We start from the raw sequence: 113283 nt of genomic DNA on the forward strand, positions 1-113283 counted from the left end.
TTGATCAATTCTTCGATTTTCATTGTTTGATCCTCCTTCCTTTAAAAAAGTCTACTAAATAACTGTACTGTAGTTGAGCAATTTTCATTACAATAATTACCATGTAAAAAGAGACAAACGGAGTACCCCTTATGCCACATGAAGCTGTTTTTTAACGACATCAATGGGAATATCTTGTTTCGCTGCATCGTAAATAAACTCCACGAGGCTATGTCCTTTCTTCTTTCGAAGGAAGTCAAGCCCGGTAGAGAAATCGCTGTTGGATTCGACCATACTGTACACATAAGCGAGTTGCACCAAGATCCAATACCGTTTCACCGCCCGACGTTGACGAACGCGGTACCCATCGAGCTTCAGCTGGTCTTTCGCTTGTCGAAAAAAGCATTCGATCGACCAACGCTGGGCATAGTAGCGCAAGATCTCTTCATCGCTTAGCTCCCGGTCGGTGCTCAAGACGCAGTGAAGATGTTCAGGTGTCATCGGCTGATCGGCTTTCCAAGCCAACAACACAACGGCATCATCGAGACCTTTCAGCGCTCCCTCGTAGCGATACACGCGATAACGCTCTTCTCCCACCGTGACGAGATGGGTGTCTTCCGCGATGGTTGGGATGAAAGCTCTCGTGATGCAGATCGGTCAAGGTTCCCGCAAATCCTTTCGTTGTCAGCGCATCGATAATATGAATGAGATGTTTCATGACCGGCTTAGAGAAATAAAGGGCCAGCCCCAACATTGCGAAAAACTTGTCGATTCCTTGGTGATGTGGTAGTCTATTCATGAGACATGAACCTCCTTGAGAATGGTTTGGTGACACATCTATTCTAATCAAGGAATCGGGTTCATGTCTCCCTCTAGAAATGTTGATGTATCAAGGCTTTTCGGCCCCTCAGGGGTGTCCAAAAAATATTTTTCGACAAAATCCCTTACATCCTTTTTCAGTTTTGTGGATATCTTACAGACCTAGGGTGCGCTTCGCGGCCACGGCTGGGGATATTTTCCTGCCGTGGGGGGAAGCATATTCGATGCACCCTTTGGATCTCCGCGTCGCTGATGAGGACGAACCCTCCCATGTCTCCGGGCGTCTTCGCGCCAACATTCCCTCGTTCGGTCTCGTCATCAGGCGGAGGCCGGCCAAGCTCCTTTAGGGACTCAAGGTCGAATGGATGAAATCACGCCAGCTTCTCCGGTGTCATCTCGTTGTCCAACGATTCTTCCGTTCGCAGGGGGAGGCCTTAGGCCGTCCGTTGCACTTGGGACAAGACGTCCTGCTTCATTCGCTCCGCGTCAAACGCTTGTTTCTTCGTACAAATCGCAAACAGCACATTCAACAGCTTCCGGCACAAGGCGACGATGGACTGCTTTCCGGTCAGCGGATTGACGGATCGGGTCGTATAATACTCATGCAGCTCGCGAAACGCCTTGTTATGCCGAATCAGCGGAATCATCGCCCGAAACAGCACCGAGCGCAGCCGTTTCCGTCCCCGTTTGGAGATGTGCTTTTGCCCTTTGCGCTGGCCGGAGGAGTTCTCCTTGAGCGTCAGGCCCGCCAACTTCACCAATTGGCGCGGGTCCCGATAATGGGCGAAGCTGCCGATCTCCGCCAGCAGATCGATGATCGTGGCGTCTCCCAACCCGTCGACCGTTTTCAACCATTGGTACTCCATCGTCGTTTGAACCAATGCCTTCAACTCGGCGTCCAGTGCAGCGATCTCCGCCTCCAATTGGCGGTATCGGCGGACGAGCGCGGCGATCTCAAACCGGGCCATCGCTGTCCCTTCCGTCACCCCAATCGAGTCCTTCGCGGTGTTGATCAACGCCTGAATTTTGGCCTTCTGCGGGCATTTCATCCCTTTGCTTTGCCGGTACACCTCGATGAGCTCCTCGGCGGTCCGACCGGCCATATCAGCCGGAAGCGGCGTCCACTCCAACACCGAAAGCGCCGTTTTCCCCAAGTCACGAAACACGGTCCAAAACTCTGGAAAATACCGATCCGTCCAGCGGACGATCGCGTTTTTCACCGCCGTCTGTTCCTTGCGGAGCTTCTCTTTGAGCGTGCTTCCCACGCGCAAATCGGCTTCGATCTCGTGCAGCAGCCGGGGAACGAGGAATCGTCCGTCTTTTGCCAGTCTGGCAATGACCAGGGCGTCTTTGGCGTCGTGTTTCGTCGGCAGGTTGTCATCGAGTTCTTTCGACCGGCACACATGCGCCGGGTTGACCATGACCAACGGGATCCCGTGCTCCTCGAGGAAGTAGGCCAGGTTCAACCAGTAGTGCCCGGTCGGCTCCACCGCGACGATCACCTCTGACTTCCCAAACGCTTGCATCGCCTCCTGAATCGCTTTATACAGCTGCTGAAACCCCTCTTTCGACTGGAAGATCGGGAACGACTTGCGAAGCACGCGCCCCCGGTCATCCACGAAGCAGGCGTAGTGGGTTCGTTTCGCGATATCGATGCCCACGACAAGCGTTTGTTCCGTAACTTGATCAATTTTATAGTTTTGTGTACAATTCATCTGAAGTCCTCCTTGGCATGATGGTAGGTATTGTTTGACACCCCTGCATCATACCAAGAGGGCTTTTTTTGATCAAGTCCCCGGAAAAGCTCCTAACGGGAATGCTCCTTTTTTGTATGGATGTAAATTTATGTTAGTGAATTTGCTCATCTACAGTAAATAACTGTTTCTTTTGTCAAGGCCGATTATTTTTTCCCCAAAATCGCCGGTTTAAAATTCCCCAGAAGGACCTTTCATTGATCCTTCTGTTTTTCTTCTTGGAGCCTCTTTTCCCGTAATCGATAGCTTTCCCCCTTTAGGTTGAAAATGATGGAATGATGCAGTAATCGATCTAACATCGCTGTCGCCAAAACCGAGTCTCCCACGATTTCTCCCCATTCCCCAAAGCTTTTGTTGGAGGTGAGGATAATCGGGGCATGCTCGTACCGCCGGGCGATCACTTGAAATAAGTAATGAGCGCTGTTCGGGTCCAGTTTTAGATACCCCATTTCATCAATAATGAGAACGGTTGGCTTCACAAAGACACGAAGCTTTTTCTCCAACTTTCCTTCCTGGTCGGCTCTTCTTAACTGATTGACCAAATCGTGAGCGGTAATAAAATACGTTTTATATCCTCTTGCGATCGCCTCCATTCCAATCGAAATTGCCAGATGTGTCTTCCCAATACCCGGTGGACCGAGAAAGAGGATATTTTCTTTCCGGTCAATAAAGGACAACGTAAGCAGTTCTCGAATCCGGCGCTCATCCACCGAAGGCTGCGCGGTAAAATCAAACGTATCGATCGTCTTGCGATACGGCAGTTTGGACAGCTTGATGAGCGTTTGGATCGATCGTGCCTGTTTTTCGACGATTTCTGCCTCTAATAAGCGGAATAAAAACTCTGAATATGATATATTATGAGTAGAGGCGTATTCTGCCATGGCGGACCATCGTTCCGCCATGACAGGCAAATGGAGTCGGTGGCAATACTCGTGTATTCGTTCTTTCATGAGCTTTCCCCTCGCAGGAATGCGTCATAAACGGACAATGGACGAGTATCCACTTCCACCGAAACAGGCGAAATGGTGGCGGCCATTTCCGTTTGTTTCTTTTTTATTTTTTCGGCGAATGAAATCACTTTTTTCTGTTGGTCCACGTGAGAAATCTCCTCCCCTCGAAAGTACAATCGAATATCTCCATTTAATCGCTCCTTCACCAGAATTTCTTTGCCCGCATACTCCGCCGATAAGAGCCATTGTTCCCCTTTGTAGGAGAAACTGCCATCCCAATGCACCTTCCGATAGGAAAGATAGCTCGTATCGTAATCTTTCAACGGAAGAGGCTTGAGTGACTCCTCGGCCCAACGCTCTTGCGGAGAAATACCGGTAGTGGCGTTTGGCTTCCGATTCGCCACTTGATCGAGCCAACGATGGAGAAGGAAATTTAATTCCTCGATGCTTTCAAACGCTGTCCCCACATAGAAGTGATCCATGATATACTGAATGGCTCGTTCGACTTTTCCCTTTGTCTGGGCCCGGTAAGGCCGGCATACTTTTGGAATAAATCCATAGTAACTCGCAAATTCGGAAAATCGTTGATTCCATTTCACCACTCCTTGTTCTCGCCCGTCTGTAACGGTCTTCATATTGTCAAATAACACCTTCTTCGGAACCCCGCCAAAGTACTTGAAGCTCTGAATCAGGCATTCCATTAAGTGTTCCTGATCCTGGCTGGTCGTAAATACCGCGTATTTCATCCGCGAATAGCCTAACGTGGCCACAAATAGCGATAACTTGACTTTTTTCCCTTCGATCACGACCTCCCCAACTTCTTTCCAATCGACTTGCATTTGTTCGCCAGGAAGCGTTTCATAACGAACGGTGTATTTCTTTTTCGCCGTCTCTCGGAAAGGTTTCATATAGTCTTTTAAAATCGTCTTTCCTCCCGTATAGCCCTGTTGTCGAATTTCAAAAAACAACTTTTCGCTATTAAACACCCCATCTTCTAACATTCGTTTTTGAAGATACGGCTTAAATGGATCTAACTTGCTTTTTCTTTGTTTTCGCTTGGATTTGGAAGGAGGATTGGGGGAGTGAATATATTTTCGGACGGTTTTCCGATCGATCCCCAATTCCCTCGCAATATCGGAAATACTCATTCCCCTTTCATACATCTCTTTGATCATAAAAAATTCCCCTCTCGTAATCATGAACCATAGCTCCTCTCGTTGACACTATGGTTCTATTGTAAGTGGGGAATTTTATTCCGGCTATATTGGGGATTTTATCATCGGCTTTAACACTTTTTAAAGGAAGGAGGAGAACGAAACAAAAAGTACAAAGTGCTGTACTTTTTGTTTCGTATTCTTTTTTAATGTAATTCTGGCCAATATCCTTTATTTGCTTCGATTAAATCATCTCAGGCGTGTTGATTATCCAATAAAATCCAAAGGGTATAGAAAAAAGAGCACCTTTCCTGTAGAATGTGAGTAACGACACAAACAAACCCAGGAGGTGCTCTCTATGAACAAGCATACCACACTCCCGAATTTGATGCAAAAACTTGTTTCGGATGAAGAGATTCAACTGATTGCCGAAGCGGTTGGGTATCGTGATTCGTCTCGAACCTTTACGTTGCGCGAGTTGATTCACTTCTTCCTGCTGGCCGCCATGCATCAATGGAAAAGCTTTCGCCACGGAGCCGATGTGGGGCCTCTGTATGGATTGCCGCGATTCCATTATTCAACTGTATCCAAGAAAGCGAAAGAAGTTCCCTATGACATCATGAAACGCTTGTTGGCGTTGATCATTTCCAAGTGCAACCGCCAAACCCGCCGTTCGCTTCGGTTTCCCAAACCGCTTCGGGTGGTGGATTCGACGACCGTCACGGTCGGGAAAAACCGCCTCCCATGGGCTCCGTATCACGGCGAACGCGCCGGAGTGAAGCTGCACGTCGCGTATTCGCCGGAATCCTCGTTGCCGGCAGACGTGGTGGAAACCATCGGACTGCGTCATGATGGCCCGGTGGGAGAACAGTTGACGAACGCTCAACAAGTGCTCGTGGAAGACCGGGCGTATTTCAAAATCGAACGCCTCGATCGATTTGTGGAGCAGCATCAGCTCTTTGTCATTCGGATGAAGGACAACATCGAACTTCATCAGAAAAAAAGCTTGAAACGCCTTTCCAGCACATCCTCATCGGTTCAAGCCGACTTCACGTGCCAGTTGGGAACGAAACAATGCCGCTCCACCAAGCGTCACCGGGTGGTGATCTTTCGAGATGCGAATGGCCGCGACATTCGGGTCGTGACGAACCTCTTCCATGCGTCTGCGGAAACCATTGCCGACATGTACCAACAACGTTGGACTGTTGAGGTCTTTTTCCGTTGGGTGAAGCAATATCTGAATGTCCCGACCTTGTTTGGCACGACGGAAAATGCGGTATACAACCAACTGTTTGCGGCGTTCATCGCGTATGTGTTGCTGCGATGGCTGTATGATCAAACCAAAAAACGGACGAACGTCTCTCTTTCCTTCATTTCGTTTGTTCGCCGTTTTTTCTCTGGGCAGCTTCCTCTCGATTGGAAATCCGGGATGGCCGCTGCTTTGTTTGAGTATGCCCAAATTTATGGAAGGCGTATGTATAATTTTGGATAATCAACACTCGTGAAATCATCTAATATTTGTTTTGCTACTTTCGCGCTTGGTACTGTTTTAGATAGTGTGATAGCCTGCCATAATTTTTGGTAAGATTTTGTTATCCATGCTTCGACCACTAACTTTTCCACAGATACTTGTTGTTCCATTAATCCTTTTTGGAATTGCGGGATTTCCCCGATCGATAGCGGTTCAGGACCATTGCTGCCGACAATGCATGGAATTTCCACCATTGCGGTCGGGTCAAAATTAGAAATAGCTCCTTTATTTTCTACAATAAGCAGCATTCTTTCATGAGTGTTGTAAGCAATGGCACGCGCTAAATCAACAATGTATGAAGCATGTTCGTCAATATGAAGAGCGCTTCCTTCTGTTGATTGCTTTTCAATGATTTTTTTGCATTCCGTAAATACAAATTTTTCGCGTCCATCCATTACTTCATTTGCTCTTGTATAATTCGGGTTAGAATTTGCCACTACTTCATCCGGGAATAAATAGTATTTTAAATATGTGTTCGGCAACGTATCTGGGTCTAATGCATATACGTCTCTCGCTTTTAAGAATGTATCTTGCCAGCTAGCATCAACATGCTGATTGTCTCCGCTATCATTGACAACATACCCGTACTTTGCAACATGCTCCTTTAATTTAGGCATTAAATCATTTCCTTCTTTGTCACGAATATCTGTCCACCATCCAAAATGGTTCAGCCCATAATATCTTACCGTCATTTCTTTGCGGGATTTTAAGCCTAAAATCCGTGCCATACGTTCTTCAATCCCGACAGGCATATCACAAATGTTGAGTACTTTCGAATGAGGACGGAGACGGCGCGTCGCTTCAGCTACAATCGCTGCTGGGTTGGAATAATTGAGCATCCATGCATTAGGAGAGTATTTTTCCATATAATCAATTAACTCTAATACTCCTCCGATTGAACGCATACCATATGCAATTCCACCCGGACCGCACGTTTCTTGGCCCACCACACCATATTTCAACGGAATTTTTTCATCTAATTCACGCATAGCGTATTTTCCAACCCGAATGTGGGCCATGACGAAGTCAACGTCGGTAAACGCTTCTTCCGGATCAGTAGTAGCGAGAAATTCAATTTCTGGAGCTTTTTCTCTTAAAATAACTTCACATGCTCCGGCAATGATATCTTGACGTTCTTTATCAATATCGTACAATTTTAACTTACGAATAGGAAATTTGTCTAAGTTATCCAATAACATTAACACAATCCCTGGAGTAAATGTACTTCCCCCACCTGCAATCAAAATGGAAAACTTTTTCATTTTTCTTCCTCCTTTTTTATATTATGATGAGCGCTTTCATTACTGTTATAGCAAATCGAAAATATGGGAACAATGGATTCCAGCCATTCTGGACCTAATCACACTTTCCGTTCTTTTTCACATTAGATAAGAATTTTCCCAGCTTCATCATTATGAGATGATCGTTACGATTCTGTTTTAAATCCCTTTTCTTCCAAAGCTTTCTCAAACTGCTCTCGCACTTGTGGGACCGATAAACCGACGATCACTTGAATTGCCTTGCCATTACGAACGACACCATGAGCTCCCGCAGACTTGAACACACTATCCGGCGCGACTTTTGATTCATCATTCACACTAACGCGAAGACGTGTGGCACAATTGGTAACCGCCTCGATATTTTCAGGACCGCCAAGCGCATCTAAAAATTGTAATGCTTGAACCGTATAGCTGTTGCCACTGCCATTTTGGTTAGCTTGTTTTTTTGCTTTATAATCTGCTTTCGTATATAATTTCATCTCTGATGAATCATCTGCTTCGCGTCCCGGCGTTGCAACATTAAATTTAAGAATCAAATATCGGAAAACAAAGAAGTAAATGATCATAAATATGAACCCGATTGCCCATTGTATTAAATAAGTCGTGCTATGATATTTAAATAATGGAATCCAGTTTGAAGTAGCGATTTCTAACAGTCCCCCGCCCATATTTCCTACAGCGCCGAATGCATACATCACCGCTGCCATTGTGGCTGCTAAAAATGCATGCACTGCAAATAACCAAGGTGCCACAAATAGGAAAGTAAATTCAATTGGTTCTGTAACTCCAGCAATAACAGCCGTTAAAGCGGCAGAGATTAATAGCCCTGCAACCTGTTTTCTTTTTTCTGGCTTTGCAGTAACATACATCGCTAATGCAATACCTGGAATGCCAAAGATTTTAGACATCCCATGCAATGCAAATCCGCCTTGCGGGAACATTTCCTTTAAAGAATGCGCAGATGTTGCGTATTCTGGTAAATGCTCGATCCAATACTTAGCGATTCCTCCTTCAACAACCGCAGGGCCAAAGACAAATGGACCGTAGATGAAGTGATGCAGCCCTGTTGGAATAAGTAAGCGCTCTAAAAATGTATACAACCAAACCCCAAGCACTCCTGAGCTTGCCAAAAATCCTTGTAAAGATGCAATGCCATGTTGTACGATTGGCCAAATATAGGCTGTTATTAAAGCAACTGGAAGCATCACAAGGAACGCAATAATCACCACAAATGATGAACCTTGAAAAATGCCAAGGAAATCTGGAAGCTTCGTATCGAAGAAGCGGTTATGAAGCGCTACAACAATAGAAGATATAACGATCGCTCCAATAATGCTCGTATCTAATGTTTTGATTCCCGCAATCATTGTCAAACCGCTAACTCCGCCAGCTTCCTGGCTGAAATCTACACCAAATTTATCTCCCCAAAGAGTCAATATAGCGTTAATAAAATAGTTGAATGTTAAATAAGTAACAATCGCTTCCATACAAGCTCTCGCATGGGCCTTTTTTGCCAACGCAATCGGAATGCCTATAACAAACAATAACGGCATTTGTCGGAAGACCGTCCATCCACCCTCTTCTACTACCGTCCAAAACTTGTACCACATTCCGTTCGGATCAGCAATGGATCCCATGATATCAGGATTTTTAAACAAGATGGTCAAGCCAACGACTATACCAGCGAACGGAAAAAGCAACACCGGTACAAACATAGCTGCACCAAACCGCTGAATTTTTTGCATCATGCCCACTCACTCCTTCTTCTCAAATTTTTTGATAACGCTTTCCTTTTCTTTATAACATGAACTTTTTTGGCAAACAACAAAACGGAAGTAAGCTGTTCGTTTTCACTTCTCTTGTTATTTTTCCCAAAATTCAAGAAAATTCCCAGAATGAGCAGCTATATATGGAATACTAGAGATATTCTTCATAGTCCACCATAAATTTTAAGAACAGATCGAGCCAAACTTCAAAAACAATATGTATCGATTTTGTGTTTTGTATCAGCTCAACTATCGAGTATCCAGATTCATCTTCAACGTCGAAATCTTCATTTGTTGAAACAGAAGGGCGAGGTCATCATCGCCGTCCATGTCCTTGGAAAGTTGTTAGGCTTCACTTCCGAACGGGCTTGGCATCGGTTTGTGATCGGGAATTTGTTTTCCAAGGACTTGTTCCCTGAACGTTCTCGATACAACCGTCGCTGCCGAGCGCTTGGCTTTGCGATCAAGTGGATGCGGCACCAGCTGGCCAAGCGTGGACAACACCATGCGTATGCGATCGTGGACAGTTTGCCGATCGAGCTGTGTCATTCATCCCGAATGTATCGCGCCAAACGGTTTCGTGGAATTGCGGATATTGGCTATTGTGCTTCGAAAAAGATCGCTTTCTATGGGTTGAAACTTCATCTGCAGGTCACCGACCAAGGGCTTCCGATGGGATATGTCGTCACTGAAGCGTCTTGTCACGATCGGGTGGCCGCTGAAACCGTCATGATGCAAATTCCACATCCATATAACCTAGGTGACAAGGGTATATCAGCCAAACGCTGCAAAAGAAGCTGTACGAAGAGCATCGAGTCGCTTTTTGGACGCCCGTTCGAAAAAATCAGCGAATTCGCCAATCGGACGCATGGAAACAGTGGATGAAACGAAAACGCAAAGTGTTGAAACCGTGTTTTCGATTTTAGTCGATTCGTATCGGATCACCGAGATTCGAGCGAACTCGGTTTCTGGATTTGAAACGGCACTGGATGGTATTTTACTGGCTTACTCCCTTGTTGTTCTTGGGCTAGTTGAGCGTTAAGACTCAACTAGCACCACGGGTTCATCAATCATTTTTTCGCTAGTCTTGAAAAAAGAGAGTTGTATATTTCCGTCATGTAGTGTACAGTGGATAGTGAAAACGTGTGCACAAAGGGGGAGGAAGCCTTGAAAAAAACATGGTGGAAAGAGGGCGTCGCCTATCAAATTTATCCGCGCAGCTTTATGGATGCCAACGGCGACGGCATCGGCGATCTTCGCGGCATCATCGAAAAGCTGGATTATTTGGTGGAGCTTGGAGTCGACATCGTTTGGATTTGTCCAATTTACCGGTCGCCGAACGCCGATAACGGATATGACATCAGCGATTATTATGCCATTATGGATGAGTTTGGAACGATGGATGACTTCGATGAATTGCTTGCCCAAGCCCATCGGCGCGGGTTGAAAGTCATTTTGGATTTGGTCATCAACCATACGAGTGATGAGCATCCGTGGTTTATCGAATCGCGGTCATCGCGCGACAATCCGAAGCGCGACTGGTACATTTGGCGTGACGGCAAAGACGGGCGCGAACCGAACAACTGGGAAAGCATTTTCGGCGGCTCGGCGTGGCAGTATGATGAGCGGACGGGTCAATATTATCTGCATATTTTTGATGTCAAACAGCCCGACTTGAACTGGGAAAACAGTGAGGTGCGCCAGGCGCTTTATGAGATGGTCAACTGGTGGCTGGATAAAGGTATCGACGGCTTTCGTATCGACGCGATCTCCCACATTAAGAAAAAGCCGGGTCTTCCCGATTTGCCAAACCCGAAGGGGCTGAAGTATGTACCGTCGTTTGCCGGGCATATGAACCAGCCTGGCATTATGGAATATTTAAGAGAGTTGAAAGAGCGAACGTTTGCGCGATATGACATTATGACGGTCGGCGAGGCGAACGGAGTAACGGTTGATGAGGCCGAACAATGGGTCGGGGAAGAAAACGGCGTGTTCAATATGATTTTTCAGTTTGAGCATCTAGGGCTATGGGAAAGGAGTGCGGATGGTTCCATCGATGTCCGCCGCCTAAAGCGGACGTTGACGAAATGGCAAAAAGGGCTTGAAAACCGCGGGTGGAATGCGTTGTTTTTGGAAAACCACGATTTGCCCCGCTCCGTTTCGACGTGGGGCAATGACCGCGACTATTGGGCGGAAAGCGCCAAGGCGCTCGGCGCGCTCTACTTTTTCATGCAAGGGACGCCGTTCATTTATCAGGGGCAAGAGATCGGGATGACGAACGTGCGGTTCGATGACATCCGTGATTATCGTGATGTGTCCGCTCTTCGCCTGTATGAACTCGAACGGGCGAAGGGGCGGACCCATGAGGAAGTGATGAAGATCATTTGGCAAACCGGGCGCGACAACTCGCGCACCCCGATGCAATGGTCTGATGCCCCAAACGCTGGATTCACGACAGGTACGCCATGGATCAAGGTGAACGAAAACTATCGTACGATCAATGTCGAGGCCGAGCGGCGCGACCCGAACTCGGTATGGTCGTTTTATCGACAAATGATTCAGCTTCGGAAAGCGAATGAGCTGTTTGTTTACGGAACGTACGATCTGCTTTTGGAAAACCACCCATCCATTTACGCGTACACAAGAACGCTCGGACGTGATCGCGCGCTTGTAGTCGTCAACTTGTCGGACCGCCCGTCACTTTACCGCTATGACGGCTTCCGCCTTCAGTCAAGCGATTTGGCGCTCTCGAACTACCCGGTCCGTCCGCATAAAAATGCGACGCGTTTTAAGCTGAAACCGTACGAGGCGCGCGTATACATCTGGAAAGAATAAGAAGGAATTTGCCTTTCTGTGTGGAATGAATACGGAAGGGAGATGATCAACACGGGGACGGTCGATCCGATTCGCTACCCGATCGGAACGTTTCAAGCGCCGCAGCAGTTTGAGGATGGGAAGGTGCAAGAGTGGATTGCTGCCATCCGCGGGCTGCCGAACGACTTAAGGGCCGCTGTTTTCGGCTTAAACGATGAGCAGCTCAACACGCCGTACCGCGACGGCGGCTGGACGGTGGCCCAAGTCGTCCACCATTTGGCCGATGCAAGCATGAACGCGTTTTTGCGCACGAAATGGGGAGTGACGGAAGACGACCCAACGGTGAAGCCGTTTGCGGAAAGCGAATGGGCGAAAACGGCCGATGCTTGCTCGCTGCCCATTGAACCGTCGCTTTTATTGCTTGACGGACTGCATGCACGGTGGACGACGCTGCTCGAGTCGATGACAGAAGCCGATTTTCATCGCCTCATCCAACCGGAAGGAGCGTTGCGGCCGATGCCGCTGTACGTATTGACCGCGCTGTATGCATGGCATGGCAGGCATCATACGGCGCAAATTGTGTCATTGCGGAAACGGAAAGGATGGTAAAAAGCCGCCGATTGGCGGCTTTTTTTACTCGATCGGCCGCACCGCTTGGGGCGGCCGATATATAGGCTCGCTCCGGAGAAAAGCCGCCTTTGCGCGGCTTTTTTCAAAAAACGTGCTGGACAAACATTTTTGTTAAACGAAAACATACAGTTATGCTATACTGACAAATATTAAGGGACACGAAATATATATCGTACAAGGGGGATCGGTATGAATGCGCAACAAAGGCAAGTTGTTGCGGAACAGAAAGAAAAAATTTGGACGCGCAATTTTATTTTGATTTGCTTGGCCAACTTTTTCATTTTTCTTGGATTTCAAATGACGCTGCCGACACTGCCGCTGTTTGTCGAACACTTAGGCGGCAACGACCAGCTCATCGGCCTTGTCGTCGGGATTTTCACTTTTTCCGCACTTCTCGTCCGTCCGTTTGCCGGCCATGCGCTTGAGACGCGGGGACGGCGGTTTGTCTTTTTGCTTGGGCTGCTCATTTTTGTCGTTTCGGTCGGTTCGTACAGTGTCATCACCAGCATGCTTCTTCTCTTTTTGATGCGCGTCGTCCAAGGAATTGGCTGGGGGTTTTCGACAACCGCTTCCGGAACGGTGGCGACGGACATCATTCCGGCCAGCCGCCGCGGGGAGGGAATGGGTTATTACGGATTGTCAGGAAACATCGCCCTCGCTTTCGGTCCGTCGCTTGGACTTGTGCTTGCCGCTATGATTCCGTTTAGCCATTTGTTTCTGATTTGCGCTCTGCTTGGCGTTGCTTCCGTATTGTTTGCGGCGGCCATCACCTATAAAAAAGTGGAGGGAAGGCCGCGCTATGAGACGAACAAGTGGGACCTTTACGAAAAAACGGCGCTCGTTCCGTCCGTGCTTCTCTTCTTTTTAACGGTGACGTTCGGCGGCATTGCTTCGTTTTTGCCGCTATATACGGCGCAAAAAGGGATCGGCGGTTTGCAGCTGTATTTTTTGCTTTATGCGCTCGCCCTGATGGTGACGCGCACGTTCGCCGGCCAGCTGTATGACCGGAAAGGGCATCGGGCTGTCTTTCTCCCAGGTGCGGGGCTCATTTTGCTTGCGATGCTGCTGCTCTCCTGGCTGCCGGGGGAATGGGCGCTGCTTTTGGCGGCAGTATTGTATGGCTTCGGTTTTGGCATGGTGCAGCCAGGGCTGCAGGCGTGGTCGGTTGAGCGGGCCCCTGTTCATCGGAAAGGAATGGCGAATGCAACGTTTTTCTCCTTTTTTGATTTAGGCGTTGGCATCGGGGCGATGGTGTTTGGCCAAATCAGCCACTGGTTCGGCTATCCGAGCATTTATGTAACCGCCGCCGGTTCGGTGCTTGTTTCGATGCTCGTTTACTTGAGCGTGCTGCGCAAAGAACAACCTTTTCATCCGCGGCAAGAAAGAAACGCTTAAGGTTTGTCCTTAAGCGTTTTTCTTTAGCGCCGCGAGTGCACTTCGTAGATGGCAAATTTTAAATAGTCGCCTTCATTGGCGGCAAGCAGTTTCGGGTGGTCATAGCCGGCGCCGTTCCAGTACACTTGTCGGAGCACTTTTTTGGCGTCAAACGCCGCATCGGCGATCATCTCTTGGAACATGTGCGGGCGAACATGGTACGAACAGCTCGACGTGACGAAAAAGCCGCCGTCTTTGACGAGTTTCAACCCGTTCAAATTGATGTCTTTATAGCCGCGCAGCGCTTTTGGCACCGCGTGGGCCGATTTGGCGAACGCCGGCGGGTCGATGATGACGACATCCCACTGTTTGCCGGATCGCACTGCTTCGCGTAAGTAATCGAATGCGTTGGCGACGACAAATTCTACATTTGTGAATCCGTTTAAGGCCGCATTTCGTTTTGCCGTCTCAATTGCATGCTCGGAAATGTCGACGGCGGTGGCGTGCTTCGCTCCGTACAGGCAGGCGTTCAGCATAAATGAGCCGGTATGGGTGAAACAATCAAGCACCGTCGTCTCCGGGCCGATGAGCGGGCGGAGGGCGGCGCGGTTTTGCCGCTGGTCGAAGAAAAAGCCGGTTTTTTGCCCGTTTTCAATGTCGACAATGTATTTCACGCCGTTCTCCTCGATTTCCATCTCCGTCTCCGCTTCCCCGTACCAAAACCCTTTTTCCTGTTTGAGACCCTCAAGCTCCCGCACGGACACATCGTTGCGCAAATAAATGGCCCTTGGAGCGAACACGTCAAGCAAGCCGCGCAAAATCCACTCTTTGTGCACTTCCATCCCGAGCGCCAAAATTTGCACCACAAGCACGTCCTCATATTTATCGACGATGAGCCCCGGCAGAAAATCGGCCTCGCCGTAGACGGCGCGGCATGAACGGACGCCCGGGAGCATCCGTTCGCGATACGCCCAAGCGCGGCGGATGCGCTCAATGAAAAACCGCTCATCGAGCTCGTCATCCGGGTTTTGCGTCAACACCCGGACGATGATTTGCGAGGCTGGATTGATGTAGCCTTTCGCCAACCAGTACCCTTGATGGTTATAGACATCGACAAAATCTCCCGGTGTGATGTCACCCTCGATACGGTCGACTTCGCTCTGAAAAATCCACGGATGGCCTTGTTCGAGCCGTTTTTTTCGTTGCCGCTTCAAGATCACTTTCGCCATCAGTTCCAACTCCCATCCGGTAATCAATCGTTGCGCTTTTATCATAGCGAATTGCGGAGCGCGGCGCAATGACAGCCGAAAAAAAAGGTTGACAACCGATGCGGCCGTGATATGATAAATGTAAAGAAAATTTCATCACAATCAGACATCCACTAGGGGGGCCTGTAAACAGGCTGAGATCAAAGTGTGACTTTGAGACCCTTAGCACCTGATCTGGGTAATGCCAGCGTAGGGAAGTGGAGGAGCTGCAGGCCGGCTTTGGCCGCATTGGAAAATCTGTATGCTCGCGCCGCCTTCTTTACGCGAATCGGTAAAGAAGGCGGCGCTTTTATTTTGGAAAAAGGGGGAATACGAATGTCGTTTGCAAGGCGCGTGCGCCAGGCGGCTGATCCGATCTGGCAGGCGAGTTTCCGTCACCCGTTTGTCAAAGAGCTTGGCGAAGGAACGTTGGATCGCGCAAAATTCCGCTATTATGTCATGCAAGATGCGTACTATTTGCGCCATTTTGCCCGTGTGCAGGCGATCGGGGCGGCGAAATCGCCGGATTTGGCGACGACGGCCCGGCTGGCGCACCATGCCCAAAGCACATGCGAAGCGGAATTGTCGCTTCATGAAACGTTTGCCGGACTGCTTGGCATCACCGAAGAGGAACGGGCTGCGTTCATGCCGGCGCCGACGGCTTACGCGTATACATCGCATATGTACCGGGCGGCGTATGAAGGGCATTTGGGCGATGTCATTGCCGCGATTTTGCCGTGCTATTGGCTGTATTACGAAATCGGTGAGCGGCTGAAAACGTGCCGGCCGAACGATCCGATTTATGAAAAGTGGATCAGTACATACAGCTCCGATTGGTTTCGCTCGCTTGTTGAGGAGCAGATCGACCGGCTTGACGCCATTACCGCTGCCGTGACTGAGGAAGATCGGCGCCGGATGGAACAGCATTTTTTGATCAGCAGTGACTATGAGTATCAGTTTTGGGAGATGGCGTACCGACTGGAGCGGTGGCCATCGGCCGAACTCATGAAGAGCCGGTGAAACGGCGACAACACGAAAGGAGGAGTTTTCATGGGAACAACATCGAAAGGGTTGAAACTGGCCGATATTTTAACGACGATTGTCATTGCCGTTGTGTTCGGCGTCATTTACAAAGTGTGGGGGCCGTTGTATGAAGTGGTGAAAGTATTCGGGTTTCATGCCGATCAACTGATTTATGGCATGTGGTTTATCGCGTCGTCGCTTGCGTATTTGCTAATCCGCAAACCGGGGGTGGCGCTGCTTGCCGAGATCGCGGCTTCATCGGGCGAGTTGGTGATGGGGTCGCAGTGGGGGCTTGAGGTGTTGATTTATGGGGTTGTACAAGGGCTGTTTGCCGAGCTTGTCTTTGCGGCGTTCCGCTATCGGCGGTTTGACGTGTTTGTCGTGTCGCTCAGCGCCGTCGGCGCGACGGTCGGTTCGCTGATCATGGACTTTTACAAAGGATATATCGAGGCGCTCGCCCCGTGGAACATGGCGCTCTTTTTGCTGGCGCGTTTTGTCGGCGCCGTTCTTATCTCCGGCGTGTTCGCCGTTTCGTTGGCCAAGGCGCTTGAGAAAAACGGGGTGACGCAAATGTGGCGGCCGGTTTCCAAAGAGGACTATGATGCGCTGAACCGGTAAGGGGAATGACCGATGAAGCAAGCCATTGTCATCGAACAGCTGCGCCTGAAGTTTCCAGGGCATAGCGACTTATTGTTCCGCGATTTGTCGCTGTCCGTTGCTGCCGGGGAGAAAGTGCTTCTCCTCGGCCCGTCTGGATGCGGCAAGTCGACGCTTTTGCAAGTGATGGCCGGCATCATTCCCCACTCGATCGACGTGCCGATGAAAGCCGGGCGCCTTGAGCGGCCGGAACGATGGGGATATGTGTTTCAAGATCCGGATACGCAGTTTTGCATGCCGTATGCCGATGAGGAAATCGCGTTTGCCCTCGAAAATCGAAGTGTGCCGCGCCGCGAGATGCCCGCCCGCATCCGCTTGCTGTTGGACCAAGTCGGGTTGGCGATCGAACCGCACACCGACATTCATACGCTTTCCGGCGGGATGAAGCAGCGGTTGGCGCTCGCTTCTGTTCTTGCGCTTGAGCCGGATGTTTTGTTTTTGGATGAGCCGACGGCTTTGCTCGATGAGGAAGGGACGAAAGCCGTATGGCAGGCGGTGCGGGATGTGAGCCGGGACAAAACGGTCGTCATCGTCGAGCATAAAATCAACCATGTTCTTGACTTCGTCGACCGGATTGTGTTGCTTGGCAGCGACGGGTGCATCATCGCCGATGGAGGAGCGAGGGAAGTATTTTCCCGATATAAGGACGTCATGACGGCGGAAGGCATTTGGCACCCGGACGTTTGGGAGGAATGCGGACCGATCGTGCGCCGGGAGGAAAGGCAGGAAGGCGAGGAGCTGATCCGCCTTCACCGTTTCCGCGGCTTTCGCGGCCGGGAGGTGAAAATCAGCGTACCGGAGGCGGTTGTGCGGGCGGGAGAATGGATCGCCGTCACCGGCCGAAACGGCGCGGGCAAAAGCACGCTTTTGCATGGGTTGATGCAACTGATTCGCACCGAAGGCGAATATACATTGTTCGGGGAGGATATCGAGCTCCGGCAGCCGCTTTACCGCCATATCGCGTTCGTGTTTCAAAATCCCGAATTTCAATTTGTCACCCATACTGTGCGCGATGAACTGGCGTATTCGCTGCGGCTTGAGGGGCGATCTGAAGAGGAAATCAATGAGACGGTCACCCGCCTGCTCAGCGCGTTTGGCCTTGACGGAAAGGAAGAAGTGCATCCGTACCAGCTGTCAGTCGGGCAAAAACGGCGGTTGAGCGTGGCTGCTTCGATCGTCGCCGGTCAACGCCTCTTTTTGCTTGATGAGCCGACATTTGGACAGGATGCGAAAAACACGTTTGCGTTGTTGGCGATGTTGGAGTCATACCGAAGGCAAGGGGCGGCGATCATCATGGTCACCCACGACGAACAAATTGTCCGTCGTTTTGCGACGAGACGATGGGTGGTGGAAGACGGAGCGCTTGTTCGCGATGAGCGCCTCGCTGCTGTGGAGACTGTATTGGCTGAAGGAGGAACATGGCGATGAACTGGGACATTCAGCGCCGTGAGACATGGCTTTATGAAGCGAACCCGAGTTTGAAGCTCATTGTGCTCGTCATGCTCTTTTTTGCGGTGTTGTTCATTCATAACCCGAACGTGCTCATCAATTTGTCGCTCGCCCTGTTCGTTTTGTTTTGCTTCGGCACCGGGTATCCAGCAAAGCTGCTTGTTTGGCTGTTTTTGCCGTTTTTCCTGATCTTTGTTTCCACTGCTTCATCGATGATGATGTTTGGCGAAGGGACGACAACGTGGTTTCGCTGGGGGCTCATCCACGTAACAGCGGAAAGCTTTTGGCGCGGCATGCATCTCGGATTTCGCGCCTTGTCGCTCGGGCTGTTAGGCTTGATTTTTTCCTTGACGACTCGGCCGGTGCAGCTGTTTTATTCGCTCATGCAGCAATTGAAGCTGAAACCGAAGTATGCGTACAGTTTTTTGGCGGCGGTCCGCCTGCTGCCGATCATGATTGAGGAGTTTCAAACGGTCCGGTATGCGCTGAGAGTGCGCGGCGTGCCAAACCGCGGCGGCCTTGGCAAAGTGAAGCGTTATGCCATCCCGCTTTTGGCACAAAGCATCCGCCGCGCCCAGCGCATCGCCGTGGCGATGGAGGCGAAACAATTTTCCAACAGCGGCCAGCGTACGTTTTATTATGAAATCAAGTTTGGCAAATGCGATATTTGGTTTGTCGTCTTGACCGTTGCGTTGTTGGTTGCCGCTTATTATGCGGGCGTCCATTACCCGTATATTTCAGTCCATGATGTAAGGTAGGCAGAAAGAAAGGGATTGTGATGGGGGCTCTTCACTTCATTTCCACCGGGCGGCAAACAGCCGACGAATTCGCGGCCATTTGTGCGCGTATCCATCCGTATGCGGATGCCATTCACATTCGCGAGAAAGAAAAAACGGCGCGCGAAGTGGCCGAGTTTGTCACCGCGCTGCTTTACACCGGGGTGCCGCCGCAAAAAATCATCGTCAATGACCGTGTTGACGTCGCGGCCGTCTACGGTGTCGGCGGGGTGCAGATCGCGTCTCACAGCTTGCCGGTGCGTGCCGTCCGCCGTTCGTTTCCGGACTTGACAGTCGGCTGTTCCGTGCACAGCCTGACGGAGGCGAAGCAGGCGGAAGAGGACGGCGCTCACTTTTGCCTGTACGGCCATATGTTTCCGACTGCCAGCAAGCCTGGATTGCCGCCGCGCAGCATCGATTCGTTGCGGGAGATGGCCGCGTCCGTCTGCATCCCGGTTATTGCGATCGGCGGCATTCATGCCGGCAACGCCTGCCGGGTGATGGAGGCCGGTGCCGCGGGAGTGGCGGTGTTATCGGCTGTCTTTTTAGCGCCTGATCCGGTTGTGGAAGCAAGACGTTTGGCGCAAATCGTGAAAGGGGAGAGGAAAAATGGGGGCACATTATGATGTCGTCGTTGTCGGCGGTGGGGTGATCGGGGCGGCGACAGCTTTTGAGCTCGCCAAACGGCGGCACCGCGTGGCGATTTTCGAAAAAGGAACAATGACCGGCGAAGCGTCAAGCGCGGCGGCCGGTATGCTGGGGGCGCAATCGGAGTTCGCCGCGCCGAGTCCGCTCATCCCGCTCGCCCTGCAAAGCCGGGCGCTCGTGCCGGCGCTCGCTGCGGAATTGCGGGAGAGAACCGGTATTGACATCGGACTTGTCGAAAAAGGAATGCTCAAAGTTGCGACGAATGCGGAAGAAGCGGAGGAGTTGCACCACCATTATACATTTTGGAAGGAAATGGGTGAGACAGTTCACTGGCTGGCGACAGAAGAAGCGCTTAAGCTGGAGCCGCGTCTTGCGGGCGAGGCGCTGGCCGGCGCCATGTACATTCCCGGAGACGGGCAAGTGAGCGCCCCGGATTTGGCTGCCGCTCTTGTTTCAGCCGCTGTCTCCGCCGGTGCGCATTTGTATGAGCATACGGAAGTGTTTGACATTCGTTCGGATGTTGGCGGGCATACCGTGGAAACAGCGAGCGGAACTTTCGCTGCTGCCGCTGTCGTGATCGCCTCGGGCGCCTGGGCGGCGCGTCTGGGGGCCGCGCTCGAGCTGCCGCTTTTTGTATTCCCGGTCAAGGGGGAATGCATCATGGTGCGTACGCCAACCCCGCTCGTGCAAATGACGGTGTTTGCGAAAAATGGCTGTTACATCGTGCCGAAGCGCGGCAACCGGCTGCTGATCGGTGCGACGTCCACGCCGGGGACGTACGACCGGCGCGTGTCAATCGCGGGGGTGATGAGCCTGCTTCGCCGTGCCGCCCGTGTGCTTCCAGATGTCGAACAGGCAGAATGGGTGAAGGCATGGAGCGGTATCCGACCGCAAACGAAAGACGGTTTGCCCTATATCGGCGAGCATCCAAAGCGGCGCGGGATATTTGTCGCTGCCGGCCATTACCGGAACGGCATTTTGCTTAGCCCGCTCACCGGCCGGCTGCTTGCCGACCTAGTAGAGCGGAAAGAGCCGGCGTTTGACTTGTCACCGTTTTCATTAACGCGTCACGCGGAAGAAAAGGTGGGGGTTGAATGAATTTAGTCATTAATGGCGAGAACGTTGCCGTGCCGGACGAAGTGAAAACGGTCAGCGATTTGCTCGCCCATTTTCGACTTGATCAAAAGCTGGCCATTGTCGAAGTCAATGTTCGCATTATTCAAAAGCATGAATACGCGGTGACGGCGTTGGCGGACGGCGACCGCGTCGAAATTGTTCATTTTGTAGGAGGCGGTTGAAATGCTGAAAATTGGTCCGTATGAATTCTCTTCGCGGTTGTTGCTCGGGACGGGCAAATATCCGAGCCTTGAGGTGCAAAAAGAAGCGGTGGAAGCATCCGGCGCAGAAATTTTGACCTTTGCCGTCCGGCGAATGAACATTTTTGCGCCGGAGCAGCCGAATTTTTTAGAGCAGCTTGATTTAAGCCGATATAAGCTTCTGCCCAATACCGCCGGGGCAAAAACGGCTGAGGAAGCGGTCCGCATCGCCCGACTGGCCAAAGCATCGGGGCTATGTGATATGATTAAGGTAGAAGTGATCGGCTGCGACAAAACGCTTCTTCCCGACCCGGTTGAGACGTTAAAAGCAGCGGAAATGCTGCTGGAAGAAGGGTTTATCGTCTTGCCGTACACGTCTGATGACGTCGTGCTCGCCAAGCGCTTGCAAGAGCTTGGCTGCCATGCCGTCATGCCGGGGGCATCGCCGATCGGGTCCGGGCAAGGCATCCTTAACCCGCTCAATTTGAGCTTTATCATCGAGCAAGCGACCGTGCCGGTGATCGTCGATGCCGGCATCGGCGGGCCGGCCGATGCGGCGCTGGCGATGGAGCTTGGCGCGGATGGGGTGCTGTTGAATACGGCCGTGTCCGGCGCAGCTGATCCCGTAAAAATGGCAAAAGCGATGAAGCTGGCGGTGGAAGCGGGACGGCTCGGTTATGAAGCCGGGCGCATCCCGAAAAAACGATACGCGTCAGCAAGCAGCCCAACGGAAGGAATGAGTGTTGTTTGAATGAACGGTATTCCCGGCAACAACTATTTGCGCCGATTGGCGAGGAAGGGCAAAAGAAAATACGGGAAAAGCACGTCGTCTTAATCGGCGCCGGAGCGCTCGGCACAGGAAACGCCGAAGCGCTCGTGCGCGCCGGCATTGGCAAACTGACGATCATTGACCGCGATTATGTCGAATGGAGCAACTTGCAGCGCCAACAGCTTTACAGCGAAGTGGATGCGAAAGAGCGGCTGCCGAAGGCGATCGCGGCCAAGCGGCGGCTCGAGCGAATCAACAGCGAGGTCAAGATCGACGCGATAGTCGGTGAGGCTGACGCCGAACAGTTGGAATCATTGGCTGTCGAACAGCGGCCCGACCTATTGATCGATGCGACGGACAACTTCGATGCGCGCATGATCATCAATGATGTTGCCTACAAATATGGCATTCCGTGGATTTACGGCGCCTGCGTCGGCAGCTATGGATTAAGTTACGCGTTTATTCCCGGACGTACCCCATGTTTATATTGCTTGCTTGAAACGGTGCCGCAAGGGGGATTGACATGCGACACGGCCGGCATTATCAGTCCGGCAGTGCAGATGGTCGTCAGTTACCAAGTGGCTGAGGCGTTGAAAGTTTTAGTCGAGGACTGGGCCGCGCTGCGCGGCAAGCTCGTTTCGTTTGATCTTTGGACGAATGAATACGCAGCGATTCGCATTGACGCGGTCAAAAGAGACGACTGTCCGACGTGCGGACATCGTCCATCTTATCCGTTTCTTTCTTATGAACATCAGACGAAGACCGCTGTGCTGTGCGGGCGCGACTCGGTGCAAATTCGCCCGTCTTCCCGGCGCCAGTACGATGTAAACGAATTGGCATCTCTTTTTCGCCGCCAAGGGCTCCGGGCCGAAGCGAATCCGTATCTCGTCTCCGTATCGCTCGGCGCCAAGCGGCTTGTCGTATTCGCCGACGGGCGCGCGCTTGTGCACGGCACAAAGGATGTGAACGAGGCGAAAACGATTTATTACCGTTATTTAGGATGAAAACGGGGACCTCTTTTTTTGAGTCCCTGTTTTTTTCAGTCACAAAACTGTCAAAAAGCCGTCTTGTTTTCCCTGTTTTTCCCGCTATCCATATAGTACGATGAAGGTAAGAAGGCAAAGGGAGGGGAGATGGATGGATGAGTGGTCCGTCACGTTGAACATCGCCTCGTTGGTAGTGCTTGTCTACTTTATTGGCTCCTGCTGGATCGAATCGTAAAACGCGCCGGCGCACCTCGGCGCGTTTTTTGAGGTGGATTTATGGTAATATATGGAAAGTAATTCCTCCCGCTATAGTCAGCTGGCGAAAAATTTGTTATATTTAAGGTAAGGAACGGAAACAGCTGCCGATAGCCGCGCAGCCTCATTCCGCCCGATGCCGAAAGTTTTGCTTCAGCAGGCATGTTTTGGGAAAGGAATGGATATGAATAACATAGTCATGGTCCGATAGGAGTGTGAAGATTCGTTGGAAGAGTGGCCGTTAAGGTTGTTCGGTTGGTTTTTCCTTTTCTTGCTCGCGAACGCATTGTTTGCATCGGCTGAGGCGGCGTTTTCATCCGCCAGCAAAGCCCGGTTAAAACACTACGCGGAAGAGCATTCAAACAACAAGCGGCTTCAAGCAGTGGTCGGGCATCTTGACCGTGCATTGTTAGCGCTTGCTATGGCCAGCCGTCTAACAGGCATCATCGCGGTGGCGCTATTTATCGAGATCGCTGCTTCTCTGCTTGGGGAGCAGACCGGTTTATTTGTCGCCATTGCGGTCATGACCGTTTTGTCTGTCGTCTTCGGTGAAATTTTGCCAAAATCGATGGCGAAAGAGTACGCGGAGCCGCTCGCCATCCGGTATGCCGGCCTGGCCTATGGGCTGATGAAGCTCATGGTGCCGATTACGGCATTGTTTCAAGCCCTGAAAGAGCGTATGACCCGGCGATTCGCCAACGGGGCTGCCGTGCCGGCCGTCACGGAGGAAGATATTAAGGTGATGGTCGAGCTGAGCGAAGAAGAAGGGGTTATCGACAACAAGGAAAAAGAGCTGATTCAACGTTCGCTCGATTTTGATGAAATTTTAGTCGGAGAAATTTTTACGCCGCGCGCCGATATGGTGGCGGTCGAGGTCAACCAGCCGATTGAAGAGATTCGCGATGTATTTTTGGAGGAAAAATATTCCCGAATCCCGGTCTATGAAGGGGATATTGACAACGTAATCGGCATTTTGTCGGAAAGTGACTTTTTCAGCGAACTTGTCCAAAAGCGTGACGTGTGCGTCCGCGAGCTGTTGCGCCAGCCGCTGTTTGTCGTCGAATCGATGAAAGTGTCCGATTTGCTGCCGGAGCTGCAAAAAAGCAAAGTGCATATGGCGATCGTTGTTGACGAGTTCGGCGGCACGGCCGGCTTGATTACGCTTGAGGATATTCTTGAGCAAATCGTCGGCGAAATATGGGATGAGCATGATGAAGCGGTAAAAACCGTGCGTCAAATCGATGAACATAGTTTTGAATTCAGCGCTGAACTGCCGCTTGACGAATTTTGCGAAGTGATGAACATCGACGTGCCGGAAAGTGAATCGCATACGTTGGGTGGCTGGATTTTTGAAATGTTTGAGCGCATTCCGGCGGTCGGCGAAACGTTGCAATACGGCCCGCTGACGTTGACCGTCCGCCAAGTCGACAACCGTCGCATCCGCAAAGTGCTTGTTTCCTTGAGCCAGCAACCGCTCGCCGAGCAGGCGGGGGGCGTCTAGGCGCTTTCGGACCGCATGAATATAGAAGAGCCCCAGGCTGACTGCCTGGGGCTTTTGCCATCTATTATGAAGTTGTCTGTCAACCGGTTATTGAATGTTGCCGAATTGGCCGCCGAGTTGTTGTTGAGCCATCGCTACAAGGCGTTTGGTAATTTCCCCGCCGACCGAACCGTTTGCGCGCGAAGTCGTGTCAGCGCCAAGGTTTACACCAAATTCTTGGGCGATTTCGTACTTCATTTGGTCGATCGCTTGTTGGGCACCAGCGACGAGCAGTTGGTTATTGTTGTTGTTGCGTGCCATAGTTGATCATCTCCCCTTAGAAATTTTGATGGCTGGGTTGGCTGGATTTGCACCAGCGCTGCACGCGAAGAAGCGTGCTGCCAAGCTTGGCTGAACCCAACGGCCCACCTGCTTTTGCGTTCGCCAGCGGAAGTGTTTTGGCATGCGTCCTGTTTCGCTGGCGGTACTCATAGTTTGGAACGTTTTTTGCCCGTTATTCACTGCGATAATATGGTAATTTTTTACGTTTTATCGACGCCGTCATTAGGAAATATGTAAAAGTAAGAGGCATCTTAGAGGAGGAAGCAGCATGAATGTGTGTCCACTTTGCAACGGGCTGCGCCGGGTGACAGTGTATTGCAGCTATTGCTGGCAGCCGATGGAAGACCAAGGGAAAGTGACGGATTATTTCGATGACTACAGTCCGTACATGGATGCGGATGTGATGAAGCTTGCTGACGGTTACCCGCACACATATCGAAACCATGAATGCGTCCATCTGTTCTATTGCCCGCACTGCCGGGAGGAGGAGGTGCGGTTCATTAAAGAATAGGCTCTAGCGATGCGCTAGAGCCGAATAAGTCTATATACAAACAATGGGGGGGAGCTTACTTCTCATCCGCCGCCCGGATGCGCCGCTCCGTCTCGACGTCGAAGAAATGCGCTTTGTTCAAGTCAAACGCAAGGTCGATGCGGTGGCCCGGCTTGATTTCCGTGCGGGCGTCAATGCGGGCGACAAACTCCTGGCCGCCGATGTTTGAATAAATCATCGATTCGGCGCCAAGCAGCTCAGCGACTTCAACATGCGCGGTAATTTTTGTCATTGGCGATGCCTCCAAGAAGAGCGGCTCATCATGAATGTCTTCCGGACGGATGCCCAAAATGACTTCCTTGCCGACGTACCCTTGGCTGCGCAGCACTTTCATTTTCCCTTCTGGCACGCCGAATGTCGTCTGGCCGACGACAAACTTGCCGTCTTGCAGCGTTCCTCTAATAAAGTTCATCGCTGGCGAGCCGATAAAGCCGCCGACGAAGATGTTTTCCGGTTTCTCATACACTTCGCGCGGCGTTCCGACTTGCTGGATGACGCCGTCTTTCATGACGACGAGGCGGGTGGCCATCGTCATCGCTTCCGTTTGGTCATGGGTGACGTAAATCGTTGTCGTTTCAAGACGCTGATGGAGTTTGGCGATTTCCGAGCGCATTTGCACGCGTAATTTGGCGTCCAAGTTTGAAAGCGGTTCGTCCATTAAAAACACTTTCGCATCGCGGACGATGGCGCGTCCCAATGCTACGCGCTGCCGCTGTCCGCCGGAGAGCGCCTTCGGTTTGCGGTCCAAATATTGCTCAAGGCCGAGAATGCGAGCTGCTTCACGGACGCGTTTCTCGATTTCCGCTTTCGGGAACTTGCGCAGTTTTAAGCCGAACGCCATGTTATCATAGACGCTCATATGCGGATAAAGGGCGTAGTTTTGGAATACCATGGCAATATCGCGGTCTTTGGGCGGTACATCGTTCACTCGTTTTCCATCGATGTAGAGATCGCCTTTAGAAATTTCCTCCAGGCCTGCAATCATCCGCAATGTTGTCGACTTGCCGCAGCCGGACGGACCGACAAAGACGATGAATTCCTTATCTTGAATATGTAAGTTAAAATCTTTTACAGCCGTGACATTGTTATCGTAAATCTTATACACATGATCCAACACGAGTTCCGCCATCACGAATCCCCCTTTATTGAAATCGTTTTCTCACACTCATATTATATAGATGAATGTGAATATTCGTGAATAGACAAGGTGCACAAAAAAAGTCGCCCGTTTTCGGCAACATGACGGGGAAGCGTCCGCTGCTACGCACGGCGTTGGTGCAAAATAGCCAAATAGGCAGCCGCGGCGCCTTTAAACCGCTTGATGTCAATGCCGGTTTGCTCGGCCCATTTGTCGATCCGATATTGCAAGCTATTGCGGTGCATATATAGTTTTTTCGCCGCCATGGAGACGTTTAAATTGCACTCTAAAAATGTTTCCATGGCGCGCACTTCCTCTTCGCCCAGCCCATCGAGAAACGATAAAATTTGCCCTGTCTTGCCGTCGTCTGCTGCGCTTTCAAGGAGTGGAAGCGGAATGACGTCCTCCCATTCGTACACCGTCTGTTTCGGCCAAAAGCGCCGGGCGGCGGCAAAACATTGCTGCTCGAGAAGGAACGACTCGTACAGCTCCCCGTTCACCGGGCGAACGGGGCCGATCAGCAAATGCATCGTCGCATAAAAATCGGCGGCGAGCGCATCCGCCATTTCGGCCAGCAAGAGCGGCTCGGCCGTCCGTTTTTGTTTGGCCTCAATCAGCAGCCCGCGCTTGTCTTCATTCCAAACGATCAGCACCCGCGAGGCAAATAGGTTGTGGATTGTTTCGGCAAATTCCTGTTTGTTGGCGATCGGGCGATTGACGAGAAAATGAATGAACCGGCAGTATGGGGCAGAGAGCATCGCAGGAGCGTCGGGGCGGCCGGTGGCCATCCATTGTTTCCACGCCCGTTCTTCTTCGCTTTCCGGCTCCCGCCGGCGGTTGGCTGGGGTCAATAACAGCGCCAACAGCTGCCGCTCTCGTTCCGTCAACCGCTCTTTGGCGATGCCCACCTCATCGCCCCCGGCGGTGTAAAACCATTCGTACGCCTCGGGATCGGCCGGTTGACCGTTGATGATAATGTCCCCTTTATAAAGTGATTCGAGCTCTTTTAACATCACGGCGCCCCCTTTTCTACCTTTTTTCATTCATTATAACAGAAAGGCCGATTTTCCTGGTGGACAGGAAAATCGGCTCCGTTTACTCGCCGGCGTCGTATGGCGGTTCTTCTTTGACCAGGTCGCGCGCTTCTTCGATGTTGACCTCATCACCGCGGCCGTGCACGACGCCGCCAGCCATCCCTTCATTAATCATGCGGTCAATATCCATGTAATATTCATCGCGCCCCTCATATAAGGCGTCTTGGCGCCCCGCTTCGTTCCGCTCCATGGTTTCGCTCCTTCCTCATCGTTTTTTCCTAGTTTGTCCGAAACAGGCATAGACTATCCGCTTCGCTCATATGGATGAAAGAGGACTGGCAAGAAGGAGGGTGTAAGGGATTTTGTCGAAAAATATTTTTTGGACATCCCTGAGGAGCCGAAAAGCCTTGATAAATCAACATTTCTAGAGGGAGGGAAATAGGGTGGTTGCTGTGATCAAACAATTGCTGGAAACGACCGCTGCGGCTGAAGAAAAAGCTCGTCAGTTGGCAGCGCTTGAAGAAGACGGGCAAACATGGGAAACGTATTTCGCCGAGGTTCAGCGACAACGTCAACTTTGGCAGTATGTTCACCATTTGATGACCGGTGCAGGCTGGGGTGAGAGAAAGAAACAGCAAGAAGCGGCCAGCACTGGCCGCTTCGAGTTGCTGCAAGCGCTGACCGCCGATGAGTGGAAAAAAGCGAAGCTGTGCCGACAAGTAAGTCAGCGTTTAAGCGGAGCCGTCCGGCAGGCGGCAGACGGTGTGCTGCAGCAGGCACTTCGTTATAGCAAAGAATTTTTTGCTATGGCGCAAGATGAGCTAGTTCGGCAAACAGTCGATTGAGCCGCTGAAGCCGACGTGCTTCAATATCCGGCTCGTCAAAAGCCATCGGTTTGGCGTTTATTTCATAAATGTAAAGCTCCTGCTGTTTTCCGACGCCGATGTCGGCAGAAAATTCGCCGACAAGGCCGAACTGCTCGTTGAGGCGTTCGCCGCTCCAGGCGATGAGGCGCTCGAGCGCCTGTTCATCAATGCGGCTTTGAATTTCCGAATACGGAAGGATCGTTCCGCCGTGAAATACATGGGTTGTCAACGACCGAGGGCCGGCGAGGCGGACGCCGACGCCGGTGATCGTATGGCGATGGCGCTGCCAGTGGGCGAGCACGCGCAAATCGTAACGGCGCCCGTTCCATGTGTCCGTACAGGCGGCTGCTTGAACAATATAACGATGGGATTGGACAAGCGGCTCTAGCTCGTCGAGCGACCTTACCCGTTTTTGGCCGCGGGGGGATTCGCATATGGCTCCCGCCCCAGGCGAGGCGGTGAGACGGAGCAATCCGCTCCCCCTTGCCCCGTCGTCTCGTTTCAAGTAAATACAGCCGTATTGATGGAGCCAAGAGTGAATATCAGCCAACGAACGGACCGGCGCCGTTGGCAGCAGGTGAGGCCAAAGACGGCGGTCCGTCTGCAGCGCGCGGCAAACGTCCGATTTGCGGAAAAAAGAGCGGTTGACGAGCGGGATGCCATGGGAGGCAAGCCGGGCGGCTGCTGTTTGAAACGGCTCACTTTGTTCTTCTTCCCGGCTTTTGACTCGGTTGTAGACGACGTCCGGCAACGGAGTGGACGATTCGACAAACCGTTCGAGCGCCGGGGCGAATACATAACCGGAGACCATATTCTCGCCAATGCCGGCCGCGGTGCTGACGATGGCGATGCCGCCATCAGCATGAAGCGAGCGGATGACGGTCTCCACCCATGGTTTCCTTCCGCCAAGCAAAGCCGAAATGGATGATTCGCTCACCAATATGCCGACAAGCGGCCCGACCCGCCCGTTTTGCTCGTTGACCGCAAAGGTAAGATCGGGGAGGGAGGCGGCGGCAAGCTCGCCGCGGCCGAACCGATAGAAGCCGTCCGGCCGCCTGCTCACCCATTCATTGGCGTCGCGCCGGTAACCGATCGTGATCATAGTCCAAACGCCTCTGGATCGATGATGGCCGTTTTGCTTAGATGGACCGCATAGGCAAGCGGCAGCAGCGCCGTCCGCTCATCAGCCTCCTTGAGGCCCGGGTGTTTAAAGATGGAGCGCCCCGGTTTGGAATTGGCTTCAAACATCCAAATGTTTCCCTGCTCATCTACCCCAAAATCAAAACCGATTTCGCCAATTAACGTGTCTGATGTTTCATCGAGGCAACGGCTAAGTGTCAAGGCGGCGTCGCGGAGGCGGGCGAGCACCGTTTCGCGCTTGGCGGTGTTTGGAAAAATTTCTTCCAATGTTTTGACCATGCCGCCGCTGTTCATATGGGTCGTAATGCTTCGCCGCCCGGCTATTTTGGCGGCGACGGCGCTTACTTGCCATTGGCCGTTTTCATTTTTGTTCGTATGGACGCGGAAATCTGTCGGCCGTCCGTTGATGGTGATGAGCGGGACGGCTTGCTGAATGACGTAACGATGAAGCGGGGCGTGGGTGAGCAAATGATGCCATAGCGCCATGGCGGTCGGAAACAGCGTTGTTTTCGTTTCGCCGTGTTCGTCACGAAAGCGGCATTCGTATGCATCCTTTTTTTTCACCAAATGGTAAATGCCGCGCCCGAGGCTGCCATCAGCCGGTTTCACATACGCTCCCGTATATCGGTTGAGAAACTGTTCGATCGTCTGCCGCGTGACATAGGCGGAGGTTTCCGGCAAATATGGACGTGCGTCGCGATGGACGGCAAGCCGGCGGTACACCTCCCATTTATTGAAAAAGCGTCCGTTGAACACTGGAATGCCATAGGCGGTCTGCAGCGTTTTCGTCACGGTTTGGAACATGTCGTCATTTTCAATGCGCCGGTTCGGCAGGCGGTTGTAAATCACCGTCGGCAACGGAACCGTATGCCGTTCCCAACCGCGTTCCGTGTAAAAATAGCCGTTGACCGTTCCATGCTCCCAGTCGATATGAGGAAGGCCAAACAAGAAGGCGAACCCGCCGACTTGTTTTTCTTGCGCTAACAGTTTGGCGAAGAAAAAACTGCGCCCTCCGACCGGACGATGGGGCGACTTGGTAAATCCAGCAGTGAAAACGCCGACGAGCGGTCCGATATGGACGGCTTCGTCAGTCAAAAACACGTGCACCTTAGCGGCAAACGGGATCAACAGACGCTGGGCGACATCGCCGGCGACGATGATGCTGTCGGACGGTCCGGAAGATGAGATGATCGTGCATGGAGCGAGGAAGCTGCCAAAGGCAACGGCTGTTCGTCCGTCCGCTTTCAGTGAGGAGGGAAGGATAACTGTATTGGACTCGTTGTCATCAATGACCAATGGATAGATCATCGGTTGGCCACCTCGCTCGCCAAAAACCGGCAATACTGAAGCGGCGCTTCGTAAATATCGTTTTGCTGCTCTGGCGGAAGAAGGCTGATGATTTTCCTTCCCGGCTTGGAATTGACGTCCAAAATCCAAACCGCTCCGTTGTCAGCAACGCCGAGATCCAGACCGATTTCAAACAGCGGACCGAGTTCATTGTCCATATAAGCCGGCAACGTACGGATGATCGTGTCAATGCCATCCAGCACTAAGATGCGTTTCGAAGAAGGAAGGTGGTCGAACCAGTCAGCGAACGGGCTCATGTCTGCACCAGCACGGAGATTGGCCACCCACGTTCCAGGGCGTCCGATGCGCACAGCCCGCACCCGTTCAACCCAGCGTCCGGTTTCATCTTTTTGCAGCAAAAAACGAAGGTCGAACGGTTCTCTTGCCTCGGTGGAGAGGGAGAGAAGCGGTTGAAGCGCATAGCCGTCCCGGCGCTGCAAGGAAGCGACGAATTGTTCAAGTTCGTTTCGGCGGGTGATCACGGCCCGCTCTTGGCCGCACCCGTCTTGAACGGACAATGTCTTCCCTTTCTTCTGGATAATATAAATGCCGCGTCCGCCAGAGCCGTGCACCGGTTTGGCGACGATGGCTTGTTCATGGCGAAGGAGATCAAGCACGTGATCGGCGCGCTCAAGACGGACGGTCGGCGGCACATATGCCGACAACAGCGGATGGGCGGAAAGCGTCTCATAGACGCTCCACTTGCCGGGCAGGCCATAGCCTAAAAACGTGACATCCGGGCGTTGCTTCAGCCAATGCATAATCGGTTTCGCTTTTTTGGAACGGTCGTCGTGGCCGTAAAAGCAACGGTCGTACAAAAACGGCGGAATGGGAAAGACGGCATCGGTCCATTCTCCACTTTTGTCATCAAAGACGACACCGCGGACATTTTCCGTTCGCGGGTCGATCGCTAGCGGCGAAAAACGGTATATGGAAATGCCATACTGATTGGCGCGGCGGGCTACTTCGGTGCAGTACGCGCTTTCCTGTTGCTCATCAAGGGTGACAAAACCGAGTGAAATCAATGTCGTTCACTCCTTTTCTTCCATCAATGTCAGGCAATAATCAATCACGGCTTTCGCGGATGGGCGCACCGTTTGTTGAGAAAACGTCATTTCCGCCTGTTTGGACGGTTTTGTATTCACTTCGATGATCCATGGCCGTCCATGGACGTCAATGGCCAGATCGACGCCAAACTCTCCATACAGTCCTTCCGCTTCCGAGGCGAGAACGGCGGCGGATTCCAGTGCGATTTCTTTCAGAAGCTGTTTCTGCTGGAACACGTCCGCTCTCGTATACCACTTCCGCAAGACATCATTGACTGCCATCAGTACTCCGCCGCGGGCAAGGTTCGCGACAAACTGCTCGGGAGGGGCCGCGCGGGCGACCGCTGACGTGACGCGCCAATCGTTGTGGCGGATGCGATGGCAAAGAAGGCGAAAATCGACAGGGCGGCCGTCAATCGTTTGAAGTTCAAGGCCTTGCTGGATGATCATCGGCGTCCGGATTTGTGGCTGCAAGGCAGAAACGGCCGCGGCAACCGAGCGGTATAGCGCCGATGACGAAGAGGTGGAACGGCGGAGACAAATTCCTTCATCGGTGCATTCAATGCGGAAAATCCCCCGCCCTTGGCTTCCGTGCACAGGCTTGAGAAAGACGGACGGGAAGGCGGCGAGAAACGCCTCGAGTGAGTCTTGGCCGTCCCACAGCGCCGTTTTCGGCAAGTACGGATGCAAGTACTCATGCCGCTCCAAATAACGGTGCACCTCCCATTTATGCAAAAAGCGGCGGTTGAACATCGCCCCGTCTTCCTCGTCAAGCCGGGCGAGCAGCTGCTGAAAGGCAGGCGCATATTCAGACTTGCGGGAGTGAAGGCGGTTGTAGACGACGTTCGCCCGCGGCACGCCCCCCTTGATCCATTCGCTGCCGGTTAACCGATATCCGGTGTGCTGCAAATAGAGTGACGGCGATGTGACATAAACAAAAAGGTTGTGCGTTTCTCCATATTTTACTAGTTCCTCACAAAAAAGGTGGATGGAGCCAAAAGAGGCCCGTTCCCGGTCTTCCTTTATTTCAGTCAATACGGCAACGGTTCGTTGGTTGCTCATCGCAGTCCCTCATTTGCGCATTTGTCAGGCAAGTTCTATAATGAACAATTAGGCAAACGTTTATATCGTATCGTATGATGAGAGCCGCTGTTTGGTGACAGCGGCGCGGATGAAAGGGGAAGGCGATGGGGACGTTCATTTATTTGTCGTTTATGGTGGCGGTTGGAGCGCTTATCGGCGGGGTGACGAATTTGATCGCCATTGTCATGTTGTTCCGCCCGCACGAGCCGATGTACTTGTTTGGGAAACGGCTGCCGTTTACGCCCGGCTTGATTCCAAAACGGAGGCGGGAACTGGCGGAACAGCTTGGGAAAACGGTTGTCGAGCATTTGGTGACGCCGGAAGGGCTCCGGCGCAAGCTCAACGATTCAGCCTTCATGGCGGGGGTGGTCGAGGAAGGACGGAAGTGGCTGAAACGGTGGCTGGCGCGCCGGGAGACGCCGGCGCAGTTGCTTGAGCGCCTCGGCATTCGTTCTCCGGATGAGCGTCTTGAGGCGTTGGCGGCCGGACAAGCCGCGCAGGCGTATGAGCGATGGAGCCAAACGTGGCGCACGCGGCCGATTTGCGATATACTGCCGCTTGAGTTGAAAGAAACGATGGAAGCGCGCATCGAGCAGCTGGCCGGTTACTTGGCCGACCGGGCGCTCGAGTATTTCAGCAGCGCGGAAGGAAAACAACAGCTTTCCGGCATGATCCAACGCTTTTTTCAAGAGCGGGGAATGGTCGGGGGCGTGCTGCAAATGCTGCTTGGCAATGTCAATTTAGTGGATAAAGTGCAGCCGGAAATCGGCAAATTTTTGCGCCATGCCGGCACAAGGGCGGCGATCGCCCGCCTCCTTTGGACAGAATGGAACAAATGGATCGACTATCCGCTGGCAACGGTGGAGGAGATGGTCGGACGAAGACGCATGAGCGAGGCGGTGCAGGCCGCAGCCCGCGGCCTCGTCCGGGGAAGCGGCTGGCTGCACCGCCCGCTCGCCGATCTTCTTGCGCCATATGAACAGGACGTACTCGACCGGTTCGTTCCGCAGGCGGTTGCCGCTGCTGTCCGCCTGCTCGGCGATCAGATGGAGTCGGTTGTGGCGCAGCTTGGATTGGCAGATGTCGTTCGTGATCAAGTCGAATCGTTTTCGCTCCGAAGGCTGGAGGCGATCATTTTGGCCATCGCCCGACGCGAGCTGAAGATGATCACCTATTTAGGCGCTGTGCTTGGCGCAATAATCGGCGCCGTCCAGGGCATGATCGGCCTATGGTTGTAGCAGCGAGTCATATGACCGCCGACTGGCGCATACGCTAGAACGTAAACGATATTGAAGTGGGAGGCTTCTTCTTATGTCCGAATCTCTTCGTGCGCTCGCAAGACAGCTTGAACAGGCGATCTGGGCGAGCGAGCCGTTTCAGCAGCTGAAACAGGCGTACGATCATGTCCGACACGACGACACCGCCTATCGGCTATTTGCTAACTTCCGTGACATTCAGCTTCGGCTACACGAAAAACAAATGCGTGGAGCCGCTATTTTGCCGGATGAAATTGAACAGGCGCAAAAGGCGATGGCGCTTGCCCAGCAAAATGAGAAACTGGCCCGTCTGATGGCGCTCGAGCAGCAAATGAGCATGACGATCGCGGAAGTGCAACAAATCGCCATGAAGCCGCTTGAAGAGCTGCATCGTTCATTTATGGAAGGAAGGTAGGAAAAACACCCGGTCGGGTGTTCTTTTTTTGCCCGTTTCGTCATAGTCATAAAAATGATAAGGAATGCAAAGCCGCCCCCAGCTTGCTGGCGGCGGCAAGAGAGGTTGAGACGGACAAAAGGGGGAGACAGCCGTGTATAAGCTGTTGGCACTCAACATTGACGGAACGATTTTAAAAAACAACGGCCGCCTGCCGCGCGAAACAAAAGAGGCGGTCGACTATGTGAAGAAAAAAGGAGTTTATGTTACGTTAATCACGAGCCGCAATTTGCTTTCCGCCCGCAAAGTGGCGAAAGCGCTGCGGCTTGATGGGATGCTCATTGCATTCCAAGGAGCGATGATTGCCAGAACGCTTGATGATAGGCTGTTTGACGCCGTGATCCCTGAGGAGCGGACGTTTAATATCGTGCAAATTTTGGAAAATTTCAACTGCAACATCCGCCTCATGCATGAGCGGTATTCGCTCGGCAATCGGAAGAAAGTGAAGAAAAACCTTGTCGTGCAAACGGTTCTCTCCTCAAGCGACCCGTTTTTCTATCCGACTCAATTTGTCGATTCACTTGGCGATGTGCTGATCGACGAACCGATCGCTGTGCCGAAAATTGATGTATATTTTGCTACAGACGAACAGAGGGATGCAGCGGCCGCTTTATTGACGAAATCGATTCCGTCCATTGATATGATTATGCAGCCAAACGGAAAAATGGAAATTGTCCCGCAAGGAGTGTCTAAACTAGCGGGGTTGCGCCGGCTGGCTCAACATATCGGCGTGTCGTTGAAAGAAACGGTTGTCATTGGCGACGGCCTTGACGATTTGCCGGCGATTGAAGCGGCTGGGCTCGGCGTCGCCATGGGGAACGCGCCGCTTGAGGTGAAGCGGGCGGCCGACTGGGTGACGCGTTCGAACGAACAGCTCGGCGTCGCCTACATGGTGAAAGAACATTTCCGCAAGCAGCAGCGAATCGAGTTTTTGCAAAAACTCAAAACGAAACAGTAAGAGGCTTGAGCGGGGAGCGAACCGTGAGCGGACAACTGGCGCTTGCCGTTTTCACGAAAATCATAAAAATGAGGCCGGAGCGAATGTCCGGCTTTTTTTTTTAATCTAGTTGGCCGGGAGAGAGTCATTTCCATAAAGTCGGCGGCAAAGGTGCATTCTTCCGCTTGACGAAGGAAACAGCCGTTCAGTACACTGAAAGAAGTTTGAAAGAAAAGGTGATGAACGTGCGGATCGAAATTCAAGGACTGCCGCATCCGGAACGGTTTCAGCGCCCGCTTGAGGTGATGACCGAGCTGTTCTTCGAAGCGCCGGAGCTGTTGCTCGTGCCGCTTCCCGAGGCCGATATGGCCGTTATGTTTTCCGTCAAGAAAGACGGGGGCATCGCTGTTTCGGGGACGCTGCTTGACAAGACGTCGGGGCGCGTGGAGGAAGTAAGTCATGAATGCAGCACGCCGGCGGATGCTGACGGGAAAACGTACGAAAAACAGCTGAAAAACGCCGTTTTGCATGTCTATTTGACGTTGCTTGAGCGTTCTACCGGCCTCATTCAGCCGTGGGGCGTGCTGACCGGCGTCCGCCCGGTCAAGCTGCTTCATCAGCTTTTGCGCTCAGGCCTTTCGAAAGAAGAGGCGCATCGGAAGCTGGCCGAGGAGTACTTGGTGACTAAGGAGAAAATCGAACTAATGCAGGCGATCGTGGATCGCCAGCTCACGGTCGTGCCGGATTTATACGATTTGGCTCATGAAGTGAGCATTTATATCGGTATTCCGTTTTGCCCGACGAAATGCGCGTATTGCACATTTCCAGCGTACGCCATCAACGGCCGCCAAGGGTCGGTCGACGCCTTTTTGGCCGGCCTTCATTACGAAATGGAAGCAGTCGGCCGCTTTTTGCGCGAGCGCGGCATTCGCATTACGACGATCTACTACGGCGGCGGGACGCCGACGAGCATTACGGCCGACGAGATGGACCGGTTATACGCTCATATGTATGACGTATTTCCAGACGTCGACCGCGTCCGCGAAATCACGGTCGAAGCCGGGCGTCCGGATACGATTACGCCGGAGAAGCTCGAAGTGTTGAAAAAGTGGCGGATCGACCGCATCAGCATTAACCCGCAATCCTACATTCAGGAGACGTTAAAAGCGATCGGGCGCCATCATACGGTCGAAGAGACGATCAACAAGTTTCATTTAGCAAGGCAAATGGGTATGAACAACATTAATATGGATTTAATCATCGGACTGCCCGGCGAGGGTCTGGCGGAATTTACGCATACGCTCGCCGAGACGGAGCGGCTCATGCCGGAATCGCTCACCATCCACACGCTGTCATTTAAACGGGCGTCGGAAATGACGAAAAACAAACAAAAGTACAAAGTCGCCAGCCGCGAGGAAGTGCAGGCGATGATGAAGGCGGCCCAGGAGTGGACAAAGGAGCACGGTTATGTCCCATATTACTTGTACCGACAAAAAAACATTCTCGGCAACTTGGAAAACGTCGGCTACGCCTTGCCGGGGCACGAGAGCCTATACAACATTATGATCATGGAAGAACAGCAGTCGATCATCGGCCTTGGCTGCGGGGCGTCAAGCAAATTCGTCGATCCGAAAACGCGGAACATCACCCGCCAGGCGAATCCAAAAGAGCCGAAAGTGTACAACGAACATTTCGCCGAATATACGGAAGAGAAAATCAATATATTAAAGGGAATATTTGGATAAATAACAACACCCCGGGAACAACCCCGGGGTATTTTGATTAGCGGTGAAATAAAATGAGCTTGCCGCTGGCATTGACGCAACGGTGTGTTTTGTCCCAACAGCCGCGCTCACGCAATTTTTGCTCGCCGATTTTTTTCGCTTCTTCATCATTGGCGGCTTCAAACGTTTCATCAAGCAATTTTTCCCCGTCGCGCTCAAACGCGGTCAACGTATACGTCGGCATGTCACCATCTCCTTTCTCTGAATCATCATTCATTTCTCTTTCGTTTAGAGGTTGGATCGGCAAATTCCTGCTTTTATCTGAAACTTTTTTTTAGATGGCACGTTTTAATAGTGTGAGTGGAAAATTTGTTTTGTGTTGGGGGAATGTGGATGAGTTTGGAGATCATTGAGGTGACGAAACGGTTTGGCCAGACGACGGCCGTCGACCATTTGACGTTGACGGTTCCAGAAGGGGAGATGTTCGGGCTGCTTGGGGCGAATGGAGCGGGAAAAACGACGACCTTTCGCATGATTTTAGGCCTTCTGCTCCCGACGGAAGGGGTGATCCGTTGGCAAGGCGAACCGATTGATGACTCGAAAAGCCATCTGATCGGCTATTTGCCGGAAGAGCGCGGGTTGTACCCGAAGCTGAACGTGCAAGAGCAGCTTCTGTATTTAGGGCGGTTGCGCGGAATGAAAAAGACGGATCTTCTTCCGGAAATCGACCGCTGGCTTGAGCGCTTCCATATCCGCGATTACGCCAACAAGCGGGTGGAGGAGCTGTCGAAAGGCAACCAGCAAAAAATCCAGTTTATCGCTGCTGTGCTTCATCGACCGAAGCTATTAATCTTGGATGAGCCATTCAGCGGCCTTGATCCGGTGAACGTGGAACTGTTGAAAGAAGCGGTGCTTGATTTAAAACGGAACGGCACAACCATCGTCTTCTCAAGCCATCGGATGGAGCATGTCGAAGAGCTGTGCGAACATGTCTGCATTTTGCGCCGCGGCCGCGCGGTGGTGGCGGGAGCGCTGCGTGAACTGAAACGTTCGTTTGGCAAGCAAATTCTTATCATTCAAGGAGACGGACCGTTTGAACAATTGGCGCGGTTTCCTGGTGTTTTGCAGTGGAAGCGGACGGCGGAAGGGGTGCGGCTGCAAATCGCCAATGAGGAGACGGCGCAAGCGATACTCGGTCATATAGCAGGAAAATTCGCGGTTCGTCTGTTTGCCTTGGAGGAACCGTCTCTGAATGATATCTTTATTGAAAAAGTAGGTGCGGCGTATGAATAAGTTTTTCCTTGTGGCGGTACATACGTATCAGACGAAGCTGAAGGCGAAAGCATTTTTGGTGACCACTGCCATCACTTGCCTGTTGATCATCGGGGTGGCCAACATTCAGCCGATCATTGAGTTTTTCACCGGTGATGAAAAGCCTCATGTCGCGGTCATTGACCGCACGGGATCTTTGTACGGTCCGCTTGCGAAGCAGGCAAACCATAATCAAATCGCGTTGACGAAAATTACGGATATGGAAAACGAAGCGAAAGAAGCGGTCAAAGAAGGCAAATGGGACGGATTGCTCGTCTTGTCGATGGATGCGAAAGGATTGCCGGCAGCGGTGTATTATGCCAATACGATTGTGGACAATCAGACGCCTGAGGAGTTGGAACGAGCGCTAAGCCAGCTGAAAACAGCACTTTCAGCCGCTAAGCTCGGCCTGACGGATGAACAAATGGCAGAGCTTTCCAAACCGGTTCCGTTCCAAAAGGTGGCATTGGAAAAAAACGCGAAGACGGAAGAGGAGTTGAACCAAGCGCGCTCTCTCGTTTATGTCCTTCTGTTCGCGATGTATATGTTTGTTTTGATGTATGGAGGAATGATTGCGACGGAGGTGGCGACGGAAAAATCGTCGCGCGTGATGGAAATTTTAGTGTCAAGCGTCCCGCCGGTCCAACAGCTGTTTGGCAAAATCATCGGCGTTGCTCTTGTGAGCTTGACGCAATTTTTCGTTTTTTTCGCCGTCGCTTTCGCCGCGTTAAAAACGAGCGGACAGGAAGTGTGGCGTTTCCTCGGATTGGATCACCTGCCGGCCTCGATCTTTGTGTATGCACTCGTTTTTTTCTTGCTCGGTTACCTCTTGTACGCGGTGCTGTTTGCCGTGCTCGGTTCGCTCGTCAGCCGGGTCGAAGATGTACAGCCGGCGATTACGCCGGTCATGATGTTGGTTGTCGCTGCCTTTATGATCGCGATGTTTGGCTTGAATGCGCCAGAGTCGGCGTTCGTGACCGGCGCCTCGTTTGTTCCCTTTTTCGCTCCGATGCTCATGTTTTTGCGCATCGGCCTCGTTTCCGTGCCGGGGTGGGAAGTGGCGCTTTGCCTTGTGCTTTTAGCGGCGACGATTGCCTTGCTGATCTATTTTGGCGCCAAAGTGTACCGAGGCGGCGTGCTGATGTATGGACGAATGAACATTTTCAAGGATATAAAACAGGCCATCCAGCTGACAAAAAAATAAACAGTGGACGGGCCGTTTGGGCTAATGTTCCCTTGCCGTTTCGGCAAGGCTTTCTTTTTGCCCTTTGCCCGTTATGATATACTAGAAAATACGTACAGAGAAACGGAGGAGAACGAAGTGGCGAAAGGCATCATCCATTATGAGGTTGGGGAACAAGTTGATCTCTTTTTGCTCATCAAATCCGCAACGAAAGGCATCGCCAGCAATGGCAAGCCGTTCTTAACGTTGATTTTGCAAGATAAAAGCGGCGACATTGAAGCGAAACTGTGGGATGTCTCGCCAGATGATGAAGAGCGGTATGTGCCGGAGTGCATCGTCAAAGTGGCGGGAGACATCCATAACTACCGTGGCAAATTGCAGTTGCGCATCCGTTCGATCCGTCCTGCTCATCCGGGCGATGCGGTGCGCATCGATGACTTTTTGGAGACGGCTCCGCTCGGGCGCGAGGAAATGAAGGCGAAAGTCATGGAATACATATTTGCGATGGAAAATCCAAACATCCAGCGCATTACCCGCTATTTGTTGAAAAAATACGAAAAGGCGTTTTTTGAGTACCCAGCGGCGACGAAAAACCATCATGAATTCATCTCCGGACTGGCGTACCACGTCGTGTCGATGCTTGAACTCGCCAAGGCGCTCGTCCATCTCTATCCGTCGCTCAATAAAGATTTGCTTTATGCCGGCGTCATTTTGCATGACCTTGGCAAAGTGATGGAATTATCTGGTCCGGTATCGACGGTGTATACGCTGGAAGGAAATTTGCTCGGACACATTTCGATCATGGTGAGCGAGATCAGCAAGGCGGCGGAACAGCTCGGCATTCAAGGTGAGGAAGTCGTCATTTTGCAGCATCTTGTGCTCGCGCATCATGGCAAGGCGGAATGGGGCAGCCCGAAGCCGCCGCTTGTCAAAGAAGCCGAGGTGCTTCATTACATTGACAATTTGGATGCGAAAATTACGATGATCGACCGTGCGCTTGAGAAAGTAAAACCAGGTGAATTCACCGAACGCGTCTTTGCCCTTGACAATCGCTCGTTTTACAAGCCGGTGTTTTTATCTGTTTCAAAGCCAAAAAATGCGGGTAGTAAAGAGTAGGGGGGCGGATCAAGGGAGGGATGGATCATGATCGAACCGATCATTGAAATCGTCCCGACATCCCAGCACGAACAGGCGAAAGAAACGTTGAGCGAACTGCGCCGACAGTGGAAGAAAACGAAGAAGAAAACAAAGAAGAAGCGAAACGAAGCATAAGCGTTGTCCCGAGGAAAGAGGCGGTGTCCCCGCCTCTTTCTTCATGCATACAGCTGGCCGTTCACGCGTATAGTGTAGTAAGACAAGCGTACAAGGAGGGGATGGCGATGTTCAGTTTGCCATGGTGGATTTATTTGGTCGTGGCCGGCATTATTTTCAGCGGCTACATGACTGTAAAAACAGCGGCGCGCGAGCGGGAAATCGACGAGGCGTTTATAGAAAAAGAAGGCGAAATTTATATGGAGCGCATCCGTCAAGAACGGGAGCGGCGGAAGCAAGCGAAGTCCTTGCAATAGCCAAGGGCTTTCTTTTTTTGATTTTTGAAAACGATTTTTTCAAAAAATTCTCTTTCTTTTTTTTTTTGAATCGTGTTAGGATAGTAATATCAACGGACTACCAGGAGGCAAAGTGAGGGATAACAATGAAACGCGCGTACAACTTCAACGCTGGCCCGTCCGCGCTTCCGCTTCCGGTGCTTGAGCGGGCGCAAAAAGAGCTGCTTAATTTTCAAAACACCGGCATGTCGGTGATGGAATTAAGCCACCGAAGCAAGGAATACGAGGCGGTGCACAATGCGGCGAAAGAGCGGCTCAAGCGACTTCTAAATGTGCCGGACGGGTATGACGTTTTATTTTTGCAAGGCGGGGCGAGCTTGCAGTTTTCGATGGTACCGATGAACCTCCTCACGGAAGGGAAAATCGGCTGTTATGTGCTGACCGGGGCGTGGTCGGAGAAAGCGCTGAAAGAAGCGCAAAAAATCGGTTTGACAACGGTTGTCGCGTCGAGCAAAGAAGCGAACTACACGTATATTCCGCCGCTCGATGATGTGAAATGGCCGAAAAACGCCGCCTATGTCCATATTACGTCCAACAACACGATCTTCGGTACTCAATGGAAGGAATTTCCGGACACGCCGGTTGACCTGGTCGCGGATATGTCGAGCGATATTTTAAGCCGTCCGTTCGATGTCAGTCAATTTGCCCTCATTTACGCCGGGGCGCAGAAAAATCTCGGCCCGTCAGGAGTCACGGTTGTCATTCTCCGCAACGATTTGCTGGAGCGCATTCCGGACGGGCTGCCGACGATGCTTGATTACCGAACGCACCAGAAGAGCAATTCGCTGTACAACACGCCGCCGACGTTTGCGATTTACATGCTGTCGCTCGTGCTCGAATGGGTCGAAGAGCAAGGCGGTGTGGCGGCGATGGAAGAGCGCAACCAGCAAAAGGCGGCCATGCTGTATGAGGCGATTGATGAAAGCGGCGGCTTTTACAAACCGCACGCCGAAAAGGGGAGCCGTTCGCTCATGAACGTCACCTTTACGCTTCCAAATGAGGAGCTGACGAAAACATTCCTCGCCGAGGCGAAAGAACGCGGGTTTGTCGGGCTCGGCGGGCACCGATCGGTCGGCGGCTGCCGGGCGTCGATTTACAATGCGGTGCCGCTTGAGGCGTGCGAAGCGCTCGCATCGTTTATGAACGATTTTCGCCGCCGCTTTGCCTGAAACTTTCTTCTTCACTTTTGTATTGCAAAGTGATATAATAATAGAAAATTCTCGAGCATGAGAATAGATGAGAATAGATGAGGAGAGATGAGCATGAATGCCAGAACATTAGTATTGATGGCGCTGTTAGTCGGAATCGGAGCCGTGTTGCACGCCGCCATTCCGGGGTTGTTTTTCGGAATGAAGCCGGATATGATGCTGGCGATGATGGTGTTGGCGATTTTGCTGTTTCCAAACGTCAAGGCAGCCGGTCTTGTCGGCGTCGCCACCGGGTTGATTTCCGCCATGACAACGACATTTCCGGGCGGGCAGCTTCCGAATATGATCGACAAAATCATCACGGCCTTCGTCGTCTTTGCCCTGATCTTTGCGGTGAAAAAGTACAGCCAGACAGTGGCCGGGGCGGCGGTGCTGGCGGCTGTCGGCACCGTCATTTCCGGGTCGGTGTTTTTAACCGCGGCGCTCCTTATTGTTGGGTTGCCGGGTGGAACGACCTTTTCTGCGCTGTTTGTCACGATTGTGCTGCCAACCGCGGCGTTAAATGCGGTGGCCATGGCCATTATCTATCCGATTGCGGCGTCCATCTTCCGGCGGATGAACGTCACAGCACACGTGTAAACGGCAAAAACCCGATCATGACTGGTCGGGTTTTTTGCTATCAAACAGGCGGAACGATGCTGGTTTGCAGCTCCTTCCCTGCCTTTATTTATTTGAAAATTCAAACAAACGCTAAGCGTAGCTGAGAAGCCAGGCGGCAAACAGACAAAGCGATGCTATTCCAATATAGCGCAAAGCTTGCTCTTTGAGCAGCGCCTTTGGCGGGTACGCCCGCGCTTTCCATAAAGAAAAGAAAGTGTTTATAAAAAGACAGAAAAATACGAATCCGATTGCGGTAAGCATCCATTGTATATACATCATTGCGTTTTCCCTCCTGTATGCGGCAGTCTCCTTAGGCTTATTACTATGAATATGCAAAAAAAATCATAAAAATAAATATTTTTGTCTTTATTCTTTTTTGTTTTATTGATATAATAGGAAATAAAAAATACGGTGAGGGAAAGAGTGGGTGGAACGATGAAGGGGACAGAACAGCATTATTCCGTTAAAGAGGCAATGCTATTTAGCCAACGGATCGCCCAGCTGAGCAAGGCGCTATGGAAATCGATTGAAAAAGACTGGCAGCAATGGATCAAGCCATTCGATTTGAACATTAATGAGCATCATATTTTATGGATTGCTTACCATTTTAAAGGAGTATCGATCTCATAAATTTCCAAATTTGGTGTGATGCACGTTTCGACAGCTTTTAACTTTTCGAAAAAACTGGAAGAAAAAGGGTTTCTTTCATTTTCCAAAAGGCAAGACGACAAGCGCAATACGTACATTGAGTTGACCGAAAAAGGCGAAGAAGTGTTGATGAAGCTGATGGAGACGTATGACCCGACGAAAAATGCCGTTTTTAATGGGGTGTTGCCGTTGCGCGAGTTGTACGGAAAGTTTCCGGAAATTTTAGAAATGATGTGCATAGTCCGCAATATTTATGGCGATGATTTTATGGAAATTTTTGAGCGGGCGTTTGAGAACATTAAGGAAGACTTTGTCGAGCAAGACGGCAAGCTCGTCAGGCGGACGGCGAAAGCGACAGAGCAGGAGAAAGAGCTGGCCAGCCAGGCTAATTGACGGTTTGAATGAGCATTTTCAGCTCGGTCATCAGCGGCACAAACAGTTGTTGGGCCAACATGGCGTCAACCGTTTGTTCGAGCGGAAGGTTCGGATGGAGCATCCCGGCAAACTGCACGAGCAGAGGGGTGAAAATCGTCAACCCTTCCGCTTTTTGCCGCTCATATTGCTCGGCGAGCTCTTGGCAAAACGATAGGAATGCGTCGACTTCTTCTTTGGTCAAATCAGCGCGGATCACAAGGGAGTAAAACGGTTTTTTTGTTTCATCGACCATTTCCAGCAACAATGACTGGTGAAATTCGAGCTTGGCCACTCGCTTTTCCAACGACTCCATACACCGTGCTCCTTTGGCTGGCATAAAGTGCAACCGTGTTTACGTATATTTTACCGGATTTGTGCGCATTCACCAATAGGGAAAATCGCTTCACCGTATTTTTCGAGAGAAAAAAGATTGATTTCCGGCGGCGGACGAGGTAAAGTTAAAGCCATGGACGGTGTTTGGTGAAGATGAGAAGGAGGGGAAGAGTTTTGGCGCTTTACTTTATCCCTCTGGCAGTGGCGGTTTTATTTTTTCTGAATCAGCTCACTCACTCGTTTTGTGCGCAGCGAGACATCCCGGAGGAGCAGCAGCCGGCGGTTTTCCGGACGATCAACGTACTGATTACGATTTTATTGATTTCTTCTTATTTTGAAGTGTTGTTTACATAACGAGGAGCCGGTGCGGCCGATCGGGAAAGAGGAAGCAAGAGGGTGCTCCCGGTTTCGGGGGACACCCTCTTTTGTTTAGTAGATGACGCAGGCGCAGCCGACAATGATTAGCAAAATAAACAGCACAACAATCAACGCAAAGCCTCCGGAATAAGGTGCGCTCATCGTAACACCCCCTTTCGTAAGAAGAAGCCTGTCGAGCGCTTCATCCTCATCATATGTATGACAAGCGTGCATGTTATGGGCGGATGACTAAAGCGGAAAGAGGTTTTTTTTTCATTGAAAATATGGTATAGTTATTGTCGTGGCTGAAGAGGCGAGCATGTTGTTTCTTGGGCGCGCTTGGGCGCCATTCGATCTGCGCCGCTTGAAATCGTGGGAACATTCAATCGAAAAAAGATGTAGGAGTTGTGAAGCGAATGAAAAAATGGATGATGGCCACTGCCGTCGTTTCGTTCATGGCTTTGTCGGCCTGCAGCAACGACGGTTTGGAAGCGATTGTGGAAACGAAAAACGGCAATATTACGAAAGATGAATTTTATAATGAGATGAAAGAGCGCGTCGGCAAATCCGTCCTTCGTGATTTGATTGACGAAAAAGTGTTGAGCAAAAAATACAAGGTAACCGATGAAGAGATCGACCGCGAAATCGAACGAATCAAGGAAGCGTATGGAACGCAATATGATTTGGCCGTGCAGCAGAACGGAGAAAAAGTGATCCGCGAAATGGTCAAGCTCGATTTGCTGCGGACGAAAGCGGCCGTTGAAGACATAAAAGTGACGGAGAAAGAGCTGAAGGAGTATTATGACAACTACAAGCCGAAAATTCGTGCCAGCCATATTTTGGTCAAAGATGAAAAAACAGCAAAAGAAGTAAAGGCGAAGCTTGATAAAGGCGAGGATTTCGCCAAGTTGGCCAAAGAATACTCCCAAGATCCAGGCTCGGCGTCCAACGGCGGCGATTTAGGCTGGTTTGGCCCAGGGAAAATGGTCAAGGAGTTTGAAGAAGCCGCCTATAAGCTGAAAGTCGGCGAAGTGAGCGATCCGGTGAAAACGGATTACGGCTACCATATCATTAAAGTGACGGACAAAGAAAAGAAAAAGTCGTTCAACGAAATGAAAGACGAAATTGCGTTTGAAGTCAAACGGAACAAGCTTGATCCTGCGACGATGCAGTCAAAAGTGGACAAATTGGTGAAAGATGCCGGTGTTGAGATCAAAGACAAAGATTTGCAAGATGTGATCGAGCAGCAAGGAAAACAGTAAAAAAACGGAAGCAGAACATCCCTGCTTCCGTTTTTTTATTTGTGGGCTTGACCTTTCTGCTGTTCAACAACGGGAGATCAGCCGAGCTGCTCGCGAATGGCGGCCGCGATCGCCTGCAGGTCAGCAGGCGTATAGTCGCTTGCATGCGACTTCCAGACCGCGCCAAACCCATCCCCTTTGCCGTAGCGTGGAATGAGGTGAAGATGGTAATGGAACACCGTCTGCCCCGCTTGCTCGCCATTGTTGTTCAATAAGTTGAGCCCGACGGGGGAAAACGCTTTATTCAGCGCGTTGGCGATTACCGGCACGGCGCGAAACAGACGGCCGGCTGCCTCCGGCGTAAGCGTAAAAACGTTTTCTGTATGTACTTTTGGGATGACAAGCGTATGCCCTTTCGTTACTTGGCTGATGTCCAAAAAGGCAAGCACATGCTCGTCTTCGTACACTTTCGCCGCCGGCAACTCACCGTTGACGATTTTGCAAAAAATGCAATCACTCATAGGAACGGTCACCCTTTCCTTTCGTTTTCTTCATTTTACCATAAAAAAACCGGGATGTAATCCCGCATGCGGTTACATCCCGGCTGGTGAAAAGGGGAGAGGATGATTCAATCAAATGTGCGTTTGATGAACACCCCATTTGCGACAAAGTCGTTTAGGCGTGAGCGCTTCCTTTGTTCAACGCGACCATCCCCTTTGGACAGGTTCGTTGCTTCTCAGCAACAGACAGATGGCCCTTGTTCATGAACGGTTTACAACGTCTTGCGGCTCACAACGGTGTCTTTGACGAACACCCCATTTCAGATGGATCGTTCATCAGCCTTTGCTTGGTGAATCCCCATCCCCTCTTCGCTATTTATCATGCCCGCAGAGGCAGTGTTTATGCAGGGAGGGGCAACAAACTTTTTTGGTAAAAACCGCTTCTCTTTGGTACAATGGGGGCAAAAGCCATTTCGCGGTGGAAGGGGTTAGCGGACGATGGCGCTTTTGCAAGTGGATCATATATCCGGAGGGTATACAGCGCAAAACGTGCTTGAGGATGTGACATTTTCGGTTGAGCGCGGCGAAATAGTGGCCTTGATTGGCTTGAACGGGGCCGGGAAAAGCACGACAATCAAACATATTATCGGTTTGATGGAGCCGCGCCGCGGGACGGTTTCGATCAACGGCTATACGCTCGCGGCCGAGCCGGAGGCGTACCGGAAGCAGTTTGCCTTTATTCCGGAAACGCCGGTGTTGTATGAAGAACTGACATTGGAAGAACACTTGCGTCTAGCGGCGATGGCGTACGGGTTGAGCGAGGCGGAATACGAACGCCGCCTTCCTCCCTTGCTTCGCGAGTTCCGCCTCGAGCGGCGTCTTTCTTCGTTTCCGGCCCATTTTTCCAAAGGGATGAAACAAAAAGTGATGATCGTTTGCGCCTTTTTGCTTGAACCGCCTCTTTATATGATCGACGAGCCGTTTCTTGGCCTTGATCCGCTTGCGATTCATGCGCTGCTCGAGCGGATGAATGAACAAAAGGCGAAGGGAGCCGGCATTTTGTTATCAACCCATATTTTAGCAACGGCCGAGCGGTATTGCGACTCGTTTGTCATTTTGCACCAAGGGCGCGTGAAAGCGAAAGGAACACTTGATGACATCCGCCGCCAGTCCGGGTTGAAACATGCGACGCTTGATGAGGTGTACATTGAATTAACAAAGGATGATGCGCCATGATGGACGCCGGCAAGCTTTGGCAGGAGCGCTTTCGAGCGGAGGAGAGGCGAAGGCTCCGGTACTTGCGTTACATGTTCAATGACCATTTGCTTGTCGGCCTGTTCATCGTGTTGGGCTGGGCGGCGGTCGTGTATAAACGCTCGATCGAACAGCTCCCCCCCTCATTTCCGTACCCAGCCATCGCTGCGGCGGTGTTTGGTTGGGCGGCGGCGTCAGGCTCGGTGCGCACCTTGTTTCGTGAAGCGGATATGGTGTTTTTGCTGCCGGCCGAGCGCCGGCTGCGTCCATATATTCGCCGGGCGTTTGTTTTCTCTGCAGTGTGGCACTCCTACGGCCTATGTTTGCTTCTTTTGGCGGCCGGACCGCTCCATGTCCGGTTTTCGCCGGTGCCGTGGCCGCTCTTTTTGCTCGGCATCGTCTGTTTAAAACTATGGAATTTATGGGCGAGTTGGAAGGGGAATTACATCGCTGAACCGTCGTTTCATCGTTGGAGCGCGCTTGTCCGCTTGGGCGCATCGGCGCTTGTCGTGTACTTTTGGTTGGCGGCGGCGCCGTGGCCGTTTTTCGGAACGGTCGCTGCGTTGATGGCCGCTCTTTCCGTCTGCTTATGGCGGTGGACAGAAGGGGAAACATGGAAGTGGGAGCGGCTCATCGCCGAAGAGCAGCGCGCAGCCCGATTGTTTTACCGGGTGGCCAACTTGTTCACGGACGTTCCGGAATGGCGGGAGACGGCGAAGCGGCGGCGTTGGCTCGACCCGTTGCTGGCCTTTATTCCGTACGGGCCGCGGCACGTCTTTTTCCATTTGTATGTACGCACGTTTTTGCGCGCCGGCGAGTACGCAGGGCTGTATGTGCGGCTAACCGCCATCGGATGCGTCGTGCTCGCGGCGGCCGACCATGAATACATGAGGGCGGCCACGGTGCTTTTGGTGTTGTATGCGACCGCTGTTCAATTGGCGGCGCTTCCTCATCGCCACCGTTATTCGCTATGGACGCGGCTGTACCCGCTGCCGCGGACGGAATCGCCCGCCGCTGCCATGCGGCTGTTCGCCATCTTGCTCATCGCGCAAAATACGTTGTTTCACCTTGTATTGGCTGCTGTCTCCCCCCGTTTTCTTTGGCTTGCCACTTGGGTGGGCGGAAACGCGTGGGGGATCTGGGCGGCCGGGCGCTATGGACGCCCGCGCCGGAGGGCCAACGCCGGCTATTAGCGCTTTTCGAGCCAAGGCCGGCGTCTTTCTTTTTTGAAAGGGGCGACGGAAAGCCCTTAACGTGCTGTTTCTGCTTGATGCTCTCCCAGCGCAGCGCTTCTTTTTTGTTTCACACCTTCTTTCCCGCTTCATATGCTGTAGTACACCAGCCCAGGCGCATGTCCGGCGGGCCGGGCTGGAAGTTGGGGAAAGGGGATTGTGTATGGGTGTAGAGCTTGTGGCGCTGCACTGGATTTACTTGCTGTTTATCATGCTCATCATTGGGTTTATGGTTGCCCGCAAAGATACATCGCTCGTTTGCATTGCTGGGATCTTTTTGTTGGCGGCGGTCGCTACCCATTCACTGAGCGCGGCAGTCAGCGGGGTGTTTAACAGTTTTATTTACGCCATTACCGAATTGCTGCCGCCGATTTTGGTCATCTCAATCATTGTGTCGATGAGCAAAGTGTTGTCGGCGACCGGCATCAATGATGTCATGGTATCGCCGTTTGTCCGCTTGATCCGCACGCCGGCTTGGGCGTATTGGACGATCGGGATTTTGATGATGGTCATCTCCTGGTTTTTCTGGCCGTCTCCAGCCGTTGCCTTAATGGGGGCGGTGCTGTTGCCGGCAGCGGTCCGGGTGGGCTTGCCGGCGTTAGGAGCGGCGATGGCGATGAACTTGTTTGGGCATGGCATCGCGCTTTCTGGCGATTTCATCATTCAAGGGGCGCCGAAACTGACCGCCGATGCAGCCGGCCTGCCGGTTGGCGACGTCATCGCCGCTAGTGTGCCGCTCGTGTTTGTCATGGGGGCGGTCACGACCGTCACCGCGTTTTATTTGCTGCGCCGCGACATGAAGCAAGGACGTTTGGCGGTCGGCGATGCAGAAATCGCTGCTGCCACGGATTCGGCGCTCGAAAAAACGGAAGGACTGCTCGCCGAGACGGCGAAAAAATGGCTGGCGCTGTTGATTCCGGTGTTGTTTGCCCTTGACGTCATCGCGATGTTTTATTTGCGCTTGCAAGGCGGCGAGGCGACAGCCTTAGTCGGCGGAACCGCGATTTTTATTTTGATCCTCATTTCCGTTTTAGCCCACCGGCAAGAGAGCTTTGCTGAAGTGACCAATTACTTTATTGAAGGATTTCAGTTCGGATTTAAAGTGTTCGGTCCTGTCATTCCGATTGCCGCCTTTTTCTATCTTGGCGATGCCGGATTTGTAAAAATTATCGGCGACTACTTGCCGCAGGCGTCACAGGGCATTGTCAACGATTTAGGGGTCGCCTTGGCTCATGCAGTGCCGCTGAACAACGAAATCGGGGCAGTGACGCTCACGATTGTCGGGGCGATTACCGGTCTTGACGGCTCCGGGTTTTCCGGCATCTCGCTCGCTGGTTCGGTCGCCCATTTGTTTACGGTCGCCATTGGCGGCGGGGCGGCCACGTTAACGGCGCTCGGCCAGATCGCTGCCATTTGGGTCGGCGGCGGCACGCTTGTTCCGTGGGCGCTCATCCCGGCCGCGGCCATTTGCGGCGTCGATCCGTTTGAGTTGGCGCGGCGCAACTTGATTCCGGTAGCGGTCGGTCTGGCGGTCACAACCGTTGTCGCCATGTTTCTGATCTGACGAAAAAAGCTGTCCTGTGCGGCCAGGGCAGCTTTTTTGGTATAATGGTCATAGGCTGAAAATCGGTCGATTTTTTGACAGTTTGTTTCCTTCTCTATACATAGAGCGGGGAAACCTGTATAGTGAAAAATAGATAAGCAAAAAATCGGAAACGGACAGCTCGATTGGGGAAAAGAAAGGCGGATGGAGATGACAAGACGGATCAACGATACATTTTTGCGCGCCTGCCGCGGCGAGAAAACGGATTATGTGCCGGTCTGGTACATGCGGCAAGCCGGCCGGTCGCAGCCGGAGTACCGGGCGCTGAAAGAAAAATACTCGCTGTTTGAGATTACGCATGAACCGGAGCTGTGCGCCTATGTCACGAGGCTTCCGGTCGAACAATACGGCGTTGATGCCGCGATTTTATATAAAGACATTATGACGCCGCTGCCGGCGATTGGCGTTGATGTTGAGATTCAGGGCGGCATCGGGCCGGTGATCGCCAATCCGATTCGCTCGCTTCAAGACGTCGAACGGCTCGGGGAGATCGATCCGGAACATGATGTGCCATACGTGCTGGAGACGATCCGGTTGCTTGTCAACGAGCAGCTTGACGTGCCGCTCATCGGGTTTGCTGGTGCGCCGTTTACGTTGGCGAGCTACATGATTGAAGGCGGACCATCAAAAAATTACCATAAAACAAAAGCGTTTATGTATGCGGAACCGAAGGCATGGTTTGCCTTAATGGACAAACTCGCCGAGATGACGATCCGCTACGTGCGGTCGCAAATTCAGGCCGGGGCGAGCGCGGTGCAGATTTTTGATTCTTGGGTCGGAGCGGTGAATGCGGACGATTACCGGGCGTTTATTAAGCCGGCGATGGCGCGCATTTTTGCCGCTTTGCGCGAGGAAGGCGTGCCGCTCATTATGTTTGGCGTCGGGGCGGGCCATTTGGTGCGCGAGTGGAACGATTTGCCGCTTGATGTCATCGGCCTTGATTGGCGGCTGTCAATTCGGGAGGCGCGCCGCCAAGGCATTGTGAAAGCCATCCAAGGCAACTTGGATCCGGCGGTGTTGCTCGCTCCATGGAATGTGATCGAAGAGCGGGTGAAACGCATTTTGGACGAGGGGATGGAGCAGCCGGGCTATATTTTTAACCTGGGACATGGCATTTTCCCTGATGTGCAGCCGGCGACTTTGAAGCGGCTGACGGCTTTTATCCATGAGTATACTTCAGCAAAGTAAACGAGGTGCAACACAATGAAGAACATTGTCGGACTGCTTGTGATGGCGTACGGCACGCCGTACAAGGAAGACGATATTGAACGGTATTATACGCATATCCGCCACGGGAGGAAGCCGCCGCAAGAACAAATCGAGGATTTAAAAGCGCGCTACCGGGCGATCGGCGGCCTGTCGCCGCTTGCGAAAATTACGGAAGAGCAGGCGAAACGGCTCGAGGAGCGGCTGAACGAAGTGCAAGATGAAGTCGAGTTTCGCATGTATTTAGGGCTCAAACATATTGAGCCGTTCATTGAGGATGCCGTCGAGCGCATGCATGATGACGGCATCAAAGAAACGGTTGGGATCGTCCTAGCCCCTCATTATTCCACATTCAGCATCCGCTCGTACAACGAGCGGGCGAAAGCGGCGGCGGAAAAGCTTGGCGGCCCGGTTATTTATACGATTGACCAGTGGTATGACGAGCCGAAGTTTTTGCAATATTGGTCCGAACGAGTGAGAGCCATTTTTGATGCCATGCCGGAACAAGAGCGGGAACGGGCGGTGTTGATCGTCTCGGCCCATAGTTTGCCGGAAAAAATCATTCAAGCGGGCGACCCATATCCAGAACAGCTCCAAGACACAGCCGAACGTATTGCCAAACAAGCCGGCGTCTCGCATTACGCCGTCGGCTGGCAAAGCGCCGGCAGCACGCCGGAGCCATGGCTTGGCCCGGACGTGCAAGATTTGACGCGCCAGCTCCATGAAGAGCACGGCTATACGTCGTTCGTTTATGCGCCGGTCGGTTTTGTCGCCGACCATTTGGAAGTGTTGTATGACAACGATATTGAATGCAAGCAAGTAACCGAAGAAATTGGCGCCCGCTATTACCGGCCGGAGATGCCGAATACCGATCCGCTGTTTATTGATGCATTGGCGACGGTCGTGTTAAAGCGGCTCGCAAAAGAAGGCGGTAAGCATGAGTGAAGGAAAACGGACGGTTGTGATTATCGGCGGCGGCATTACGGGTCTCGCGGCCGCCTACTACTTGCAAAAAGCGGCTAAAGAACAGCAACTGCCAGTGACGTGTAAACTTGTCGAGGCGACGCACCGGCTCGGCGGAAAAGTGCAGACGGTCGTTCGTGACGGTTTTGTCATTGAACGGGGGCCGGACTCGTTTTTGGCGCGGAAAACGAGCGCATTCCGCCTTGTGAAAGAAGTCGGGCTCGAACGGGAAATCGTTCATAATGCGAACGGAAAGTCGTACATTTTGGTCAATGGCAAGCTGCACCCGATTCCAGGCGGAGCGGTGATGGGCATCCCGACGCGCATCGCCCCGTTTGTGGCGACCGGGTTGTTTTCGCCGGCCGGCAAGCTGAGGGCGGCGCTCGACTTCGTGCTGCCGCCGGTGAAAACAGCCGGTGATATGCCGCTTGGCCGCTTTTTTCGCCGCCGTTTAGGCGATGAAGTGGTGGACAATTTGATCGAACCGCTGCTGTCTGGCATTTACGCCGGCGACATCGACGAAATGAGCTTAATGGCAACGTTCCCGCAGTTTTTTCAGCTGGAACAAAAATACGGCAGCCTCGTTCGCGGTGCGAAACGGACGACGCCAAAGGAACAGAAGGAGCGAAAAGGGGCATTTCAGACGTTAAAAACCGGCTTGCAGTCGCTCGTCGAAGAGTTGGAAAAGCGGCTTGAGCCAGGCAGCGTCGTCAAAGGGGCGCGCGTCGAGCGGATCATCCGCGTCGGTTCAGCGTATCAGCTGCGGTTCAGCAATGGTGAAACGTGGGAGGCGGACAGCGTCATTGTTGCGGTGCCGCACCATGTCGTGCCGGATATGTTCGCTGATTATCCGTTTTTTGCCCCGTTTCGGTCCGTGCCGCTGACGTCGGTGGCAACGGTCGCGCTTGCTTTTCCAGAGGAAGCGATCCGTCAAGATATTGACGGCACTGGGTTTGTTGTCTCGCGCCGCAGCGATTACACGCTGACGGCGTGCACGTGGACGCACAAAAAATGGCCGTACACGGCTCCGCCCGGCAAAGCGCTGCTGCGCGGCTATGTCGGACGCCCGGGCGATGAGGAGATCGTCGATCAACCGGATGACGAGATTGTCCGCGTTGTGTTGGATGATTTAAGTAAAGTGATGAAAATTGACGGCCGGCCGGAGTTTGCCGTCATCTCCCGGTGGAAGCGGGCGATGCCGCAATATACAGTCGGGCATCGCGAGCGGCTGGCGAAAATTAAGCAACAGATGGCGGCTGAGTTGCCGGGAGTGTTTTTGGCCGGTAGCTCGTATGAAGGGCTCGGGCTGCCGGATTGCATCGACCAAGGAGAGAAGGCGGTCGGTGATGTGCTTGACTACTTGCGCCAAACGGAATAACACCAGCCGGTCGGGATGTACAGCCGCGCCCATTAGCGGGCCGCCTTGTACCGTTAGGCGGCCCGTGTATTCCGTTGTCCGGCCGCGCTGTTCCCTAGAACAAGGGGTGCCGCCGTTTCGGGAAGCTGAGCGGCGTTTTTAAGGGCTTTACGGGAAAACGGCCGCATAGTATAATGGATACGAATTGACTGAATCGTTCATTTAGTCAAATTAAAGGATGAGGCCAATGGCAAGCGACCGTAAACGGCAAATTATCGAGGCGGCAACTCAATCGTTTGCGGCATTCGGCTACAAGGCGACGACGATGGAACAAATCGCCAAGCTCGCCAATGTCGGCAAGGGAACGATTTATACGTTTTTTTCCGTGAAAATAATGAATCCATGAGCGGTTATTTTCATGCTTGGGTGGCGAGTAAAAGCTTACTCATGGATGTTTTTTGTGTAAAAAAAAACGCCCCCACACGGGGGGCATTAAAGCAAAAAAGGCAGGTTGCATCGGGGAACAGCCTATTGCCGGCGGGGCAGCCGGCATCGTGACGCAAGGGCAGCGTCCGCTCACCTAGTGGCGGTAAGCGGTGCCAAGGCAGTCAGAGCATGTGTTGCCGTAGCACTCGTGCTGCTCGTCGATCGTTTTGCCGCATTGCGAGCACTTTTTCGGTGCTATGTTTTTGAAAAATTCTAACACTTTCATCAACATTGTGATCCCCTCCGTTGTCTTGGTGATTTCATTGTATTATAACACAGATAAAAATGTCAATAGGTGTTTTAAAACAACATCAACAAAGATGAAAAAAAGGCAGCCGTCGTGTATGATGAAGACAAAATGGGTGGAAGGAGAGGAAAGGGAATGAAAGTGACAGTCATCGGCTATTGGGGAGGGTTTCCCGCCGCCAATGAAGCGACATCCGCTTATTTGTTTGAGCATGACGGGTTTCGCATGCTTGTCGACTGCGGAAGCGGGGCGCTCGCCAAGCTGCAAAACTACACGGCTGTAGAAAACTTGGATGCGGTTGTCGTCTCCCACTATCACTATGATCATATCGCCGATATCGGCCCGCTCCAATATGCGCGCCTCATTCATAAAAATGTAGGGGCGGATTTGCCGGTGCTGCCGATTTACGGCCACCAAGAAGATGAGGCGGCCTTCGCCCGCCTGACGCATAGCGGCATTACGGAAGGGATTCCTTATGATCCGGCCAAGGTGCTTGCGGTCGGTCCGTTTTCGCTTTCATTTTTGAAAACAGTCCATCCGGTTCCGTGTTATGCGATGCGCATCACTGCCGGCGGCAACACGGTCGTGTACACGGCTGATTCGAGCTACATGCCGGAATTTACACCGTTTGCAAAAGGAGCTGACTTGCTCATTTGCGAGTGCAATTTTTACGCTGGACAAAACGCGGCGCCGGCCGGCCATATGACGAGCGAGGAAGCGGCGGCCATCGCCGAGGGGGCGGGCGTTGGTGAACTATGGTTGACGCACTTGCCGCACATTGGCAGGCACGAACAGCTCGTTGAAGAAGCGGAGCGGACGTTCCGCGGCGTTATTCGCCTCGCCCGCACCGGCTTAGTGTGGGCACAGTAGCGAAAAGCAGCGAAAAAAACGGCGAGGGAAGCGCTTTTGCTCGTCCTTCGCCGTTATTTTTTTATAATAAATTATAGTTCGAATTTTTTTACTTGAAAAATGAATGGTCATTCATTCATTTTTAAGGGGGAGATTGGATGAACTTAACGACGCGGTTGGCGCAAATCGCTAAACAACTACCGGACAAAGAAGCGTACGTGTTTATGGGGGAACGATGCACGTATCAACAATTGGACGCCGCGGTGTCTCGGTTTGCCGACGGATTGGCGCAGCTTGGCATTCGCCGGGGGGATCACATCGCCTTATTGCTTGGCAATTTGCCGCAATTTGTCATCGGCCTGTACGGGGCGCTGCGGCTCGGAGCGACCGTCATCCCGATCAATCCGATTTATACGCCGGAAGAAATTGGGTATATTTTGCTTAATGGCGACGTCAAAGCGGTAATCGGGCTCGATTTGCTCGCTCCGCTCTTTGCCGGGGCGAAGCAGCGCCTGCCTTTGCTGAAGCAGGCCATCGTTTGTGAAACGCCGCAAGGAAAGGAAAAAGGGATTTCGCTGTCCGATGAAATAAAATCGTTTGCAGAAGTGTTGGCTGCCGGCGAAGTCGGTGAACTTGTTGTGCGCGGCCCGAACGTCATGAAAGGGTACTACAAAATGCCGGAAGAAACGGCGGCTGCCTTGCGCGATGGCTGGCTGCACACCGGCGATTTGGCGCGATGGATGAGGAGGGCTATTTCTACATCGTCGACCGGAAAAAAGAGATGATCATCGTCGGCGGCTACAATGTATATCCGCGTGAGGTCGAGGAAGTGCTGTACAGTCATCCAGGCGTCGTCGAAGCCGCTGTGATCGGCGTGCCGGATCCGGATTACGGCGAGGCGGTGCTGGCGTTTGTACAGAGGAAAAAACGGAAAGCAGCACAGCTTGAGAGGGGAGAGACGGTTGCTGGAGCTAAAACGAATTACAAAAGTATTTAACGAAGGAACTGCTGATGAAAAAGTCGCCTTGCGGGGGATTGATTTAACGCTGGCCCCCGGCGATTTTGTCACGGTCATCGGCAGCAACGGCGCCGGAAAGTCGACGTTGATGAATATCATTTCCGGCCGGCTGTCCCCTGATACGGGTGAAGTGTGGATCAACGGCCGCAACGTCACGGCGCTCAAAGAACATGCCCGCGCCCGCTACATCGGCCGCGTGTTTCAAGATCCGATGGCCGGCACCGCCCCCCATATGACGATCGAGGAAAATTTGGCGCTCGCTTACAACCGAACAAGACGGCGCACGCTGCGTCTTGGTGTAACAAGAGAAAAGCGAAAGTGGTTTCGGGAAACGCTGCAAACGCTCCATTTAGGGCTCGAAGACCGGCTCGCCGCTAAAGTCGGCCTTCTCTCCGGCGGGGAGCGGCAGGCGCTTTCACTGTTGATGGCCACATTCACAAAGCCGGATGTGCTTTTGCTTGATGAACATACCGCCGCCCTCGACCCGGCGCGGGCCGAGCTTGTCACCGAATTGACGAAGGAAATTGTCAGACAGCATCAGTTGACGACGCTGATGGTCACGCACAATATGGAGCAGGCGATTCGCCTTGGCAACCGGCTCATCATGATGGATGGCGGGCAAATTATTTTCACGGCCGCGGGAGAGGAAAAAGAAAAATTGACAGTCGAGCGGCTGTTGGAAGAGTTTCAGCGCATCCGCGGCAGCCGGTTTGCGAGCGACCGCGCTGTACTCGGTTCATAAAACGAAACGAGGTGCCCCAACGTTGCGGGCGCCTCATTTTCGGTGCAATGGAACGGGTCAAGCGGTTGGAAGCGGCTTGGTCGCCTTTTGATAGGCGGCTTGCAGCGCTTTCGTCACGTCCCCCGGTTCGCCGTTTCCGATCAATGTTTCTTCTACTTGGACGATCGGAGTGATCGCCGAGGTGGTGCTCGTCAAAAACAATTCATCGGCTTCGGCGAGACTGCTGACGGAAAACGCCTTTTCGATGAACGGAATGCCAAGTTCAGCGCAAAATTCCTTCACTTTGGTGCGGACGATGCCGTTTAAAATCCGCTCCGTCGCTGGGTGAGTATAGACGGTTTTGTGTTTGACAAGGAAAATGTTCGATGAACTTCCCTCGGTCACGACGCCGTCGCGGTGGAGAATCGCTTCAAACGCTCCGCGCTCGACGGCTTCTTGTTTTGCAAGTACGTTCGGCAGCAAGTTCAAGCTTTTAATGCAGCAGTACTCCCAGCGGACGTCTTTGGTCAAAATCGCGCGCACGCCGCGCGCCATTTCCTCCGTTTTTCGCGCCATCGGCTGAATGTAGGCGTACAAATTCGGCCGGTTTTCGGCCGGAAATGCATGGCTGCGCGGGAAGCTCCCTCGCGTCACTTGCAAATACAAAATGGCATCTTCTCGCACATCGTTCATGCGGCGCAGCTGCTCGAGCCGCTCAGCCAACTCTTCATGGCTGAACGGAACGGCGAGGCGAATGGCCGCCGCCGAGCGGTATAGGCGGTCTAGATGTTCATGGAGCCAGATGTACGTGCCGCTGTATAGACGAACGACTTCGTAGACGCCGTCGCCAAACTGCAAGCCGCGTTCTTCCATCGGATAGGCAACTTGTTCGGAACGAAGGAGGCCGCGTTCGGTCAAAACATATGCTTTTACGGTCATGGACGTGCACTCCTTTTCTTGTGACAAATCGATCGTCAATCAATTTGATTATATCATAGAGGAAAAAAAAACTGTGATGGATTTTCGGGTTACGAAACATCGTTCTTTTTTGCATAATGGAGCTATTAATCTAGCAAGACGGGGGGATGATCAGTGGAAACGACATGGGAAGCTAGCAAGATGGCGCCGTTTCGCCAAGGAGTGCAAGCGGGGGTGGCGATCGCCATTGGCTATACGCCGATTGCGCTCGCTTTTGGACTACTCGCCAAGACGACCGGGCTGATGCTTGGCGAAACGGTGCTGATGAGCCTTGTTGTCTTTGCTGGCGCTTCGCAATATATTGCCCTCAGTTTGATTGCCGCCGGCACCGGGGCGTTGGAAATCGTGTTGACGACGTTTATTTTAATTCTATCGGCACGTTTGTTCTTCACTTGTCGAAAGGATGGTCGATCGTGTTGGCTACGTTGCTGTCGGCTGTCATCGTTCAATGGCTGGCGAAAGAAGGAGGAAACGGCGATGAATAGCACGATCGTCTGGATGATCATCGGCATGGGAGTCGTGACGTACTTGCCCCGCCTGCTGCCGTTTGTGCTGCTCGGCCGCATCCAGCTGCCGCCGTTTTGGCAAGGGGTGCTGAAAAACGTGCCGTATGCAGTGCTTGGGGCGCTCATTATTCCTGACGTTTTTTTCATCCAAGATGATGTTGTGTTCGGAGCCATTGGTTTTGCGGCGGCTGTCATCGCGGCTTGGTTCGGGGCCAATGTCATGGTCGTCGTTCTTGCCGCGGTTGCGGTCCTCAGTCTGTATTCGCTCGTCGTTTGAATGATGCTGTCTTTGGCAAGGGGGCAAAAGGCGCTGGATTTCCCTGGAACACACATCATCCAGCACAAACAGGTGTCCCGAGTGATCGGGACACCTGTTTGTTGCGGCGATATTACGGCAACTCATTCATAATGGTTTCATATACGTCATCGACGTGAAACCGCGAAGTCCCCATCCCGACCTGCTCAATGACGCGGCCATCGCGGTCAAGCAAGTACGCGAGCGCTGTATGCACAATCATCCCGTTGCCCGGGTCTCGGTATTGAAAATCGAAGGCGTCGGCTGTTTTTTTTGTTTCGTCCTCGCTGCCGCGCAAAAATACCCAGCCTTGCCCGTCGCCGGTTACGCCAAACGTGCGGGCATATGTTTGCAGCTTTTCTTTCGTGTCGCGGGCCGGATCAATCGTGATGGTGATAAATTCGACATCCCGCCCAAATACACCGGCGCTTTCCAGCCGGTCGCGCAGTTTCGCCATTTGCATTGTCGTATTCGGACAAATATCTGGACAGTTTGTATAAATAAACTCAACGAGCCGCACTTTCGGCGGCAAGTCGCCGAACGCATACGGACGCCCCCAGGCAGTTTCCATTGTGACATCATGGGGAAGGCGCGCGGTAGATGGCTTATAAACGGTAAAGTAAAAGATGCCGGCGCCGATTCCGAACAGTACGAGGCACGCTGCTATCGTATACCACTTTCTCATTCCCATCACTCCTCTATTCATGATCATACCAAAAGTAAGGATAGGAAAACGGTGTTGTTTACGAACAGTTTGTGTCTATTTTCCTAATTCAAAAAAGCTTGCATTTTTTTGTTATATAATAAAACCGTAAATAAAAATGATGTATTATAACAAAGAGATGGGGGAAGGAAAAATGGCGTCATTTGCTGAACGTGTCCGACAATTAGAGGAAAGCTGGAAAAATGAAGAGCGCTGGAAAGGGATCGTCCGCCCGTACAGCGCCGAAGATGTCATTAAACTGCGCGGCTCGATCGATATTGAGCATACGCTCGCTCGGCGCGGCGCAGAAAAACTATGGAAACTGCTCCATACCGAAGACTATGTCCACGCGCTTGGTGTGTTGACGGGGAATCAGGCCGTGCAACAAGTGAAAGCCGGGTTGAAAGCCATTTATTTAAGTGGATGGCAGGTGGCAGCCGACGCCAACCTCGCCGGGCAAATGTATCCGGACCAAAGCTTGTATCCGTCCAACAGTGTTCCGCACGTCGTCAAACGCATTAATCAGGCGTTGCAGCGCGCTGATCAAATTCAATATTTGGAAGGTAGTGGAGACATCGACTACTTTGTTCCGATCGTGGCTGATGCCGGGGCGGGGCAAGCTGCTGGCCTATAACTGCTCACCGTCGTTCAACTGGAAGAAAAAATTGGACGATGAAACGATCGCCAAATTCCAGCAAGAGCTCGGCAAAATGGGGTACAAGTTCCAGTTCGTTACTCTGGCTGGATTCCACGCGCTCAACTACAGCATGTTTGAACTGGCGCGCGGCTACAAAGAACGCGGCATGGCTGCATACGCCGAACTGCAGCAAGCAGAATTTGCCGCTGAAAAATATGGCTACACTGCAACGCGCCATCAACGCGAAGTCGGCACCGGCTATTTTGATGAAGTCGCCCAAGTCATCTCCGGCGGTCAAGCATCCACCGTCGCCTTGAAAGGATCGACGGAAGAGGAGCAGTTTACGACCGCTTGACGGCGGCTATTGCCGTATATCGACGGAAGCCCGGTTTGACCGGGCTTTTTTGCGTATAAAAGGAAAAAGCTGGCGCACTCTATAGACGGAGGGAGGCGATGAAATGGAAAAGAAAAAAGATAGTCTGCCGGAGCTAATCCCTGCCGAATTCCGCGTCAGCACCGATCTCCATTTTGAACAATCGTGGATGAACGAGGAAACGTATGCAGGCGATTCGGTCGGCGAACATACGGCGCTCGAGCAAGCGAACGAGTATTTAGCAATGAAAGAAATCGGCCAGACGTTTGAAAACTCCTGACAATGCCCATGACGATCGTCATGGGATTTTTTGCGCAAAAAAACGCTGGCTTTTTTAAAAATATAGAAAAATATAACTATTGGTGGTATGATAGGAGTGGTGAGTTCGTTGAGAGGAGATGAGACGATGAAAGTAAATGAATTTATCATCCTAAACCATTTCGTCGTGAGCCGTTATACGATGGCGATTCTCCCTTATTTGTTGAACAATGACCTGTATGCAAAGGTCGTCGAGGAAGATGGCGAGTACATTGTCAAACAAACGCCCCTCGACATTATTAGACATAGCTGCGATTATTATGGCTGCAGCTTTCAAGGCAGAAAAGAGGGAACAAAGGCCGTGATCGGCATCACCCACAAAGCGCCGATCGCCATTGAACCGTCCAACGAAATTTACTTCTTTCCCACCGCTTCCCCGAAAGATTCCTGCTGTGTTTGGCTGTCGCATATGCATGTCTATCGGTATGAGCCTGCGAAATATGAGCGGACGGTTGTATACTTCCGCAACGGGAAAAGCGTTGTCCTCGATGTGTCCTGCAAATCTTTCATCAACCAATTGCACCGAACAGCCCAGCTGCGGACGAAACTGTCGGAGCGAATGGAGGCGAGAGAGCGCAAACTGCAATACATATATCGCATGCAGCAAGAAAAGCATGTGACGGAATAACCGCCATGATAAAAAATGGGTTTTCACAAGCAAAAGTTCAAATTGCGCGGCCGAGCGTGTAAAATAAAAATATAAACGGCATTTGAATGGAGAAAGAAAGATGAATATGGAAAATTTGAAACAATGGCTCACGCTCGACCACGTGCTTTCCTTACTCGACCATTACCGTTCCTTCGGCATATTTCCCGGCATTGCGGCGACGCTGCTCGAGTCGTTTTTTCCGATTTTGCCGATGGTTGTGTTTGTGATGGCGAACGCAGCGGCATTCGGGTTGTGGAAAGGGTTTTTCATTTCTTGGATTGGCGCTTCGCTCGGCTCGCTCATCGTCTTTTGGCTGACGCGGAAGATCGGCCAGCAGCGTTTCTTTCATTTTGTCCGCCGCCATCCAAAAGTGCGCCAGTTTATGCACTGGATTGAACGGCACGGATTCGGGCCGCTGTTTTTGCTGTATTGCTTTCCTTTCACCCCGTCGGCGCTTGTCAATATCGTTGCCGGTCTGTCACGCATCAGCCGCCAGCAGTTTGTATTAGCGGTCTTGCTTGGAAAGATGATCATGATTTTTACGATCAGCTTTATCGGGTATGACTTGGTGGCGCTTGTCCGCCAGCCGTTGCGTACGGCGGCGATCGCTGTTGTTGTGCTGCTGCTTTGGTATGCGGGAAAACGAGTAGAGGCAAGATTTTCGTTGACGGAAAAACAACGCAGCGAGGAGGACAGGGAGTGACCAAACGGAAACAAGGAAAGAAGCGGGGACGCCGCTGGCCATGGCTCGCCGCTGTCGGGTTTGTCGCCATGCTCCGTTTTTTCGTTTTCAGCAATTATATGGTGGAAGGAAAGTCAATGATGCCGACGCTGCAAAGCGGCAATTTGCTGATCGTCAATAAGATCCGTTATGAAATTGCCCCGATTCATCGGTTTGATGTCGTCGTGTTTCACGCCAATCAAAAGGAAGATTACGTGAAACGGGTCATCGGGTTGCCGGGGGATCGGATCGAGTACAAAAACGATGTGCTGTATATTAACGGTCGACAGGTCGATGAACCGTATTTGCGGCCGTATAAGCAGCAACTCCTTAGCGGGAAGCTGACAGGCGGTTTTACCCTTGAAGAGGTGACGGGAGAAAAGCGGGTGCCGGCTGGCTGCATTTTTGTCCTTGGCGACAATCGGCTCAGCAGTTGGGACAGCCGCCATTTCGGCTTCGTCAAAATCAGCCAAGTGGTCGGCAAGGTAGACCTCCGCTATTGGCCGTTTCGGGAGATTGCTTTCCATTTTTGAGAAAATGGCGCATCGAGGTGCGGCGACGGTTTTGCCTAAGGGAGCGGTTGCTTTCAAGGAAGGCAGTTTTTCTTTACCAAATACGAACATATGTGCTAAAATAGAAAAGATAAAGGAAACGAATGGTGGTGATCGCCGTGTCGCTTCGCTTTTTGCTTGGACGATCGGGAAGCGGGAAGACGGCTATGTGTCTTGCGGAAATCCGCCGCAAGCTGCAGGAAGATCCGAGAGGAAAGACGATTGTTTACCTCGTTCCGGAGCAGATGACGTTTCAATGTGAATACGCCTTAATCCATACCGAGGGAGCAGGAGGAATGATCCGCGCCCAAGTGTTCAGCTTCCCCCGCCTCGCCTGGCGCGTCTTGCAGGAGACGGGAGGCATGAACCGCTACCACGTCCACGATGTCGGCGTGCAAATGATGATTCGCAAAATTATTGAACAGCGGAAACAGGAGCTTAAACTGTTTGGCCGCGCGGCGGACAAAAGCGGTTTTGTCGAGCAGCTGCATGAGATGATCGCCGAATGCAAGCGGTATTGCTTAACGCCGGACGAGCTTCGCCGCCGTGTCGAGGAGCTGGAAAGCGGGCCGAGCCGGCCGGGACGGCGCCTGCTGGCCGATAAGCTCAGCGATGTCGCGCTCGTTTATGCAGAGCTCGAGCGGAGCTTAAGCGGCCATTACCTCGATTCGGAAGATTATTTGCGCCTGCTCGCCGAACAAATCCCCCGCTCCTGCTATTTGCGTGATGCCGATGTTTATATCGACGGATTCCATCATTTTGCCCCGCAAGAATACATAGTGATTGAGCAGCTTCTTCGTCATTGCCGGCGGGTCACCGTTTGCCTGACGGTCGACCGTCCGTATGATGGTGAGATGCCGGACGAGCTCGACTTGTTTTATCTGCCGGCGCAGACGTACCGCCAGTTGCGCGAGCTTGCCTTGGCCAACGATGTTTTGCTTGAAGAGCCGGTCGTGCTCGCGGAAAACCGACGTCATCAAAGCGGGGCGCTCGCCCATCTCGAGGCGCAGTTTCATCGCCGCCCGCTGCCGCCTTACGAAGCGGAAGACGGTGCGGTCTGCCTTTATGAGGCGGCCAACCGCCGCGCAGAACTGGAAGCGGTCGCCCGGGAAATCATCCGCCTTGTCCGCGACGAAGGGGCGCGCTATCGCGACATCGCACTCGTCATCCGCCAAACGGAGGCGTACCGCGACCTTGTGAAGACGGTGTTTTTTGATTTTGGCATCCCGTATTTTATGGATGAAAAAGAGCCGATGCACCATCATCCGCTCATTGAACTTGTGCGCGCTGCTTTGGAAACAATTTCCACAAACTGGCGGTATGAGGCGGTGTTTCGCGCTGTGAAGACGGATTTGCTCTTTCCGTTGGACGGTGACTTGGTCATGTGGCGCGAGGCAGCCGACAAACTCGAAAACTATGTTCTTGCTTATGGGGTGAAGGGGGACAAATGGACGAGCGGCGAGCGCTGGCCGTATCGGCGCTACCGGGCGCTTGACGGGTTGAATGTGCCGCAGACGGATGAAGAACGGCAATTTGAGGACAAGTTGAACGAATGGCGGGAGACGCTGGCCGCCCCGCTCCGCCGCCTTGAGCGCCGTTTGCGCCGGGCTAAGGACGGGCGCGGGTATTGCACGGCGCTATATCTCTTGTTAGAAGAATTGCAGATTCCGAAAAAGCTGGAACAAATGAGCGCGCAGGCGGAAGCGGAAGGCCGCCTCGTGGAAGCGCGCCAGCATGAGCAGGTGTGGAACGCGGTCATCGATTTGCTTGACCAATACGTTGAAATGCTCGGAGCGGAACCGTTGTCGTTAGCCGAATTTGCTAAAATTATCGAGGCCGGGCTTGACCGGCTTGAGTTCTCCCTTGTGCCGCCGGCCATCGATCAAGTGATCGTCGCCCAGCTCGACCGTTCGCGCCTCATCGGCGTGAAGTATGCGTTTGTCATTGGCGCCAACGATGGCGTCATTCCGGCCAGGGCGAAAGAGGATGGGCTTATGGCGGAAATCGAACGGGAGCAGCTGCGCGAACTCGGTGTGGCGCTTGCGCCGGGGAGCCGGGAACAGCTGTTTTACGACCCGTTTTTTATCTACCTGGCGCTTGCCTGTCCAAGCGAACGGCTGTATGTTACATACCCGCTGGCCGATGGCGAAGGGAAAGCGCTCATGCCATCGCCGCTGATTAAACAATTGTCGGAGCTGTTCCCGAAGGTGAAGGTGCGCTTGTGCGGCAACGATCCGTTCGATGCCCCGGAAGAGAAGGCGGAGGCGTTTGTGACAGCGCCGCAGGCGACACAAACGTATTTGGTCAGCCAGCTGCGCGCATGGAAGCGAAACTATGGCATCGATCCGCTTTGGTGGGATGTGTACAACGTGTTCATCGCCCGCCCGGAATGGAACGAGAGGGTGCAAAAGGCGGTGTCGGCGCTGTTTTATACAAACAAAGCCGCGCCGTTGAAAAAACAATGGAGCCGGCGGTTGTACGGAAAAAAAATTCAGGCGAGCGTCTCGCGCATGGAGCAGTTTCAAAAATGCCCGTACGCCCATTTTATTTCACACGGGCTGCGCTTGAAGGAGCGAAGCATTTTCCGCCTCGAGGCGCCGGATGTCGGCCAGTTGTTCCATGCGGCCATTAAACAAATCGCCGACCGGCTGCGCGAACAGCACGTTGATTGGGGCGAACTGTCCCAACCGGATTGCGAGCGTCTGTCGGATGAAGCGGTCGAACGGCTTGCCCCCCTCATTCAACAGCAAGTGCTGTCCAGTTCGTCTCGCTATGAATATATGAAACGGAAATTAAAACACGTTGTCGCCCGCACGACCCACGTGTTGAGCGAGCATGCGCGGGCGAGCGGCTTTGTTCCGATCGGGCTCGAGCTGGCGTTTGGACCGGGCGGCGACTTGCCGCCGCTTCGCTTTCAACTGCGCGACGGGACGGTTATGGAGCTTGTCGGGCGAATCGACCGCGTTGACAAGGCAGAAAGCAGCGAAGGAGTATTTCTTCGCATCATCGATTACAAATCGAGCGCCAAAACGCTTGATTTGACGGAAGTGTATTACGGTTTGGCGTTGCAAATGCTTACCTATTTGGACATTGTGCTCACGTATGCTGAGCAACTTGTCAAACAGCCGGCGCTGCCGGCCGGGGTGCTCTATTTCCATGTCCATAATCCGATTGTGAAGGCGAAGCAGTGGCTTGACGATGAAGCGGAGATGGCGAAACAACTTCTTGAGCCGTTTCGGATGCGCGGTCTGCTGCTTGCCGATGTGGAGGCAATCCGGCTGATGGACAGTCAATTGGAAAAAGGGCAGCGGTCGCTGATTGTGCCGGTTAGGCTGACGAGCAGCGGAGCGATTCATTCTCAGTCTTCGGTCGCGAGCGCTTCTGATTTTGATGCGCTTCGCCAGCACGTCCGCCGTCTGTTTGCCGATATTGGCGGACAAATCGCTGACGGCATTGTATCGATTGCCCCGTACAAGCTGAAAAGCAAAACAGCGTGCGACTTTTGCGCCTTTAAGTCCATATGCCAATTTGACGAGGCGCTGTCCGGCAACGAATTCCGAAAGCTTGCCCCACAGACGGGGGAAGACGTGATGAAGAATATAACGAAAGGGAGGGGAGAGTCTTGAGCGTTGCGTTTCGCCCGAAGTCGGCCGGAAGCCGGTGGACGGATGAACAGTGGAAAGCCATCGTGGCCGGCGGCCGGGACGTTCTCGTCGCTGCGGCGGCCGGGTCTGGAAAAACGGCCGTTCTTGTTGAGCGAATCATCCAAAAAGTAACGGCGGAAGACGGGGCGACCGATATTGACCGCCTTCTTGTCGTCACGTTTACGAACGCTGCGGCGGCTGAGATGAAAGCAAGGATCGGCGAGGCGCTCGAGCGCGAACTCGCCAAGCGGCCGCATTCGCTCCATTTGCGGCGCCAGCTCAGCCTGCTCAACCGCGCCTCGATTTCGACGCTCCATTCGTTTTGCTTAGATGTCATCCGCAAATATTATTATTTGCTCGATCTGGATCCGTCGTTTCGCATCGCTGATGAGACAGAAATCGAACTGCTGAAAGAGGACGTCCTTGAGGAGCTGCTTGAGGAGGAATATGGAAAGGCGGATAACGAGCGCTTTTTTGCCGTCATTGATGCTTACACCGGAGACCGGAGCGATGCCGAGCTGCAAGACATGATTTTCGCGTTGCATGACTTCTCCCGCTCCCACCCCGCGCCCGATGAATGGCTGAAAGGCCTTGTATCCATGTATGAGGTCGATGAACAGACGCCGCCCGAGTCGCTTTTGCCATCGCGCTATATCAACCAACATGCGGCGATGGAGCTGGCAGCGGCCAAACGGCTCATCGAAAGGGCGTTGCGTCTTGCGCAGGAACCGGGCGGGCCGCGGCCGTATGAGAAACGGCTGCGCGAGGATGCCGCCGTTGTCGCTGAACTTGAAAGATGGCGGTCGCAATCGTGGGAAGGACTGTATCGTGCTTTGCAGTCGCTGGCGTTCGGCCGGCTTCCGGGCTGTCGCGGCGATGGCTATGATAAGTGGCTCGTCGATGAGGCGAAATCGCTTCGCGACCAGGCGAAGAAGAAACTGGAAGCGCTGCGCGACAACATATTTTCGCTGCCCCCGTCTGTCTGGATCCGCCATATGCGGGAGATGAAGCCGGCGGTTGAGACGATCGTTGCGCTTGTCCGCCGTTTTTCCGATAGGTTTCAAGCCGTGAAACGTGAAAAAGGGATCGTCGACTTTTCTGATTTGGAACATTATTGTCTGCATGTTTTGCGGCAGCGCGACCCGAAAACGGGCGAATGGCAGCCATCGGCGGCCGCTTTGGAGTACCAAGCGCAGTTTGATGAAGTGCTTGTCGATGAGTATCAAGATACGAACCTTGTGCAAGAAGCGATTTTGCAGCTCGTCAAAAAAGGAAGCGAGCGGACTGGCAACTTATTTATGGTCGGCGATGTCAAGCAGTCGATTTATCGTTTTCGCCTCGCCGAGCCGATGCTGTTTTTGGACAAATACAAACGGTTTGCCGCTGATGGGGCCGCAGGGGGAATGAGAATTGATTTGGCGCGCAATTTCCGCAGCCGCGCCGAGGTGCTGGACGGCACGAACTTCCTTTTTGCACAAATCATGGGGGAAACCGTTGGGGAGATGGCGTACGATGAAGCAGCCCAGCTTAAGTATGGCGCCGATTATCCGGATGGGGCGGATACTGTTCCGGAAGTGATGATCATCAACCGGCAGCGCGCGGCGGAAGAAGAGGACGAAGAGGCAGCGGAGCTTGAGGGCTCCGAGCTGGAGGCGCGCCTAATGGCCGAGAAAATCAAAGAAATCGTGTCGCGGCCATTTTATGTGCATGACCGCTCAAGCGGGCAACCGCGGCGTGCCATGTACCGAGACATCGTTGTGCTCGTCCGTTCGATGACGAACGCCCCGCAAATGATCGAGCAGCTGCAGGCGCACGGCATTCCGGCGGCTGCCGATTTATCGTCCGGCTACTTTCAGGCGACGGAAGTTTCGGTGATGCTGTCGCTTCTGAAAGTCATTGACAACCCGCACCAAGACATTCCGCTCGCCGCTGTGCTCCGTTCGCCGCTGTTTCGCTTTGATGAAAACGAGCTGGCCATGATCCGCCTCGCTGATCCAAAAGGAACGTTTTATGAGGCGCTTCAGTTGTTCCGGCAAAAGCCGGCGGAAACGGATGAGGAGGAGGCAGCCAAGAAAAAAGCGGCCGCGTTTTTGGAGCAGCTCGGGCGCTGGCGAACGATGGCCCGCCGCCGCTCGTTGGCCGACCTCATCTGGCAGCTGTATCGCGATACACAATTTTACGATTTTGTCGGCGCGCTGCCGGGTGGAAAGCAACGGCAGGCCAATTTGCGCGCCTTGTATGATCGCGCTCGCCAATACGAATCGACGGCCTTTCGCGGGCTGTTCCGCTTTCTCCGCTTTATTGAGCGGCTGCAGGAGCGCGGCGATGATTTAGGAGCAGCCCGGCCGCTTGGTGAGCAGGAAGATGTCGTGCGGGTGATGACGATCCATAGCAGCAAAGGGCTCGAGTTTCCGGTCGTCTTTCTGGCCGGACTCGCCCGCCCGTTTTATACGCGGGATTTGCATCATCCGTACTTGCTGGATAAAGAGCTCGGCTTTGGCGCCCGTTTTGTCCACCCACAGCTGCGCATCAGCTATCCAACGCTGCCATTGCTGGCGATCCAAGTGAAAAAGCGGCTCGAGCTGCTCGCCGAGGAAATGCGCATTTTGTACGTTGCGCTGACAAGAGCGAAAGAGAAGCTTTATTTGATCGCCGCGGTCAACGATGCCGATAAGGAGATCGAAAAATGGAAAGGCGTTGCGGGAGAACGCGAATGGCTGCTTCCCGACGATGTGCGGGCATCGGCCCGTTCCTATTTAGACTGGATCGGCCGGGCGCTCATTCGCCACCGCGACGGGCGCATTTTAGCGGGAGAGAAGGCGCCGGATGAAATCGCCTCCCATCCGTCCGTATGGCGTATTGCCATTGTGCCCGCGGCCGAGCTGCGCAGCGGCGAGGCGGCTGCCGGCCAGGCGGACGAGAGCATGCTCGCTGCGCTTGAACATGGCCGCCCTGTTCCGGCTGGCGGCGGCTGGAAAGAGGAAGCAGAGCGGCGTTTGTTATGGCGGTATCGCTATGAAAAAGGGACGATTGTGCGCGCCAAACAGTCGGTGTCGGAGCTGAAAGAGCAACGGGTGCTGTTTGGCGAGCTGGCGAGTGAATGGCCGCTGCGCCAAGGAACAGCGCCGATTTTCTCGCGGCCGCGCTTTATGCAGGAAAAAACGTTGACGCCGGCGGAAAAAGGAACCGCGCTTCATATCGTCATGCGCCATCTCGACTTGCGTGCGCCGGTCAGTGAAGCGTCCATCCGTGAGCAAATGGGTCGGCTCATCGAAAAAGAGCTGTTGTCGGCCGAGCAAGCCGAAGCGGTCGATGCGGCCGCGATCGCCGCCTTTTTCGCTACGGATATCGGCCGCCGCCTTTGCGCCGCCCGCGAGGTGCACCGGGAAGTGCCATTCAGTCTAGGGCTTCCGGCTTCCCATCTTTACGGGCATGACGGGATGGAAGACGACCGCCGGGTGCTTGTCCAAGGGGTGATTGACTGTGTGTTTGCGGATGAGCGCGGTTATGTGATGATCGACTATAAAACGGATGAGGTGACCGGCCGTTTTGCCGGCCAGAAAGAGGAGGCCGCCCGCTTTTTGCTCGGCCGCTACGGAACGCAAATGCGCCTGTATCGGCAAGCGATTGAGCAAATTTGGCGCGTGCCGGTAGCGGAGTGCTATTTGTATTCGTTTGACGGCCAATACATTATCGCGGTGGAATGACGCGGAGGGGGAAAGACGATGCGCATTTTGCATACGGCAGACTGGCATCTCGGGCGGACGCTTGAAGGCCGAAGCCGGTTGGCGGAGCAAGAGGCGTTTATCGACGAACTTGTCGAGATTGTAGCAAAAGAACAAATCGATGTCGTCTTGATGGCTGGCGATGTGTTCGATTCCGTCAATCCGCCGGCGGCGGCGGAGCAGCTGTTTTACGAGAGTTTGGCCCGACTGTCCGATAAAGGCCGGCGTCCGGTTGCGGTCATCAGCGGCAACCATGACCATCCGGACCGCATCAGCGCCGCCCGGCCGCTGCTTTCCGACTACAACATTTTCCTTTTTGGCCGCCCACAGGCGGAAGTTTGCCGAATTGACGTTCCGTCGTGCGGCGAGGCGATGATGCTTGCGCCGTTGGCGTACCCGTCTGAATCGCGGCTCGCTGAGCTATTGTCATCCGACCATAAGGAAACCGCGCTTCGCGATCGGTACGACGACCGCATCCGGGCGTTGTTCGCTGCGATGGCCGCCTCATTTGCCGATGAAACTGTCAATGTTGCGATGAGCCATCTATACGTGGCTGGCGGCCATACGTCCGATTCCGAGCGGCCGATTGAGGTGGGCGGCGCCTATACGGTGGCGGCTGCCAGTTTGCCCGGGGCGGCGCAATACGTGGCGCTCGGTCATTTGCACCGCCCGCAGGACGTCAGACGGGCGGAGACGGCGGCGCGCTACGCCGGTTCACCGCTTGCTTACAGCTTTTCCGAAGCTGGGCACACCAAGTCGGTGACGGTTGTCGACGTCCATCCGGGCGGAAAGGCCAACGTGACGGAGATTCCGCTTGTTTCCGGCAAACCGCTTGTCCGTTGGAAGGCGACGGACGGACTTGCCCAAGTGTATCGTTGGTGCGAGGAAGGAAGAGACCGGTCGTGCTGGATCGATTTAGAGGTCCATGTAAACGAGCCGTTGACAATGGAAGAGATTCAACGGCTGCGCAAGCTTCATCAAGGGTTTATCCATATCCGCCCGGTGTTTCCGGAACGGGAGCGGGAGGCGGCGGCTGAAACAGACCGCAAACCGCTTTCCCTTGTGGAAATGTTCCGGCGTTTTTACGAACGTCAAACCGGCGGACAAACACCGGATGAAGAGCTCGTGCGCCTTTTTTTGGAATTGGCGGCCGATGAGAAGGAAGGGGAAGGAGAAGAGGAATGAAGCCAATTTCCTTGACGATCGCCGGGCTTCATAGCTTTCGTGAAAAACAAACGATCGATTTTACGGCCCTTTGCGACGGCGGCGTATTCGGCATTTTTGGACCGACCGGAAGCGGCAAATCGACGATTTTGGATGCCATCACGCTCGCGCTGTTCGGAAGTGTCGGACGGGCGGCCAATCGGACACAAGCGATCATCAACCACGCTGAAAAGGAACTGTTCGTTTCCTTTACGTTCGAATTGGAAAATGCCGCTGGGGCAAAACGGTACACGGTGGAACGCAGTTTGAAAAGGGCGGATGAATGGCGGACGCGGAGCGCCGTCTGCCGGTTGATCGAACATCAGGCCGAGCCGGTCGTGCTCGCGGACAAGCTCTCTGATGTAGACAAGGCGGTCGTACAGCTGCTTGGTTTGACTATGGAAGATTTTACCCGCGCTGTCGTTTTGCCGCAAGGGAAGTTTGCCGAGTTTTTATCCCTCAAAGGGGCGGAGCGCCGGCAAATGCTGCAGCGCCTGTTCCATCTTGAACGATACGGTGACGAGTTGAATAAAAAGTTAAAAGAGCGGCTCGCCGCCGCGGAGCAGGAATGGCAAAAAATCGAAGCGGAAAAAGCGGGACTCGGCGATGCTTCGAAAGCGGCGCTTGAGCAGGCAGAAGCCGAAGAGCGGGAGCTTGCGGCGCTGTTTGCCAAGCGCAAAAAAGAGCTTGAGAAAATCGAGGCAGACGTCGAACGGGCGAGGCAGCTTCGGGCGTGGCAGCAGGAAAAAGAAGCGGTTGAAGCGGAATTATCGGCATTGCGCCGGCGGGAGCCCGAAGTGCGGGCGCTTGAAGCGAAAAAAGGGCGGGCCGAGCAGGCGGAGCGCATTTGGCCGTACTGGGAGCAGTACGAACAGATGCGCCTCCTGCAGGCCGCGGCGCTGCAGCGGCAGGAGGCGGCGTTGCGACAGTTAGAGGCGGCCCAAGCCCACTATGAGGATGCCGTGCGCCGCTATGAGCAGGCGCGGCAGGAAAAAGCGCGGCGCGAGCCAGAGCTGTTGGCGCAAATGGAGCGGCTGCGGCAGGCGGAGCAGCTCGAACGGCAAATGGAAACACTCAAGGCGGAGCTCGCCGCCCTCCATGAGGAGTGGAACCGCTTGGCGGACCGGGAAAAAGCGGTGCAGCGTCAGTTCGAGGAAGCGGAGGCCTGGTACGCGCGCGGCTTGGCGCGCCAACAGGAGCTGAAAGAAGAGTTGCAGCGGCATGCCGCTGCGCTCGCTGACAAAGACGAAATAGAGCGCGCCTGCGAAGAGAAGCGGCGCATTGAGCAAACGGTGTCCGCTCTCGCCCGCGTCGATGTGCAGCTCCAGCAAAAGGAAGCTGCCTGGCGCCAAGCCGAACGAGAGCGGGCTGAGCGGGAGCGCCGCGCCGCCGCTGCCGGCGCCCGCCTTCATCAACTGTTTCAGCTTGTTGAACAAACGCACCATTCCGTCTGCAGCCGGCAACAAGATATCGAAAAGCGGTTGCATGTTTTGCGGCGACAGATCGAGGCGGAGCAGCAACGGATCGAAGAGGCGCAGACGGCCGAACTGGCAGCGGTTCTGGCTGAGCGGCTCCGTCCCGGTGAACCGTGCCCGGTGTGCGGCTCGCGTGAGCACCCGCATCCGTCCGCCAGGCCGCAGACGGTAGCCTCTGGTCGGTTGTCTGAGCTCGAGCAAGAGCGGCAGCGTTGCGAACAAGATTTGCAGACACTGTTCTCATTCAAGGCGCAGCTTGAGCAGCTTGCCGCGCTGGCGGCCAGCCACGGGACACCCCCTGTTCAGGCGGCTGTCCGCCCGGCAGGCGAAACCGTCGATATGGCCGTTGAAGTCCGGGCGCTCGGGCAGGATGTCATTGAACGAAAGGAAGCGGTTTACCGGGCGTTGTCGCAGTGGAATGAGGCGGAAGCGGCGCGGCGTGAAGCGGAAAACGCCTGCCGATGGGCGGCAGCGGATATCGAAGCGCTGCAAGCGGAGAAACAGCGCCTTGAAGAGGAGAAACAGCAGCTTGAACGGCAGTGGCGCGAGGCGCATCCTTCCTTTTCACTGGAAACGATCGCGGTGGTTTACGAGCAGCTGCGCGAACAAGAGAAAATGTGGCGTGATGTACAAAAACGGCTTGAAGACAGCGTTCCATTTTTAGAAGAAAAACAAAGAGCAAAAGAACAGGCGGCTGAGGAGCGTCGCCGGCTTGAGGCGGAGCGGGTGCGCCTCGAATCGCTTATGAGCGCCAAACAGGAGCTGTGGAAAGAATATGAGCGGCAACGGCACGAGAAGGCCGGACCTGGCCCGGCAGGTGTGCAGCTTCGGGAAGCGGAAGCCGAATGGCGACGGCTGCAAAACGGCGAACAGCAGGCGTACGATGAATGGCAGCGCGCTCAACAGCAATACCAGGCGACAGAAAGTGAGGCGAAGGCAGCGAAGCAGGCGTGCGAGGAAGCGGCCCGCCGCGAGGAAGAAGCGCTCGCTCGCTGGCGCCGCGCCTTGGCCGGCACTGTGTTCGCTGATGCTGAAGAAGTGCGAATGTCGAGGGCGGCAAAAGCGCAATGTGATGAATGGGACGAAGCCATCCGCCTTTACTGGCGCCAGGTAGAGCAGGCTGAGCACCGACGCGCCCAGCTGGCGGCTGTCATCGGCGAAGAAGCGGTGAGCGCTGAACAATGGGAGATGATGCAGCAAGTATACAACGAGTTGAAAGCGCACACTGAGATGATGACCGAGCAGCTTGGCGCGGTGCGCGGAAAAGTGGCGGAGCTGAGAAAAAAACATGTCCGTTTTGTTGAATTGGAGGCGAGGCAGGCAACTCTCGGCCGCCAAATTGAGCGGTACAAACAGCTGCAAACGTTGCTTCGCGGCAATAGTTTTGTCGAATTTATGGCGGAAGAGCAACTCGAACAGGTGACCATCATGGCGTCTGAGCGGCTGCAGCAGTTGACGCGCCATCGCTATGCGCTTGAGCTCGATTCGCAAGGCGGGTTTTTGATTCGCGATGATGCCAACGGGGGGGTGCGGCGGCCGGTGTCGACGCTGTCCGGCGGGGAAACGTTTTTGACATCGCTGTCGTTGGCGCTGGCGCTGTCGGCGCAAATTCAGTTGCGCGGTGAATATCCGCTCCGGTTTTTCTTTTTGGACGAGGGGTTTGGCACATTGGATGCCGAGCTGCTCGATACGGTCGTTTCTGCTTTGGAAAAGTTGCATACGCAGCAGCTGGCTGTCGGCGTCATCAGCCATGTCCAAGAGATTCGCAACCGGCTGCCGCGCCGTCTCATTGTCGAGCCGGCGGAGCCGTCCGGCCCCGGCACACGCGTCCGGCTTGAATGGATGTAACCCGTCTGTCGGGAGCAGTGCTTGGCGGATGCGTTGCCAGCGGCCGCTGCGCCGGCTGGTTAGTCCGGCCCACTGGATTGAAGGAACGGGGGGATAGGGGGCGGTCCTTGCCCCCATTTAGTTGTTGGCGGCCACGTTTTGGTCAGATACATCGGGATCAAACGCATTTGTAAAGCTGATTGCGTTGTTTGTCATGATAAAGTCGCCGGTGTTGAACCCGCCGGATCCAGCCTGCGTTTTCGTGGCGACTTTTGGTGCGATATACAAGCAGTCGCCCATTTGCACGACCGCGCCGCTGCCGACGCTGTTGATTTTGATCGGACCGACGAATGAAGGCATTACAGCTCTTCCTTTCTATATAGACTCCCATGACAAAAAAATTTCGTCACCATCGGAAGGATGAAAAGACCTCTATGTTGAATTTTACAACTTTACACATTTTGAAGTTCGGGTATTTTCAGGATAGATGCAATTTGAAGATTTACCATTTGCAACTTTTACCGAGTATTTGATCGACTGTCGGGCGACCGAACAACGCCACTTCCAGACCCATTATATAGGTCTGTGAAGCAGGCGGTTGTTCGGTCCTCCGTCACGCCAAGGCGTGACGGAGAAGCCTGTGGCTTTCCCTCGACAGTCGAAAAGGGGCAAACCGTTTTTCCGTCAGGGGACATGTTAAACTTCCTCGTTGCCTCTATATATCTGCTGCTGACGGCATCGGGCCGGCCAGCTGGCGGATATGTTTGATGCGCGCTTCGCCTTCAGCGATGGAGGTTGAGCCGATGTGGACAACGGCCGAAGAGGAGATCCCTAGCACGCGGATCGACCGGACGGAAATGACCGGGGATTCGTGGAGCGTCTGTTGTGATGCAACCGGCGGCGGGGAAGACCAGCGTGGAATCGGTTTGGTAAAAATCGGGAATGTTTGTTCCCCTTCTGGCTCGAAAAACAGCTCGTATTGCCGCTGCACGGCTAAAGCGCGTGTGCGGGCGGAAATCCGTTCAGAGTCGCCGATTTGCAGCACAGAGCTAATAATCAACGTTTCGGCATGGAGCGCCTGAACGATCGATGTCCGTTTCACGATGCCCCACCCCGAGCCGGCACGAGCGGGACGAACGGGCCGATGATAAGTGATTCGGGCGGTGTGTCAAACGCTGATGACAAGTGAATCGCATCAGCATCGCCGATTAAAAACAGCGAGGCGCTGGCGACGGCTGTCAAGCGGATGTCCCCGACATGCACATCGCGGTTAATGACGGTATAATTCACGTTGATTCCTCCCCTGAAGGCAAGTGTTTCAAAAACGCGTCGAGCGATTGTTCAATATCCGCTTTCACTTTTTGGAAGATCTCGTTTTCGACCGTTTCATCGCGATCGCCCGCGGGAACATAGCCTTGGTTTGCTTTCTCTTGCAAATAAAAGCGGATGCGTTCATCCGTCTGTCGGGCGATATCTTGCAAAATAAACTGCCGGTACGTATCATCAAGGCGGCGGTTGTATTGCTGCTCAAGCCGCTTCAATGTTTCTGCCGCCTCACTGTTTAAGTAGGCGGCTACTTTTTCCTGAATCGGGCGCATCAACACCGGCTCCGGCTTTGGGACGACGGTTTTCACCGGTTCGACAGCGAAATCTTCGATGGTGCCGCCGGCCCCCGGTGGGGCGATGCCGATATTGAGCGTTCCTTCGAGCGTTTCCACTTTCAGCTGGTCAAATTTGTATTCAATCCGCTCGATCGTAGTGCGCGGCTGCGATTCCAGCTCCCGCAGCCGGGCTTCGAGAACGGAAAGACGTCGTTCGAGCGTCCGTACTTTGTTTGTCTGCCATAATAAATAGCGGCGCAGTTGGACGAAATAGTCGTATATACTCATGGTGCACCATCATCCTCTCTACATTCCCCTCTTACTTCAATATATGGACGGCCTGTCGTCCTCATCACTTTTTTTCTCTGCATTTAGCGGGTGGCCGAATGGAGAGGAACGAGAGGAGCGGACGGCTGGGCGGCGGTGCCAAGCGGCACGGTCGCTTGCGAAGCCGGGCCAGTGAAACCGCCGGTGTTGGCAAGCGTTGACAATGCTTGGATGCTGCCGGCGCTGCCGATTTGCAAAACGGATGAGTTGGTGACGGAGCCAATCCGCAATTGATGGATGCAAATGCTTTGGCTGATGTAAACATTCAACCTCCTTCTCCTCCTTCATACGTTCCCGATGACATTTTCATCGGCGACATCGGCGTCATTCGTATTCGTATTGCTGTAATAGTTATAGATATGAAGCCCGTCGCCGGTGTTAAACGAACCGGCGCCAGCGAACGTTTTCGTCACGCTTTGCGGGGAAATCGCAAACACGTCGCCGATATGGAACACGCTGCTGCTTCCGATGCTGTTCAGTTTCACGATTCCGACAAAAGCCGGCATGGGGCATGCTCCTTTCCCAGCTTCGCAGTTGCTGCTATAGTGTATGGGCGCAAGCCGGCTGACGTTCGCCCTAATTGTTCGCGGCGTTGTTCGCGTCTATCATATCCGGATCGCCGGTGTTGGTAAAGCTGACAAATGTGTTCGTTTGCAGGAAATCACCGTTGTTGCTTCCCCCAGAGCCGGTGTGCGATTTGGACGTACTCTTTGGGGCGATTTGCAAAACATCGCCAAAATTGACCGTGCCATCTCCGCTCACATGAGTGATTTTAATCGGTCCGCTGATAAACGAAGGCACTCGCGCCCCCTCCTTTTGTTCCCATTGTTATAGCATATTGTATGAAAAAAACACGTAACTGGTTCAACGAGGGGCGGATGTCCAATCGGCAGTTAAGTTGTCAGCATATGCTAATGAGAAGGAATGGAAAGGAAGGGACAACCGATGCCAGCGATCGTCATCGGCGGGATTAAAGTGACGAGTGTAGGCGGCAACGGCACGGTGAACATGGGCGACGTGCTGCAAATCGCTCCCAAAAGCACCTCAAAGACGAATTCAGGCGCCGGCGGCGGCAATACGGGCGACTTTTTGCAGACGAATACGTTTTGCAGCGTCACCAATACAGTGGACCCGGATGTGTTCGACGCTGGAGCGAAAGGGAACAATTAGACGGCCGAATGACCAAAAAGACCGTCTTTTTCTTTTGTCCATCTTCATCTATAATATAATTATGAATTTTCTAAAATATAAGCTTGGGGGGATGGGAGAATGAACGTACCGCTTGTTCTGACCCATTTTTTAGACCGCGCTGTCGCTTTGTACGGGGACAAGCCGGCGATGATTTGTTCCGGACGGACGGTGACATACAGGCAGCTTGGCGAACGAGTGTCGAGGCTTGCCAACGGGCTGCGGGGGCTTGGCGTTCGCAAAGGCGACCGCGTGGCGTACTTGGCGCCCAACACGCTCGAGATGCTCGAAGGGTTTTACGGCGTGTTTGAAGTGGGAGGGGTGATGGTGCCGCTGAATACGCGGCTGAAACCGGATGATTACGTTTTTATTTTGAATCATAGCGAAACGAAAGTGTTGTTTGTGGATCAGGAGCTGTACGGGCTGATTGCATCAGTCAAAAACAAGCTTGAAACGGTCGAGGAGATCATTGTCCACCATAAAACAGAGGCGGTGATTGATGAAATCGCTTACGATGAATGGCTCGCCGCCCAGTCGTCAGCGCCGGTTCCGCACCGCCGCCGGCGTTTATCGCACGCGTTGAGGAAAAGCTCGGCTGGGAGTTTATCCAGGTGTACGGCATGACCGAATCATCTCCGCTCAGCACGATTTCGCTCATTCGTCCGCAGCTTGACGGACTGCCTGTGGAGCAAAAGCAGCGGATCAAGGCAAAAGCCGGCTATCCGATGATCGGCTGTGAAGTGAAGGTGGTGAATGACAACGGCGAGGAAGTGCCGGTGGACGGCCGAACGATTGGAGAAGTGATCGTCCGCAGCCATGGCGTCATGAAAGGATATTGGAAAAACGAAGAAGCAACCGTCGCAACGATCCGTGACGGGTGGCTGCATACCGGCGATATGGCGACCGTCGATGAATACGGGCATATTGATATCGTCGACCGGAAAAAGGATATTATTATTAGCGGAGGAGAAAATGTTTCGTCGATTGAAGTCGAAGGGGCGCTTTATGAACATCCTGCTGTGCTCGAGGTAGCGGTCATTGCCGCACCGCACGAAAAATGGGGCGAAACGCCGCGTGCGTTTGTCGTCGTCCGACCAGGGTACAATGTGACAGAGGAAGAGCTGATTGCCTTCTCACGGGAAAAACTAGCCCATTTCAAAGCCATTACGGGTGTTACGTTTGTTGATGAGCTGCCGAAAACAGCCTCCGGAAAAATTCAGAAAGTACACTTGCGCCGCCAATATTGGGATGCAATCGGAAAATCGGGTCGCTATGTCAACTGATGATACAGGCATGTGTCTTCAGACGGACAGAGGAGAGCGCGCCGAATGAAATGAATAAGGATACGGGCGTGCCGGAAAGGCGGTAAGGCGCCGCCGATTGCGCAGACGACTAGGTAGTAGAAAGAAGGGAGAAAGCGATGATCAGATCGACCGAGCGAATCGCCGCGGCGGATGTGTTGCGTGGATTCGCCTTGCTTGGCATTTTGCTTGTCAACATGCGTTATGTTTCCTCGCCAGCGTTATACAACGAAAGCGTCAAGGGCGGTGCTTTTGACCGAGTTTTGGACGCGGTCGTCGACGTATTGTTTGAAGCGAGCGCCTATCCGTTGTTTGCGTTTTTATTCGGGTTCGGGGCGATGACCATGTTTCGCCGGATCAGCAGCCGCGGAAAGCGGCCGATTCCGATTCTGTTGCGCCGCTTCTTTCTTTTGCTTGGGATCGGCATTGCTCATGCGTTTGGCCTTTGGTTTGGCGATATTTTAATCCCCTACGCCCTCGTCGGGTTCATCATGCTTTTCTTTTTCGCCGCCCCGCCTCGTTGGTGGCGGACGGCGGCTGTTGCCGTCTTTTTTCTTTTTCACGGCCTCATGGCGCTGTTGTTAACGCTCAATGTATTGACCGGAGAAATGGAGACAGCCGGCGGCCACGAGACCGCGGCGGCCGCGGCGGTTCGCCATTATCGAAACGGAACGTTTCGTGACGTGTTTTGGCAACGGTGGAACGACTGGATGTATATCAACGACGATGGAGGGCTTTTGCTTACGGTGTTGACCGTGCTGCCGTTTTGTTTGCTTGGCGGCTATGCCGCCGACCAACGTTCGCTTGAAGCCGATCGTCACTCGCCTGCGAAGCTGCGCCGCCTGATGAGGTGGGCGCTATGTTTTGGTTTAGCACTGAAAACCATTCCGTATTGGGCTGGGGTCAACAACTTGACCATGTACATCCAAGACAGCTTTGGAGGCGCAGCATTGGCGGTGTTCTACGCGGCGGCCGCCGTGTTCGTCTGCGGGAAACGAAGTTGGCAGCGCGCTTGGCGGTGGTGGCAAGACGTTGGCAAAATGTCGCTCACTCATTATCTCGCGCAATCGCTCGTTTGCACGTCGCTGTTTTATGGTTATGGGCTTGGGTGGTACGGACGCACAAGCGCATGGCAGGAGATGTTGATTGCGTTTGCTTTGTATGCGACTCAAGTGTGGATAAGCCGCTTTTGGTTTGCGCGTTTTCATTATGGTCCGGTTGAGTGGATGTGGAGGTGGGGGACATACGGAACGCGGCCGCCGTTTCGCCGCCGGCCGGGGCAATAAAAACCCCCGCTTACTGAACGGACGGGGAAGGCGATTCCAACATTCTCGTGTGCTGCAAATATTGGTTGATCAATTGGTCAAGCTCTTGGCTGCATTCGATCGTCTCTTTGGCCGTGAACCCATACGTGAGCGCCAATTCAATCATTTGTTGTCGTTTTTCTTCAATTTGCAACAGAACCATTTCCTTCACCATCAATTGTTTGAAATGTTGGTTAAGACATGCCGCGTCGATGCAAGACGTTTGTTGCATGACGAAAGTCGCAATCGACGCCCTAGTGGAAACTAAACATTATTATACATATCCCGACGAAAAGAGGAAGCGATTCGGGAAAATAAGTGATAAATTTACTAATTTAGACAAAATTCTACAAAAACAGGACTTTTTCGCCTCGATGGCGAATATCATCCTCAACGCGCCAAAATGACGAAGACGGGTGGAAGAGAAGAGTTTACGAAGCGTCCGCTACATAACAAAGAAAGGGAGAGAGGCACGATGAAACTGATCACCGCACTTTTCGATGGAGAAATGTTTGTTGGAGCCGTGCCGCAAGGAGACGACCGGGCGGTTCATTTGCGCCGCGCCGTTTTGTCCCGAATCCTAATGACTTGCGCATTGAAACGCGGGTGAACGGGGAAGTGCGCCAGCGCGCGAGCACGAAACAGTTGATTTTTTCCATTGAATCGATCATCGAGACGATCTCCAAAGGCATTACGCTTGAGCCGGGCGACATCATTGCGACAGGAACGCCGGCTGGAGTCGGCAAAGGGATGAACCCGCCGCGTTTTTTGCAGACGGGTGATGTCATTGAGGTGACGGTGGAAGGCATCGGCATGTTGCGCAACAAAGTGGGAGAGTAAACGGCGAAAGTGAGGAAGCCCCCATTGATGCTCAAAAGGCGTCCTCTTGAAAGAAAGGGCGTCTTTCGTTTTCGTGAAGTTTGTCAACCGTCCGCCCGCCGTGCTATGATGGGAAGGAACAAGGAATGGTTGGAGGGATGGATGTTGACGCATGCCCATATTACGAGCTGGCTCATCACGATTGTTTTGTTTTTCCTTGCGGTGTCGATGGAGCGGCAAGGGGCGGGCAAAGCCAAGATCGTGCAAATGGTGTTGCGGCTGTTTTACATTCTCACGATCGCGACGGGGGGGCTTTTGCTGCATAGCATTGCTTCGATATCCGCGCTTTATTGGCTAAAAGCGCTTGCCGGGCTGTGGGTGATCGGAGCGATGGAAATGGTTTTAGCAGCTGTAAAAAAAGGAAAAAGCGCGGCGGCAGGATGGACGCAATGGGTCATTGCCCTTGTGGTGACGCTGTTCCTTGGCCTGCTGCTGCCGCTTGGTTTTGACTTATTCTAAAGCGAAGCGGCAGCCTTCTATTGGTTGCCGCTTTTGTCCTCAGCCTATTTGGGCGCAAATCGCCCGTTCGCCGCTGTTGAATGTTATTTCAAATCGGTCGGCCGGCATCGGCCCGCGTTCATAGTAATGATGGACGCTGGCGATTTGCTCTGTATTGTCATAGATCATAAAATTGACGCCGGATGATTTGGCAAACAATAAGCCGTTGTAGCAGTACAGGCAGTCGTAAAGCGAAAACCCAAGATGGTTCAGCCATTGGACGTATTGAAAAAAGGACGGATTGGGAAGCGAGGCAAGCCATTGCCGGTACGCGTATGTCAGCTGTTTGCGGAAGCGGATGCGGTCGCCGTCAGTGAGGGGGAAGATGCCGAGGTCGGTCGCGATCGTGCCGTTTTCCTGCCACCGTCCGGACAGCCAATGCCCATAGCGGAACAGTTTAATCCCTTGCTGGGCCATCTCCTCGACTAACACCGCTTCCTCTGCTTCCTCATCAAAAAACACCCATTCATTGTTGACAAACTCCGCTGTTCCTTGCACGTAAGCCCGCGGCTGTTCAGCAATGCACTGCAGGCGCTCTTCAATATTCAATGTCTCTCATCCTCCCTCTAGAAATGTTGATGTATCAAGGCTTTTCGGCCCCTCAGGGGTGTCCAAAAAATATTTTTCGACAAAATCCCTTACATCCTTTTTCAGTTTTGTGGATATCTTACAGACCTAGGGTGCGCTTCGCGGCCACGGCTGGGGATATTTTCCTGCCGTGGGGGGAAGCATATTCGATGCACCCTTTGGATCTCCGCGTCGCTGATGAGGACGAACCCTCCCATGTCTCCGGGCGTCTTCGCGCCAACATTCCCTCGTTCGGTCTCGTCATCAGGCGGAGGCCGGCCAAGCTCCTTTAGGGACTCAAGGTCGAATGGATGAAATCACGCCAGCTTCTCCGGTGTCATCTCGTTGTCCAACGATTCTTCCGTTCGCAGGGGGAGGCCTTAGGCCGTCCGTTGCACTTGGGACAAGACGTCCTGCTTCATTCGCTCCGCGTCAAACGCTTGTTTCTTCGTACAAATCGCAAACAGCACATTCAACAGCTTCCGGCACAAGGCGACGATGGACTGCTTTCCGGTCAGCGGATTGACGGATCGGGTCGTATAATACTCATGCAGCTCGCGAAACGCCTTGTTATGCCGAATCAGCGGAATCATCGCCCGAAACAGCACCGAGCGCAGCCGTTTCCGTCCCCGTTTGGAGATGTGCTTTTGCCCTTTGCGCTGGCCGGAGGAGTTCTCCTTGAGCGTCAGGCCCGCCAACTTCACCAATTGGCGCGGGTCCCGATAATGGGCGAAGCTGCCGATCTCCGCCAGCAGATCGATGATCGTGGCGTCTCCCAACCCGTCGACCGTTTTCAACCATTGGTACTCCATCGTCGTTTGAACCAATGCCTTCAACTCGGCGTCCAGTGCAGCGATCTCCGCCTCCAATTGGCGGTATCGGCGGACGAGCGCGGCGATCTCAAACCGGGCCATCGCTGTCCCTTCCGTCACCCCAATCGAGTCCTTCGCGGTGTTGATCAACGCCTGAATTTTGGCCTTCTGCGGGCATTTCATCCCTTTGCTTTGCCGGTACACCTCGATGAGCTCCTCGGCGGTCCGACCGGCCATATCAGCCGGAAGCGGCGTCCACTCCAACACCGAAAGCGCCGTTTTCCCCAAGTCACGAAACACGGTCCAAAACTCTGGAAAATACCGATCCGTCCAGCGGACGATCGCGTTTTTCACCGCCGTCTGTTCCTTGCGGAGCTTCTCTTTGAGCGTGCTTCCCACGCGCAAATCGGCTTCGATCTCGTGCAGCAGCCGGGGAACGAGGAATCGTCCGTCTTTTGCCAGTCTGGCAATGACCAGGGCGTCTTTGGCGTCGTGTTTCGTCGGCAGGTTGTCATCGAGTTCTTTCGACCGGCACACATGCGCCGGGTTGACCATGACCAACGGGATCCCGTGCTCCTCGAGGAAGTAGGCCAGGTTCAACCAGTAGTGCCCGGTCGGCTCCACCGCGACGATCACCTCTGACTTCCCAAACGCTTGCATCGCCTCCTGAATCGCTTTATACAGCTGCTGAAACCCCTCTTTCGACTGGAAGATCGGGAACGACTTGCGAAGCACGCGCCCCCGGTCATCCACGAAGCAGGCGTAGTGGGTTCGTTTCGCGATATCGATGCCCACGACAAGCGTTTGTTCCGTAACTTGATCAATTTTATAGTTTTGTGTACAATTCATCTGAAGTCCTCCTTGGTATGGTGAGTGATGTGGTTGACACCCCTGCATCATACCAAGAGGGCTTTTTTTGATCAAGTCCCCGGAAAAGCTCCTAACGGGAATGCTCCTTGTACTTCTCTTTTTTTCCACCTTTTCGTCCGTTTATTCACGTTATTGTTGACATCGGACAATTCATCGAAATGACCAGTGGTGCATAAAATGGAATCATGCCGACGTGGAGAACCATCATGAATCAAAGGAGCGATCGCTGGAAACGATCGTGAAAAAAGAACGGACGAAATGATGGAAACGGGTGAGAACTTGCCATCTTTGATAAAAAGAAAGGATTGGTTTGTATGTGTGGCATTACTGGCTGTGTCCATTTCGGGCGCAATTTGCGCCGCGAGCGGACGGTCATTGACAGCATGACAGAGACGCTCGCCAAACGTGGACCGGATGATACAAATACGTGGCTGGACACTCATGTCGCCTTCGGTCATAAACGGCTTGTCGTCGTGGATCCGGCTGGCGGCAAACAACCGATGGTCCGGCAAAAAAACGGACATCGTTATACGATCGTCTATAACGGCGAGCTGTATAATACGGAAGACATCCGGAAGGAGCTGTTGCATAAAGGTTACCGGTTTGACGGCCACTCCGATACGGAAGTGCTGCTCGCCGCTTATATCGAATGGAAAGAACAATGTGTTGACTGGCTCAACGGCATTTTTGCCTTCGCCGTTTGGGATGGGGAGCGCGAGCTGTTATTTATGGCGCGCGACCGTCTCGGAGTAAAACCTTTGTTTTATCGAGAAGATGGCGGGGGGCTGCTGTTCGGCTCGGAAGTGAAAGCCATTTTGGCCCATCCCGATGTAAAGGCAGAAGTCAATTATGAAGGACTCGCCGAAGTGTTCGGCCTCGGACCGTCGCGCACACCGGGGCACGGGGTGTTTGACGGCATTCGAGAGCTGCGCCCGGCACATGCGCTCACGTTCTCTCGCAACGGGCTTCGCATTTGGCGGTATTGGAATGTCGAAAGCGACGTCCATCGCGATTCATTCGAGGAAACGGTCGAAAAGCTGCGCTTTCTATTGACGGATGCGGTCACGCGCCAACTCATTTCCGATGTGCCGGTCTGCACCTTCCTTTCTGGCGGGGTCGATTCGAGCGCCATTACGGCGATTGCCGCCAATGCCTTTGCGACAGCTGGAAAAGGGCCGCTGCACACCTACTCGATCGATTATGAAGGAAACGACCAGTATTTCAAAGCCAACGATTTTCAACCAAACACGGATGCGCCATTTATCGAACAGGTGTCAAACAAATTTCAAACGGTTCATCATCGCTGTGTGATCACGCAAGAAGAACTGTTCCGCCATTTGCATGAAGCCGTCATCGTCCGCGACGTTCCAGGCATGGCCGATGTCGATTCTTCGCTTCTTTGGTTTTGCAAACAAATTCGCAACCGGTTTGTCGTCAGCTTATCAGGGGAGTGCGCCGATGAAATTTTCGGCGGCTATCCATGGTTTCATCGGCCGGACGATTTGTCTCGGAAAGGATTTCCGTGGATGCGTTCGGTCGACGCGCGCATGGGTCTATTAAAAGATGAGTGGCGACAAAAGCTTCGCCTTGACGACTATGTGCAAATGCGTTATGAACAAACGCTTGCTGAAGTGCCGCGTCTCGAGGGGGAAAGCGCCGAGGAGGCGAAGCGGCGTGAGCTGTTTTACTTAAATATGATTTGGTTTATGACGACACTGCTTGACCGGAAAGACCGGATGAGCATGGGAGCAAGCTTGGAAGTGCGCGTGCCGTTCGCTGACCATCGCATTGTCGAATACGTTTGGAACATTCCGTGGGATATGAAAATGTATGGAGGACGAGAAAAAGGCCTTTTGCGAAAAGCGCTCGAGGGATTGCTTCCCGAAGAGGTGCTCTACCGGAAAAAAAGCCCCTATCCGAAAACGCACCATCCTCTATATACGAAACTTGTCAAGCAATGGCTTGAGCAGTTGCTCCATGACCGCTCTTCGGTTTTGCACGAGTTTTTCGACCGGGAAAAATTGTTGGCGCTCATTGAAACAGAAGGGAAGTCGTTCCAAGTGCCGTGGTTTGGGCAGCTCATGACCGGTCCGCAGCTGCTCGCTTACCTTGGCCAAGTGCACGTTTGGTTTGATCATTACGGCATTCGCATTAAAGAATAAGAGCTGCGCCTACGCGCAGCTCTTATTCGATTTGGCGGCGCTACGCCATTTTTGCTTGTGGTACCATCGTTTTTTTCATCCAGACGCGCGACCGCCAGCGCCAAAGCATCAACAGTCCGCGAAGCCATTCGTCGGCGATGAACGACAGCCAAATGCCGACGAGGCCAAATCCGAGGGCGATGCCAAATACGTAAGCAATGGTCACGCCGACGCCCCACATCGACAAAATGCCCATATAGACAGGGAATTGCACATCGCCAGCGGCACGAAGCGAGCTGATAATCACTAAATTAAATGAGCGCCCCGGTTCAAGGATAATCGTTAACAGCAACAGTTTGCGGCCAAGAACAATCATTGAGCGGTCATCGGTAAAGAGCGACAGCAACGGTTCGGCAAACCAATAGGCGGCTGCGGCCAGCAACACTGAGATGGCGATGGCGCTGTACAAACTTTTCAAGCAGCGGGCGTAGGCTTCCTCGTATCGCCCGGCCCCGACGAAGTGGCCGACGAGAATTTGCGTTCCTTGGCTGACGGCGATGCCGAATAAAAACACAAACATCATAATGTTTTGCGTGTATACACGGACGGTCAATGCCTCAGCGCCAAGCCATGTAATGAAATACGTAATGACCATTTGCGCCGTATTGTACGAAAGATGTTCCCCGGCTGCCGGAACACCGATTTTCAGCAGTGAGCGCAAATAGTGAAACGGAAGGCGGCGAAACGCCCTTGGTGCGAGCGAAATGTTTGTTCGTTTGCGCAACAAAGCAAGAAGTGCGAGAAAGGCCATGCCACGGCTGGCGGCGGTCGATATAGCAGCCCCTTGGATGCCGAGGGCGGGCAGGCCAAACAAGCCAAAAATGAGGACCGCGTTGCTGATGACGTGCAAAACGTTCATGCCAACCGCCACATACATCGTGTCACGGGTGAAGCCATAGCTTTTCAAAATGGCGCCGACCGTCATCATCAGCGCTTGGATGAACAAAAATCCACCGACAATCGCCAAATAATGGGTTCCTTCATCGAGCAGCTCGGCGGGCAAATCCATCATTCGCAAAATCGGCTCGCTGAATGCGGCGAGAATGGCGCTTAACAACAATCCGAACAACAAATTGGCCACGAGGGATACAAGCGATACGTCAACGGCTTCTTGCTCTCGGCGGGCGCCTAAGTATTGGGCGACAAGCACGGCGGTCGCCAAGGCAACGAAGTTGAACAGCACGATCGTTAACGCGATGATTTGGTTCGCCACCCCGACGGCAGCAACCGCGTGATCTGAATACTGGCTGAGCATCAGTGTATCGGCGTTGCCCATCACCATATAGAGCAGCGTTTCAATAAAAATTGGCCACGTCAAGGAAAACAGTGACCGCGTTTTGGCCTCATGGCGCATGTTGAGACAACTCCTTTTTCTTATTCCGACTTGAACGATATATTCAGTTTAGCTAGTTTGTTGCATAATGGAAAGAGAAAGAAGCGATTTTGCTTGCACATTTCCGACAAAAGAGGGGAGAGGCCGATGGATACGGTCACATTTTCCATGCCGCCGCTGCCGGTGTTCATCAAAGGGGCGGAAAGTGTATTTCTGGAAGGAAAGAAGCATTTCCGCCGCACATTTTCCGTCTTTGATTTGCTTTACGTGAAACGAGGCTGTTTGTATATGACAGAAAACGGGCGCGAGTTTGCGGTTGGCAGTGGACACTATTTGTTGTTGATTCCGGGAAGGGAACATTACGGACACCGCCCATGCGAAGAACGGACGGAGCTGGTTTGGCTTCATTTTTTGCTGCCAGACTTTGCGGTTGTTTCCGATTGGGGTGTCAGCCGGCAGATCGTGATCGAAAAGGAGGCGACATACACCGAGCCGATCCAATACCGGCTCTCCATCCGTCAATATGGCGAAGTCAAGCAGCGCGAGCGGGTGGAACAGCTGCTAAGTCAAATCGTGGAACAAAACATTCGGCGGGATATCGATCAGCCACTCCGGCAGCTGCTGTTGTTCATCGAATTCCTTTGGCACTTGCAAAAACAAGAGCTTTCCGTGCCGAGTGCGTCTGAACAGATCAGCGCCGCGGTGGTTGCGTATATCGAGAAACATTTCAGCGAGACGATTACACTGGACATGCTCGCACAGGAGCTCCGATTCCACCCGGACTACATCACACGCTGCATGCAAAAAACGATGGGCATGGGATTTAGCCGCTACTTGGCGCATTATCGGTTGTCAAAGGCAAAGCAATGGTTGGCGGAGACGAACGAGACGATTGAGGCGATCGCCAAGCGGGTTGGCATTGACGATGGCGCCTACTTTTCGCGCCTGTTTAAAAAGGTGGAAGGAATCACGCCGACCGAATATCGGCGCATGGCGCGGCGTAATTGACCTTCTTCTATGCCGGTGGTATAGATGGGGACGGTCAGCAAAAGATCAAATCGGTGCAGCTTGTCCTCTGCACCGGCAACCGATATGTTTGTCCGTAACCGCCCGCTCAGTCGCCTTACCAGCTTTCGACCGCGTAAAGCACAAACCCGTACGGCGGCAAGGAGACGCAAAGTGTTTCCGCCTCTGCAGCGAATCGCTCCCCTGTCAGAAGGTTGACCAGCCATTTTCCACGCGCATCGATCGGCATGGGAATTTCTGCTGCTTCGTTGCTCCGGTTGATGATGATCATGACCGTTTCATTGCCATCCGTTTTTTTATAAACAAGATGGTTCGCTTCATCATCGGCGGCGAGAAAAGCGACATCGCCGCGTCGAAGCGCCCGATATTGCTTGCGAAGAGCGATCAGTTGCTTGACATGTTCATACAGTTCTTTGTTTTGCTTCTCTGGATCCCACACCATACATTTCCGGCACTCCGGATCGTTTCCGCCCGTCATGCCGATCTCATCGCCATAGTAAATGCACGGCGAACCGGTGAACGTCAGCTGGAACAAAAACAACAACTTCGCTTTGCGGACGTCGCCGCCGCAAACCGTAAGCAGCCTTGGTGTATCATGGCTGCCAAGCAAGTTGAATGCCGCTTCGTTCACCTGTTTCGGATACGAATGAAGCAACCGGACCATGATATCGGCAAACTGGCGGGCGCTGATTTCCTCTTTCGCGAAAAAGCGAAGCGCTCCGTCCGTGAACGGGTAGTTCATGACGGCGTCAAATTGGTCGCCGCGCAGCCACGGCATGGCGTCATGCCAAATCTCGCCGAGAATGTACACATCGGGCTTTAGCGCCTTCACTGCCTGCCGGAATTCGCGCCAAAATTGATGATCGATTTCGTTTGCCACATCGAGCCGCCAGCCGTCAATATCAAACTCGCGAATCCAGTATGTCGCGACATCAAGCAAGTAGCGCTTCACTTCCGGATGAGCGGTGTTGAGTTTCGGCATGTGCGGCACGAACGCAAATGTGTCGTAGTTCGGGCGCGGCTCGGTTTGGAGCGGAAACTCGCGAATATGGAACCAATCTTTATACCGAGAGGCTGCGCCGTTTTTCAACACATCTTGAAACGGGGCAAACTCATAGCCGCAATGGTTGAAGACTGCATCGAGCATGACGCGGATCCCTTTTTCATGGCAGCGCTTGACAAGTGTTTTCAACGTCTCTTTGTCCCCAAAGTGCGGGTCGATTTCAAAATAATCAGCGGTGTCGTATTTATGGTTCGACGGCGCGCGGAAAATCGGCGTCAAGTAAAGGCCGGTGATGCCAAGGTCAGCCAAGTAATCGAGATGGTCGATAATTCCTTGCAAATCCCCCCCAAAAAAACTTGTCGGCGTTGGGTCTTCGCTTCCCCACGGCCGCGCTCCTTCCGGACTGATGGCCGGGTTGCCGTTGGCGAACCGCTCAGGGAAAATTTGATACCATACGGTGTCTTTTACCCAGCCCGGCGCTTGGAACAGGTCGACACGATGAAGAAAGGGGAAGCAAAAGTAGTAAGCGATGTCGTCGCTCGGAGCTTCATGGTAAAATCCTTTTTCCGTATAGACCAGTTGTTCGCCCCCAGCTCGAAGCACAAACCCATAGCGCAGCCGCCGATATGGCGGTCTGACCTCGGCGAACCAATAGTCAAATCGTTCGTCGCTTCCCGTTTTCTGCATCGGCATCGTTTGAAACTGCCAGGCGCCGTCTTGCCACTCGTACGGGTCGCCGTGCAACAGCTCCACCCGATCAACATCATCTTTTTTTGTCTGAAGCCGAAGATGAAGCGTTTCGCCATCATAGGCATAGGCGAAGTTGTCAGTCGGGCGGTGGTGAATGGCTTCTTTTTGCATCATCGTTCCCCCTCTTGAATCCAATTTGGGTGAAAGCAATCGTTTGCATGATAGACTTCCGTTAAACAAAGCGTACACCAATGTAAAAAAAAGTCAAAATTTCATAAAAAATAAGCTTGTAAAATGAAAAATAGACGATATAATAGAAGTTGAAAGGTGCAATCGTTTTCATTGGAGTGATTGCGATTTTAATGCTAATGCGCAAACGGTTTCGCTACGGTTGCACTGAAAAAGAGTGGATCAAAAGAGGAGGGAGAGCATGAAGAAAACATTGTCTTTGTTTCTCATGGCTGTGCTGCTCGTGGGCGTGCTCGCTGCCTGCGGACCGAAACGGGATGTTCAACAGCCGAAAGAAAGTCAAGGAACGACCGAAAAGGCGGAAAAACCAGACAAACTAGTCGTTTGGGTGAACGACGACGAAAAGCAGAAACAAGCATTAAAAGATATTTTCCAAAAGTACACAGAAAAAACCGGAATCAAAATCGAGATGGTTGCGGTCAGCATGCTCGATCAAACGAAAAAACTAGCGCTCGACGGACCGGCTGGCAAAGGGCCGGATGTGTTCTACCAGCCGCATGACCGCATCGGCGACATTGTGCTGCAAGGATTGGCCGATCCAGTCGACCTTGGCGATGCGAAAGGCGAGTACAGTCCGACAGCCATCAAGGCGGTCACCTATGACGGAAAGACGTATGGCGTGCCGATGGTCGTTGAAACATACGGCGTGTTCTACAATAAAAATTTAGTGCCGGAAGCGCCGAAAACGCTGGATGACTTGATGAAGATCGCCAAGGAAAAAACGAATGCGGCCAAAGACCAATACGGCTTTTTAATGGAAGCGACGAATTTCTATTTCGTTTATCCGTTCTTCGCCGGATACGGCGGCTATGTGTTTAAAAATGAAAACGGCAAATACGACATAAGCGACATTGGGCTCGCGAATGATGGAGCCGTCAAAGGAGCCGAGCTCGTCCAATCGTGGTTTAAAAACGGCTACATTCCGAAAGAAATCACCGGCGATATTATGAACGGGCTGTTTACGAAAGGAAATGTGGCGGTTGCCATCACCGGACCATGGAACATCGCGTCGTATAAAGAAGCGTTGGGCGACAAATTAGCGACCGCACCGTTGCCGGTCTTAGACAACGGCGAGCATCCGAAATCGTTTGTCGGCGTGAAAACATGGATGTTATCAGCCTATTCGAAAAACAAAGAATGGGCGGTCGACTTCATGAAGTTTGTCACGAACGAAGAAAATTCGCTTCATTACTATGAAATGGCGGGCGAAATGCCGGCGAACGAAAAAGCGTTGACGAATGAGAAAATTACGAACGACCCGCTGATCGCCGGTTTTGCGGAGCAAATCCAATACGGCGAGCCGATGCCGAACGTGCCGGAAATGTCGCAAGTGTGGGAGCCGATGAGCAATGCGTTGCAATTTATCGCGAAAGGCGAAAACCCGAAAGCGGTGCTCGGTGAGGCAGTGAAAACGATTCAAGATAAAATCGCTGCCAGCGGCGCTGGAAAATAACGAGTGATGTCGCGGTGGATAGGATCAGCCCTATCCACTATTCTTATCCATATGATAGGGGGGATTGGAATGCCGGAAGCAAACGTCCGCCATCGGCCGGCGGTGGCGATGGCGCTGTCTTTGTTGTTTGCCGGCCTTGGGCAGTTGTACAACCGCCGGTATGTCAAAGGCATCTTGTTCATCATCATTGAAGCTTCGTTTTTGCTGACGTTTTATAACTTTTTGAACATCGGGCTGTGGGGACTCGTCACGCTTGGCGAAATTCCGATGGTTGATCATTCGATTTTTCTCTTGATTCAAGGATTGGTTTCGGTCATCATCATCGTGTTTGCGGCCGCCCTGCATATTGCGAACATCATTGATGCGCGCAACGACGCCCGCCGCCGGCAAAGGGGCGAACCGTTTCCGTCGCTGTGGGAATCGTGCCGCAACGCTTGGGATAAAGGATTTCCGTACATCTTTGTTACGCCCGGGCTTGTGATGCTGTTGTTTATCGTCGTGCTGCCGCTGTTGTTTATGGTGTCGCTCGCATTTACCGACTACAACTTGTACCACTCGCCGCCACGGCATTTGCTGAATTGGGTTGGATTGGAAAACTTCAAAAACTTAGTGTCAATTCCGATTTGGAAAAGCACGTTTTTTAGCGTTCTCGCCTGGACGATCGTTTGGACCGTGGTGGCGACAACGGCGCAAATCGCCCTTGGCCTGTTTTTGGCGCTCCTTGTCAACGACCCGCGCATCAAGTTCAAGCGGTTCATCCGCACGGTGTTGATTTTGCCGTGGGCCGTGCCATCGTTTGTCACGATTTTGGTGTTTGCGGCGATGTTCAACGACAAATTCGGAGCCATCAACCGCGAAGTGTTGAGTTTGTTTGGGGTGTCGATCCCGTGGATGACCGATCCGTTTTGGACGAAAGTGGCGCTTATTTTGATTCAAACGTGGCTTGGCTTCCCGTTCGTCTTTGCGTTGTTTACCGGCGTTTTGCAAAGCATTTCCCGCGACTGGTACGAAGCGGCCGACATCGACGGAGCGACGCGCTGGCAAAAGTTCAAATCGATCACGCTGCCGCACGTCTTGTATGCGACGGCGCCGCTGTTGATTATGCAATACGCCGGCAATTTCAACAACTTTAACATCATCTATTTGTTCAACGACGGGGGGCCTGCGGTGCGCGGGAAAAACGCCGGTGGAACGGACATTCTCATTTCATGGGTGTACGATTTGACGTTCACGACGAACAACTACAACATGGCGGCGGCGATCTCGCTCATCATCGGCTTGATCGTCAGCGGGTTTGCCATTTACCAGTTCCGGCGCACCCGTTCCTTTAAAGAGGAGGGGAACATTTGATGAACCGCAAATGGAAATCACGCGTGGAAGTAGCGCTTATTTATTTGTTTATCGCCTTCATGTTTGTCGTCATCGCCTATCCGCTCCTTTGGACGATCAGCATGTCGCTCAATCCAGGAACGAGCCTGTATTCGGCGTCGCTCATCCCGGAGAAGTGGTCGTTTGAGCACTATAAGTGGTTGTTTACCAATCCGAACAGCGATTATTTGCTTTGGTATAAAAACAGCTTGTTTGTTGCGGCGGCCAATGCGGCGTTGTCCGTCTTGTTTACGGCGCTCATCGCCTATGCGTTTTCGCGCTACCAATTCGTCGGGCGGAAAACGGGGCTGTATTTGTTTTTAGTGTTGCAAATGTTTCCGTCGCTCATGGCGATGGTCGCGCTCTATATTTTGCTCAATATGCTCAATTTGCTCGATTCGCTTTGGGGGCTCATTCTCATTTACGTCGGCGGGCAAATTCCGTTTAACGCGTGGCTGGTCAAAGGCTACTTTGACACGATCCCGCGCGAGCTGGATGAGGCGGCGCGCATCGACGGCGCCGGGCATTTCGGCGTCTTTTTCCGCATTATGCTGCCCTTAGCCAAGCCAATTTTGGCCGTTGTCGCGTTGTTCAACTTTATGGCGCCGTTCACCGACTTTTTGCTGCCGTCGATCGTGTTGCGCGACCCGGACAAATTTACGCTGGCGGTCGGGCTGTTTAACTTCATCAGCGACCGGTTTGCGAACAACTTCACCCGCTTTGCCGCCGGCTCGATTTTGATTGCCGCGCCGATCGCCGTCGTCTTTTTGTTCCTGCAGCGGTATTTGATTTCCGGCTTAACGGCCGGTGGCACAAAAGGGTAAGAACCGCTGTCATAGAATAGTGGGCTTACCCGTTTCCGAATGAGCAAATGAATCGGGAAGGGAGGAATGGAAATGGGGAACCGGCTCTTTATGCTGCTCGTCCTTCCGTTCCTTCTTTTTTATGCCTGGCCGGTGCAGGCGGCGGAGAAAGAAGAACGGACGTGGCAAGATGAAGCGATTTATTTCATTATGGTCGACCGGTTTAACAATATGGATCCGACGAATGACAAGGGCGTCAATGTCAACGATCCGAAAGGGTATTTCGGCGGCGACTTGAAAGGGGTGACGGCGAAACTCGATTACATCAAGGAGATGGGATTTACGGCCATTTGGCTGACGCCGATTTTCGAAAACATGCCGGGCGGATACCACGGGTATTGGATCAAAGATTTTTATCGCGTCGATCCGCATTTCGGCACGCTGGATGATTTGAAGACGCTTGTCAAAGAAGCGCACAAGCGCCATATGAAAGTCATCTTGGACTTTGTCGCCAACCATGTCGGCTACGACCATCCATGGCTTCGCGACCCGGCGAAAAAAGATTGGTTCCATCCGAAAAAAGAGATTTTCGACTGGAATGATCAAACACAACTAGAAAACGGATGGGTGTATGGGCTGCCGGATTTAGCGCAGGAAAATCCAGAAGTCAAGAAATATTTAATCGATGTGGCCAAATGGTGGATCAAAGAAACGGACATTGACGGCTATCGCCTCGATACGGTGCGCCATGTGCCAAAATCATTTTGGCAGGAGTTTGCCAAAGAAGTGAAATCGGTGAAACAAGACTTTTTCCTTCTTGGCGAAGTGTGGAGCGACGATCCGCGCTATATTGCCGAGTACGGCCAATACGGCATCGACGGTTTTGTCGATTATCCGCTGTATGGCGCGGTGAAGCAGTCGCTTGCTAGGCGCGATGCATCGCTCCGGCCGTTGTATGACGTCTGGGAATACAACAAAACGTTTTACGACCGCCCGTACTTGCTCGGGACGTTTTTGGACAATCACGATAACGTGCGGTTTACGAAACTTTCGATTGACAACCGCAACAATCCGATTTCACGCATCAAGCTGGCGATGACGTATTTGTTCACCGCCCCCGGCATCCCGATCATGTATTACGGAACGGAAATCGCCATGAACGGCGGCGAAGACCCGGACAACCGCCGCTTGATGGATTTCCGCGCCGATCCGGAGATCATTGATTACTTGAAAAAAATCGGCCCGCTCCGCCAACAGCTGCCGTCTTTGCGGCGCGGCGATTTTACGCTCCTGTATGAAAAAGACGGCATGGCGGTGTGGAAACGGCAATATGAAGATGAAACAACGGTTATCGCCATCAACAACACGGGCAAAACGCAGCACGTTCACCTAACGAACGACCAACTGCCAAAAAACAAGGAACTGCGCGGCTTTTTATTGGACGATCTCGTCCGCGGCGATGGCGACGGATACGATCTTGTGCTCGACCGCGAAACGGCGGAAGTGTACAAACTGCGGGAAAAAACAGGGATCAACGTTTCGTTTATCGCCGCCATCGTATCGGTTTGCGTGTTGTTTCTTTTGTTTTTGTATTTGGTGAAAAAACGGGCGAAGCGGATGCCGGAATAGAGGGAAAGGAGGGACCTTATGACCGTTACGATTAAAGACGTAGCGAAACGAGCGAACGTTGCGCCGTCAACCGTCTCGCGCGTCATCGCCGACAGCCCGCGCATCAGCGAGAAGACGAAACAGCGGGTGCGCGAAGCGATGAAAGAGCTCGGCTATCACCCGAACTTTATTGCTCGCAGCCTCGCGAGCCAAATGACGCAAGTGATCGGCATCGTCATGCCGAGCTCCGCCGACCAAGCGCTGCAAAACCCGTTTTTCCCGGAAGTCATCCGCGGCATCAGCAAAGCCGCCCATGAAAAGCGATATGCTTTGCAAATGTCGACCGGAGAGAAAGAGAACGACATTTACGAGCGAGTCGTGGAGATGCTGCAAGGACGGCGCGTCGACGGCGTTATTTTGCTTTACTCACGGCAAAACGATAAGCTCATGAAGTACTTGTTAAAGCATGGCTTTCCGTTCGTCGTCATCGGCAAACCGCACCAAAAAGCGGAACAAGTGACCCATGTCGACAACGACAACATCCAGGCGGGGAAAGATGCGGCAAACTGGTTGATCGCTCGCGGGCACGAACGCATCGCGTTTGTCGGCGGCAATCCGCAATATTTGGTGACCGTCGACCGCCAAACCGGCTACGCCGCGGCCTTGCAGGAGGCGGGGCTTCCGTACCGGCCGGAATACGTCGTCCATGAAGAATTTTTGCAGGAAGGCGGCCAAGAGGCGATGAAGGAGCTTCTTTCGTTGCCTGAGCCGCCGACCGGGCTTGTCGTCGCCGATGATCTCATGGCGCTCGGCATCTTGAAAACGCTTGATGAAATGGGGCTTGGCGTCCCGGAAGATGTTTCGATCGTCAGCTTCAACAACACGCTGCTCGCCGAAATGTCGCGTCCGCCGCTCACGTCGGTTGACATCGGCATTTTTCAGCTCGGCTACGAAGCGGCGAAAAGTTTAATGGAGAAAATCACCAACCCGAATGAACCGATCAAACGCATCATCATCCCGCACCGGCTCGTGGAACGGGGGTCGTGTGCACAGCGTTAGAAAGAAGCGGTGTTGGCAAAGAGACGTCCGTCGTATTGGCGGGCGTTTTTTTGTTTTCGAGCATGTTGGAAGTGAAAGTGAGTGGATCGGGAACGGTTGAGTCCGTAACGAGCACGGACATTCAAGCTGACGGCAGCAAAGAAGTGGATGAAGTGCTCGTTTCCGAAGGGGAAACCGTGACGAAGGGGGAAGACCTCATTACATTTACTGATGGCAGCGATCCGATTGAAGCGCCAGCAGCTGGAACGATCACCTCGCTCGACGTGGAAGAAGGAGACCGCGTCAATGACGGACAAGTCGTCGCCCATCTCACCAATTACAGCGATTTGCAAGTAAAAGTGCAAGTGGATGAGCTTGATATTCCAAAAGTGAAGGTCGGACAAACCGCTGCGATTAAGATCAACGCTTTTCCTGAGGCGACATATACCGGAAAGGTCACCTCCATCGCCAAAGAAGGGACGGTTTCGAACGGTGTGTCGACTTTCGATGTGACGGTGCACATCGATAAACCGACGAATGTGAAAATCGGCATGACAGCGGAAGTAAGCATTTTAGTCGAAAAGAAAGATAATGAGTTGTATGTTCCGATCGAAGCGGTTCACACGATGAATGACGAAAAGTTCGTGCTTGTCGTCCAACAGTCGGCGGACGGGAGCAGCACGGCTGTGCGCCAAACGGTGAAAACCGGCATTAGCAATGAAGACAACATTGAAATTACCGATGGATTGAGCGAAGGGCAAATCGTGCAGCTGCCGAGCGTTTCCACTTCCTCCAGTACGAATAATCCAGGGCGGCAAGAAAGAATGATGTGCTCACCTTGGCGCGTTCAGACTCGAATCAGTTGGAAATGCAAAAAGAAGCGTTTCGGCTGGATGAATTGGTCCGCTACATTGGCGAATAGTACAGCGAGATCGCTTCGTACCAGCAGAAAACGATGAGCGTCGAAGCGCAAATCCCTATTGAGTGGGTGGGCGACCGTGAACGCATCCATCAATTGATCGTCATTTTGCTTGACAATGCCTTGAAATATACGACGGAAGATGGGAGAAAAGCGACGCTCATATCGCCGGACATAAACAGAGACGAAACGAAGCGAAGCCGGAGTACATCCTCAATGTCGAAGTCGGACATTATGAGGTGAAGGCGGTGAAACAAGCGGCACAGTCAGCGTCGGCTGAAGATTGAAAAAGGGAAATGAAAAAGAGCTCCTCTTTTCGCTCATGGCATTGGCGTTGAGAGGAGCTGAATGCGGTTATGGTTTTATGTTGCTTGGAATGCTGGGTGTTCCGTACGTATGGAATGTTTCCGCATTGCGGTAGCTGGTGTTTGTACAATGGGGACGCAAAGTTTGTTGAATACATTTGTCTCGCAATATTATCCCGCCCCATGTCCGCTCTACGGGCGTTGGATTGGCCAATGGCGTCGGTCGCTTAGGAGGAATGGTTGGCCCGACGCTTGGCGGGGCGCTGCTAGGAATGAAAGCCCCCATTTTCATGTGCTTTGTTGCTTTTGCGCTGCCAGGCGTTATCGCTTCTTTGGCTGTTCTTTGCGTGCGCAAGAAAAAACGAGACATAGCGGTTGCTGGGCAAGAGGCGGAAACGCTCTTCACATGAGATGGTGAATAGAAAACATGCAGTGGCATTCCCCGAACTATTGACTGCTTAAAACAGAGGGGGAAGCCGCGGAGGCATTTTTAGGTTCAACGATCTACCTTTAGTGAACCTTTAACGTGAAAAAAATCCACCCCATTCCGGGGCGGACTGAGAGAAGAGGGGCACCTTGCAAAGAAGTGGAGGAACATCGTAGCTTTATCGTATCGGTTTTTTTACAATGATTCTATATTTTTGTAAGAAAAGATAACGAAGTTTTGTCAAAAAGGATTGACCGCAGCGGCTGAGATGGTCAGCCGCTGACGAATTTTCCGCCATCGACGTGCAGCATTTGCCCGGTCATGTACGACGACTCATCGCTCGCCAAAAAGACGTAGCACGGGGCGACTTCGCTCGGCTGGCCGGGCCGTTTCATCGGCGTGTTGGCGCCGAATGTGGCGACTTGCTCGCTTTTGAACGTCGACGGGATGAGCGGCGTCCAAATCGGGCCTGGGGCGACGCCATTGACGCGGATGCCTTGCCCAACGAGCGCTTTGGCGAGCGACCGGGTGAAGGCGACGATCGCGCCTTTTGTCGCCGAGTAGTCGATGAGCTGCTCATTTCCTTCGTAGGCGGTGACCGAAGCGGTGTTGATAATGGCGCTTCCGTTCTTTAAGTGCGGGAGCGCCGCTTTCGTTAGGAAAAAGCAGCCGAATACGTTCGTGCGAAACGTTTTTTCCAGCTGCGCGGCGGTGATGTTGAGAAAGTTCGGCTGCGGGTGCTGTTCAGCGGCGTTATTGACGACGATATCGAGCTTGCCGAACGCTTCGATTGTTTGTTTCACCGCTTCTTTGCAAAACTCTTCATCCCCGATGTCTCCCGCCATCGCCAGGCACCGTCTTCCTTCCTGTTCGACAAGCCGTTTCGTTTCCTCGGCGTCTTCATGTTCGTTGAGATAGATGATCGCCACATCGGCGCCTTCTTTGGCGAAATGAACCGCCACCGCTCGACCGATGCCGCTGTCGCCGCCGCTGATGATGGCGGTTTTGTTTTTGAGCTTGCCGCTTCCTTTATAGGTGTCTTTGATGGTGACCGGCTGCGGGTTCATCTCCGTTTGCAGGCCGGGCTGACGCGTCTGGTGCTGCGGGGGCAGCGTCGTTTGTTGCTTTGTGACCATGTTTGTTCCTCCTTAGCATGTATTGTCATCGTTAGTATGGGACGGAGGAGGGGAATTATGTGTGAAGAGGGGATGGACCACGAACAATGAATAAGCCGTTGGTCATCTTTTTTTCGCCCACGTTTCAATCCACATTGCGATTTCCTCAATCGATGGTTTATCGGTCACGACTTTCACGGTATATTCTTCTGCTTCTTTTTCCGGAGCGGCGAGGAGATAACCGTTTAGCCAAAGAAACTGTTTCATGGCGGCAAAGCCTGTTCGTTTATTGGCATTGTGAAACGGATGGTTTTGGCAGAGGCTGGCGTATAACGCTGCCGCCTTCAGCCAAAGGGTTGGATAAGCGTCCTGTCCGAAAGCGCTTTGTTTCGGGCGGTTGACCGCGCTGTTCAACAGCTCTGGAAATTTTACGCCTTTTTGTTCCTCTGGAGTGTATTTTTCGATCAACAAGGCATTGAGGAAGATGATCTCTTTTTCGGTCAAAAAACGAGTCATATCTGTTTTCGCCTACTTTTTTGCCAAATTTCGGAGGGTGTTGTCGTAATTCGCAAATAAGTCTTTGAGACCATCGACAAAATCTTGGCCGAAGTCGTCTAGGATGCTGTAGTCGATGGGTGAGTATTTGCTGATGACCACTTTTCCATCTGCTTCGAGGCGAAATTGAATTTCATCTCCTTGTTTTGCCTTCAAATGGTCCAACACTTCCTGGGGAAGAGTGATTCCTAGACTGTTCCCTACTTTCGTTATTTTTCGTTCCATTGGTTTCACCACCGTACTCATATCGATTCTCCTTCCATACTATTTTATTCATGGTTATAACAAGTTATAACAATTATAATAAAAAAAGATAGTTGAGTCCATCGTTCGATGATCGGTTTGTCAGAAAAATTAGGAAAACGAGCCGGCCTATTCGCCAGCTCGTTTCCTGCTTATAACACATTGAAATACCGCGCTTCCGGATGGGCGAAGACGATCGCCGAAACCGATGCTTCGGGTTCCATCATATAGCCGTCGGTGAGGCGGATGCCGATGTCTTCTGGATGAAGCAGACGGAACAGTTTCTCCTGGTCTTCCAAGTTCGGACAGGCCGGGTAGCCGAACGAGTAGCGCTGGCCCTGGTATTTGGCGGCGAAGCGCTCTTCCATCGTGAAATCCGGGTCGTCCGGGAAGCCCCAGCGGTCGCGCATAATTTGATGGATTCGTTCGGCGAACCCTTCGGCAATCTCGAGCGCCAACGCTTGGATGGCATGGCTTTTCAAAAATTCGCCTTCTTCCTTCCAGCGCTGGGCGAGTTCGTGGACGCCATGCCCGGCCGTGACGGCGAACAAGCCGACGTAATCCATTTCGCCGCTTTCTTTCGATTTCAAATAATCGGCGAGGCAAAGATACGGCGCCCGCGGTTGGCGCGGGAAGTCGAACGTCTCGAGCACGGTTTTGCGATCAACCGGATCGTAAACGTAGACGCGGTTGCCGTCGCTTTGTGCAGGGAAGAAGCGGTAGACGCCGGCGGGCTGAATCCAGCCGCGTTCTTTCGCTTCGGCAACGAGTTCGTCGACGACCGCTTTTAACGCCAACGCTTTTTCGTCTTTCTCTTCAAGCAGCCGTTTCACTTTTCCTTTCAAGCCGAGGTGGTGGCCGAGCACCATTTGCCAGTTGACGTACGGCAAAATGTGGTCAAGCGGCACGTTTCGCAGCACGTGGCGCTCGAGATCGGCCGGGATGTAGACGGGAACGTCGGTCGAGACGTTCGATTTGACCGTTGCGGCAACGGCTGTTGGCCGCGTCGGCTCGCTTTCGGCCGTTTCTTTTTTCTTGTAGTCAATCTCGCCCTGCTGGATTTGGTTGGCAAGGGCAAGCCCGTCCATGGCGTCTTTCGCGTACAGGACGACGCCGTCGTATTCGGGTGCGATTTTGTTTTCGGTAAATTTGCGCGTCAAGGCGGCGCCGCCGACTAAAATGGGCGTTGAGATGCCGGCTTGCCGCAAATCTTGGGCGGTGACGACCATCTGTTGGGCCGATTTGACAAGCAAGCCCGACAACCCGATGATGTCGGGCTGATGTTCGCGCACCGCTTCAATGAGTTGCTGCGGAGCGACTTTAATGCCGAGGTCGATCACCTCGTAGCCGTTGTTGCTTAAAATGATGTCGACCAAGTTTTTGCCGATATCATGCACATCGCCTTTGACGGTGGCGAGAATGACTTTTCCTTTTGTGCTTCCTTCTTTCTTTTCCATATACGGCTCTAAAAAGGCGACCGCTGCTTTCATCACTTCCGCGCTTTGCAATACTTCAGCGACGATGAGCTGGTTGTTGTTGAACAGCCGCCCGACTTCATCCATGCCGGCCATAAGCGGACCGTTGATGATCGACAGCGGATCGGAGTAGGTCTCAAGCGCCTTCTCTAAATCGGGAATGAGCCCGTCTTTCGACCCTTCAATGACGTAGCGGGCGAGCCGCTCTTCAAGGCTCAAGTTCTCCTCAGCCGGCTTGGCGGCGGTGATTTTGCTTCGGTAAAATTCGATAAAGGTGTTTAATGTTTCATCGCTCGTGTCAAACAAAAGCGCTTCGGCCATCCGCACTTCCTCTTCCGGAATCGAGGCGAACCGCTCAAGCTTCTCAGTGTTGACGATCGCATAATCGAGCCCAGCTTGCGTGCAACGGTACAAAAAGACGGAGTTGAGCACCTCGCGCCCGGCCGGCGGCAAGCCGAACGAGACGTTGCTGATGCCGAGCATCGTCAAGCAATGAGGCAGCCGCTCTTTAATGAGGCGGATGCCTTTGATCGTTTCATTCGCCGCGCCGATGTATTGCTCATCACCGGTGCCGACCGGGAAGACGAGCGGATCGAAAATGATGTCGCGCGCCGGCACCCCGTAGCGGTTAACGAGCAAGTCATACGAACGCAAGGCAATTTCCAGCTTCCGTTCGGCGGTGACCGCCATCCCTTGTTCATCGATCGTGCCGACGACGACAGCGGCGCCGTATTTGTGCAAGAGAGGAACGACTTTCGCAAACCGCTCCTCGCCGTCTTCCAAGTTGATCGAATTGATGATCGCTTTCCCTTGCGAGTAGGTGAGGGCGCGTTCAATGACGCGCTCGTCGGTCGAATCGATGACAAGCGGCACTTTCACTTTTTTCACGACTTCGCGGACGAACTGTTCCATGTCATGGAGTTCGTCGCGGTCTGGGTCGGCGAGGCAAATGTCGATGACATGGGCGCCGTTTTTCACTTGGGCGCGGGCGATTTCCGCCGCTTCTTCGTATTTCCCTTCGGCGATGAGGCGTTTGAATTTGCGCGAGCCGATCACGTTTGTCCGCTCGCCGACAAAGAGCGGGCGCATCGTTTCATCATAGATGAGCGCCTCGATGCCGGAAACGGCGTGGACATCAAACGAAGACGGGATCGCCCGCGGCGGGAGATCACGCACCGCTTCGGCAATGGCGCGGATATGATCCGGCGTCGTACCGCAACACCCGCCGACGATGTTGATCCATCCCTTTTCGGCAAAGCGGCGGATTTTCTCTGCCAACATCTCCGGCGTTTCATGGTAGCGGCCTTCCTCATCCGGCAGACCGGCGTTCGGGTAGCAGCTGACCGCCGTGTCAGCGAGCGAGGCGAGCGTGCGCAAATGGTCGGTCATAAACTCGGGGCCTGTCGCGCAGTTTAAGCCGACGGCGATCGGCTTCATATGGCGCACCGAGATGAAAAACGCATCGATCGCCTGCCCGGCGAGTGTCGTGCCCATCGGTTCGATCGTGCCGGAAATCATGAGCGGCACGCGGCGACCGACCGCTTCAAACGCCTTCGAAATGCCGAGAAAACCGGCTTTGACATTCAGCGTATCTTGGCACGTCTCGAGTAGGAGAAGGTCGACGCCTCCTAAGAGCAGTCCGCGCGCTTGTTCTTCGTAGGCGGCGACGAGTTCTTCAAACGTTGCGCCGCCTGTCACCGACAACGTTTTCGTCGTCGGCCCCATCGAACCGGCGACAAAGCGCGGCCAGTCCGGGGTGGAGAACGACTCAGCCGTTTGTTTGGCGAGTTTGGCCGCTTCGATGTTCAGCTCAAGCGCCAAATGACCGAGGCCATATTCGTCAAGCACGATGCGTGTCGCTCCGAACGTGTTCGTTTCAATGATATCAGCACCGGCTTCTAGGTACGCTTCATGAATGCGGCGGATGATATGCGGGGCGGTGAGGGTCAAATATTCGTTGCACCCTTCATACGCCTCGCCGCCAAAGTCGACGGCCGATAGGTTGGCTCTTTGGATCATCGTGCCCATGGCGCCATCGATGACAAGAATTTTTCTTTGCAGCTGCTGTTCTAAGGTGACGTTAGCCATGAACAACCTTCCTTTCTTTGGCGGCCGCTTCTTTTTCGTGAATGTAGCGGACGAGCTCGACTGTCATGTCATAGCGCAAGAACGGCGTGATCAAATAAATGCCGTTAAACAAATCAAACGCAGCGTCAATGAGCGATTTGGCGATAGCGATGCCTTCCTTGGCTGCTTGCACCGGGTCGCTGCCGCAGGCGGCCATGCGGGCGCGAATCTCGTCAGAGAGCGTAATGCCCGGCACTTCATGATGCAAAAAGTCGGCGTTGCGCGCGCTCACAAGCGGCATAATGCCGATGTAAATCGGCGTGTCAAGATGCTTGGTTGCTTCGTACACTTCAACGATTTTCTCTTCCGAGTAAATCGGCTGGGTCAAGAAATAGTGGGCGCCGCATTGAATTTTTTTCTCCATTCGCTCAACTGCTTTATCCAAATGGCGGACGTTCGGGTTGAACGCAGCGCCGATCGAGAAGTTCGTTTTTTGCCCAAGCGGTTTGCCCGAGTACGACAGCCCTTCGTTAAACTGGCGGATCAAGCGGATCAAATCGAACGATGATAAATCATACACCGACGTTGCTCCTGGGAAGTCGCCGATTTTCGACGGGTCGCCGGTAATGGCGAGCACGTCGGTGATGCCGAGCGTATGCAAGCCCATCAAATGCGACTGTAAGCCGATCAAATTGCGATCGCGGCATGTAATATGCACAAGCGGGCGGATGCCGAGTTGCTCCTTGATGATCGTGGCGACAGCGGCGTTGCTGATGCGCGGCGTGGCGAGCGAGTTGTCGGCCAACGTCAGCGCATCGATGCCGGCGTCATGGAGCGCTTTCGCCCCAGCAAGAAACTTGTCAATGCCGAGTTGCTTCGGCGGATCTAGCTCCACAATGACCGAGCGGTACGTGCGGGCGAGCTCGGGAAGCGGAGTCGGCGCGGGCCGATCGGCTTGCACCGATACAGATGCCGTGCGCCGCTTCACCGTTTTTTCCGTCACCGGCGTCCGGTCGGCGAGCGCCTTTGCCATTGCCTCAATATGTTTCGGCGTCGTGCCGCAGCACCCGCCGATCAAGCGCACCCCTTGGTCGCGGAACGCTTTGGCTGTTTCCTCGAAATATTCAGCGTTCGTCTCATAGACAAGCCGGCCATCGCGGTAATCCGGGAGGCTCGCATTCGGATACGCCGACAAAAACGCCTGCTTCGGCAGCGGCACTTCCTCGAGCGACCGAAGCATATGATATGGACCGAGACGACAGTTCAGTCCGACGACATCGGCCCCGAGCGCCTCCAGGCGGATAAGGGCGTCCGCGAGCGGCGTGCCATCTTGCAAGACGCCGACTTCATGGAGCGAGACGTGAGCGATAATCGGCAAGTCGGTCTCTTTGCGGGCGATGGCAAGCACCGTCTCCAACTCTTCCAAATCGTAATACGTCTCGAGCAGCACGCCGTCGACTCCTTCAGCCATCAGGACAAACAGCTGCTCGCGAAACGTCCGTTTCACTTCTTCAAGCGTGACGACGCTTTTGTTTAACGTGCGCAGCCCCCCGATCGTTCCGAGCACGTATGCCCGCCCGTTCGCCGCTTGCCTGGCGAGCCGCACCGCCGCGCGGTTGATGGCCGGCACCTCATCTTCAAGGCCGTAGCGGGCGAGTTTCACATAGTTGGCGCCGTATGTATTCGTCTGAATGACATCGGCGCCCGCGGCGATATACGCTTCATGAATATGAATGATTTCGTCTGGATTCGATAGATTCAATTCTTCAAAACAACGGTCGACGCCATGCGAATATAACAGCGTCCCCATCGCTCCGTCGGCGATGAGAATGCGTTGTTTCAACTCATCGAGCAGCCCCACGTTTGATTCCCCCATTTCGTTGTAGTAAAAGAAAAAAGCCTTCTAAGAAGAAGACTTTTCGTTCGCTTCTTCTTATCTTCCAGGCTTCCGCCTGTCTGGATTTAGCACCTTGGCCGCGGCCAGGTTGCTGAGGGTTCACCAGGCCATTCCCTCCCCCTCTCTTGATAAGAATGCCGGTATGCAATTGTGCGGTGACGTTTTGATGATTACTATATAATTTAATGTATTTTTCGAAATTATTCAATACGGTGAAGAAGGAAATTTCAAAAGTTAAAGAGATTCAGATAAAAAGAGCGGCTCGCGTCAAGGGCTCGGTGCTTTCCCGCATCGGGGGCAAAACTGAAAATCACGCTGCACATGTTCTCCGCAGTATGGGCAATACTTGTTTGTTTTCTCTTTGCCTCCAAATCGGACGTTCAGTGGGTCGGGCTCTTCCTCGCTGACGACAATGTCCAATAAGGACATGCGTTGTTTTCCCGTCGCATTTTTGTAATGGTAAATTGCTTGAAATACACCGATGGCGATGACGACAAGGCCGAAAAACGGAAAAAAGCGGGCGGCGGGAAACGGCGAGTCCGCGGTGATGGAGAAGGTCATCACCATCCAAAAGATGCCGAACAACACAGCGGCGATGCTGCCGAACAGCCCTTGCATCGACGGGACGCGGCCGGGTTTGATGCTTTTCAAGTGGATTCCTTCTCCATTCGTTTCATGTTGGTTGGGATTATTATACCATATGATGATGTAGGAAACATGGGATGACGTAATAAAAAAGAAGCATTGTATCTCCTCCCTTACCTTGTACTAATCTCTTAAAAGCATCTCTGTTTCATGTCAATAGCACGAAATATGTCGAAATATGTAAAAAAAGATAAAATTATCGAACGATTTCTCTTCTTTTTTTTTTTAGAGTCAAGGTGTATAATTAAAATGGATGATATTAACAAGGAATTTACTAGAAACCGCATCGCAGACAGGAGTGAAGTGGGTGAAACAATGGTCGTGGCCGTATTTTATTCTGATTAGCCTGCCGCTTGTTGTGTTGATTGGAGTTGCTTTTCGCCTAAAAGCGGCCAGCATGCCCATCAAAATAGGATTTATTGTATTGGTGCTGCTTTACGGCGGGGTTTATTCTCGTTTAGTGCGAAGGATGAGATAGACACAGAATGTTTTTGAAAAAAGTTTTGATCGATTATCATTTACTGGAAGGAGGTGATAGGTTATGAGTTTGCTGGCGCTTGTTGCCGGGACGCTCGGCGTGTCACAGACAATCGCGACGACGGTTGTTTCGATTGTGTTGACCGGCTCCACTCTCATTTCTATTATTCTTGGGATCACCGCTATTTTGTCAGGTGGAGTCGACGCCATTTTGGAAATTGGGTGGTCAGCTTTTGTCGCGACGGTGAAAAAAATAGTGGCGGAACGAGGAAAAGCAGCAGCGATTGCATGGTAAAAGGCAAAACGGCAGGGGAAAAACTCCCTGCCGTTCCTAATGAGTAAATCAATGTGGGGGAAGAGAAATGAAACTCGTATGGCTGTTATATCAACAACGACAACGAAGCAGTTTGGAGCCGTTGCAGAGAAAATCGCCTTTTTCCCCGAAGATGACCATGTTCTTGGTGGAAGCGGCGAAATGGCTTGTTTCATCGGCTGTGGTTGTAGCCTTTTGTGCTCGATCCTCGACGCTGTTTCGCCCTTCTATGGTTATGGGAGCTCTTTTTTTCATGTCTGTCAGTCCTTTCATAGGAGTTTTGCTTGAGTCCAAAGAGGCATTGCAACGTCAATACCATTATCATTATGTGCGTCTGTCTGGAGTGCGGGATGACGAGGTGTGGCAGCGATTGCTCAAAATCCACTATGCTGTGTCTCTTCTGCGGCTATTGCCGATTTGGTTGCCTCCTTCCATTGGGTTGATGATGATGTTCGGGATCACAGGCGCATCATTCGTATGGTTTGGACATACGATGTTGTTGCTTCTTTATGTGACATCGCATATAGTGCGTGGCTCAACTTTTAGAGCGATAGGCGCATTTTCTGCCTTTTTCTTTCGAATGGCATCATTCGCGATTGGTTATGTCGTGCTTGCGGCGATTGTGCCGTTGCTGCAATTGTCCCGCCAAGCGGTTCGAATGTATGGGTTGTCGCTCTCTTACCTTGTGTATATGGATGGTTATGTTGCTCATTGGCAACAGCTGTTTTATGAACGCATGACAAGTTGGAGGGAAGGGTGGTTATTTTCAAGTACAACTTTATCATTCATCGGTGCTGGATTCGCTCTGTTGGCTTTGATTTGCTTTTCTTTCACTCGTGCGTCTCATTCTGACAAGACAGCGTACATGCTATATTCATGGCATCAACGTGTCATAGAGTCGTTAAAAATTCGCAGCACGAATAATGCAATTTTATATAAAGATCTTTGTCTGTTAACACGCCAAGCCCGTGAGTTGACGAAACCGCCTTGGTCGCTATTTTTGCCAGGGGAATGGTTTTTGGTCGCAGGAGCGAATTTGGCGCTGTTGCCGATTGTTCATAACGGGTCGATCATTTTGTTTTTGTTTATGTTTGAAATGTATATCGTCATGACAGGGACGTTGCGGGCCATTACCGACGTCTTTCGCGACATTTTTCAGTTTGAAAGCGAGATGGAGCGTCTCACTGTGTTTCGTCTTCTTTCTCCACCTCCTCTTGTACCGTTAATCGAAGCGAAATGGACGCTGCTTGAGCGATTAGGCGTCTACCCATGCATGACGGCAGTAGGATTGCTACTTCTCGAATACATAGGATTATTGGGGATGCGTGGAGGGCTTTGGGCAGCAATGGGAGCTGTGGTGATGATGCCCGTCTATTCGCTTGTTGTCAAGCGGATTTTGCGCACCGATTATGAAGTATTCTGCCTTGTTTTAGCCAGCGGTGAGCAGGCGGCATTGACATCTCCGCGTGATTATGCGGGGTATATGGTGATTGCGGCCGGAAATCATTCGTTTCATCGCTTGTTGATTTACATAACCGTTTTTTCATCGCTTCTTTCTGCCTTTTTTATGCTTTTGAAAGGTTGGAGTTGGGCATGTTACAGCGTTTTGTTTGTCTTGATGCTGTACCTTGTATTATGGAATAGTTCTCAATATGCTCGGCGCACGTGAGGAGGCATTTGCGGTGATCAGACGAGCGATTCACACTCATTTGCCGTATATGTTATTGTCGTTAGGTGTGTACATTGTATGTTTTGCTTTTGGAGCAGTGATTTTTTCACAAAAGCTTACGATTCATCCGACTTCCATGGCGTTTTGGACCACTTTAGGCCACAACTTGATGGTTGGAGCCATTTTGATGGTTGGCGGATGGCTGACGCTAGGAATGGCCAATACCCTTTATCTCGGTTACAACGCAGCAATGCTAGGCGTGATCGTGAGAGGAGTCGCCACAGGATATGGCATGCAGCCGTTGATGACCGGTGTCTTTCCTCACGCGATTCCTGAAATCATCGGCCATATCTTGTTTTGTACATTAGGGTACGAGACATGGCGGTTTCTTCAAATCGTCAAAAAAAGAGCAAGAGGAGAAGAAGAAACGCTCTATATACGGGATATCCTCTTTTTACTAGTGCTGGCGGTCGCGCTGCTCATCATCTCAGCATGGTTGGAATCAACGGTGTCTCATGTATAAAAATAGACGGGTCTAAAAAGCAGGAGGCTCTTCACCACAACATGTACTTGACAAGCAATACAGCTTCCTGCACAAAGATTTGAAAAAATCACGGATTTGTTGATTTTCCCTTACAAGCGTAAATAGAGTTCAGAAAAAATCAAGTACAACTTTTGGTGAAGAGCCAAGCAGGAAAAGGGGAAGAAATAGATGGAACCGTTATTTTCATTGCAAAACTTGACGTATCGCTATGATGGGGGAGCCACGATTTTTCAGCAGTTCTCATTTTCCATTTTTTCAGGGGAGACCGTGCTTCTCACCGGCCCCAATGGAGTGGGGAAAACGACTCTTTTGCATATTATTTCGGGATTGCTCGATAAAGGAGAGCTGCATTATCAAGCCTTTTATAAAGGCAATCCGATTCAGCTTCCCGACATGCGCGCTCATTTGTCTTATGTGACATCCGAGACTGTCATGTTTTCAAAATTGACGGGTTATGAAAATATCGAATGTTTCCGGCTTTTATGGAAGCTGGATCAACAGTACGTCCGCAAAGCGAACGAATTATGCAGTCTGCTTGGAATGGAGGAGATGCTCCCGCTCCCGGTGGATCAGTATTCATTAGGAACAAAACAAAAACTGCATATTGCGATTGCTTTAGCCCGCCCGGTCGAATTGTATTTGATGGATGAACCGTTCAATTCCCTTGATAGGCTAAGTCGCGATCGGTTGGCGGAGTGGATTCAAGGCGACCGTCAACATGCTTATCTCATTGCTTCTCACGTTCATCAAGAGCGCTTCCCTGGCTCCCGCATAATCTCGCTTACACGTCCAAACAATGAAGACAAAATAGAAAAATGACGGCGGGATCTTCAGGAAAAATTCAGTTTTCATACGTGTGATCAAGGATTTTTCCGTTGCACTTTCCACTCTCCTATGTTCTAATTAGGAATAGTGAACATCAAGAAGACGGAGGGCTGGAAGTGAACGGGGAAGAGATCATCCGCTTCGAGCGAGTGACGAAGGAATACGACGGAACGGTCGTATTGGATGACGTCAGTTTTGCGATGGAGCGCGGGAAGTTTTATACGCTGCTTGGCCCGTCAGGGTGCGGGAAGACGACGATTTTGCGGCTGATTGCCGGGTTTATCGAACCGACGGAAGGAACGATTTATTTCCACGGGAAGCCGATTCAAAACGTCCCGCCGAACAAGCGGCAAGTCAACACTGTCTTTCAAGACTATGCGTTGTTTCCTCACCTCGATGTGTTTGAAAACGTGGCATTTGGCTTGCGCGTGAAAAAGATGAAAGAAGCACACATCCGCCAAAAAGTGAGCGAAGCGCTCCGGTTTGTCAACTTGGAAGGCTATGAGCGCCGCCGCATTCAAGAGATGTCCGGCGGTCAGCGCCAGCGCGTCGCGATTGCGCGGGCGATTGTGAATGAGCCAGAAGTGTTGCTCTTGGATGAGCCGCTATCGGCCTTGGATTTGAAGCTGCGCACGGAAATGCAGTACGAACTTCGTGAATTGCAGCGCCGCTTAGGGATTACGTTCATTTTTGTCACGCATGATCAAGAAGAAGCGTTGGCGATGTCCGATTACATTTTTGTTCTAAATAAAGGAAAAATTCAGCAGTTTGGGACGCCGAAAGACATTTACGACGAGCCTGTCAATCGATTCGTCGCCGATTTCATTGGCGAATCGAACATTTTGTCAGGGCGCATGATCGATGATTTCCTCGTCGAATTTGCCGGCAAACAGTTTGCGTGTGTTGACCGCGGCTTCGCGCCAAACGAACCGGTCGATGTCGTCATCCGCCCGGAAGATTTGGAGCTCGCGGCGCCGGAAGACGGGCAGATCGTCATCCGCGTCGATTCGCTCTTATTCCGCGGTGTCCATTATGAAATTTGCGGCTATGACGAAAACGGCAACGAATGGCTTGTCCATTCGACGAAAAAGGCTGAAGTCGGGGAAAAGGTCGGCCTTCGTTTTGAACCGGAAGCGATTCACGTCATGCGAGTCGAAAAGGAGGATGAGGACGCATGACGGAACGGGCGTGGCGGAACTGGTATTTAATCCCTTATGGCATTTGGCTTGTGCTGTTTGTCGTGGCCCCGATTGTCTTTTTGGTGTATGAATCGTTTTTGGATCTTGACGGCCATTGGACGTTGTCCAACTACAAATCCGTGTGGACGCCCATTTATTTGAAAATGATGGCGTATTCGTTTTGGTATGCGTTTTTAATCACGCTTGTGTCGCTGCTCATCGGCTATCCAACCGCCTATTGGCTGACAAAGACGAGGCACAAGCAGTTATGGCTGTTGTTGCTTATTTTGCCGATGTGGGTGAATTTGCTGCTGAAGGTGTATGCGTTTTTAGGGCTGTTCGGCACGTACGGGCTGGCCAACGCTTTGTTGAAAGCGCTGGGCGTCGGGCCGCGGCAGCTGTTGTTCACCGATTTCAGTTTTGTCTTTGTGTCGGTGTACATTTTTATTCCGTTTATGGTGCTGCCGATTTTCAACGCGCTGGAGGAGCTGCCGCCATCGCTTGTCGATGCCGCCCGCGATTTGGGCGCTTCGGCTTGGACGACGTTCCGCCGCGTCGTCTTCCCGCTCACGCTTGGCGGGGTGAAGGCCGGCTGCCAGGCGGTGTTTATCCCGGCGCTGTCGCTGTTTATGATTACACGCCTTGTCGCTGGCAACCGCGTCATTACGCTCGGCACTGCCATTGAACAGCATTTTCTTGTCACCCAAAATTGGGGGATGGGGGCGACGATCGCGGTTGTGTTAATGATCGCGATGGCGGTCATCGTCGTCCTGACAGGAACCGGAAGGAAAGAGGGAAGCCGATGAAACGGACGCATTGGTGGGGACGTGTGTACTTGTTAGTCGTGTTTGCCGTGATGTATACGCCGATTGTGTATTTGATGTATTATTCGTTCAACAGCGGCGGGGCGATGCACGATTTTCAATCGTTCACGTTTAAATGGTACCGCGACGTGCTGTCCGACGACCGCTTGCTCATCATCGTTTTGAATAC

108 protein-coding genes, 10 pseudogenes and 2 riboswitches (2 of these 120 running past the window's edge) are annotated in these 113283 nt (G+C 52.8%); of the genes and pseudogenes, 76 read left to right on the top strand and 42 right to left on the bottom strand.

All coding sequences use genetic code 11. The features are described 5' to 3' along the window. The 5 genes and pseudogenes from NSQ51_RS03035 to istA form a co-directional block, all read right to left on the bottom strand. A pseudogene (locus tag NSQ51_RS03035) lies at window positions 1–23 on the bottom strand (MurR/RpiR family transcriptional regulator) (it extends 761 nt beyond the left edge of the window). Between the two features lie 106 nt (window positions 24–129). Further along, a pseudogene (locus NSQ51_RS03040) lies at window positions 130–778 on the bottom strand (transposase). A gap of 454 nt (window positions 779–1232) precedes the next feature. Continuing rightward, the gene (locus NSQ51_RS03045) at window positions 1233–2513 is read right to left on the bottom strand and encodes an IS110 family transposase (RefSeq protein ID WP_342462728.1); all 1281 of its coding nucleotides are present in this window, start codon (window positions 2511–2513) and stop codon (window positions 1233–1235) included. A gap of 233 nt (window positions 2514–2746) precedes the next feature. Further along, a complete protein-coding gene (gene istB / locus NSQ51_RS03050; RefSeq protein ID WP_047817696.1) occupies window positions 2747–3502 on the bottom strand; it encodes an IS21-like element IS5376 family helper ATPase IstB in 756 nt (251 codons plus the stop codon). Then, on the bottom strand, window positions 3499–4701 hold the full coding sequence (gene istA / locus NSQ51_RS03055; protein WP_053532453.1) for an IS21-like element IS5376 family transposase: 1203 nt from the start codon (window positions 4699–4701) through the stop codon (window positions 3499–3501). The genes istB and istA overlap by 4 nt, the downstream gene beginning before the upstream one ends. Before the next feature lie 313 nt (window positions 4702–5014). Between istA and NSQ51_RS03060 the strand changes: the two genes are divergently transcribed. Next, window positions 5015–6148 carry an IS4-like element IS5377 family transposase gene (locus NSQ51_RS03060; protein WP_342462729.1) on the top strand — a complete coding sequence of 378 codons (1134 nt, stop codon included), beginning with the start codon at window positions 5015–5017 and terminating at the stop codon, window positions 6146–6148. On the opposite strand, the gene NSQ51_RS03065 is transcribed toward NSQ51_RS03060, so the two are convergent. Together NSQ51_RS03065 and NSQ51_RS03070 are read right to left on the bottom strand one after the other, a co-directional pair. After that, complete coding sequence (locus NSQ51_RS03065) at window positions 6118–7449, bottom strand: 6-phospho-alpha-glucosidase (RefSeq protein WP_121649964.1); 1332 nt, start codon at window positions 7447–7449, stop codon at window positions 6118–6120. The genes NSQ51_RS03060 and NSQ51_RS03065 overlap by 31 nt on opposite strands. A gap of 164 nt (window positions 7450–7613) precedes the next feature. Then, entirely contained in the window at window positions 7614–9215 is a 1602-nt protein-coding gene (locus NSQ51_RS03070; RefSeq protein ID WP_033013869.1) for an alpha-glucoside-specific PTS transporter subunit IIBC, read from the bottom strand. A gap of 198 nt (window positions 9216–9413) precedes the next feature. Here NSQ51_RS03070 and NSQ51_RS03075 point away from each other — a divergent pair. From NSQ51_RS03075 to NSQ51_RS03090, 4 genes and pseudogenes are all read left to right on the top strand, one after another. Beyond that, window positions 9414–10275, top strand: a pseudogene (locus tag NSQ51_RS03075) (IS982 family transposase). 125 nt (window positions 10276–10400) lie between these two features. Continuing rightward, window positions 10401–12068, top strand: coding sequence for an alpha-glucosidase (locus tag NSQ51_RS03080; protein ID WP_033013868.1), 1668 nt, complete (start codon window positions 10401–10403; stop codon window positions 12066–12068). 42 nt (window positions 12069–12110) lie between these two features. After that, entirely contained in the window at window positions 12111–12656 is a 546-nt protein-coding gene (locus NSQ51_RS03085; protein ID WP_033013895.1) for a YfiT family bacillithiol transferase, read from the top strand. Window positions 12657–12866: 210 nt separating this feature from the next. Beyond that, the gene (locus NSQ51_RS03090; RefSeq protein WP_033013867.1) at window positions 12867–14072 is read left to right on the top strand and encodes an MFS transporter; all 1206 of its coding nucleotides are present in this window, start codon (window positions 12867–12869) and stop codon (window positions 14070–14072) included. Between the two features lie 23 nt (window positions 14073–14095). Here the strand turns inward: NSQ51_RS03090 and NSQ51_RS03095 are convergent, their stop codons facing one another. Continuing rightward, the gene (locus NSQ51_RS03095) at window positions 14096–15280 is read right to left on the bottom strand and encodes a class I SAM-dependent rRNA methyltransferase (protein ID WP_033013866.1); all 1185 of its coding nucleotides are present in this window, start codon (window positions 15278–15280) and stop codon (window positions 14096–14098) included. Window positions 15281–15424: 144 nt separating this feature from the next. Beyond that, window positions 15425–15532, top strand: a riboswitch (TPP riboswitch). Window positions 15533–15634: 102 nt separating this feature from the next. Between NSQ51_RS03095 and tenA the strand changes: the two genes are divergently transcribed. The 10 genes from tenA (at window position 15635) to NSQ51_RS03145 (ending at window position 24678) form a co-directional block, all read left to right on the top strand. Next, the gene (tenA, locus tag NSQ51_RS03100) at window positions 15635–16318 is read left to right on the top strand and encodes a thiaminase II (RefSeq protein ID WP_049624770.1); all 684 of its coding nucleotides are present in this window, start codon (window positions 15635–15637) and stop codon (window positions 16316–16318) included. Between the two features lie 30 nt (window positions 16319–16348). Continuing rightward, complete coding sequence (locus NSQ51_RS03105) at window positions 16349–16939, top strand: ECF transporter S component (RefSeq protein WP_049624769.1); 591 nt, start codon at window positions 16349–16351, stop codon at window positions 16937–16939. Between the two features lie 12 nt (window positions 16940–16951). Continuing rightward, window positions 16952–18406: an ABC transporter ATP-binding protein gene (locus tag NSQ51_RS03110; RefSeq protein ID WP_033013863.1), complete on the top strand. Its 1455-nt coding sequence runs from the start codon at window positions 16952–16954 to the stop codon at window positions 18404–18406. Continuing rightward, window positions 18403–19185: an energy-coupling factor transporter transmembrane component T gene (locus NSQ51_RS03115; protein WP_033013862.1), complete on the top strand. Its 783-nt coding sequence runs from the start codon at window positions 18403–18405 to the stop codon at window positions 19183–19185. Before NSQ51_RS03110 ends, NSQ51_RS03115 begins: the two co-directional genes overlap by 4 nt. Window positions 19186–19205: 20 nt before the next feature. Next, entirely contained in the window at window positions 19206–19829 is a 624-nt protein-coding gene (gene tenI / locus NSQ51_RS03120) for a thiazole tautomerase TenI (protein ID WP_033013861.1), read from the top strand. Further along, on the top strand, window positions 19813–20949 hold the full coding sequence (thiO, locus tag NSQ51_RS03125; RefSeq protein WP_033013860.1) for a glycine oxidase ThiO: 1137 nt from the start codon (window positions 19813–19815) through the stop codon (window positions 20947–20949). Before tenI ends, thiO begins: the two co-directional genes overlap by 17 nt. Next, complete coding sequence (gene thiS, locus NSQ51_RS03130) at window positions 20946–21149, top strand: sulfur carrier protein ThiS (protein WP_033011052.1); 204 nt, start codon at window positions 20946–20948, stop codon at window positions 21147–21149. Before thiO ends, thiS begins: the two co-directional genes overlap by 4 nt. Before the next feature lies 1 nt (window position 21150). Continuing rightward, the gene (locus tag NSQ51_RS03135) at window positions 21151–21918 is read left to right on the top strand and encodes a thiazole synthase (RefSeq protein WP_033013859.1); all 768 of its coding nucleotides are present in this window, start codon (window positions 21151–21153) and stop codon (window positions 21916–21918) included. Then, window positions 21915–22940, top strand: coding sequence for a thiazole biosynthesis adenylyltransferase ThiF (locus NSQ51_RS03140; protein ID WP_033013858.1), 1026 nt, complete (start codon window positions 21915–21917; stop codon window positions 22938–22940). Before NSQ51_RS03135 ends, NSQ51_RS03140 begins: the two co-directional genes overlap by 4 nt. A 463-nt stretch (window positions 22941–23403) precedes the next feature. Beyond that, entirely contained in the window at window positions 23404–24678 is a 1275-nt protein-coding gene (locus NSQ51_RS03145; protein WP_049624768.1) for a hemolysin family protein, read from the top strand. Between the two features lie 87 nt (window positions 24679–24765). On the opposite strand, the gene NSQ51_RS03150 is transcribed toward NSQ51_RS03145, so the two are convergent. Beyond that, window positions 24766–24978 (bottom strand): alpha/beta-type small acid-soluble spore protein, encoded by a 213-nt coding sequence (locus NSQ51_RS03150; RefSeq protein WP_011230133.1) that lies wholly within the window; start codon window positions 24976–24978, stop codon window positions 24766–24768. Between the two features lie 289 nt (window positions 24979–25267). On the opposite strand from NSQ51_RS03150, the gene NSQ51_RS03155 reads away from it, so the two are divergent. After that, entirely contained in the window at window positions 25268–25510 is a 243-nt protein-coding gene (locus NSQ51_RS03155; RefSeq protein ID WP_121649965.1) for a hypothetical protein, read from the top strand. A gap of 55 nt (window positions 25511–25565) precedes the next feature. Here NSQ51_RS03155 and ugpC read toward each other — a convergent pair whose 3' ends face one another. From ugpC to NSQ51_RS03170, 3 genes are all read right to left on the bottom strand, one after another. Beyond that, entirely contained in the window at window positions 25566–26678 is a 1113-nt protein-coding gene (gene ugpC, locus NSQ51_RS03160) for a sn-glycerol-3-phosphate ABC transporter ATP-binding protein UgpC (RefSeq protein ID WP_033013855.1), read from the bottom strand. A gap of 131 nt (window positions 26679–26809) precedes the next feature. Further along, window positions 26810–27700, bottom strand: a complete 891-nt coding sequence (locus NSQ51_RS03165) for a helix-turn-helix domain-containing protein (RefSeq protein ID WP_033011061.1) — start codon at window positions 27698–27700, stop codon at window positions 26810–26812. Between the two features lie 82 nt (window positions 27701–27782). Further along, window positions 27783–27971, bottom strand: a complete 189-nt coding sequence (locus NSQ51_RS03170; RefSeq protein WP_033011064.1) for a hypothetical protein — start codon at window positions 27969–27971, stop codon at window positions 27783–27785. 193 nt (window positions 27972–28164) lie between these two features. On the opposite strand from NSQ51_RS03170, the gene NSQ51_RS03175 reads away from it, so the two are divergent. Then, complete coding sequence (locus tag NSQ51_RS03175; RefSeq protein WP_033013854.1) at window positions 28165–28566, top strand: hypothetical protein; 402 nt, start codon at window positions 28165–28167, stop codon at window positions 28564–28566. On the opposite strand, the gene NSQ51_RS03180 is transcribed toward NSQ51_RS03175, so the two are convergent. The 4 genes from NSQ51_RS03180 to NSQ51_RS03195 are packed head-to-tail and all read right to left on the bottom strand — an operon-like array spanning window position 28526 to window position 33182. Continuing rightward, entirely contained in the window at window positions 28526–29689 is a 1164-nt protein-coding gene (locus tag NSQ51_RS03180) for a YheC/YheD family protein (RefSeq protein WP_033013853.1), read from the bottom strand. The genes NSQ51_RS03175 and NSQ51_RS03180 overlap by 41 nt on opposite strands. Next, window positions 29686–31035: a YheC/YheD family protein gene (locus NSQ51_RS03185; RefSeq protein WP_033013852.1), complete on the bottom strand. Its 1350-nt coding sequence runs from the start codon at window positions 31033–31035 to the stop codon at window positions 29686–29688. The genes NSQ51_RS03180 and NSQ51_RS03185 overlap by 4 nt, the downstream gene beginning before the upstream one ends. Continuing rightward, entirely contained in the window at window positions 31032–32099 is a 1068-nt protein-coding gene (locus NSQ51_RS03190) for a YheC/YheD family protein (protein ID WP_033013851.1), read from the bottom strand. Before NSQ51_RS03190 ends, NSQ51_RS03185 begins: the two co-directional genes overlap by 4 nt. A 6-nt stretch (window positions 32100–32105) precedes the next feature. Then, window positions 32106–33182 carry a YheC/YheD family protein gene (locus NSQ51_RS03195; RefSeq protein WP_033013850.1) on the bottom strand — a complete coding sequence of 359 codons (1077 nt, stop codon included), beginning with the start codon at window positions 33180–33182 and terminating at the stop codon, window positions 32106–32108. Window positions 33183–33307: 125 nt separating this feature from the next. Here NSQ51_RS03195 and NSQ51_RS03200 point away from each other — a divergent pair, with 125 nt between their 5' ends. From NSQ51_RS03200 to NSQ51_RS03215, 4 genes are all read left to right on the top strand, one after another. Beyond that, window positions 33308–34441 (top strand): DUF445 family protein, encoded by a 1134-nt coding sequence (locus NSQ51_RS03200; protein ID WP_033013849.1) that lies wholly within the window; start codon window positions 33308–33310, stop codon window positions 34439–34441. A 73-nt stretch (window positions 34442–34514) separates the two neighbouring features. Then, window positions 34515–34874, top strand: coding sequence for a YlbF family regulator (locus tag NSQ51_RS03205; RefSeq protein ID WP_033013848.1), 360 nt, complete (start codon window positions 34515–34517; stop codon window positions 34872–34874). A 133-nt stretch (window positions 34875–35007) separates the two neighbouring features. Then, on the top strand, window positions 35008–35871 hold the full coding sequence (locus NSQ51_RS03210; RefSeq protein ID WP_049624764.1) for a Cof-type HAD-IIB family hydrolase: 864 nt from the start codon (window positions 35008–35010) through the stop codon (window positions 35869–35871). A 218-nt stretch (window positions 35872–36089) separates the two neighbouring features. Continuing rightward, window positions 36090–37595: a coproporphyrinogen III oxidase gene (locus tag NSQ51_RS03215; RefSeq protein WP_049624772.1), complete on the top strand. Its 1506-nt coding sequence runs from the start codon at window positions 36090–36092 to the stop codon at window positions 37593–37595. Between the two features lie 37 nt (window positions 37596–37632). Here the strand turns inward: NSQ51_RS03215 and NSQ51_RS03220 are convergent, their stop codons facing one another. Further along, window positions 37633–37818, bottom strand: a complete 186-nt coding sequence (locus NSQ51_RS03220) for a YhzD family protein (RefSeq protein WP_015374028.1) — start codon at window positions 37816–37818, stop codon at window positions 37633–37635. Between the two features lie 149 nt (window positions 37819–37967). Here NSQ51_RS03220 and NSQ51_RS03225 point away from each other — a divergent pair, with 149 nt between their 5' ends. The 7 genes from NSQ51_RS03225 (at window position 37968) to NSQ51_RS03255 (ending at window position 43462) form a co-directional block, all read left to right on the top strand. After that, on the top strand, window positions 37968–38867 hold the full coding sequence (locus tag NSQ51_RS03225) for an ABC transporter ATP-binding protein (RefSeq protein ID WP_033011573.1): 900 nt from the start codon (window positions 37968–37970) through the stop codon (window positions 38865–38867). Next, a complete protein-coding gene (locus NSQ51_RS03230) occupies window positions 38860–40089 on the top strand; it encodes an ABC transporter permease (RefSeq protein WP_049624763.1) in 1230 nt (409 codons plus the stop codon). The genes NSQ51_RS03225 and NSQ51_RS03230 overlap by 8 nt, the downstream gene beginning before the upstream one ends. A gap of 117 nt (window positions 40090–40206) precedes the next feature. Further along, the gene (gene yhaM, locus NSQ51_RS03235) at window positions 40207–41184 is read left to right on the top strand and encodes a 3'-5' exoribonuclease YhaM (protein WP_033013845.1); all 978 of its coding nucleotides are present in this window, start codon (window positions 40207–40209) and stop codon (window positions 41182–41184) included. A 27-nt stretch (window positions 41185–41211) separates the two neighbouring features. Next, on the top strand, window positions 41212–41340 hold the full coding sequence (locus NSQ51_RS03240; RefSeq protein ID WP_033013844.1) for a hypothetical protein: 129 nt from the start codon (window positions 41212–41214) through the stop codon (window positions 41338–41340). Between the two features lie 107 nt (window positions 41341–41447). After that, the gene (locus NSQ51_RS03245) at window positions 41448–41636 is read left to right on the top strand and encodes a sporulation YhaL family protein (RefSeq protein ID WP_033011581.1); all 189 of its coding nucleotides are present in this window, start codon (window positions 41448–41450) and stop codon (window positions 41634–41636) included. A 125-nt stretch (window positions 41637–41761) separates the two neighbouring features. Beyond that, a complete protein-coding gene (serC, locus tag NSQ51_RS03250; RefSeq protein WP_033013843.1) occupies window positions 41762–42844 on the top strand; it encodes a 3-phosphoserine/phosphohydroxythreonine transaminase in 1083 nt (360 codons plus the stop codon). Window positions 42845–42937: 93 nt separating this feature from the next. Next, window positions 42938–43462: a tryptophan transporter gene (locus NSQ51_RS03255; protein ID WP_033013842.1), complete on the top strand. Its 525-nt coding sequence runs from the start codon at window positions 42938–42940 to the stop codon at window positions 43460–43462. A 111-nt stretch (window positions 43463–43573) separates the two neighbouring features. Here NSQ51_RS03255 and NSQ51_RS03260 read toward each other — a convergent pair whose 3' ends face one another. After that, complete coding sequence (locus tag NSQ51_RS03260; protein WP_033013841.1) at window positions 43574–43762, bottom strand: hypothetical protein; 189 nt, start codon at window positions 43760–43762, stop codon at window positions 43574–43576. A gap of 156 nt (window positions 43763–43918) precedes the next feature. Between NSQ51_RS03260 and NSQ51_RS03265 the strand changes: the two are divergent. Then, window positions 43919–44524, top strand: a pseudogene (locus tag NSQ51_RS03265) (HTH-type transcriptional regulator Hpr). Here NSQ51_RS03265 and NSQ51_RS03270 read toward each other — a convergent pair. Further along, the gene (locus NSQ51_RS03270; RefSeq protein WP_033013839.1) at window positions 44517–44858 is read right to left on the bottom strand and encodes a YhaI family protein; all 342 of its coding nucleotides are present in this window, start codon (window positions 44856–44858) and stop codon (window positions 44517–44519) included. The pseudogene NSQ51_RS03265 and the gene NSQ51_RS03270 sit on opposite strands and share 8 nt — an antisense overlap. A 194-nt stretch (window positions 44859–45052) precedes the next feature. Here NSQ51_RS03270 and NSQ51_RS03275 point away from each other — a divergent pair, with 194 nt between their 5' ends. Beyond that, on the top strand, window positions 45053–45232 hold the full coding sequence (locus tag NSQ51_RS03275; RefSeq protein ID WP_033013838.1) for a hypothetical protein: 180 nt from the start codon (window positions 45053–45055) through the stop codon (window positions 45230–45232). 75 nt (window positions 45233–45307) lie between these two features. Here the strand turns inward: NSQ51_RS03275 and NSQ51_RS03280 are convergent, their stop codons facing one another. Then, window positions 45308–45397 carry a YjcZ family sporulation protein gene (locus tag NSQ51_RS03280; protein WP_021322511.1) on the bottom strand — a complete coding sequence of 30 codons (90 nt, stop codon included), beginning with the start codon at window positions 45395–45397 and terminating at the stop codon, window positions 45308–45310. A gap of 254 nt (window positions 45398–45651) precedes the next feature. On the opposite strand from NSQ51_RS03280, the gene NSQ51_RS03285 reads away from it, so the two are divergent. Next, window positions 45652–46497: a peptidylprolyl isomerase gene (locus NSQ51_RS03285; protein WP_049625036.1), complete on the top strand. Its 846-nt coding sequence runs from the start codon at window positions 45652–45654 to the stop codon at window positions 46495–46497. 77 nt (window positions 46498–46574) lie between these two features. Here NSQ51_RS03285 and NSQ51_RS03290 read toward each other — a convergent pair whose 3' ends face one another. Next, window positions 46575–46997, bottom strand: a complete 423-nt coding sequence (locus NSQ51_RS03290; protein ID WP_033013836.1) for an HIT family protein — start codon at window positions 46995–46997, stop codon at window positions 46575–46577. A 477-nt stretch (window positions 46998–47474) separates the two neighbouring features. Here NSQ51_RS03290 and NSQ51_RS03295 point away from each other — a divergent pair, with 477 nt between their 5' ends. From NSQ51_RS03295 to NSQ51_RS03325, 7 genes and pseudogenes are all read left to right on the top strand, one after another. Next, window positions 47475–48212 (top strand): ABC transporter ATP-binding protein, encoded by a 738-nt coding sequence (locus tag NSQ51_RS03295; RefSeq protein ID WP_033013835.1) that lies wholly within the window; start codon window positions 47475–47477, stop codon window positions 48210–48212. Next, complete coding sequence (locus tag NSQ51_RS03300) at window positions 48209–49423, top strand: ABC transporter permease (RefSeq protein ID WP_121649967.1); 1215 nt, start codon at window positions 48209–48211, stop codon at window positions 49421–49423. Before NSQ51_RS03295 ends, NSQ51_RS03300 begins: the two co-directional genes overlap by 4 nt. A gap of 202 nt (window positions 49424–49625) precedes the next feature. Then, window positions 49626–51026, top strand: coding sequence for a hypothetical protein (locus NSQ51_RS03305; RefSeq protein WP_055358339.1), 1401 nt, complete (start codon window positions 49626–49628; stop codon window positions 51024–51026). 189 nt (window positions 51027–51215) lie between these two features. Beyond that, window positions 51216–52253 (top strand): uroporphyrinogen decarboxylase, encoded by a 1038-nt coding sequence (gene hemE / locus NSQ51_RS03310; protein ID WP_033013832.1) that lies wholly within the window; start codon window positions 51216–51218, stop codon window positions 52251–52253. Window positions 52254–52268: 15 nt separating this feature from the next. Next, window positions 52269–53216 carry a ferrochelatase gene (gene hemH / locus NSQ51_RS03315; RefSeq protein WP_049625039.1) on the top strand — a complete coding sequence of 316 codons (948 nt, stop codon included), beginning with the start codon at window positions 52269–52271 and terminating at the stop codon, window positions 53214–53216. After that, window positions 53209–54612 carry a protoporphyrinogen oxidase gene (hemY, locus tag NSQ51_RS03320; RefSeq protein ID WP_033013830.1) on the top strand — a complete coding sequence of 468 codons (1404 nt, stop codon included), beginning with the start codon at window positions 53209–53211 and terminating at the stop codon, window positions 54610–54612. The genes hemH and hemY overlap by 8 nt, the downstream gene beginning before the upstream one ends. A gap of 226 nt (window positions 54613–54838) precedes the next feature. Further along, window positions 54839–54990 (top strand): annotated as a pseudogene (locus NSQ51_RS03325) (helix-turn-helix domain-containing protein); the annotation flags it as partial. A 181-nt stretch (window positions 54991–55171) separates the two neighbouring features. On the opposite strand, the gene yhfH reads toward NSQ51_RS03325, so the two are convergent. Beyond that, window positions 55172–55309, bottom strand: a complete 138-nt coding sequence (gene yhfH, locus NSQ51_RS03330; RefSeq protein WP_064502499.1) for a protein YhfH — start codon at window positions 55307–55309, stop codon at window positions 55172–55174. A 150-nt stretch (window positions 55310–55459) separates the two neighbouring features. Here yhfH and NSQ51_RS03335 point away from each other — a divergent pair, with 150 nt between their 5' ends. From NSQ51_RS03335 to NSQ51_RS03345, 3 genes and pseudogenes are all read left to right on the top strand, one after another. Then, a complete protein-coding gene (locus tag NSQ51_RS03335) occupies window positions 55460–56194 on the top strand; it encodes an MBL fold metallo-hydrolase (protein WP_033013828.1) in 735 nt (244 codons plus the stop codon). 137 nt (window positions 56195–56331) lie between these two features. Further along, window positions 56332–57089, top strand: a pseudogene (locus tag NSQ51_RS03340) (AMP-binding protein); the annotation flags it as partial. 46 nt (window positions 57090–57135) lie between these two features. Continuing rightward, the gene (locus NSQ51_RS03345; protein ID WP_033013827.1) at window positions 57136–57933 is read left to right on the top strand and encodes an ABC transporter ATP-binding protein; all 798 of its coding nucleotides are present in this window, start codon (window positions 57136–57138) and stop codon (window positions 57931–57933) included. A gap of 57 nt (window positions 57934–57990) precedes the next feature. Here NSQ51_RS03345 and dat read toward each other — a convergent pair whose 3' ends face one another. Continuing rightward, a complete protein-coding gene (gene dat, locus NSQ51_RS03350) occupies window positions 57991–58851 on the bottom strand; it encodes a D-amino-acid transaminase (RefSeq protein ID WP_049625044.1) in 861 nt (286 codons plus the stop codon). A 180-nt stretch (window positions 58852–59031) separates the two neighbouring features. Here dat and NSQ51_RS03355 point away from each other — a divergent pair. Further along, window positions 59032–59196, top strand: a pseudogene (locus tag NSQ51_RS03355) (AzlC family ABC transporter permease); the annotation flags it as partial. 171 nt (window positions 59197–59367) lie between these two features. Further along, a complete protein-coding gene (locus NSQ51_RS03360; protein ID WP_033011622.1) occupies window positions 59368–59673 on the top strand; it encodes an AzlD domain-containing protein in 306 nt (101 codons plus the stop codon). A 112-nt stretch (window positions 59674–59785) separates the two neighbouring features. Here the strand turns inward: NSQ51_RS03360 and NSQ51_RS03365 are convergent, their stop codons facing one another. Next, complete coding sequence (locus NSQ51_RS03365; RefSeq protein WP_033013825.1) at window positions 59786–60376, bottom strand: SCO family protein; 591 nt, start codon at window positions 60374–60376, stop codon at window positions 59786–59788. 172 nt (window positions 60377–60548) lie between these two features. On the opposite strand from NSQ51_RS03365, the pseudogene NSQ51_RS03370 reads away from it, so the two are divergent. The 9 genes and pseudogenes from NSQ51_RS03370 (at window position 60549) to NSQ51_RS03410 (ending at window position 75538) form a co-directional block, all read left to right on the top strand. Further along, window positions 60549–61386: pseudogene (locus tag NSQ51_RS03370) on the top strand (hypothetical protein). Between the two features lie 103 nt (window positions 61387–61489). Then, window positions 61490–61684, top strand: a complete 195-nt coding sequence (locus NSQ51_RS03375; protein WP_033011626.1) for a hypothetical protein — start codon at window positions 61490–61492, stop codon at window positions 61682–61684. A gap of 126 nt (window positions 61685–61810) precedes the next feature. Beyond that, the gene (locus NSQ51_RS03380; protein ID WP_033011628.1) at window positions 61811–62350 is read left to right on the top strand and encodes a competence protein ComK; all 540 of its coding nucleotides are present in this window, start codon (window positions 61811–61813) and stop codon (window positions 62348–62350) included. A 100-nt stretch (window positions 62351–62450) separates the two neighbouring features. Next, a complete protein-coding gene (locus tag NSQ51_RS03385) occupies window positions 62451–63074 on the top strand; it encodes a TVP38/TMEM64 family protein (protein ID WP_033013824.1) in 624 nt (207 codons plus the stop codon). Further along, complete coding sequence (gene lepB, locus NSQ51_RS03390; protein WP_033013823.1) at window positions 63071–63625, top strand: signal peptidase I; 555 nt, start codon at window positions 63071–63073, stop codon at window positions 63623–63625. Before NSQ51_RS03385 ends, lepB begins: the two co-directional genes overlap by 4 nt. Window positions 63626–63762: 137 nt before the next feature. Beyond that, entirely contained in the window at window positions 63763–67269 is a 3507-nt protein-coding gene (gene addB, locus NSQ51_RS03395; protein WP_290125551.1) for a helicase-exonuclease AddAB subunit AddB, read from the top strand. After that, the gene (gene addA / locus NSQ51_RS03400) at window positions 67266–70994 is read left to right on the top strand and encodes a helicase-exonuclease AddAB subunit AddA (protein ID WP_061567349.1); all 3729 of its coding nucleotides are present in this window, start codon (window positions 67266–67268) and stop codon (window positions 70992–70994) included. The genes addB and addA overlap by 4 nt, the downstream gene beginning before the upstream one ends. Window positions 70995–71012: 18 nt before the next feature. After that, window positions 71013–72197 (top strand): exonuclease SbcCD subunit D, encoded by a 1185-nt coding sequence (locus NSQ51_RS03405; RefSeq protein WP_049624231.1) that lies wholly within the window; start codon window positions 71013–71015, stop codon window positions 72195–72197. Next, window positions 72194–75538: an SMC family ATPase gene (locus NSQ51_RS03410; protein ID WP_049624232.1), complete on the top strand. Its 3345-nt coding sequence runs from the start codon at window positions 72194–72196 to the stop codon at window positions 75536–75538. Before NSQ51_RS03405 ends, NSQ51_RS03410 begins: the two co-directional genes overlap by 4 nt. 117 nt (window positions 75539–75655) lie before the next feature. Here the strand turns inward: NSQ51_RS03410 and NSQ51_RS03415 are convergent, their stop codons facing one another. From NSQ51_RS03415 to NSQ51_RS03445, 7 genes are all read right to left on the bottom strand, one after another. Further along, on the bottom strand, window positions 75656–75877 hold the full coding sequence (locus NSQ51_RS03415) for a spore germination protein (RefSeq protein WP_033011644.1): 222 nt from the start codon (window positions 75875–75877) through the stop codon (window positions 75656–75658). 355 nt (window positions 75878–76232) lie between these two features. Next, entirely contained in the window at window positions 76233–76619 is a 387-nt protein-coding gene (locus NSQ51_RS03420) for a spore germination protein GerPE (RefSeq protein ID WP_033013818.1), read from the bottom strand. Then, window positions 76616–76807: a hypothetical protein gene (locus NSQ51_RS03425; RefSeq protein WP_033013817.1), complete on the bottom strand. Its 192-nt coding sequence runs from the start codon at window positions 76805–76807 to the stop codon at window positions 76616–76618. Before NSQ51_RS03425 ends, NSQ51_RS03420 begins: the two co-directional genes overlap by 4 nt. Beyond that, a complete protein-coding gene (locus NSQ51_RS03430; RefSeq protein ID WP_033011650.1) occupies window positions 76804–77406 on the bottom strand; it encodes a spore germination protein GerPC in 603 nt (200 codons plus the stop codon). Before NSQ51_RS03430 ends, NSQ51_RS03425 begins: the two co-directional genes overlap by 4 nt. Window positions 77407–77489: 83 nt before the next feature. Next, a complete protein-coding gene (locus NSQ51_RS03435; protein WP_033011652.1) occupies window positions 77490–77714 on the bottom strand; it encodes a spore germination protein GerPB in 225 nt (74 codons plus the stop codon). 15 nt (window positions 77715–77729) lie between these two features. Further along, a complete protein-coding gene (locus NSQ51_RS03440; protein ID WP_033013816.1) occupies window positions 77730–77951 on the bottom strand; it encodes a spore germination protein in 222 nt (73 codons plus the stop codon). Between the two features lie 70 nt (window positions 77952–78021). Next, window positions 78022–78246, bottom strand: a complete 225-nt coding sequence (locus NSQ51_RS03445) for a spore germination protein (RefSeq protein WP_033011656.1) — start codon at window positions 78244–78246, stop codon at window positions 78022–78024. Window positions 78247–78390: 144 nt separating this feature from the next. Here NSQ51_RS03445 and NSQ51_RS03450 point away from each other — a divergent pair, with 144 nt between their 5' ends. From NSQ51_RS03450 to NSQ51_RS03460, 3 genes and pseudogenes are all read left to right on the top strand, one after another. Then, window positions 78391–78615, top strand: a complete 225-nt coding sequence (locus NSQ51_RS03450) for a spore germination protein (protein WP_033013815.1) — start codon at window positions 78391–78393, stop codon at window positions 78613–78615. A gap of 99 nt (window positions 78616–78714) precedes the next feature. Beyond that, window positions 78715–79916: pseudogene (locus NSQ51_RS03455) on the top strand (AMP-binding protein). Window positions 79917–80053: 137 nt separating this feature from the next. After that, entirely contained in the window at window positions 80054–81220 is a 1167-nt protein-coding gene (locus tag NSQ51_RS03460) for a DUF418 domain-containing protein (protein WP_033013814.1), read from the top strand. Between the two features lie 10 nt (window positions 81221–81230). Here the strand turns inward: NSQ51_RS03460 and NSQ51_RS03465 are convergent, their stop codons facing one another. Then, complete coding sequence (locus NSQ51_RS03465; protein ID WP_033013892.1) at window positions 81231–81401, bottom strand: aspartyl-phosphate phosphatase Spo0E family protein; 171 nt, start codon at window positions 81399–81401, stop codon at window positions 81231–81233. A 312-nt stretch (window positions 81402–81713) separates the two neighbouring features. Here NSQ51_RS03465 and NSQ51_RS03470 point away from each other — a divergent pair, with 312 nt between their 5' ends. From NSQ51_RS03470 to NSQ51_RS03480, 3 genes and pseudogenes are all read left to right on the top strand, one after another. Then, window positions 81714–81848 carry a hypothetical protein gene (locus tag NSQ51_RS03470; protein ID WP_268760343.1) on the top strand — a complete coding sequence of 45 codons (135 nt, stop codon included), beginning with the start codon at window positions 81714–81716 and terminating at the stop codon, window positions 81846–81848. Next, a pseudogene (locus NSQ51_RS03475) lies at window positions 81803–82078 on the top strand (fumarylacetoacetate hydrolase family protein); the annotation flags it as partial. The gene NSQ51_RS03470 and the pseudogene NSQ51_RS03475, both read left to right, overlap by 46 nt. 144 nt (window positions 82079–82222) lie before the next feature. Beyond that, window positions 82223–82576 (top strand): YisL family protein, encoded by a 354-nt coding sequence (locus tag NSQ51_RS03480; protein WP_025950975.1) that lies wholly within the window; start codon window positions 82223–82225, stop codon window positions 82574–82576. Between the two features lie 39 nt (window positions 82577–82615). Here the strand turns inward: NSQ51_RS03480 and NSQ51_RS03485 are convergent, their stop codons facing one another. Together NSQ51_RS03485 and NSQ51_RS03490 are read right to left on the bottom strand one after the other, a co-directional pair. Further along, the gene (locus NSQ51_RS03485) at window positions 82616–83164 is read right to left on the bottom strand and encodes a DUF2777 domain-containing protein (protein WP_033013813.1); all 549 of its coding nucleotides are present in this window, start codon (window positions 83162–83164) and stop codon (window positions 82616–82618) included. 398 nt (window positions 83165–83562) lie between these two features. Beyond that, complete coding sequence (locus NSQ51_RS03490; protein WP_342462728.1) at window positions 83563–84843, bottom strand: IS110 family transposase; 1281 nt, start codon at window positions 84841–84843, stop codon at window positions 83563–83565. A 335-nt stretch (window positions 84844–85178) separates the two neighbouring features. Between NSQ51_RS03490 and asnB the strand changes: the two genes are divergently transcribed. Continuing rightward, window positions 85179–87026: an asparagine synthase (glutamine-hydrolyzing) gene (gene asnB, locus NSQ51_RS03495; RefSeq protein WP_033013812.1), complete on the top strand. Its 1848-nt coding sequence runs from the start codon at window positions 85179–85181 to the stop codon at window positions 87024–87026. Window positions 87027–87066: 40 nt separating this feature from the next. On the opposite strand, the gene NSQ51_RS03500 is transcribed toward asnB, so the two are convergent. Further along, the gene (locus tag NSQ51_RS03500; protein WP_049624233.1) at window positions 87067–88419 is read right to left on the bottom strand and encodes an MATE family efflux transporter; all 1353 of its coding nucleotides are present in this window, start codon (window positions 88417–88419) and stop codon (window positions 87067–87069) included. 126 nt (window positions 88420–88545) lie between these two features. Here NSQ51_RS03500 and NSQ51_RS03505 point away from each other — a divergent pair, with 126 nt between their 5' ends. Continuing rightward, on the top strand, window positions 88546–89406 hold the full coding sequence (locus tag NSQ51_RS03505; protein WP_049624234.1) for an AraC family transcriptional regulator: 861 nt from the start codon (window positions 88546–88548) through the stop codon (window positions 89404–89406). Between the two features lie 115 nt (window positions 89407–89521). On the opposite strand, the gene NSQ51_RS03510 is transcribed toward NSQ51_RS03505, so the two are convergent. After that, on the bottom strand, window positions 89522–91288 hold the full coding sequence (locus NSQ51_RS03510; RefSeq protein WP_033013809.1) for an alpha-glycosidase: 1767 nt from the start codon (window positions 91286–91288) through the stop codon (window positions 89522–89524). 259 nt (window positions 91289–91547) lie between these two features. On the opposite strand from NSQ51_RS03510, the gene NSQ51_RS03515 reads away from it, so the two are divergent. The 8 genes from NSQ51_RS03515 (at window position 91548) to NSQ51_RS03550 (ending at window position 99270) form a co-directional block, all read left to right on the top strand. Next, on the top strand, window positions 91548–92819 hold the full coding sequence (locus tag NSQ51_RS03515) for an extracellular solute-binding protein (RefSeq protein ID WP_049624235.1): 1272 nt from the start codon (window positions 91548–91550) through the stop codon (window positions 92817–92819). Between the two features lie 69 nt (window positions 92820–92888). Continuing rightward, window positions 92889–94169, top strand: coding sequence for a sugar ABC transporter permease (locus tag NSQ51_RS03520; RefSeq protein ID WP_049624236.1), 1281 nt, complete (start codon window positions 92889–92891; stop codon window positions 94167–94169). Continuing rightward, a complete protein-coding gene (locus tag NSQ51_RS03525) occupies window positions 94169–95011 on the top strand; it encodes a sugar ABC transporter permease (protein WP_049624237.1) in 843 nt (280 codons plus the stop codon). Before NSQ51_RS03520 ends, NSQ51_RS03525 begins: the two co-directional genes overlap by 1 nt. Window positions 95012–95083: 72 nt before the next feature. Beyond that, window positions 95084–96619, top strand: coding sequence for an alpha-amylase family glycosyl hydrolase (locus NSQ51_RS03530; protein ID WP_121650066.1), 1536 nt, complete (start codon window positions 95084–95086; stop codon window positions 96617–96619). Window positions 96620–96637: 18 nt separating this feature from the next. After that, on the top strand, window positions 96638–97657 hold the full coding sequence (locus tag NSQ51_RS03535) for a LacI family DNA-binding transcriptional regulator (protein ID WP_049626079.1): 1020 nt from the start codon (window positions 96638–96640) through the stop codon (window positions 97655–97657). Window positions 97658–97707: 50 nt separating this feature from the next. After that, window positions 97708–98595: an efflux RND transporter periplasmic adaptor subunit gene (locus tag NSQ51_RS03540; RefSeq protein WP_328074354.1), complete on the top strand. Its 888-nt coding sequence runs from the start codon at window positions 97708–97710 to the stop codon at window positions 98593–98595. After that, complete coding sequence (locus NSQ51_RS03545; protein WP_033013803.1) at window positions 98592–98798, top strand: ATP-binding protein; 207 nt, start codon at window positions 98592–98594, stop codon at window positions 98796–98798. The genes NSQ51_RS03540 and NSQ51_RS03545 overlap by 4 nt, the downstream gene beginning before the upstream one ends. A 298-nt stretch (window positions 98799–99096) precedes the next feature. Continuing rightward, window positions 99097–99270 carry an aromatic acid/H+ symport family MFS transporter gene (locus NSQ51_RS03550; RefSeq protein WP_147432141.1) on the top strand — a complete coding sequence of 58 codons (174 nt, stop codon included), beginning with the start codon at window positions 99097–99099 and terminating at the stop codon, window positions 99268–99270. A gap of 289 nt (window positions 99271–99559) precedes the next feature. On the opposite strand, the gene NSQ51_RS03555 is transcribed toward NSQ51_RS03550, so the two are convergent. The 6 genes from NSQ51_RS03555 to NSQ51_RS03580 all read right to left on the bottom strand — a co-directional run bounded on the left by NSQ51_RS03555 (window position 99560) and on the right by NSQ51_RS03580 (window position 107290). Next, complete coding sequence (locus tag NSQ51_RS03555; RefSeq protein WP_049626080.1) at window positions 99560–100423, bottom strand: SDR family oxidoreductase; 864 nt, start codon at window positions 100421–100423, stop codon at window positions 99560–99562. A 102-nt stretch (window positions 100424–100525) separates the two neighbouring features. Continuing rightward, entirely contained in the window at window positions 100526–100918 is a 393-nt protein-coding gene (locus tag NSQ51_RS03560; protein ID WP_033013801.1) for a type II toxin-antitoxin system death-on-curing family toxin, read from the bottom strand. A gap of 12 nt (window positions 100919–100930) precedes the next feature. Beyond that, window positions 100931–101203: an AbrB/MazE/SpoVT family DNA-binding domain-containing protein gene (locus NSQ51_RS03565; protein ID WP_033013800.1), complete on the bottom strand. Its 273-nt coding sequence runs from the start codon at window positions 101201–101203 to the stop codon at window positions 100931–100933. A 149-nt stretch (window positions 101204–101352) separates the two neighbouring features. After that, the gene (gene metH, locus NSQ51_RS03570) at window positions 101353–104763 is read right to left on the bottom strand and encodes a methionine synthase (RefSeq protein WP_121650065.1); all 3411 of its coding nucleotides are present in this window, start codon (window positions 104761–104763) and stop codon (window positions 101353–101355) included. Then, window positions 104756–106603 carry a bifunctional homocysteine S-methyltransferase/methylenetetrahydrofolate reductase gene (locus NSQ51_RS03575; RefSeq protein WP_121650064.1) on the bottom strand — a complete coding sequence of 616 codons (1848 nt, stop codon included), beginning with the start codon at window positions 106601–106603 and terminating at the stop codon, window positions 104756–104758. The genes metH and NSQ51_RS03575 overlap by 8 nt, the downstream gene beginning before the upstream one ends. A 69-nt stretch (window positions 106604–106672) precedes the next feature. Continuing rightward, window positions 106673–106774: riboswitch (SAM riboswitch) on the bottom strand. A 132-nt stretch (window positions 106775–106906) separates the two neighbouring features. Next, complete coding sequence (locus tag NSQ51_RS03580) at window positions 106907–107290, bottom strand: zinc-ribbon domain-containing protein (RefSeq protein ID WP_033013797.1); 384 nt, start codon at window positions 107288–107290, stop codon at window positions 106907–106909. A 301-nt stretch (window positions 107291–107591) separates the two neighbouring features. On the opposite strand from NSQ51_RS03580, the gene NSQ51_RS03585 reads away from it, so the two are divergent. The 8 genes from NSQ51_RS03585 to NSQ51_RS03620 all read left to right on the top strand — a co-directional run. Then, window positions 107592–107762, top strand: coding sequence for a hypothetical protein (locus NSQ51_RS03585; RefSeq protein ID WP_015374078.1), 171 nt, complete (start codon window positions 107592–107594; stop codon window positions 107760–107762). 63 nt (window positions 107763–107825) lie between these two features. Then, window positions 107826–108056: an uberolysin/carnocyclin family circular bacteriocin gene (locus NSQ51_RS03590; protein WP_050368312.1), complete on the top strand. Its 231-nt coding sequence runs from the start codon at window positions 107826–107828 to the stop codon at window positions 108054–108056. 67 nt (window positions 108057–108123) lie between these two features. After that, on the top strand, window positions 108124–109743 hold the full coding sequence (locus tag NSQ51_RS03595; RefSeq protein ID WP_064213673.1) for a hypothetical protein: 1620 nt from the start codon (window positions 108124–108126) through the stop codon (window positions 109741–109743). Window positions 109744–109756: 13 nt separating this feature from the next. Beyond that, a complete protein-coding gene (locus NSQ51_RS03600; protein ID WP_011230224.1) occupies window positions 109757–110266 on the top strand; it encodes a stage II sporulation protein M in 510 nt (169 codons plus the stop codon). Between the two features lie 189 nt (window positions 110267–110455). After that, window positions 110456–111106, top strand: coding sequence for an ABC transporter ATP-binding protein (locus tag NSQ51_RS03605; RefSeq protein WP_011230225.1), 651 nt, complete (start codon window positions 110456–110458; stop codon window positions 111104–111106). 122 nt (window positions 111107–111228) lie between these two features. Further along, window positions 111229–112290 (top strand): ABC transporter ATP-binding protein, encoded by a 1062-nt coding sequence (locus NSQ51_RS03610; RefSeq protein WP_121650063.1) that lies wholly within the window; start codon window positions 111229–111231, stop codon window positions 112288–112290. Then, a complete protein-coding gene (locus NSQ51_RS03615) occupies window positions 112287–113096 on the top strand; it encodes an ABC transporter permease (protein ID WP_064213675.1) in 810 nt (269 codons plus the stop codon). Before NSQ51_RS03610 ends, NSQ51_RS03615 begins: the two co-directional genes overlap by 4 nt. Further along, window positions 113093–113283: the 5' portion of an ABC transporter permease gene (locus tag NSQ51_RS03620; protein ID WP_064213676.1), read on the top strand. It continues 613 nt past the right edge of the window; only the first 191 of its 804 coding nucleotides appear in the window; it begins with the start codon at window positions 113093–113095; the stop codon falls past the right edge of the window. The genes NSQ51_RS03615 and NSQ51_RS03620 overlap by 4 nt, the downstream gene beginning before the upstream one ends.

It is taken from the genome of Geobacillus sp. FSL K6-0789, from assembly GCF_038593135.1.
Lineage (GTDB): Bacteria > Bacillota > Bacilli > Bacillales > Anoxybacillaceae > Geobacillus > Geobacillus stearothermophilus.

Excerpts from the sequence above, each read along its gene's own strand:
- NSQ51_RS03410 (WP_049624232.1), top strand. The coding sequence starts at position 72,194 with ATGAAGCCAATTTCCTTGACGATCGCCGGGCTTCATAGCTTTCGTGAA.
- NSQ51_RS03255 (WP_033013842.1), top strand. The coding sequence starts at position 42,938 with ATGAATGCCAGAACATTAGTATTGATGGCGCTGTTAGTCGGAATCGGA.
- NSQ51_RS03090 (WP_033013867.1), top strand. The coding sequence starts at position 12,867 with ATGAATGCGCAACAAAGGCAAGTTGTTGCGGAACAGAAAGAAAAAATT.
- NSQ51_RS03550 (WP_147432141.1), top strand. The coding sequence starts at position 99,097 with ATGGTTGGCCCGACGCTTGGCGGGGCGCTGCTAGGAATGAAAGCCCCC.
- hemY (WP_033013830.1), top strand. The coding sequence starts at position 53,209 with ATGAGTGAAGGAAAACGGACGGTTGTGATTATCGGCGGCGGCATTACG.
- NSQ51_RS03110 (WP_033013863.1), top strand. The coding sequence starts at position 16,952 with ATGAAGCAAGCCATTGTCATCGAACAGCTGCGCCTGAAGTTTCCAGGG.
- NSQ51_RS03195 (WP_033013850.1), bottom strand. The coding sequence starts at position 33,182 with ATGAGCAACCAACGAACCGTTGCCGTATTGACTGAAATAAAGGAAGAC.
- NSQ51_RS03305 (WP_055358339.1), top strand. The coding sequence starts at position 49,626 with ATGGGTGTAGAGCTTGTGGCGCTGCACTGGATTTACTTGCTGTTTATC.
- NSQ51_RS03260 (WP_033013841.1), bottom strand. The coding sequence starts at position 43,762 with ATGATGTATATACAATGGATGCTTACCGCAATCGGATTCGTATTTTTC.
- NSQ51_RS03535 (WP_049626079.1), top strand. The coding sequence starts at position 96,638 with ATGACCGTTACGATTAAAGACGTAGCGAAACGAGCGAACGTTGCGCCG.
- NSQ51_RS03545 (WP_033013803.1), top strand. The coding sequence starts at position 98,592 with ATGAGCGTCGAAGCGCAAATCCCTATTGAGTGGGTGGGCGACCGTGAA.
- NSQ51_RS03405 (WP_049624231.1), top strand. The coding sequence starts at position 71,013 with ATGCGCATTTTGCATACGGCAGACTGGCATCTCGGGCGGACGCTTGAA.
- istB (WP_047817696.1), bottom strand. The coding sequence starts at position 3,502 with ATGAAAGAACGAATACACGAGTATTGCCACCGACTCCATTTGCCTGTC.
- tenI (WP_033013861.1), top strand. The coding sequence starts at position 19,206 with ATGGGGGCTCTTCACTTCATTTCCACCGGGCGGCAAACAGCCGACGAA.
- dat (WP_049625044.1), bottom strand. The coding sequence starts at position 58,851 with ATGACCGTAAAAGCATATGTTTTGACCGAACGCGGCCTCCTTCGTTCC.
- NSQ51_RS03375 (WP_033011626.1), top strand. The coding sequence starts at position 61,490 with ATGGAAAAGAAAAAAGATAGTCTGCCGGAGCTAATCCCTGCCGAATTC.
- NSQ51_RS03520 (WP_049624236.1), top strand. The coding sequence starts at position 92,889 with ATGCCGGAAGCAAACGTCCGCCATCGGCCGGCGGTGGCGATGGCGCTG.
- yhfH (WP_064502499.1), bottom strand. The coding sequence starts at position 55,309 with ATGTTGATGAAAGTGTTAGAATTTTTCAAAAACATAGCACCGAAAAAG.
- NSQ51_RS03560 (WP_033013801.1), bottom strand. The coding sequence starts at position 100,918 with ATGACTCGTTTTTTGACCGAAAAAGAGATCATCTTCCTCAATGCCTTG.
- NSQ51_RS03415 (WP_033011644.1), bottom strand. The coding sequence starts at position 75,877 with ATGCCTTCATTCGTCGGTCCGATCAAAATCAACAGCGTCGGCAGCGGC.
- metH (WP_121650065.1), bottom strand. The coding sequence starts at position 104,763 with ATGGCTAACGTCACCTTAGAACAGCAGCTGCAAAGAAAAATTCTTGTC.
- NSQ51_RS03215 (WP_049624772.1), top strand. The coding sequence starts at position 36,090 with ATGAACGTGCGGATCGAAATTCAAGGACTGCCGCATCCGGAACGGTTT.
- NSQ51_RS03465 (WP_033013892.1), bottom strand. The coding sequence starts at position 81,401 with ATGGTTCTGTTGCAAATTGAAGAAAAACGACAACAAATGATTGAATTG.
- NSQ51_RS03595 (WP_064213673.1), top strand. The coding sequence starts at position 108,124 with ATGAAACTCGTATGGCTGTTATATCAACAACGACAACGAAGCAGTTTG.
- NSQ51_RS03225 (WP_033011573.1), top strand. The coding sequence starts at position 37,968 with ATGAGTTTGGAGATCATTGAGGTGACGAAACGGTTTGGCCAGACGACG.
- NSQ51_RS03505 (WP_049624234.1), top strand. The coding sequence starts at position 88,546 with ATGGATACGGTCACATTTTCCATGCCGCCGCTGCCGGTGTTCATCAAA.
- NSQ51_RS03360 (WP_033011622.1), top strand. The coding sequence starts at position 59,368 with ATGAATAGCACGATCGTCTGGATGATCATCGGCATGGGAGTCGTGACG.
- NSQ51_RS03555 (WP_049626080.1), bottom strand. The coding sequence starts at position 100,423 with ATGGTCACAAAGCAACAAACGACGCTGCCCCCGCAGCACCAGACGCGT.
- NSQ51_RS03460 (WP_033013814.1), top strand. The coding sequence starts at position 80,054 with ATGATCAGATCGACCGAGCGAATCGCCGCGGCGGATGTGTTGCGTGGA.
- NSQ51_RS03070 (WP_033013869.1), bottom strand. The coding sequence starts at position 9,215 with ATGATGCAAAAAATTCAGCGGTTTGGTGCAGCTATGTTTGTACCGGTG.
- NSQ51_RS03155 (WP_121649965.1), top strand. The coding sequence starts at position 25,268 with ATGAATGTGTGTCCACTTTGCAACGGGCTGCGCCGGGTGACAGTGTAT.
- NSQ51_RS03365 (WP_033013825.1), bottom strand. The coding sequence starts at position 60,376 with ATGAGAAAGTGGTATACGATAGCAGCGTGCCTCGTACTGTTCGGAATC.
- NSQ51_RS03165 (WP_033011061.1), bottom strand. The coding sequence starts at position 27,700 with ATGTTAAAAGAGCTCGAATCACTTTATAAAGGGGACATTATCATCAAC.
- NSQ51_RS03335 (WP_033013828.1), top strand. The coding sequence starts at position 55,460 with ATGAAAGTGACAGTCATCGGCTATTGGGGAGGGTTTCCCGCCGCCAAT.
- NSQ51_RS03300 (WP_121649967.1), top strand. The coding sequence starts at position 48,209 with ATGATGGACGCCGGCAAGCTTTGGCAGGAGCGCTTTCGAGCGGAGGAG.
- asnB (WP_033013812.1), top strand. The coding sequence starts at position 85,179 with ATGTGTGGCATTACTGGCTGTGTCCATTTCGGGCGCAATTTGCGCCGC.
- NSQ51_RS03200 (WP_033013849.1), top strand. The coding sequence starts at position 33,308 with ATGGGGACGTTCATTTATTTGTCGTTTATGGTGGCGGTTGGAGCGCTT.
- istA (WP_053532453.1), bottom strand. The coding sequence starts at position 4,701 with ATGATTACGAGAGGGGAATTTTTTATGATCAAAGAGATGTATGAAAGG.
- hemE (WP_033013832.1), top strand. The coding sequence starts at position 51,216 with ATGACAAGACGGATCAACGATACATTTTTGCGCGCCTGCCGCGGCGAG.
- NSQ51_RS03380 (WP_033011628.1), top strand. The coding sequence starts at position 61,811 with ATGAAAGTAAATGAATTTATCATCCTAAACCATTTCGTCGTGAGCCGT.
- thiS (WP_033011052.1), top strand. The coding sequence starts at position 20,946 with ATGAATTTAGTCATTAATGGCGAGAACGTTGCCGTGCCGGACGAAGTG.
- NSQ51_RS03180 (WP_033013853.1), bottom strand. The coding sequence starts at position 29,689 with ATGATCACGATCGGTTACCGGCGCGACGCCAATGAATGGGTGAGCAGG.
- ugpC (WP_033013855.1), bottom strand. The coding sequence starts at position 26,678 with ATGGCGGAACTCGTGTTGGATCATGTGTATAAGATTTACGATAACAAT.
- NSQ51_RS03605 (WP_011230225.1), top strand. The coding sequence starts at position 110,456 with ATGGAACCGTTATTTTCATTGCAAAACTTGACGTATCGCTATGATGGG.
- NSQ51_RS03290 (WP_033013836.1), bottom strand. The coding sequence starts at position 46,997 with ATGAGTGATTGCATTTTTTGCAAAATCGTCAACGGTGAGTTGCCGGCG.
- NSQ51_RS03230 (WP_049624763.1), top strand. The coding sequence starts at position 38,860 with ATGAATAAGTTTTTCCTTGTGGCGGTACATACGTATCAGACGAAGCTG.
- NSQ51_RS03245 (WP_033011581.1), top strand. The coding sequence starts at position 41,448 with ATGTTCAGTTTGCCATGGTGGATTTATTTGGTCGTGGCCGGCATTATT.
- thiO (WP_033013860.1), top strand. The coding sequence starts at position 19,813 with ATGGGGGCACATTATGATGTCGTCGTTGTCGGCGGTGGGGTGATCGGG.
- NSQ51_RS03285 (WP_049625036.1), top strand. The coding sequence starts at position 45,652 with ATGAAAAAATGGATGATGGCCACTGCCGTCGTTTCGTTCATGGCTTTG.
- NSQ51_RS03045 (WP_342462728.1), bottom strand. The coding sequence starts at position 2,513 with ATGAATTGTACACAAAACTATAAAATTGATCAAGTTACGGAACAAACG.
- NSQ51_RS03095 (WP_033013866.1), bottom strand. The coding sequence starts at position 15,280 with ATGGCGAAAGTGATCTTGAAGCGGCAACGAAAAAAACGGCTCGAACAA.
- NSQ51_RS03615 (WP_064213675.1), top strand. The coding sequence starts at position 112,287 with ATGACGGAACGGGCGTGGCGGAACTGGTATTTAATCCCTTATGGCATT.
- NSQ51_RS03105 (WP_049624769.1), top strand. The coding sequence starts at position 16,349 with ATGGGAACAACATCGAAAGGGTTGAAACTGGCCGATATTTTAACGACG.
- NSQ51_RS03430 (WP_033011650.1), bottom strand. The coding sequence starts at position 77,406 with ATGAGTATATACGACTATTTCGTCCAACTGCGCCGCTATTTATTATGG.
- NSQ51_RS03170 (WP_033011064.1), bottom strand. The coding sequence starts at position 27,971 with ATGGAGCGGAACGAAGCGGGGCGCCAAGACGCCTTATATGAGGGGCGC.
- NSQ51_RS03450 (WP_033013815.1), top strand. The coding sequence starts at position 78,391 with ATGCCAGCGATCGTCATCGGCGGGATTAAAGTGACGAGTGTAGGCGGC.
- NSQ51_RS03185 (WP_033013852.1), bottom strand. The coding sequence starts at position 31,035 with ATGATCTATCCATTGGTCATTGATGACAACGAGTCCAATACAGTTATC.
- NSQ51_RS03240 (WP_033013844.1), top strand. The coding sequence starts at position 41,212 with ATGATCGAACCGATCATTGAAATCGTCCCGACATCCCAGCACGAACAG.
- NSQ51_RS03385 (WP_033013824.1), top strand. The coding sequence starts at position 62,451 with ATGAATATGGAAAATTTGAAACAATGGCTCACGCTCGACCACGTGCTT.
- NSQ51_RS03205 (WP_033013848.1), top strand. The coding sequence starts at position 34,515 with ATGTCCGAATCTCTTCGTGCGCTCGCAAGACAGCTTGAACAGGCGATC.
- NSQ51_RS03295 (WP_033013835.1), top strand. The coding sequence starts at position 47,475 with ATGGCGCTTTTGCAAGTGGATCATATATCCGGAGGGTATACAGCGCAA.
- tenA (WP_049624770.1), top strand. The coding sequence starts at position 15,635 with ATGTCGTTTGCAAGGCGCGTGCGCCAGGCGGCTGATCCGATCTGGCAG.
- NSQ51_RS03135 (WP_033013859.1), top strand. The coding sequence starts at position 21,151 with ATGCTGAAAATTGGTCCGTATGAATTCTCTTCGCGGTTGTTGCTCGGG.
- hemH (WP_049625039.1), top strand. The coding sequence starts at position 52,269 with ATGAAGAACATTGTCGGACTGCTTGTGATGGCGTACGGCACGCCGTAC.
- NSQ51_RS03530 (WP_121650066.1), top strand. The coding sequence starts at position 95,084 with ATGGGGAACCGGCTCTTTATGCTGCTCGTCCTTCCGTTCCTTCTTTTT.
- NSQ51_RS03085 (WP_033013895.1), top strand. The coding sequence starts at position 12,111 with ATGATCAACACGGGGACGGTCGATCCGATTCGCTACCCGATCGGAACG.
- NSQ51_RS03280 (WP_021322511.1), bottom strand. The coding sequence starts at position 45,397 with ATGAGCGCACCTTATTCCGGAGGCTTTGCGTTGATTGTTGTGCTGTTT.
- NSQ51_RS03470 (WP_268760343.1), top strand. The coding sequence starts at position 81,714 with ATGAAACTGATCACCGCACTTTTCGATGGAGAAATGTTTGTTGGAGCC.
- NSQ51_RS03060 (WP_342462729.1), top strand. The coding sequence starts at position 5,015 with ATGAACAAGCATACCACACTCCCGAATTTGATGCAAAAACTTGTTTCG.
- NSQ51_RS03490 (WP_342462728.1), bottom strand. The coding sequence starts at position 84,843 with ATGAATTGTACACAAAACTATAAAATTGATCAAGTTACGGAACAAACG.
- NSQ51_RS03515 (WP_049624235.1), top strand. The coding sequence starts at position 91,548 with ATGAAGAAAACATTGTCTTTGTTTCTCATGGCTGTGCTGCTCGTGGGC.
- NSQ51_RS03510 (WP_033013809.1), bottom strand. The coding sequence starts at position 91,288 with ATGCAAAAAGAAGCCATTCACCACCGCCCGACTGACAACTTCGCCTAT.
- NSQ51_RS03150 (WP_011230133.1), bottom strand. The coding sequence starts at position 24,978 with ATGGCACGCAACAACAACAATAACCAACTGCTCGTCGCTGGTGCCCAA.
- serC (WP_033013843.1), top strand. The coding sequence starts at position 41,762 with ATGAAACGCGCGTACAACTTCAACGCTGGCCCGTCCGCGCTTCCGCTT.
- NSQ51_RS03565 (WP_033013800.1), bottom strand. The coding sequence starts at position 101,203 with ATGAGTACGGTGGTGAAACCAATGGAACGAAAAATAACGAAAGTAGGG.
- NSQ51_RS03270 (WP_033013839.1), bottom strand. The coding sequence starts at position 44,858 with ATGGAGTCGTTGGAAAAGCGAGTGGCCAAGCTCGAATTTCACCAGTCA.
- NSQ51_RS03590 (WP_050368312.1), top strand. The coding sequence starts at position 107,826 with ATGAGTTTGCTGGCGCTTGTTGCCGGGACGCTCGGCGTGTCACAGACA.
- NSQ51_RS03525 (WP_049624237.1), top strand. The coding sequence starts at position 94,169 with ATGAACCGCAAATGGAAATCACGCGTGGAAGTAGCGCTTATTTATTTG.
- NSQ51_RS03500 (WP_049624233.1), bottom strand. The coding sequence starts at position 88,419 with ATGCGCCATGAGGCCAAAACGCGGTCACTGTTTTCCTTGACGTGGCCA.
- NSQ51_RS03440 (WP_033013816.1), bottom strand. The coding sequence starts at position 77,951 with ATGCCGGCTTTTGTCGGAATCGTGAAACTGAACAGCATCGGAAGCAGC.
- NSQ51_RS03115 (WP_033013862.1), top strand. The coding sequence starts at position 18,403 with ATGAACTGGGACATTCAGCGCCGTGAGACATGGCTTTATGAAGCGAAC.
- NSQ51_RS03220 (WP_015374028.1), bottom strand. The coding sequence starts at position 37,818 with ATGCCGACGTATACGTTGACCGCGTTTGAGCGCGACGGGGAAAAATTG.
- NSQ51_RS03065 (WP_121649964.1), bottom strand. The coding sequence starts at position 7,449 with ATGAAAAAGTTTTCCATTTTGATTGCAGGTGGGGGAAGTACATTTACT.